The organism is Microbacterium sp. SCPM-O-B-15248 (M128) (assembly GCF_058214835.1).
On sequence record NZ_JBYQLI010000005.1, the window covers coordinates 55876 to 170401 of the forward strand.

General features: G+C 69.0%; 109 protein-coding genes (2 of these 109 running past the window's edge). 56 read left to right on the top strand and 53 right to left on the bottom strand.

The annotated features are described in order from the left end of the window. From AC3E6M_RS10125 to AC3E6M_RS10175, 11 genes are all read right to left on the bottom strand, one after another. A protein-coding gene (locus tag AC3E6M_RS10125; RefSeq protein ID WP_327036727.1) for a HEPN domain-containing protein crosses the window boundary here: on the bottom strand, nt 1–48 show its beginning. It extends 510 nt beyond the left edge of the window; 48 of the gene's 558 nt are visible here — the first part of the coding sequence; the start codon lies at nt 46–48; the stop codon falls past the left edge of the window. 4 nt (nt 49–52) lie between these two features. Beyond that, nucleotides 53–1219, bottom strand: coding sequence for a DUF262 domain-containing protein (locus AC3E6M_RS10130; protein WP_268777315.1), 1167 nt, complete (start codon nt 1217–1219; stop codon nt 53–55). A gap of 571 nt (nt 1220–1790) precedes the next feature. Continuing rightward, nucleotides 1791–2552: a tyrosine-type recombinase/integrase gene (locus tag AC3E6M_RS10135; protein WP_490529779.1), complete on the bottom strand. Its 762-nt coding sequence runs from the start codon at nt 2550–2552 to the stop codon at nt 1791–1793. Between the two features lie 61 nt (nt 2553–2613). After that, complete coding sequence (locus AC3E6M_RS10140) at nt 2614–2784, bottom strand: hypothetical protein (RefSeq protein ID WP_229730356.1); 171 nt, start codon at nt 2782–2784, stop codon at nt 2614–2616. 185 nt (nt 2785–2969) lie between these two features. Next, nucleotides 2970–4238 (bottom strand): MFS transporter, encoded by a 1269-nt coding sequence (locus AC3E6M_RS10145; RefSeq protein ID WP_280802507.1) that lies wholly within the window; start codon nt 4236–4238, stop codon nt 2970–2972. Then, nucleotides 4235–5890 carry an ABC-F family ATP-binding cassette domain-containing protein gene (locus tag AC3E6M_RS10150; RefSeq protein ID WP_280802508.1) on the bottom strand — a complete coding sequence of 552 codons (1656 nt, stop codon included), beginning with the start codon at nt 5888–5890 and terminating at the stop codon, nt 4235–4237. The genes AC3E6M_RS10145 and AC3E6M_RS10150 overlap by 4 nt, the downstream gene beginning before the upstream one ends. A gap of 1104 nt (nt 5891–6994) precedes the next feature. Beyond that, complete coding sequence (locus tag AC3E6M_RS10155; RefSeq protein ID WP_490529780.1) at nt 6995–8185, bottom strand: tyrosine-type recombinase/integrase; 1191 nt, start codon at nt 8183–8185, stop codon at nt 6995–6997. Next, nucleotides 8178–8399 carry a helix-turn-helix domain-containing protein gene (locus tag AC3E6M_RS10160; protein ID WP_490529781.1) on the bottom strand — a complete coding sequence of 74 codons (222 nt, stop codon included), beginning with the start codon at nt 8397–8399 and terminating at the stop codon, nt 8178–8180. Before AC3E6M_RS10160 ends, AC3E6M_RS10155 begins: the two co-directional genes overlap by 8 nt. After that, nucleotides 8374–8994, bottom strand: a complete 621-nt coding sequence (locus tag AC3E6M_RS10165; RefSeq protein WP_490529782.1) for a hypothetical protein — start codon at nt 8992–8994, stop codon at nt 8374–8376. Before AC3E6M_RS10165 ends, AC3E6M_RS10160 begins: the two co-directional genes overlap by 26 nt. Nucleotides 8995–9008: 14 nt before the next feature. Then, the gene (locus AC3E6M_RS10170; RefSeq protein WP_490529783.1) at nt 9009–9485 is read right to left on the bottom strand and encodes a single-stranded DNA-binding protein; all 477 of its coding nucleotides are present in this window, start codon (nt 9483–9485) and stop codon (nt 9009–9011) included. 71 nt (nt 9486–9556) lie between these two features. After that, nucleotides 9557–11293 (bottom strand): type IV secretory system conjugative DNA transfer family protein, encoded by a 1737-nt coding sequence (locus AC3E6M_RS10175; protein ID WP_490529784.1) that lies wholly within the window; start codon nt 11291–11293, stop codon nt 9557–9559. A gap of 250 nt (nt 11294–11543) precedes the next feature. Here AC3E6M_RS10175 and AC3E6M_RS10180 point away from each other — a divergent pair, with 250 nt between their 5' ends. Beyond that, on the top strand, nt 11544–12386 hold the full coding sequence (locus AC3E6M_RS10180) for a hypothetical protein (RefSeq protein ID WP_490529785.1): 843 nt from the start codon (nt 11544–11546) through the stop codon (nt 12384–12386). 30 nt (nt 12387–12416) lie between these two features. Here the strand turns inward: AC3E6M_RS10180 and AC3E6M_RS10185 are convergent, their stop codons facing one another. Next, complete coding sequence (locus tag AC3E6M_RS10185; RefSeq protein WP_490529786.1) at nt 12417–13589, bottom strand: restriction endonuclease; 1173 nt, start codon at nt 13587–13589, stop codon at nt 12417–12419. 65 nt (nt 13590–13654) lie between these two features. Between AC3E6M_RS10185 and mobF the strand changes: the two genes are divergently transcribed. The 9 genes from mobF (at nt 13655) to AC3E6M_RS10230 (ending at nt 28144) form a co-directional block, all read left to right on the top strand. After that, the gene (mobF, locus tag AC3E6M_RS10190; RefSeq protein WP_490529904.1) at nt 13655–17191 is read left to right on the top strand and encodes a MobF family relaxase; all 3537 of its coding nucleotides are present in this window, start codon (nt 13655–13657) and stop codon (nt 17189–17191) included. Between the two features lie 158 nt (nt 17192–17349). Beyond that, the gene (locus AC3E6M_RS10195; protein WP_490529787.1) at nt 17350–17886 is read left to right on the top strand and encodes a hypothetical protein; all 537 of its coding nucleotides are present in this window, start codon (nt 17350–17352) and stop codon (nt 17884–17886) included. Continuing rightward, complete coding sequence (locus tag AC3E6M_RS10200; protein ID WP_490529788.1) at nt 17883–19052, top strand: DNA cytosine methyltransferase; 1170 nt, start codon at nt 17883–17885, stop codon at nt 19050–19052. The genes AC3E6M_RS10195 and AC3E6M_RS10200 overlap by 4 nt, the downstream gene beginning before the upstream one ends. 25 nt (nt 19053–19077) lie before the next feature. Further along, on the top strand, nt 19078–20535 hold the full coding sequence (locus AC3E6M_RS10205) for an ATP-binding protein (RefSeq protein ID WP_490529789.1): 1458 nt from the start codon (nt 19078–19080) through the stop codon (nt 20533–20535). After that, on the top strand, nt 20522–23332 hold the full coding sequence (locus tag AC3E6M_RS10210) for a Z1 domain-containing protein (protein ID WP_490529790.1): 2811 nt from the start codon (nt 20522–20524) through the stop codon (nt 23330–23332). The genes AC3E6M_RS10205 and AC3E6M_RS10210 overlap by 14 nt, the downstream gene beginning before the upstream one ends. A 59-nt stretch (nt 23333–23391) precedes the next feature. Next, complete coding sequence (locus AC3E6M_RS10215; RefSeq protein ID WP_490529791.1) at nt 23392–24315, top strand: PD-(D/E)XK motif protein; 924 nt, start codon at nt 23392–23394, stop codon at nt 24313–24315. Further along, on the top strand, nt 24312–26411 hold the full coding sequence (locus AC3E6M_RS10220; protein ID WP_490529792.1) for an AIPR family protein: 2100 nt from the start codon (nt 24312–24314) through the stop codon (nt 26409–26411). Before AC3E6M_RS10215 ends, AC3E6M_RS10220 begins: the two co-directional genes overlap by 4 nt. 102 nt (nt 26412–26513) lie before the next feature. After that, nucleotides 26514–27278, top strand: a complete 765-nt coding sequence (locus tag AC3E6M_RS10225; protein ID WP_490529793.1) for a hypothetical protein — start codon at nt 26514–26516, stop codon at nt 27276–27278. An 11-nt stretch (nt 27279–27289) separates the two neighbouring features. Then, entirely contained in the window at nt 27290–28144 is an 855-nt protein-coding gene (locus AC3E6M_RS10230; RefSeq protein ID WP_490529794.1) for a DUF3037 domain-containing protein, read from the top strand. Between the two features lie 130 nt (nt 28145–28274). Here the strand turns inward: AC3E6M_RS10230 and AC3E6M_RS10235 are convergent, their stop codons facing one another. Then, nucleotides 28275–29534 carry a hypothetical protein gene (locus AC3E6M_RS10235; protein ID WP_490529795.1) on the bottom strand — a complete coding sequence of 420 codons (1260 nt, stop codon included), beginning with the start codon at nt 29532–29534 and terminating at the stop codon, nt 28275–28277. A gap of 87 nt (nt 29535–29621) precedes the next feature. Between AC3E6M_RS10235 and AC3E6M_RS10240 the strand changes: the two genes are divergently transcribed. After that, a complete protein-coding gene (locus AC3E6M_RS10240; RefSeq protein ID WP_490529796.1) occupies nt 29622–30554 on the top strand; it encodes a hypothetical protein in 933 nt (310 codons plus the stop codon). 335 nt (nt 30555–30889) lie between these two features. Here AC3E6M_RS10240 and AC3E6M_RS10245 read toward each other — a convergent pair whose 3' ends face one another. Then, a complete protein-coding gene (locus AC3E6M_RS10245; RefSeq protein WP_490529797.1) occupies nt 30890–31045 on the bottom strand; it encodes a hypothetical protein in 156 nt (51 codons plus the stop codon). Nucleotides 31046–31233: 188 nt separating this feature from the next. On the opposite strand from AC3E6M_RS10245, the gene AC3E6M_RS10250 reads away from it, so the two are divergent. Beyond that, nucleotides 31234–31698 carry a hypothetical protein gene (locus AC3E6M_RS10250; RefSeq protein WP_490529798.1) on the top strand — a complete coding sequence of 155 codons (465 nt, stop codon included), beginning with the start codon at nt 31234–31236 and terminating at the stop codon, nt 31696–31698. Nucleotides 31699–31765: 67 nt separating this feature from the next. Here the strand turns inward: AC3E6M_RS10250 and AC3E6M_RS10255 are convergent, their stop codons facing one another. Continuing rightward, nucleotides 31766–32062 carry a hypothetical protein gene (locus AC3E6M_RS10255; RefSeq protein WP_490529799.1) on the bottom strand — a complete coding sequence of 99 codons (297 nt, stop codon included), beginning with the start codon at nt 32060–32062 and terminating at the stop codon, nt 31766–31768. Between the two features lie 101 nt (nt 32063–32163). Here AC3E6M_RS10255 and AC3E6M_RS10260 point away from each other — a divergent pair, with 101 nt between their 5' ends. After that, entirely contained in the window at nt 32164–32631 is a 468-nt protein-coding gene (locus AC3E6M_RS10260; RefSeq protein WP_490529800.1) for a hypothetical protein, read from the top strand. Nucleotides 32632–32679: 48 nt separating this feature from the next. Here AC3E6M_RS10260 and AC3E6M_RS10265 read toward each other — a convergent pair whose 3' ends face one another. Continuing rightward, nucleotides 32680–32862: a hypothetical protein gene (locus AC3E6M_RS10265; RefSeq protein ID WP_490529801.1), complete on the bottom strand. Its 183-nt coding sequence runs from the start codon at nt 32860–32862 to the stop codon at nt 32680–32682. A gap of 192 nt (nt 32863–33054) precedes the next feature. On the opposite strand from AC3E6M_RS10265, the gene AC3E6M_RS10270 reads away from it, so the two are divergent. From AC3E6M_RS10270 to AC3E6M_RS10285, 4 genes are all read left to right on the top strand, one after another. Continuing rightward, nucleotides 33055–33657 carry a hypothetical protein gene (locus tag AC3E6M_RS10270; protein WP_490529802.1) on the top strand — a complete coding sequence of 201 codons (603 nt, stop codon included), beginning with the start codon at nt 33055–33057 and terminating at the stop codon, nt 33655–33657. Nucleotides 33658–33797: 140 nt separating this feature from the next. Beyond that, nucleotides 33798–34115 (top strand): DUF3263 domain-containing protein, encoded by a 318-nt coding sequence (locus tag AC3E6M_RS10275; RefSeq protein WP_490529803.1) that lies wholly within the window; start codon nt 33798–33800, stop codon nt 34113–34115. Nucleotides 34116–34504: 389 nt separating this feature from the next. Further along, the gene (poxB, locus tag AC3E6M_RS10280; RefSeq protein WP_490529804.1) at nt 34505–36229 is read left to right on the top strand and encodes a ubiquinone-dependent pyruvate dehydrogenase; all 1725 of its coding nucleotides are present in this window, start codon (nt 34505–34507) and stop codon (nt 36227–36229) included. A 38-nt stretch (nt 36230–36267) separates the two neighbouring features. After that, entirely contained in the window at nt 36268–36627 is a 360-nt protein-coding gene (locus tag AC3E6M_RS10285; RefSeq protein WP_252370955.1) for a barstar family protein, read from the top strand. Between the two features lie 41 nt (nt 36628–36668). Here AC3E6M_RS10285 and AC3E6M_RS10290 read toward each other — a convergent pair whose 3' ends face one another. Beyond that, nucleotides 36669–37172, bottom strand: coding sequence for a MarR family winged helix-turn-helix transcriptional regulator (locus tag AC3E6M_RS10290; RefSeq protein ID WP_490529805.1), 504 nt, complete (start codon nt 37170–37172; stop codon nt 36669–36671). Nucleotides 37173–37247: 75 nt separating this feature from the next. Here AC3E6M_RS10290 and AC3E6M_RS10295 point away from each other — a divergent pair, with 75 nt between their 5' ends. Next, the gene (locus AC3E6M_RS10295; protein ID WP_490529806.1) at nt 37248–38171 is read left to right on the top strand and encodes a VOC family protein; all 924 of its coding nucleotides are present in this window, start codon (nt 37248–37250) and stop codon (nt 38169–38171) included. Nucleotides 38172–38299: 128 nt separating this feature from the next. On the opposite strand, the gene AC3E6M_RS10300 is transcribed toward AC3E6M_RS10295, so the two are convergent. From AC3E6M_RS10300 to AC3E6M_RS10320, 5 genes are all read right to left on the bottom strand, one after another. After that, a complete protein-coding gene (locus AC3E6M_RS10300) occupies nt 38300–38497 on the bottom strand; it encodes a hypothetical protein (protein WP_490529807.1) in 198 nt (65 codons plus the stop codon). 56 nt (nt 38498–38553) lie between these two features. Next, nucleotides 38554–39708, bottom strand: coding sequence for a mechanosensitive ion channel family protein (locus tag AC3E6M_RS10305; protein WP_490529808.1), 1155 nt, complete (start codon nt 39706–39708; stop codon nt 38554–38556). A gap of 178 nt (nt 39709–39886) precedes the next feature. Beyond that, complete coding sequence (locus tag AC3E6M_RS10310; RefSeq protein WP_490529809.1) at nt 39887–40714, bottom strand: MerR family transcriptional regulator; 828 nt, start codon at nt 40712–40714, stop codon at nt 39887–39889. Between the two features lie 103 nt (nt 40715–40817). Further along, on the bottom strand, nt 40818–41183 hold the full coding sequence (locus tag AC3E6M_RS10315) for a DUF1622 domain-containing protein (RefSeq protein ID WP_490529810.1): 366 nt from the start codon (nt 41181–41183) through the stop codon (nt 40818–40820). Between the two features lie 123 nt (nt 41184–41306). Beyond that, nucleotides 41307–43052: a 2-isopropylmalate synthase gene (locus tag AC3E6M_RS10320; RefSeq protein WP_490529811.1), complete on the bottom strand. Its 1746-nt coding sequence runs from the start codon at nt 43050–43052 to the stop codon at nt 41307–41309. Between the two features lie 168 nt (nt 43053–43220). Here AC3E6M_RS10320 and AC3E6M_RS10325 point away from each other — a divergent pair, with 168 nt between their 5' ends. Beyond that, complete coding sequence (locus AC3E6M_RS10325; protein WP_138174943.1) at nt 43221–43889, top strand: FadR/GntR family transcriptional regulator; 669 nt, start codon at nt 43221–43223, stop codon at nt 43887–43889. Nucleotides 43890–43902: 13 nt separating this feature from the next. Next, nucleotides 43903–44145: a winged helix-turn-helix transcriptional regulator gene (locus AC3E6M_RS10330; protein WP_212743505.1), complete on the top strand. Its 243-nt coding sequence runs from the start codon at nt 43903–43905 to the stop codon at nt 44143–44145. A gap of 95 nt (nt 44146–44240) precedes the next feature. Here the strand turns inward: AC3E6M_RS10330 and AC3E6M_RS10335 are convergent, their stop codons facing one another. From AC3E6M_RS10335 to AC3E6M_RS10350, 4 genes are all read right to left on the bottom strand, one after another. Next, nucleotides 44241–45077: a CPBP family intramembrane glutamic endopeptidase gene (locus AC3E6M_RS10335; protein ID WP_490529813.1), complete on the bottom strand. Its 837-nt coding sequence runs from the start codon at nt 45075–45077 to the stop codon at nt 44241–44243. A 12-nt stretch (nt 45078–45089) separates the two neighbouring features. After that, the gene (locus tag AC3E6M_RS10340) at nt 45090–45320 is read right to left on the bottom strand and encodes an MMPL family transporter (RefSeq protein ID WP_490529814.1); all 231 of its coding nucleotides are present in this window, start codon (nt 45318–45320) and stop codon (nt 45090–45092) included. Nucleotides 45321–45469: 149 nt separating this feature from the next. Next, on the bottom strand, nt 45470–45922 hold the full coding sequence (locus tag AC3E6M_RS10345; RefSeq protein WP_138174947.1) for a hypothetical protein: 453 nt from the start codon (nt 45920–45922) through the stop codon (nt 45470–45472). A 21-nt stretch (nt 45923–45943) separates the two neighbouring features. Beyond that, a complete protein-coding gene (locus tag AC3E6M_RS10350; RefSeq protein ID WP_490529815.1) occupies nt 45944–46384 on the bottom strand; it encodes a DUF2000 family protein in 441 nt (146 codons plus the stop codon). Nucleotides 46385–46432: 48 nt separating this feature from the next. Here AC3E6M_RS10350 and AC3E6M_RS10355 point away from each other — a divergent pair, with 48 nt between their 5' ends. Together AC3E6M_RS10355 and AC3E6M_RS10360 are read left to right on the top strand one after the other, a co-directional pair. Next, nucleotides 46433–47227: a helix-turn-helix transcriptional regulator gene (locus AC3E6M_RS10355; protein WP_490529816.1), complete on the top strand. Its 795-nt coding sequence runs from the start codon at nt 46433–46435 to the stop codon at nt 47225–47227. 336 nt (nt 47228–47563) lie between these two features. Next, a complete protein-coding gene (locus tag AC3E6M_RS10360; protein ID WP_490529817.1) occupies nt 47564–48991 on the top strand; it encodes an HNH endonuclease in 1428 nt (475 codons plus the stop codon). Nucleotides 48992–49241: 250 nt separating this feature from the next. Here the strand turns inward: AC3E6M_RS10360 and AC3E6M_RS10365 are convergent, their stop codons facing one another. The 4 genes from AC3E6M_RS10365 to AC3E6M_RS10380 form a co-directional block, all read right to left on the bottom strand. Further along, on the bottom strand, nt 49242–50342 hold the full coding sequence (locus AC3E6M_RS10365) for an NAD(P)-dependent alcohol dehydrogenase (protein WP_490529818.1): 1101 nt from the start codon (nt 50340–50342) through the stop codon (nt 49242–49244). Then, nucleotides 50339–51811, bottom strand: a complete 1473-nt coding sequence (locus tag AC3E6M_RS10370) for an aldehyde dehydrogenase family protein (protein WP_490529819.1) — start codon at nt 51809–51811, stop codon at nt 50339–50341. The genes AC3E6M_RS10365 and AC3E6M_RS10370 overlap by 4 nt, the downstream gene beginning before the upstream one ends. Further along, a complete protein-coding gene (locus AC3E6M_RS10375) occupies nt 51808–52524 on the bottom strand; it encodes an alpha/beta hydrolase (protein WP_490529820.1) in 717 nt (238 codons plus the stop codon). Before AC3E6M_RS10375 ends, AC3E6M_RS10370 begins: the two co-directional genes overlap by 4 nt. A gap of 84 nt (nt 52525–52608) precedes the next feature. Continuing rightward, entirely contained in the window at nt 52609–54843 is a 2235-nt protein-coding gene (locus AC3E6M_RS10380) for an ATP-binding protein (RefSeq protein ID WP_490529821.1), read from the bottom strand. Between the two features lie 189 nt (nt 54844–55032). On the opposite strand from AC3E6M_RS10380, the gene AC3E6M_RS10385 reads away from it, so the two are divergent. The 6 genes from AC3E6M_RS10385 (at nt 55033) to AC3E6M_RS10410 (ending at nt 60256) form a co-directional block, all read left to right on the top strand. Continuing rightward, on the top strand, nt 55033–56211 hold the full coding sequence (locus tag AC3E6M_RS10385; RefSeq protein WP_490529822.1) for an ABC transporter substrate-binding protein: 1179 nt from the start codon (nt 55033–55035) through the stop codon (nt 56209–56211). After that, nucleotides 56208–56993 carry an ABC transporter ATP-binding protein gene (locus AC3E6M_RS10390; protein ID WP_490529824.1) on the top strand — a complete coding sequence of 262 codons (786 nt, stop codon included), beginning with the start codon at nt 56208–56210 and terminating at the stop codon, nt 56991–56993. The genes AC3E6M_RS10385 and AC3E6M_RS10390 overlap by 4 nt, the downstream gene beginning before the upstream one ends. Further along, nucleotides 56993–57667, top strand: a complete 675-nt coding sequence (locus tag AC3E6M_RS10395) for an ABC transporter ATP-binding protein (RefSeq protein WP_490529905.1) — start codon at nt 56993–56995, stop codon at nt 57665–57667. Before AC3E6M_RS10390 ends, AC3E6M_RS10395 begins: the two co-directional genes overlap by 1 nt. Beyond that, a complete protein-coding gene (locus AC3E6M_RS10400) occupies nt 57664–58518 on the top strand; it encodes a branched-chain amino acid ABC transporter permease (RefSeq protein WP_138175696.1) in 855 nt (284 codons plus the stop codon). The genes AC3E6M_RS10395 and AC3E6M_RS10400 overlap by 4 nt, the downstream gene beginning before the upstream one ends. Next, the gene (locus AC3E6M_RS10405) at nt 58515–59495 is read left to right on the top strand and encodes a branched-chain amino acid ABC transporter permease (RefSeq protein WP_212743507.1); all 981 of its coding nucleotides are present in this window, start codon (nt 58515–58517) and stop codon (nt 59493–59495) included. The genes AC3E6M_RS10400 and AC3E6M_RS10405 overlap by 4 nt, the downstream gene beginning before the upstream one ends. Nucleotides 59496–59971: 476 nt before the next feature. Beyond that, complete coding sequence (locus AC3E6M_RS10410; RefSeq protein ID WP_490529825.1) at nt 59972–60256, top strand: helix-turn-helix transcriptional regulator; 285 nt, start codon at nt 59972–59974, stop codon at nt 60254–60256. Nucleotides 60257–60783: 527 nt separating this feature from the next. Here AC3E6M_RS10410 and AC3E6M_RS10415 read toward each other — a convergent pair. Continuing rightward, the gene (locus AC3E6M_RS10415; protein ID WP_138175692.1) at nt 60784–61089 is read right to left on the bottom strand and encodes a hypothetical protein; all 306 of its coding nucleotides are present in this window, start codon (nt 61087–61089) and stop codon (nt 60784–60786) included. 109 nt (nt 61090–61198) lie between these two features. On the opposite strand from AC3E6M_RS10415, the gene AC3E6M_RS10420 reads away from it, so the two are divergent. Then, on the top strand, nt 61199–62011 hold the full coding sequence (locus AC3E6M_RS10420) for a shikimate 5-dehydrogenase (RefSeq protein ID WP_490529826.1): 813 nt from the start codon (nt 61199–61201) through the stop codon (nt 62009–62011). Nucleotides 62012–62037: 26 nt separating this feature from the next. Here the strand turns inward: AC3E6M_RS10420 and AC3E6M_RS10425 are convergent, their stop codons facing one another. From AC3E6M_RS10425 to AC3E6M_RS10440, 4 genes are all read right to left on the bottom strand, one after another. Continuing rightward, nucleotides 62038–62496 (bottom strand): acyl-CoA thioesterase, encoded by a 459-nt coding sequence (locus AC3E6M_RS10425; protein WP_138175688.1) that lies wholly within the window; start codon nt 62494–62496, stop codon nt 62038–62040. 59 nt (nt 62497–62555) lie between these two features. Further along, entirely contained in the window at nt 62556–62933 is a 378-nt protein-coding gene (locus tag AC3E6M_RS10430; protein WP_490529827.1) for a hypothetical protein, read from the bottom strand. Nucleotides 62934–63033: 100 nt separating this feature from the next. Continuing rightward, nucleotides 63034–64338, bottom strand: coding sequence for an ABC transporter permease (locus tag AC3E6M_RS10435; RefSeq protein WP_490529828.1), 1305 nt, complete (start codon nt 64336–64338; stop codon nt 63034–63036). After that, entirely contained in the window at nt 64335–65042 is a 708-nt protein-coding gene (locus AC3E6M_RS10440; RefSeq protein WP_138175682.1) for an ABC transporter ATP-binding protein, read from the bottom strand. Before AC3E6M_RS10440 ends, AC3E6M_RS10435 begins: the two co-directional genes overlap by 4 nt. Before the next feature lie 131 nt (nt 65043–65173). Here AC3E6M_RS10440 and AC3E6M_RS10445 point away from each other — a divergent pair, with 131 nt between their 5' ends. From AC3E6M_RS10445 to AC3E6M_RS10455, 3 genes are read left to right on the top strand one after another with little or no spacing between them, the layout of a single operon-like run. Then, nucleotides 65174–65887 (top strand): hypothetical protein, encoded by a 714-nt coding sequence (locus AC3E6M_RS10445; RefSeq protein WP_490529829.1) that lies wholly within the window; start codon nt 65174–65176, stop codon nt 65885–65887. Further along, nucleotides 65772–66383, top strand: coding sequence for a sensor histidine kinase (locus AC3E6M_RS10450; RefSeq protein ID WP_490529830.1), 612 nt, complete (start codon nt 65772–65774; stop codon nt 66381–66383). Before AC3E6M_RS10445 ends, AC3E6M_RS10450 begins: the two co-directional genes overlap by 116 nt. Further along, nucleotides 66380–67045, top strand: coding sequence for a response regulator (locus tag AC3E6M_RS10455; protein WP_490529831.1), 666 nt, complete (start codon nt 66380–66382; stop codon nt 67043–67045). The genes AC3E6M_RS10450 and AC3E6M_RS10455 overlap by 4 nt, the downstream gene beginning before the upstream one ends. Nucleotides 67046–67162: 117 nt before the next feature. Here AC3E6M_RS10455 and AC3E6M_RS10460 read toward each other — a convergent pair whose 3' ends face one another. Continuing rightward, nucleotides 67163–68899, bottom strand: a complete 1737-nt coding sequence (locus AC3E6M_RS10460; protein ID WP_490529832.1) for a Na+/H+ antiporter — start codon at nt 68897–68899, stop codon at nt 67163–67165. A gap of 227 nt (nt 68900–69126) precedes the next feature. On the opposite strand from AC3E6M_RS10460, the gene AC3E6M_RS10465 reads away from it, so the two are divergent. Then, nucleotides 69127–69462 (top strand): hypothetical protein, encoded by a 336-nt coding sequence (locus AC3E6M_RS10465; RefSeq protein WP_138175674.1) that lies wholly within the window; start codon nt 69127–69129, stop codon nt 69460–69462. Here the strand turns inward: AC3E6M_RS10465 and AC3E6M_RS10470 are convergent. Then, nucleotides 69452–70381, bottom strand: coding sequence for an AraC family transcriptional regulator (locus AC3E6M_RS10470; protein ID WP_490529833.1), 930 nt, complete (start codon nt 70379–70381; stop codon nt 69452–69454). The genes AC3E6M_RS10465 and AC3E6M_RS10470 overlap by 11 nt on opposite strands. 224 nt (nt 70382–70605) lie before the next feature. Here AC3E6M_RS10470 and AC3E6M_RS10475 point away from each other — a divergent pair, with 224 nt between their 5' ends. Then, nucleotides 70606–71571, top strand: coding sequence for a carbon-nitrogen hydrolase family protein (locus AC3E6M_RS10475; protein WP_490529834.1), 966 nt, complete (start codon nt 70606–70608; stop codon nt 71569–71571). A gap of 31 nt (nt 71572–71602) precedes the next feature. Here AC3E6M_RS10475 and AC3E6M_RS10480 read toward each other — a convergent pair whose 3' ends face one another. From AC3E6M_RS10480 to AC3E6M_RS10510, 7 genes are all read right to left on the bottom strand, one after another. Next, nucleotides 71603–74950: an ATP-binding protein gene (locus tag AC3E6M_RS10480; protein WP_490529835.1), complete on the bottom strand. Its 3348-nt coding sequence runs from the start codon at nt 74948–74950 to the stop codon at nt 71603–71605. After that, nucleotides 74947–75690 carry a DUF4194 domain-containing protein gene (locus tag AC3E6M_RS10485; RefSeq protein ID WP_394529537.1) on the bottom strand — a complete coding sequence of 248 codons (744 nt, stop codon included), beginning with the start codon at nt 75688–75690 and terminating at the stop codon, nt 74947–74949. The genes AC3E6M_RS10480 and AC3E6M_RS10485 overlap by 4 nt, the downstream gene beginning before the upstream one ends. Continuing rightward, complete coding sequence (locus AC3E6M_RS10490) at nt 75683–77158, bottom strand: DUF3375 domain-containing protein (protein ID WP_490529836.1); 1476 nt, start codon at nt 77156–77158, stop codon at nt 75683–75685. The genes AC3E6M_RS10485 and AC3E6M_RS10490 overlap by 8 nt, the downstream gene beginning before the upstream one ends. Nucleotides 77159–77430: 272 nt before the next feature. Then, nucleotides 77431–78786 carry an APC family permease gene (locus AC3E6M_RS10495; RefSeq protein WP_138177043.1) on the bottom strand — a complete coding sequence of 452 codons (1356 nt, stop codon included), beginning with the start codon at nt 78784–78786 and terminating at the stop codon, nt 77431–77433. Nucleotides 78787–79005: 219 nt separating this feature from the next. Then, a complete protein-coding gene (locus AC3E6M_RS10500; RefSeq protein WP_490529838.1) occupies nt 79006–80400 on the bottom strand; it encodes an aspartate aminotransferase family protein in 1395 nt (464 codons plus the stop codon). Continuing rightward, nucleotides 80397–80867: an Lrp/AsnC family transcriptional regulator gene (locus AC3E6M_RS10505; RefSeq protein WP_138177038.1), complete on the bottom strand. Its 471-nt coding sequence runs from the start codon at nt 80865–80867 to the stop codon at nt 80397–80399. The genes AC3E6M_RS10500 and AC3E6M_RS10505 overlap by 4 nt, the downstream gene beginning before the upstream one ends. Nucleotides 80868–81003: 136 nt before the next feature. Beyond that, entirely contained in the window at nt 81004–81453 is a 450-nt protein-coding gene (locus AC3E6M_RS10510) for a MarR family winged helix-turn-helix transcriptional regulator (protein ID WP_490529839.1), read from the bottom strand. Nucleotides 81454–81480: 27 nt separating this feature from the next. Here AC3E6M_RS10510 and AC3E6M_RS10515 point away from each other — a divergent pair, with 27 nt between their 5' ends. Further along, the gene (locus AC3E6M_RS10515; RefSeq protein WP_490529840.1) at nt 81481–82380 is read left to right on the top strand and encodes an SDR family oxidoreductase; all 900 of its coding nucleotides are present in this window, start codon (nt 81481–81483) and stop codon (nt 82378–82380) included. Continuing rightward, nucleotides 82373–83104 carry a HEAT repeat domain-containing protein gene (locus tag AC3E6M_RS10520; protein WP_490529841.1) on the top strand — a complete coding sequence of 244 codons (732 nt, stop codon included), beginning with the start codon at nt 82373–82375 and terminating at the stop codon, nt 83102–83104. The genes AC3E6M_RS10515 and AC3E6M_RS10520 overlap by 8 nt, the downstream gene beginning before the upstream one ends. A gap of 6 nt (nt 83105–83110) precedes the next feature. On the opposite strand, the gene AC3E6M_RS10525 is transcribed toward AC3E6M_RS10520, so the two are convergent. Genes AC3E6M_RS10525 through AC3E6M_RS10535 form a run of 3 tightly spaced genes read right to left on the bottom strand, consistent with a single transcriptional unit; the run spans nt 83111 to nt 87408 of the window. After that, the gene (locus AC3E6M_RS10525) at nt 83111–84535 is read right to left on the bottom strand and encodes an aminobutyraldehyde dehydrogenase (protein ID WP_490529842.1); all 1425 of its coding nucleotides are present in this window, start codon (nt 84533–84535) and stop codon (nt 83111–83113) included. Then, the gene (locus tag AC3E6M_RS10530; protein ID WP_490529843.1) at nt 84532–85893 is read right to left on the bottom strand and encodes an aspartate aminotransferase family protein; all 1362 of its coding nucleotides are present in this window, start codon (nt 85891–85893) and stop codon (nt 84532–84534) included. The genes AC3E6M_RS10525 and AC3E6M_RS10530 overlap by 4 nt, the downstream gene beginning before the upstream one ends. A 27-nt stretch (nt 85894–85920) precedes the next feature. Next, nucleotides 85921–87408: a CoA-acylating methylmalonate-semialdehyde dehydrogenase gene (locus AC3E6M_RS10535; RefSeq protein WP_490529844.1), complete on the bottom strand. Its 1488-nt coding sequence runs from the start codon at nt 87406–87408 to the stop codon at nt 85921–85923. A gap of 100 nt (nt 87409–87508) precedes the next feature. Here AC3E6M_RS10535 and AC3E6M_RS10540 point away from each other — a divergent pair, with 100 nt between their 5' ends. The 3 genes from AC3E6M_RS10540 to AC3E6M_RS10550 all read left to right on the top strand — a co-directional run bounded on the left by AC3E6M_RS10540 (nt 87509) and on the right by AC3E6M_RS10550 (nt 92993). After that, nucleotides 87509–89164: a PucR family transcriptional regulator gene (locus AC3E6M_RS10540; protein WP_490529845.1), complete on the top strand. Its 1656-nt coding sequence runs from the start codon at nt 87509–87511 to the stop codon at nt 89162–89164. Nucleotides 89165–89229: 65 nt separating this feature from the next. Continuing rightward, nucleotides 89230–90876 (top strand): cellulase family glycosylhydrolase, encoded by a 1647-nt coding sequence (locus tag AC3E6M_RS10545; RefSeq protein WP_490529846.1) that lies wholly within the window; start codon nt 89230–89232, stop codon nt 90874–90876. A gap of 80 nt (nt 90877–90956) precedes the next feature. Beyond that, entirely contained in the window at nt 90957–92993 is a 2037-nt protein-coding gene (locus tag AC3E6M_RS10550) for an ArnT family glycosyltransferase (RefSeq protein ID WP_490529847.1), read from the top strand. Between the two features lie 7 nt (nt 92994–93000). On the opposite strand, the gene AC3E6M_RS10555 is transcribed toward AC3E6M_RS10550, so the two are convergent. Next, nucleotides 93001–93798, bottom strand: coding sequence for an alpha/beta fold hydrolase (locus AC3E6M_RS10555; protein ID WP_138177904.1), 798 nt, complete (start codon nt 93796–93798; stop codon nt 93001–93003). Nucleotides 93799–93855: 57 nt separating this feature from the next. Between AC3E6M_RS10555 and AC3E6M_RS10560 the strand changes: the two genes are divergently transcribed. The 6 genes from AC3E6M_RS10560 (at nt 93856) to AC3E6M_RS10585 (ending at nt 97525) form a co-directional block, all read left to right on the top strand. Next, nucleotides 93856–94422, top strand: coding sequence for a mismatch-specific DNA-glycosylase (locus tag AC3E6M_RS10560; RefSeq protein ID WP_490529848.1), 567 nt, complete (start codon nt 93856–93858; stop codon nt 94420–94422). Next, nucleotides 94419–94841, top strand: a complete 423-nt coding sequence (locus tag AC3E6M_RS10565) for a ribosomal maturation YjgA family protein (protein ID WP_490529849.1) — start codon at nt 94419–94421, stop codon at nt 94839–94841. Before AC3E6M_RS10560 ends, AC3E6M_RS10565 begins: the two co-directional genes overlap by 4 nt. A gap of 25 nt (nt 94842–94866) precedes the next feature. Continuing rightward, a complete protein-coding gene (locus tag AC3E6M_RS10570) occupies nt 94867–95163 on the top strand; it encodes a DUF1905 domain-containing protein (RefSeq protein WP_138177908.1) in 297 nt (98 codons plus the stop codon). Beyond that, on the top strand, nt 95123–95623 hold the full coding sequence (locus AC3E6M_RS10575; protein ID WP_138177910.1) for a prepilin peptidase: 501 nt from the start codon (nt 95123–95125) through the stop codon (nt 95621–95623). Before AC3E6M_RS10570 ends, AC3E6M_RS10575 begins: the two co-directional genes overlap by 41 nt. A 142-nt stretch (nt 95624–95765) precedes the next feature. Beyond that, nucleotides 95766–96788, top strand: coding sequence for a YhjD/YihY/BrkB family envelope integrity protein (locus AC3E6M_RS10580; RefSeq protein WP_490529850.1), 1023 nt, complete (start codon nt 95766–95768; stop codon nt 96786–96788). A gap of 29 nt (nt 96789–96817) precedes the next feature. Then, on the top strand, nt 96818–97525 hold the full coding sequence (locus AC3E6M_RS10585; RefSeq protein ID WP_490529851.1) for an NAD(P)H-hydrate epimerase: 708 nt from the start codon (nt 96818–96820) through the stop codon (nt 97523–97525). On the opposite strand, the gene AC3E6M_RS10590 is transcribed toward AC3E6M_RS10585, so the two are convergent. Next, on the bottom strand, nt 97513–98268 hold the full coding sequence (locus AC3E6M_RS10590) for a glutamine amidotransferase (RefSeq protein ID WP_490529852.1): 756 nt from the start codon (nt 98266–98268) through the stop codon (nt 97513–97515). The two genes, AC3E6M_RS10585 and AC3E6M_RS10590, sit on opposite strands and share 13 nt — an antisense overlap. 68 nt (nt 98269–98336) lie before the next feature. On the opposite strand from AC3E6M_RS10590, the gene AC3E6M_RS10595 reads away from it, so the two are divergent. Beyond that, nucleotides 98337–98564 carry a response regulator gene (locus tag AC3E6M_RS10595; RefSeq protein ID WP_292900324.1) on the top strand — a complete coding sequence of 76 codons (228 nt, stop codon included), beginning with the start codon at nt 98337–98339 and terminating at the stop codon, nt 98562–98564. After that, nucleotides 98561–99202, top strand: coding sequence for a CYTH domain-containing protein (locus AC3E6M_RS10600; protein ID WP_138177920.1), 642 nt, complete (start codon nt 98561–98563; stop codon nt 99200–99202). Before AC3E6M_RS10595 ends, AC3E6M_RS10600 begins: the two co-directional genes overlap by 4 nt. A gap of 75 nt (nt 99203–99277) precedes the next feature. On the opposite strand, the gene lpdA is transcribed toward AC3E6M_RS10600, so the two are convergent. Beyond that, nucleotides 99278–100675, bottom strand: coding sequence for a dihydrolipoyl dehydrogenase (lpdA, locus tag AC3E6M_RS10605; protein WP_138177922.1), 1398 nt, complete (start codon nt 100673–100675; stop codon nt 99278–99280). 9 nt (nt 100676–100684) lie between these two features. After that, on the bottom strand, nt 100685–101326 hold the full coding sequence (locus tag AC3E6M_RS10610) for a copper resistance protein CopC (protein ID WP_490529853.1): 642 nt from the start codon (nt 101324–101326) through the stop codon (nt 100685–100687). A 260-nt stretch (nt 101327–101586) separates the two neighbouring features. On the opposite strand from AC3E6M_RS10610, the gene AC3E6M_RS10615 reads away from it, so the two are divergent. From AC3E6M_RS10615 to AC3E6M_RS10625, 3 genes are all read left to right on the top strand, one after another. Further along, the gene (locus tag AC3E6M_RS10615) at nt 101587–102081 is read left to right on the top strand and encodes an FHA domain-containing protein (RefSeq protein ID WP_138174835.1); all 495 of its coding nucleotides are present in this window, start codon (nt 101587–101589) and stop codon (nt 102079–102081) included. Then, nucleotides 102081–102767: a transcriptional regulator FtsR gene (gene ftsR / locus AC3E6M_RS10620; protein WP_292900328.1), complete on the top strand. Its 687-nt coding sequence runs from the start codon at nt 102081–102083 to the stop codon at nt 102765–102767. Before AC3E6M_RS10615 ends, ftsR begins: the two co-directional genes overlap by 1 nt. Before the next feature lie 96 nt (nt 102768–102863). Then, entirely contained in the window at nt 102864–103409 is a 546-nt protein-coding gene (locus tag AC3E6M_RS10625) for a MerR family transcriptional regulator (RefSeq protein ID WP_138174839.1), read from the top strand. A 141-nt stretch (nt 103410–103550) separates the two neighbouring features. Here AC3E6M_RS10625 and AC3E6M_RS10630 read toward each other — a convergent pair whose 3' ends face one another. Continuing rightward, the gene (locus tag AC3E6M_RS10630) at nt 103551–104363 is read right to left on the bottom strand and encodes a ParA family protein (protein ID WP_292900329.1); all 813 of its coding nucleotides are present in this window, start codon (nt 104361–104363) and stop codon (nt 103551–103553) included. A 68-nt stretch (nt 104364–104431) separates the two neighbouring features. Here AC3E6M_RS10630 and AC3E6M_RS10635 point away from each other — a divergent pair, with 68 nt between their 5' ends. Genes AC3E6M_RS10635 through AC3E6M_RS10645 form a run of 3 tightly spaced genes read left to right on the top strand, consistent with a single transcriptional unit; the run spans nt 104432 to nt 110573 of the window. Next, on the top strand, nt 104432–107839 hold the full coding sequence (locus AC3E6M_RS10635) for a pyruvate carboxylase (protein WP_490529854.1): 3408 nt from the start codon (nt 104432–104434) through the stop codon (nt 107837–107839). A gap of 47 nt (nt 107840–107886) precedes the next feature. Further along, complete coding sequence (locus AC3E6M_RS10640; protein ID WP_490529855.1) at nt 107887–110085, top strand: MinD/ParA family ATP-binding protein; 2199 nt, start codon at nt 107887–107889, stop codon at nt 110083–110085. Then, a complete protein-coding gene (locus AC3E6M_RS10645) occupies nt 110082–110573 on the top strand; it encodes a peptide deformylase (protein WP_138174845.1) in 492 nt (163 codons plus the stop codon). Before AC3E6M_RS10640 ends, AC3E6M_RS10645 begins: the two co-directional genes overlap by 4 nt. 117 nt (nt 110574–110690) lie before the next feature. On the opposite strand, the gene AC3E6M_RS10650 is transcribed toward AC3E6M_RS10645, so the two are convergent. Continuing rightward, entirely contained in the window at nt 110691–112517 is a 1827-nt protein-coding gene (locus tag AC3E6M_RS10650; protein WP_490529856.1) for an AMP-dependent synthetase/ligase, read from the bottom strand. Between the two features lie 157 nt (nt 112518–112674). On the opposite strand from AC3E6M_RS10650, the gene AC3E6M_RS10655 reads away from it, so the two are divergent. The 3 genes in view from AC3E6M_RS10655 to AC3E6M_RS10665 are tightly spaced (at most 9 nt apart) and all read left to right on the top strand, a layout consistent with a single transcriptional unit that may run on beyond the window. Then, nucleotides 112675–113610 carry an ROK family glucokinase gene (locus AC3E6M_RS10655; RefSeq protein ID WP_490529857.1) on the top strand — a complete coding sequence of 312 codons (936 nt, stop codon included), beginning with the start codon at nt 112675–112677 and terminating at the stop codon, nt 113608–113610. Nucleotides 113611–113612: 2 nt separating this feature from the next. Continuing rightward, the gene (locus AC3E6M_RS10660; RefSeq protein ID WP_138174851.1) at nt 113613–114326 is read left to right on the top strand and encodes a lysophospholipid acyltransferase family protein; all 714 of its coding nucleotides are present in this window, start codon (nt 113613–113615) and stop codon (nt 114324–114326) included. A 9-nt stretch (nt 114327–114335) separates the two neighbouring features. After that, nucleotides 114336–114526 carry the 5' portion of a class II 3-deoxy-7-phosphoheptulonate synthase gene (locus AC3E6M_RS10665; RefSeq protein WP_490529858.1) on the top strand. It continues 1147 nt past the right edge of the window, so only the first 191 of its 1338 coding nucleotides appear in the window; its start codon is at nt 114336–114338; the stop codon falls past the right edge of the window.

The window sequence follows — 114526 nt, forward strand, 5'->3', positions numbered from 1 at the left end:
TAGCGCGTAGGCTTCCTTGTGTGCGATGGCGCTCGCGGTAGCCGTCATTCTCTTAGCTCACCAGGGCGCGATACGCTGCGTACAAGCGACCGAAGACACTGTCGCGGTGAGATGTGCTCCTCGATACCCAATCGATGTAGTCAGAATCCACACGAAGGCTTGCAATTGCATCTCGAACGCGATTCGGATCAATTTCTACATCATTTGTCAGAGCGTAGATCAAGGTTCCCAGAATGGCATCAATGTGAGCGGCGTTCAGCCTCCCTGAGAACTTCAAGCCGTCTCTGCCGTTGGCCTCAACGAGCAGCTTGCACGCTTTGCTGAAGCCCGCGGATAGCTTCTGCCGATCGCTCTCGGAGACCTTGCTCTTGCGGTCGAGATAGTTGTTCAAGAATTGAGCCATTGGCGGCTTGTATGCGACCAAGCGCTGCTCAGGATCGTCCCAACGATCCACGATGTGGTTTAGAACATCTGACATCGCAAGAGCACGCAGGATTAGCTCATGATCCTTGAGTTTCTTGTGTATTGCGCCGAACAGGAAGCGCCACGACGGGTCGTGGTTAAGGTCGCGAATCAGTTCGACCAGCGGCCCTCGGTACAGAGCAACTCTAATTTCCTGCGCGGTAAGCGAGACGCCGCCGCTGTTGAGGCGACCGAACAGGCGGTAGACGGCATCGCGGCCGTCCTCGCCAGCGGGCTCGATTACAACAGCTTGGATGAAGGTGTTGTTGAGGCGCCGCTTGCTTTCGGGAGAAAGGGTCGCGTAGCTGGCGCCTTGGAGGTGCTCGGCGACATCGCGGAGCACAAAGGGCCGACCGTCATCTTGATTGCCGGCATAGAAGTTCTGAAGAGTTGTGAGACGTTGCTGGCCGTCCAGGACTAAGTATCGACCGTCGGGCTCAACCACCAGAAAGATGCTCGGGACCGGCCATCCGAGAAGCAGAGATTCTATGAACTTCTCCATCCGGGGCGTAGTCCACACGCGTTGACGCTGGAAGCCCTCGACAGTCAAGCCACTTGACTCATCTGGATCGAAACGAGGTATGACGATGTCGCCCTCATCGAGTCGTCGCACGAGTCCGGCGACATCGAAGTCGGCTCCGAAGTAGGGGAGACTGGACGGCGTTGTCTCAAACAGGCCGAGGTCGTCCGCTTCGCTCTCGTCCTCGACAAGCTCGTCCGGGTCTTCCTCGGTCTCGACGAACTCGACTTGGCTCATGTAGGTGCTCCATCTCACGCGCGCGACGGTTCGGGCGCCCAGCGGGGACCCTGATGCAAGAGTACTGGCCGACCTGCACGCGGCTCCATGTCAAGAGACGCAGCTTGGCGTTGCGAGCAATGACTGGCTGCCGGAGGCATGGTAAGGAGTCGTTCGGAGGTGCCGGCGCCGGGCGTGCCCGATGACGTGGTTTGTCAGGGGACCAGAAGGGGACCACAATCACGCAAACCATGCATCTCATGACGCGCCCTGCATGATCTGACGCCCGGAATCACGCGAAAACCTGTCCGGCATGACCTGTTCGGGCGCTTGGGGGTCAGGGGGTCGCAGGTTCAAATCCTGTCAGCCCGACGTAAAAGCCCAGGTGAGAGTAGGTTTCTCGCCTGGGCTTCTTCATGTCCGGGGGTCGTTTTCCGTGGTCCCCCCTCTGGTCCCCCCGGCGCTCTCGCTGGTGGTCGACTGTGGACGAACGGACCGCCCTGGACCTGCTTCCTGTGGATAAGGGGACCAGAAGGGGACCAAAAGGGGACCAGAACGCCTCCGGGAGCACTCCCGCGGGGGTGGGAGCGCATCACAGGCCCCTGGTCGCGGGGCTGCTGCGCCGGGTGTGCTTGCGTTGTCCGGCGGCGGAGAGGAAGGCGTTGGCCTGCTCAGCGGCGGAGGCGAGGTGGCGGTCGTCGGGGTGCAGGTAGCCGCGGGTGGTCTCCATCGACGCGTGCTTGAGGATGTATTGGAGGACGTGCAGCGGGATGCCAGCGTCGGCCATCCAGGTCGCCCCGGTGTGACGTAGCCCGTGCCGGGTGAGGTCGGGCAGGCCGAGCTTCGCGACGATGCCGTCCCAGTTGGTGGCGTCGCGGACGGTCGCGGTGGTGAGGTAGCCGCCCTTCGGGCCGACCAGTAGCGAGTCCTCGGGCTCCTTGCCGTCGGTGAGGCGTTCCAGCACGGGCCGGAGAGGTTCGAGGATCGGCACGCGGCGTTCTTTGCGGCTCTTGGTCGGCTTGGTGACCAGTCCGCCCTTGCCGGGGAACACCTGCCGGCGGATCACCACGAGGTTCTTGTCGAAGTCGACGTCCCCGACCTGCAACCCGGAGACCTCCGAGGATCGGGCCGCGAGCAGCGCGGCGAGCATCACGAAGTCGCTGTAGGACTGATGGACCTTCCCACACGCCCTGGTGAGCCGGTTGAGGGTCTTCATGTCGGGGATCGCGTGCGCCCGCGGGGAGGCGTGTTCGGCGGACTGGCCGCGGAAGGCGTTGCGGTTCAGGCTCCGCTTGGCACGGTTCTTCGCGGGGTTGATCTGGATCAGTCCGTCCCGCACGGCTTCATCGAGCACCCGGACGAGCGGGGCGATGGTGTTCTTGATGGTCGAGGCACCGTGGCGCTGTTCCCACTCATCAATGGTGCGGATCGATGATCCCCGCGGTGATCTGGGTGACCGGCAGATGCCCGAGCGCGGGCAGCACCCGCAGCTTCAGCCCGTACCCGTAGGTCTCACCGGTGGAGGTCGGGTCCAGGCCACGCGCCCACCGGTCGCCGATGGAGGTGACGAACTCCAGCAGCGTCATGGACACTTCCATGCCCTTGGTCGAGGAGCCGCGGACCCAGAGCGGACGATGACAACCTTGATGCAGTCATACGCCACCGGACCGATCGGACGATGCTCGGTCCGGGTCAAGGCCGTGATGGGTGAGCGCAGGCCTTGTTCGTCTGCCTCGAATCCCAACATGTTCTTGACCCGGACAGTCGCGTCTCAGCGTTCGTCCAGTGAGCGTTCCATCTCGCTTTCGCGCATCCGCCCCGCCAGCAGAGCGATCAGCGCAAGGGCGGGTGGCGCGATGCCGGCAATGACGAAGATCACGGGGATGGGCACGAGCAGTGAGAGCGGGCCTGCGATGGCGATCGAGACCGGCATGAAGGCGATCGAGACGAAGAAGTCGAGGCTCGCGACTCGGCCGATCATGTCGAGCGGCACCAGACGTTGCAGCAGGGTTCCCCAGATGACGACACCGGCTCCGGTCGCCGCGCCGACGATGAACAGTGCTGAGAGCATCAGAATCAGGTTGTCGGCGACGCCGATGACCGCAAGGGGGAGGGTTCCGCCGCCCCAGCAAGCGATCATGAATGTGAGGTAGCGGCGCGGGAGTTTCAGCGATGACACAACGAGTGAGCCGATCGCCCCGCCGATGCCGAATGCGGCAAGGAGGAAACCGAACGTCGATTCGGCGTCCTCGAACCTGTCGCGGGTGATGAACGGCAGCAGCACTTCGATCGGTCCCTGGATGATGAGGGCGAGAGAGGAGCCGAAGATCAGAGTCCAGAGCAACCAGCGAGTGCGAGCCACATAGTTGACGCCTGCTCGAAGGTCGCCCCACACACTCGTGCGCTGCTCCGGAGAAGTGACCGTGGTCAGTTCGTCGCGTCGACTGAGGAACAGAGTGAGAATGAACGCGATCGCGTACGACGCTGCGACGATCATGGCCCCGATGGCGGGAAAGAACGTGCCGACGACGATTCCGCCGAGGGCGGGACCGAGGCCTTGCCCCATCGAGGGTCGGAGAGCGCCTTCGAGCCCGTTCGCGGCGAGGAGCTGCTCAGACGGAAGCACCTGGGGCAGATACGCGCTGTAGGCGGGGTAGAAGAACGCGCTTCCTGCGCCCATCGCGAAGGAAGCGGCGCCGACATGCCACAGTTCGATCGTCTCGGTGAGGGACAGGACTGCCACCACGGTCATCACAGCCGCGGTGCATCCCTGCACGGTGATGATGATGCGTCGTTTGGAGAACCGATCGGCGACAACGCCACCCAGGATCGAGAAGGCGAACAGGCCCAAGCTCATCCCTGTTGCGACCGCTGAGAGCGCGAGCGGGCTGTCATCGAGCGCGAGGACTTGGAAGACCATCACGATGGTCCACATCCCGGTGCCGAAGACCTCGATGCCGACTGCGGCGAACAGGAGCCGATAATCCCGCGAACCCAGTGGCCGCAGGGCACGTATCCGGTTGAGGTTCTTCTCGCTCATACCAGCGCCTCGCCTTCGACCATCGAAGTCAGTTCGAGGCTCGGCCATTCGTCAACGTCACGGAGCAGCTGCCGGTCGTGCGTTGACAGGACGACCGCCGCTGCGGTCGCTCCGAGCGCGTCGGTGAGTTCGTCAACGAGCGCGATTGAAAGGTGGTTGGTGGGTTCGTCCAGGAGCAGCACATGCGGGCGCATCGCGAGCACGAGTGCCAGATCGAGCCGGCGCTGTTGCCCCATCGAGAGCTCGCCCACTCGTTTGCCCGCCTCGCGCGGGCGCAGGAGACCAAGCTGGGAGAGGCCGATCGCATCCGATTCCTGCAAGGTACCTTCGGACACGAGCGCGCCGACGTGCGTGGCGTACACCTCGCTCGCTCTCCGATCGGGCGGCAGGGTCGTCTCCTGATGGAGAAAGCCGAGGCGCGTGCTCCGAGGCATCCGAACCGCTCCGGTGTCCGGCGATAGCTCACTACCGACCACGCTCAGCAGTGTGGACTTGCCAGCACCGTTCGGGCCGGTCACAACGAGACGGCCGCGGTGGGAGAGTGAGAACGACACTGGCTGGCTCAGCCGCCCGGCGACGCTGACGTGATCGACGCTGAGGAGAACCGCGCCGGTTCTTGTGGGGAGTTCGGGGAACCGGAAGAGCTGAGGCGGTTCCGGCACGGTGACGGCGTGGGCTTCGAGTGCTTCCTGGCGTCGGTGCACGTTCTGCACAAGCCCGCCGGCCCGGGTGGCGCGCCCATGCTTGTTGGTGCCCTTCTCTGGTCTCCACCCCGAGACGAGTCGGTTCTGCGCGGCGCTGAGACTGTCCTGTAGCCGAGCATGCTCGGCCTGCTGGTGGTCATAGTCCTGTTCCCAGCGTTCCCGCTCGGCCAGACGTCCCTCCCGGTAGCCGGCATAGCCGTTCCCGTACACGCGCGGCCGATCGTCCGGCGTCGGGTCCAGGTCGACGATGGTCTCCGCGATGTCGGACAGCAGCGCGCGATCGTGGCTGACGACGACAACACCCCCGCTCCGCGCTCGGAGCTGCGCGGTCAGGAACTCGAGCCCGCTTCGGTCGAGGTGGTTGGTGGGCTCATCAAGCAGGAGGAAGTCGTGATCGGCGCCCAGGAGGCACGCCAGCCGTACCCGATAACGCTGTCCCACCGAGAGGTCTGCGAGAAGCCTGGTCGAGTCCGTCTCCGCGTCGAGTGCTTCGAGCGCGATCTGCACGCGCCGTTCGGCATCCCACGCATCGAGCGCTTCGGCATGTTCCAACGCGGCCGTGTACTGCTCCTCCGCCCGGTCCGTGTTGTCCGCGAGAGCGAGAGCGGCCGCGTCGAGCGCCGCCAACGCGGCCAGTGGTTCGGCGATCGCCTCTGCGACCGCTTGCCCAACAGTTCGACTGTCAGCGGCGGTCATCTCTTGCTCGGCCACAGCGATCGTGCCAATGCGCTGGACTGTTCCGCTGTCCGGGACCAGGACGCCAGCGAGTACCTGCAGGAGGGTCGATTTCCCTCGCCCGTTCTCTCCCACGATCGCGACACGCGATGAGGAAGTGAGGGTGAGGTCGACATGATGGAGGACGGGTGTGGCTCCGCGCATCAAAGACACGTCGGAAGTGATGAGTTGCGCGCGATGGCGCGCCGGATGACGGTTCGTCGGGGTAAGCATTGAAGTCCTTCGAGACGACGCACCACCAGCCACGGACAGGCAGATAGGTACGCAAATGACGGCGACCCAGAAGGGTCAGAACGAGCGGTCGCCGCAGTCTCGGATTTCTCAACGAGCGCGGTAGGCCTGCTCAACCGTCACAGGAAGTACAAATGCATGGACTCGATTCTACCGCATGACACCGCCGGCTGGCGACTCTGCCTCGCTGCCGACCTCCTCCGCGACACCGGCGCGACGGTCGCCCATCAAGTCGACTCCTCCAACGCGTTCGTCCTCAGTACCGCCTTCGCCCGACAGTTCGGTCACCGGGCTCCGAACACCGACGCCTCCACAAGCGGTATCGATTTTGAGAACGTCAGCGAGAGCGACCTGCGAAGCATCAACCTGCTCGGTGCGATGCTCTATCACGGGGTCAACACCGAGGCAGGCGTGGTGATGCGGATGAGTTCAGTTCCGAGAACGGCAGCTAACTCGCTCGGGGCGGAGTTCGCACAGGGCCACGAACCAGGATCCCTTCGTCCGTCAGAGGCGCGTGAGTTCCTTTCGCAACTGTCTGACGCTGATTGGGGTCGGCACGTTCCGCGCGGGTCAGACCTCGCCGGTTCTGACCTGAGGGACCTGTGGCAAGTGCACTCAGGCAGCACCGCTGATCCCGGCGCTCGGTCTGCGGTTCGCACCGCGGAGCAACCTCGTTCAGGATCTTCGTGATTGATGAGGGGGACCAGAAGGGGACCAGAACCGTGCAAACCATGCATCTCGTGACGTGCTCCGCATGATCTGACGCCCGGAATCACGCGGAATCCGGTCCGGCCGAAGCCGTCTGGACGCCTGGGGGTCAAGGGGTCGCAGGTTCAAATCCTGTCATCCCGACAAAAAGCCCTGGTGAGAGGCAACTTTCACCAGGGCTTCGTCGTTTCTGGGCGTGGTCACTGCCTGGTCCACTCGGCCGATACGGCTGATCTGCCCGCCGGTGAAGTGGACCACTCGTGTTTGAGGCCGACGTTGCCGGAGTGGACCAAAAGGTGCCCGCGAGGTGCACCAATCTGCGGGCAGGCGGCTGCTCCGGCCCCCTGTTTGGAGGGTCGGAGCGTGGATTCTGGGTGCTCATAGACGGGGTCCGTCGCGGCGGCTGGCGTCCTTCCTAGCGGGGGCTGCGGAGAGGAACTGGTTGGCCTGCCTGGCGGCTTCGGCGAGGTGCCGGTGGTCGGGGTGGAGGTAGCCCTTGGTGGTCTCGATCGACTGGTGCCCGAGGATCTCCTGGAGCACGTGCAGGGCGATGCCGGCGTCGGCCATCCAGGTCGCCCCGGTGTGCCGCAGCCCGTGGCGGGTGAGATTGCCAAACCCGAGGCGCTTCACGAGGTCGTCCCAATGGGTTGCGTCACGCACGGTCGCGGTGGTCAGAACACCGCCGCGGGGTCCGCGCAGGAGCGGGTCGTCGGGCTGTTTGTCGGCGGTGAGGCGTTCGAGGACGGATTCGAGGGCGTCGAGCATAGGCACTGGGCGGTCTCGGCGGCCTTTGGTCTGCTTGATGACGAGGCCGCCTCGGCCGGGGTAGTGCTGTCGTCTGATCCACACGATCTGGTTGTCCCAGTCCACGTCTCCCGCCCGGAGGCCGGCGACTTCGGAGCCGCGGGCGGCGAGGAGCGCGGCGAGCATGACGTGATCGGAATATGACTGGTGCACCTGCCCGCACGCGTCGGCGAGTTTGCGCAGCGTGGCGAGGTCCGGGAGTGCGTATTGGCGCAGTGCCCCGGTGGTGTGGGTGACGTGCTTGCCGAGGTTGCGGCGGGCGCGGTGCTTGGCGGGGTTGATCGAGATGATGTCGTCGCGGACGGCTTCGTCCAGGACGCGGACGAGGGGTGCGATGGAGTTCTTGATCGTGGACGCGGAGTGCTCGGCCTCCCAGCCGTCGATGGCGCGGTCGATCATTCCCGCGGTGATCTTCGCGACCCGCACGTGTCCAAGCGCGGGCAGCACCCGCAGCCGGAGCCCGGTGTCGTAGAGCTCGGCGGTGGAAGTGGGGTCCAGACCGCGCTGCCATCGGTCGCCGATTGATGCAGCGTAGGCGGTGAGGGTGACGGTGGAGTCGGTGCCGGTCTCGGTGGCCTTGCGCATCTGGTCGAAGAACTCCTCGACCTCCTCCATTGTGCGGACGTGGCTGACCCGGCCGACGCGCTTCTTCGTGGATGGGTCGGTCCACCGCACTCGGGCGCGGAATCCCTCGGTGCGACGTTCGACATCGGTGGTGAGACCTACGCCGACCGGCGGCATCCGGCGGTTGCGGGGGTCAGCCATGAGCGGTCTCCTGGTCGCGCACCCAGGCACGGACGGTGACGGGGTTGTACCTGTAGACGCCGCCGACCTGCACGAACGGCGGACCGACCTTCTCCCGCCGCCACCGAGACAGTGTGGCTTGGGAGACGGTCAGAAACTCGGATGCCTCCTTGGGGCACCACAGTGGCTCGACCGTGCCGATGCCGCGATCACTGGGCGGGCTCGTCATCGTCATGCGCCTCGCCGGTCGTAGGGTCGGCGCCGAGGCTGGCGTAGAAGGCGTCCTCAGCGGCCCGCCGGCGGGCGACATCGGCCTTCACGAACGCGCGGAAGTCCGCAGCCCGGTCTGGGATCACGGTGTCTTCGATCGTCTCGGTGGGAGTCTCGCCCGGCCACGCGGTCTGCCGGGTGGGGCGGTCGCGGTCCAGGCGGGTGCCGCTGGCGGCCACCCAGTCGCGCAGCCGCTGGCGGGCGTCGGCGAAGTCCCGGTGCCATCCGTTGGCTGCCGATCCGTTCTCCTCGGGGTCGTAGGCGCACAGCCAGTGCAGATGCAGGGCGCTGAGCTCCCACAGCAGCTCGGGATGGCGGTGCCAGAACGGCGGGATCACGCTCGCGGGGAGCCCGTAGGTGTGGCGCAGCCAGGTCACCCATTTGTCGAGCTCGACCCACTCGCCGGCGGCTTCCTCGGCGGTGAGGAGGTTCCAATTCACTGGATGCGGCGGCTCCGCGAGCAGTTCTTCCTCCGCATCCGTGACCTCCTCATCGGCGTCATCGTGCAGCGGGGCGGGCTCGGGCTCGTCCGCCTCCGGGACGTTATCGACTTCGGCCATCAAGGTCTCCTTGGTCACAGTCCGAGTGCCGGCGCTGTGAACGGGGATGGTCGGTGCGGCTCCTCATAGCTCGCGGTTGCCTGAGACGCGGCCGGAGCCGGAGCCTCCTGCTCCGCGGCGGCACGGCTGGCGCGGGGATTCCGGTCGACGTCGTAGCTGGTGCGGGCGGTGTCGTGGCCGATCTTCTTGGCGACGAACTCCTCACCCTGAACGGTCTGCCCGTCGCGCTCGTACTCGAACGGGTGCGTGTAGCCCTCGGCGACGAAGCTGTCGCCCTTCGCGAACCGGTCGTGCGCACGCTCGGCGGTGGCCCGGTAGGCCACGAGGTCGTGGAACGTGGTCTCCAGCTCGGTGAACGACCCATCCGGCTCCCGCCGGTAGTGCTCCTGCCCGACCCGGGCGTAGAACCTCGCCTCACCCTTGTTCGTGCGGCTGAGCTGTGGGTCTGAGGCGATGAACCCTGAGAACGATTCCTGCGTGCGGATCGCCATGACGACTGCCCTCCTTGACTCGACGACCCCACGGCGGGGTCTCCTTGCCAGGCAGGTGCGCTCACCCGTCCCTACGGTCGCTGTTGCAGCAGCGTCTCGACCTCTGTCCGATCCGCGCGCAGCCTGGCCGCGTCGGGCCTCTGGGCCCAGGTGCGGAGCCTGGTGACGATGGGTGGGGCGGAGCGGAGCAGGACGAGGGCGGTGCCGAACGGGAGGGTGCGGATTGCGTCGGGTGGCATGATCGGCAGCCGCCGGATGGAGCGTTGCGCGGTACGGGACCCGTGGTCGCCGACGGTTGTGGAGTCGGTCACCTCGTCCCGCTCGCCGATGAGGGTGGTGAGGTCGTGGAGGTCTTTCGAGTTCGATGCCCCACCGAGGATGATCTTCACAATGCTGGCGTCCCAGATGGCGCCGGCGGCGTTCTCGGACCACTTCTCCCTGGCCTGCGCCAGGCTTTGGAGGACGGGCATGGTGGTGATCCCGGTGCCGCCGCCCTCGGCCATCAATGTCGGCAGCGACGGCAGTGGGGCGAGGTTGCCGACCTCATCCAGCGCGAGCAGCACCGGCGGGTCCAGGCGCGCGCCGGGGCTGGTCGCGGCGATCCGTCGTGCGGCCTCTACGACATCCTCCACGAATGCCGCGACAAGCGCGGCGGAGTTGTTCGCCCCCGCGCCGGTCGCGAGGAGGTAGAGAGTGCCTTTCGCGCGGAGGAACGCTTCGGGGTCGAAGTCCTCGCCTTCCCGCGGCGATACGGCGTCGAGGACGCGGGGGTCTGCGAGGGCGGCGAGGGCGAGGGAGACTCCTTGCCAGATGGAGTCGCGGGTTCTCGGGTCGGAGTCGATCATCGCCTGCAAGCCCTCCGCCCACCCGACCGCGGCATTCGGGTTCGCGGTCAGGATCGCCACCGCGTCCGCCGCCGCGGACGGGTCCAGCGTCCACCGGAACAGCTCACCCGGCGGACGCCGATCCAGCGCGGCGGCATGGAGCAGGGCTTGGAGCGCGGTGCGGGTCTTGCCTTCCCAGAATCCGCCACCTTCGACACCACCAGCAGATAGGCCGGTGCCTGCGGCGAGTCCGGTGGCGCGGATCATCGCCGTCAGCGGGTCCTCGCATCCGCGGATGGGCGACCAGCGCAGCCCGGCGGGGACGCCTGCGGCGAGGTGCTGAGGGTCGAACACCGCCACCGGCCCGCCCGTGCGTTGGCGGGCGCGGAGGGTCGCGGTGAGGTTGTCCGGGCGGGTGCTGGTGGTCACCACCGCGCCCGGCGCATCCAGCAGCATATTGATGACCACCCCTGCCCCTTTCCCGGAACGCGGCGGCCCGAGAAGTAGGATCGAGTCCTCCACCGACGCCCATACCCCGTGCCCGCGGGACGCGCCGATCCGGTAGCCGACGTCTGCGGGTTGCGGCGTGTCCAGGGAGGGGCGCAGGTGCCCGGCACGGCGCAGTAACGCCTTCTCGGAGCCGGCGCGTGCGACCTCGGTGCGGGTGGCGATCCCGGCGATCCGGTACGGGTCGGTCTTCACCTGCCGGCCGTGATCGCGCAGCAGCCGCCACACCCACCACCCGGCCGCACCGGCGGCGAGGATGAGGACGGTCGCGGTGATCCAATACGCGACGACGCTCAGCCCTGGGGCGTCGAGTGCGGTGGCCGGGTCGCCGGGGTTCAGCAGCACGCCCAGGCCGGCATCGACACCGCCGGCGGGCTGGGCGGTGCCGGTGATCCATGCGGCGTCGAGTCCTCCGTAGCCGGAGAACAGCGATCCGACCCGCAGGCGACCGTCGTTCGTGTTCTCGACTTCTGACATGCAGACTCCGCCGGATCGGGTGATCCCGACGGTCTTCTGCACATGAGTTGGACGTCGGGCTGGTCACCTGCCAGGTGCTCACCACGCTTCCCGGGCCGCGTCGAACCTGCCCCGCCGTCTGCTCCCGGAGCCGTCGTTCTCTTCCCCGCTTCTGAGCTGCCACGCGTCTTGCAGGTCGTGGTCAGGTGCGATCCAAAGAAGACTCCGAGAGAATGGGCGAGCAGGTGTTGTCAGTGCGGGGAGGAGAGCGATGTCGTTCGCAGATCGATTCGGGTACGCCCGCGCTGAGCCCTTGCGAACCTTGGTGGAGTGCGACAGCGATGCTGTTCGTCTTGTGCTCTGGAATGTCGTCAGTAGCGGCGGGAAGAGTTCACTCGCTGCCTACCGGGCCCTCTGCGAGCACACCCAACAGCTTCCTGACGCGAACATCTGGAGTGATTCGTACGCGGACGAGTCCGCAAGGGCGATCCTCGATCAGATGAGCTGGATCGATGTGTACGAGGCGCTCGAAGCGGAGTTCTCGAACGCTAGGGGGCAAGCTCGTTCAGACATCGAGCGGGCCGCGAACCGCGCTCTCTCTCGAAGCGGGATCGCTTATGAGATGAGAAGCGGGCGATTCGAGTTCTACGAGCCAGCGGCTGACGAGTTCGAAACTCGACACGACGAGGACGAGGCGCTTGCATCGTTGACGGACGAGTTCGAGCCTGTCCGCAAGCAGTATCTCAACGCGCTGCGCAACCTGCGCGGCAAACCGGCGAACCTGGAGGGCGCCGTCGCGGATGCAATCAATGCACTCGAAGCGGTTGCGAAGATCGTTGCGTCAAGTCCGAAGGCAACTCTCTCTGACGTTGCACGCAACCTGTTCCCAGATAGCCCCGGCTATCACGCGCCACTACGGCAAGCGATCGAGAAGCTGTACGCCTACTCGAATCAGCTCCCGGGCGGCAGGCACGGTCGATACGCGGAACCCGATATCGCGCACGCCGAAACTGTGATGGTCGTACGCACCGCGGGCGCCATCATCACCTTCCTCGTCACTTTGCACCGCGGTGAGGGAGTCGAGAGCTCAGAAGATGCCCGCCGAGCAAGTTGAGTCTGACCAGAGTCATGAGATCCCGACTGCCTACGAGCGAAGGCCGTAACTCGCAATCAGGTCTGGGCGTTGCGACAACTGTGTCTCAAGCCGGCTGTCCGGCCAGAGCTCGATGAACGGGAGCTTGCCCTCGGAGTTGTGTTTCTCCACGATCGCCACAGCATCGGTGGTGAATCGCCCGCTCGTGGCGATAACTAAGGTTCGGATGACCGGCGGTTCCCAAAGCGGCAGTGCCGCCAGTGTGTTCGTGATGTCGGCAGGAGCAACGGACTTCGATGTCCAGTGCTTCGCTTGAAGAATGACCCGCTCTGTCCGCGTCGTTCCGCCGTCGTCCCTTATGACACGCTCGGCGGAAAGATCGCGCCCTCGATCAGGCGCTCGCGTCTTCATCAGCCACTCCACATTCTGATAGCTGGAGAAGCCGCGCAATAGATCGAACAGTAGGCGTTCGAACTTGTCGTCATCCAGGACTGTCCACGTGATGCCGATGCTTGCGCCACCCGAGGGTCTTGCGGAAGCGGCGACGCCGAGGTCAATCGCCGGTACCGGCAGTGGATCAGATTCCGAGAGGCTCGCAGCCTCGATGTCCGTTCGCACCGACGGCCAATCCATCTCGGCGATATCGTGCCAGTCGTGTCCCTGACCGAATCGGAGATGTCGGTGAAGATCACCCCATCGTCCTTTCCTATCGATGGTGTCACCGAGTAGACGCTCGATCTCGCTGATCGACTCCTCGACCACCGCAGTTCTTGGATCACTCACGCGGTCTGATGAGTCGCGCGTAACGGACTCGGTGATCTGGCCCAGTGTGACATTGATCGTCGAGGTGAGATCGTCCAGGCGATCGTGGATTGCTCGCCGGCGTGCTTGGGCGAGCCTGAACCGGTACTCATCGAGTTGGTGGCCAGGCTGCTCCAGCTCAGTCATAAGCGCGAAAGCAGGCTCACCGATCTCGAAGTAGTCAATAAACGATTGCCCGACCTCGTCAATGTCAGGAAGTTCCTCGGTGACGGCGAACCCGTCGATAGGAGGAAGGCCAGCGAGCAAAGGCGTCCATGCCCGGCGAAGGTCCTCGTACTCCCGACTGGTGCCGCGTTGTGGGCTCGAAGGGATCATCGGCTGCGCGCGATCCCAGATCGCCTGAAGCTTGACGAGATTCGCTGCAGCGCGATCCATCACCCGCAGCAGTTCGTCAAGATTCACTCTGCAAGTTTCTCATCTCTTGCTCCCCGGGCTGCGTTCAACACCTACCTGGCGTGACAGTGTCGATGCGGGTGATGTCCGCCGGTGACGGTTACAAGTACCTGCTGCGCACGGTCGCCGCCGGCGATGGCGACAGATCGCTCTCGACCCCGTTGACCCGCTACTACGCCGAGGAGGGCAGCCCGCCGGGTCGCTGGCTCGGCGCGGGGGTGCCCGCGTTGGGCGGGCTGATCGTGGAGGGCGATCAGGTCTCCGAGTCCCAGCTCCAGCTCCTGGTCGGGATGGGCCGGAACCCGGTCACGGGCCACCCTCTCGGCCTTGCCTATCCCGCCTACAAGACCGTGGCCGAGCGCGTCGAAGAACGCACTACCGCACTCGATCCCGACCTCGGGCCAGCCAGCCGCGCCGAGGCGGTCGCACAGTTCGAGGCTGAAGAAGCGGCGCGCGGGACGCGCCGTGCCGTCGCGGGGTATGACTTCACGTTCAGCATTCCGAAGTCCGCGTCGGTGTTGTGGGCGGTCGCGGATGCGGGGACGCAGGCGTTGATTGCGTATGCGCATCATGCGGCGGTTGCGGAGGTGGTTGCGTTCATGGAGCGGGAGGTTGCAGTCACCCGCACCGGCGCAACCGCCCGCAACGGCGCCGTCGCACAAGTCGATGTACGCGGCCTGATCGCCACGGCGTTCGACCACTACGACTCCCGAGCGGGCGACCCGCATTTGCACACGCACGTCGTCATCTCGAACAAGGTGCAGACCGTCCTCGACGGCAAGTGGCGCTCCCTCGACGGGCGACCGATGCACGCCGCCACGGTCGCTCTGTCGGAGCTGCACGAGGCGGTGTTCGCCGACCACCTCACGCGCGCTTTCGGCGTGGAGTGGGAGGCCCGCGACATGGGCCGTGACCGAAACCACGCCTGGGCTGTCGCCAGCGTGCCGGAGGAGTTGGTGGCGGAGTTCTCCTCCCGCTCCCGGCATATCGACGCGGAAAAGGACCGCCTCATTGCGGAGTACGTCGCGCGGCACGGTCGTCAGCCCTCGACGGCGACGATCATTAAGCTCCGCGCCCAAGCCACTCTGACCACGAGGCCGGAGAAACAGGTCCGGTCCCTGGCCGACCTGACCGCGGAGTGGCGTGGCCGCGCCGGCCGCCTGCTCGGCAGGGATGCGACCTCGTGGGCGCGGGACGTGACGGCGAACGAGACGCCGTTGCTGCTCCGCGCCGACGACATCCCGTTGGACGTGATCGCGTCCCTTGGCCAGTCGGTCGTGGAGGTCATGGGTGAGAAGCGGTCCACCTGGCGACGCTGGAACCTCACGGCCGAGGCGGCCCGGCAGACGATGGGCTACCGCTTCGCCTCAACCGTGGATCGGGAAGCTATCGTCGGGCTGGTCGTGGATGCAGCCGAAGCCGCCTCCCTGCGACTCATCCCACGGGAACTCGCGTCGAGCCCCGAGGTGTTCCGCCGACAGGACGGCACGAGCGTGTTCCGGCCGAAGCACTCGACGGTGTTCTCCTCCGAAGGGCTGTTGGCGGCCGAAGACCGCCTCCTCGACCGTGCCCGCACCACTACCGGGCCGACCGTGCCCCTCGCGGTGATCGAGCGGATCGCGTCGCGCCCGGATCGGAAGGGGCACATCCTCGGCGACGACCAGACGGCCGCGCTGGCGAAGATCGCTGTGTCCGGGCGCACCGTCGATGTCCTGGTCGGGCCCGCCGGCGCCGGCAAGACCACCGCCATGTCCGCACTACGCCGCGTATGGGAGCACGAGCACGGCGCCGGCAGCGTTGTCGGGCTCGCGCCGTCCGCGGTCGCCGCGCAGGTCCTTGCCGATGACCTCGGCATCCAGACCGAGAACACGGCGAAGTGGTGGCAGAACCACCTTGTCCACGGCGACACGTTCCGTAAGGGGCAGCTCGTCATCGTGGACGAGGCGTCCCTCGCCGGCACCCTGTCCCTGGACCGCATCACCCACCTCGCGGCCGAGGCCGGGGCGAAGGTGCTGCTGGTCGGCGACTACGCCCAGCTTCAGTCCGTCGATGCCGGCGGCGCGTTCTCGCTCCTCGTCCACGACCGCGAGGATGCTCCGGAGCTGGTCGACGTGCACAGGTTCGCCAACGAGTGGGAGAAGACCGCCTCGCTCGGTCTGCGGCACGGTCACGTTGAGGTGATCGACACCTATCTGGACCACGGCCGCATCCAGGGTGGTGAGACGGAGGCGATGGTCGATGCCGCCTACGCCGCGTGGCGGGCCGACCGGCAGGCGGGGCGGGCGACGGTGCTGGTCTCTGACTCGAACGAGTCCGTCCAGGCGCTCAACCAGCGTGCCCGCACAGACCTGATCCTCGACGGCGCCGTGGACGCCCGCCGCGAAGTCGCGCTGCACGACGGCACCCATGCCGCGGTCGGGGATACCGTCATCACCCGGCGCAACGACCGCCGACTGCGTGCCGGGCGAGGCTGGATCCGCAACGGCGACAGGTGGACGGTCACCGAGGTCCGAGGCGACGGCTCCCTCACCCTCCGCCGCGCGGGGCGCACCTGGGGCGCGTCGGTTGTGCTTCCCGCCGACTACGCCGCCGAGCATGTTGACCTCGGCTACGCCGTCACCTCCTACCGGGCACAAGGCATCACCGTGGACACCTCGCACGTCCTGGTCGACGCGAGCATGACCAGGGAGAACCTGTACGTCGCGCTCACCCGAGGCCGGGAGACGAACCTCGCCTACGTTGCCATCGACAAGCCCGACGACTCCCACGACGGCCCGCACCCCGGCGGCAACACCGAAGCCACCGCCCGGTCGGTGCTGTGCGGCGTGCTCCAGCACGTCGGCGCCGAGCTCTCCGCCCACGAGACCGTCACCACCGAGCAGGAGGCCTGGGCGAACATCGGCCAGCTCGCCGCCGAGTACGAGACGCTGGCGGCCGCAGCGCAACGCGACAGATGGGCGAACCTCGTCCGCACGTCCGGTCTCACCGAGGAGGAGGCCGAGGACGCGATCACCTCCCCGGCGTTCGGGGCACTGACCGCCGAGCTCCGCCGCGCCGAAGCCAACCACCACGACATCGAAACGCTGCTACCACGGCTCGTGCGCGCACGCGGGTTCACCGACGCCGACGACCTCGCCGCCGTCCTCCACTACCGCCTCGCCCGAGCCACAGCCCAACCCGCCGGCTCCGGCCGCTCCCGCAGGGCACCCCGCCTGATCGCCGGCCTCATCCCCGAAGCCACCGGCACCATGAGCAGCGAGCTTCGGCAGGCACTCACCGCACGCCGCGACCTCATCGAGACCCGCGCCACCGCGCTCCTCGACACTGCGCTCACCGAGAAGCAGACCTGGACGAAGGTGCTTGGAACCCCGCCGAGGGATGCCAAGACCGCGGCGACCTGGCGGCGACTGGCCCGCACCGTCGCCGCCTACCGCGACCGCTACGACATCACCGACCCCACCCCACTCGGTGCCCCGGCCGAGGGCGACGCGCAGAAGATCGAAGTCGCCCGAGCCAAGGCCGCCCTGGACCGGGCACGCAGCCTCGCACGGGGAGCAGGGGAGGAGCCGCAGCATAGGCCGGAACGGGAGCCGGTCCGCCGTTCGCTGTGAGCCCGGTGCCCTTCCCGATGTCAGGCCATCGTCGTACAGTGGAGGACGAGGCGGCCTCTATATTGGCGCTGTCGCTCCCCGCGACGGTATGACCACCCCGAACGCTACGGGCGGTCCTTTCAGGTTCTTGTCGCCGAACCCCTGGAAGGACTGTGCCCATGTTCCGTCTCATCTGGGCGGCAAGCGTCCGCACCCACAGCATCCTCAGCTACGCGCCCACCAACCTCCTGATCGCCGCGATCCGCACCCGTCGCGGCCTGAAATGGGGCATCCTCGCGATGCTCCTCGCGATCCCGTACTGGTTCATCGTGAGCTGGTGCGTGACGACCATCGAAGACGGTGGACCGCACTGGCTTAACGCCGTCGTGCTGCTGGCGGCGTGGAACATGATGAAGTTCGTCATCGTCGGACCGGTAAGCCTGATCCTCCTGGTAGCGACACGGATGCGAGAGTGGAGCACTCGCCGACACCGCGATGTAGACCGCCGGGTCCAGGACCCGACATGCATCCGAATAGGGGGCGGTGGTGAACTCAAGTCGACCGAGGACTTGATGTCGGCCGTCCCAACTACCTTGGGGTGGGGCGCGGCAAGCCGGAACCCCCACCGGCGTGGCCCGCAGCGCGGCCCAACAGCCGTCGATACTCTAGGACATAACCGTGAAGTAATCGAGCACCCCAAGGAACCACGCCAATGACCGACCAGACCTACCGCATGGGTGAGCTGTTTAGCGGCCCCGGCGGCATGGCCCTCGGGGCAAGGCTCGCAGCACAAGCTCTCGACGGCGTCAGCCTACGGCACGCATGGGCGAATGACTACGATCTCGACACCTGCAAGACCTATCTCAAGAACATCCTTGTTCCCGAGTACGATGACGGCGCAAAACTGGTCGAGTCCGCGACGGACCTCCCCGCAAGCGGCGGCGGCGTGGTCCACCAGAATGTTCACGATCTCGATATCGATACACTCGGCGAAATCGACGGATTCGCGTTCGGTTTTCCCTGCAATGACTACAGCCTCGTCGGGGAATGGAAGGGTTTACACGGAGAGTACGGTCCCCTCTACACGTACGGCGTGAAGGTTCTCGCGTCCAAGAAGCCCAAATGGTTCGTTGCCGAAAACGTTTCGGGTCTCCGCGGCGCAAACGAAGGAAGAGCGTTCAAGCAAATCCTGGAGCACCTTCAGAGTCCCGCAGACGGACTCCGATACAGACTCGTACCGCACCTCTATTCGTTCGATGAATACGGTGTGCCGCAACGCCGAGAACGGATCGTTATCGTCGGAATCCGTGAGGACCTTGACGTTCATTTCAAAGTTCCTTCCCCCGACATATACGCGGATATCGACGTCACCGCGAAGTCCGCGCTCACTATTCCGCCGATTGCCCTGAACGCCACGAACCACGAGATAGCGCGACTGTCGGCTCAAGTTGTCGAACGTCTAAGTTTCTTGCGACCCGGTGAACACGCATTCTCACCACGGGCGCTTCAAGCGATGCCAAAGCGACTCCACATCAATACCCGCACGACGATTAGTACGACCTACAAGCGGCTCGAGCCGGACAAGCCCTCGTACACCGTCACCGGAGGTGGGGGCGGTGGATCGTATATCTATCACTGGATACTCAACCGCGCCCTGACGAACCGTGAGAGGGCGCGCCTGCAGACCTTCCCAGATGACTTCACGTTCGAGGGCCTTAGAGAGAGTGTGCGGAAACAGATCGGTATGGCAGTCCCCGTCCGCGGTGCTACGGCCATCTTTACGGCGCTGTTCAAGTCGTTCGCTGGGATCACCTATCCGTCCATCGAACCAAACATCGAGTTCGAGAACGCCTTCGCACCGCAACAGGTCCAGGCAGCTTAGTTGAAGCGTGAATCGAGGCGAGACGATGGAGTCGGAGGTCATCCAGCCGAGCGTTAATCTGCTCGAATCCATGCGCTCGGTAGGCTACTCGTTCGAAGCTGCCGTTGCAGACCTACTCGACAACTCCATCACTGCAGGAGCACGCAACGTCGTCATTGATGCGGATGTAGTCGAAGGTAAGTACATAGCGATTCTGGACGACGGACGGGGCATGTCCTCCGATACTGCCCGCGAGGCCTTGCGCCTCGCGGGCGCCACGGGCGATCGAGACGCTTCGGACCTTGGCCGCTTTGGCCTCGGCCTGAAGACGGCTTCGCTGTCTCAGGCGCGTTGTTTGACCGTAGCCACAAAGCGCGATGAGGCGGTGACTGCACTGCGCTGGGACATCGACTTCGTACGCGACTCCGGCGAGTGGCTCCTCAATGTTCTTGACGACCGGGATATTCGCGCGCTACCGCTGTGGGCCGACCTTGATGCTCAACGAAGCGGGACTCTCGTAGTCTGGAACGACCTTGATCTGCTTCTGGGTGACACGACCGCTCCAGGTGTCTTCCTCGCAGAACGACTTGGCCGAGTCCGCTCCAATCTTGCGCTCGTTTTTCACAGGTTCCTTGCGGATCGGCGCGAACGTCTCAACGTCGCGGTGAACGGCATCACACTGCGCCCGATCGATCCGTTTCTGTCAGACAACCCGAAGACCCAACGCACAGCGCTTGAGACCCTTCGGATCGGCGGTGCCGGCGTGCACGTGGAAGGGTTTACCCTTCCGCACGCATCTGCGCTGACACCCGAAGAACGACGACGTCCGGATCTCGGTGACCGCATGCGAGACGCTCAAGGATTCTACGTCTATCGGAACCGACGACTTATCTCCCACGGACACTGGTACGGCCTCGCGCGGACGAATGAACTGTCCAAACAAACGCGTGTCAAGGTAGATGTGCCAACAAGCCTGGACGCGCTCTGGCAGCTCGACATCAAGAAGTCACGGTCAGAGCCGCCACCCTCATTCAAGTTACGACTCCGACAACTCATCGACCCAATTCTGGATCGCGGTCATCGAGTCCACACATTCCGAGGCAGACGCGAACGCACCGACGTCGCGCACGTCTGGACGAAACTCAAGACTCGCGACGGTCTCCTTTACGAGGTGAACCTCGAAAGCCCGATCGTCGGATCGGTTCTGTCCCGCCTCGATGCCGAGGACGCCGAGCGTGTCATCGGACTACTACAAACCATCGCGACCACCTTCCCGGTCATGGACGCATACGTCGAGATCGCGGCGAACGTGCCCGCCACGGCCGCACTTCCAGAGCGAGAGACATTGATCGCTCGTCTCCGAGACATGCACCAGTCAGGCCTTTTCGACGACGCCCCCGACGTCGCAGTGACACAGCTGGCCGGCGTCGAACCGTTCAACACGATCGACGATCTGCACACGCTTGTTGATCTCGTTTGGAAGGACAACCATGCCGCTGAGTGACCGTCAAGCCGAGTTCAAGGCGTATCTCAAGGACCAGCTGTTCAACCGGGTCCGTCCATTGACCTTCGATGAACTGGAGACCAAGGCCACCGGATTCGCGTCCCTCCTGTTCGAGGATCTCATCGCGATCGAGATCGACGAAGTCCTGCAAGAACTCACACTCGAAAACACTGTCGAGATGGCATTGGGTGGATCGATCGTCGACGAAGCGACGTTCAAGCCCTGGATCGCGCAACGCCGCGGCGAGACGGATACCCCGCGATGGGATGCCTACAAGAAGCTGCTCATCAGTCGCGACTGGGAAGCGAACGTGATCAACACACTCGACACGCAAACGGACGATGTCGTAGAACTGCTGGGCAATCCTGCACAGTCCGACGGGACGTGGCCTCGGCGCGGTCTACTGATGGGCGAGGTCCAGTCCGGCAAGACGGCAACCTACCTGGGAATTCTCAACAAGGCGCTCGACTACGGCTACCGCGTGATCATCGTGATCGGCGGACACACTGAGAACCTACGACAGCAAACACAGACTCGATTCGACACCGATCTTCTCGGCATCGACTCGGAGACATGGGAAGACGGCATCAGCAACGCCGCACTCCGTTACGTCGGCGTCGGAGAGATCTCCGGCCTTCGCTCTCACCTCATGACGACCGTCCGCCACGACTTCTCCAAATCCAAGCGCGGCTCCAGCATCACCTGGGTCGACGGCGGCCTTCCAACCGTGTTCATCACCAAGAAGACACCATCTCTTCTGAACAACATCCGCACCTACATCAAGAGCCAAGCACCTGGTGGGCGGCTGGACATACCCCTCGTAGTCGTCGATGACGAATCCGATTGGGGAAGCCCGAACACGCGCGACAAGGAAGACCCGACAAGCGTCAATCGAGCCATCCGTGCACTCCTCGACGTGTCTACACGAAGCTCGTATCTGGCCATCACAGCCACACCGTTCGCCAACATCTTCATCGACGATCAGGCTGCCTTCGAGTTTGTAGAAAAGCCAGGGGAGGGGGAGCCCGTCGCGGACGGCCCCGGAACCGTTCTCACGGACCTATTCCCAAGCGACTACATCAGGGTGATGTTCCCACCGACTACTTATTTTGGGATCGGGACCTACTTCCCAGAGGGTGGACACTCTGCGATCGACACCGAAGTCGAAGACTGTCTTCAGATCATCCCAATCAAACATAAGAATCATCACCCCGTCGCGGCGCTCCCGGAGTCCATGAAGACCGCGCTGATCGCGTTCCTTCTCGGAACAGCCGTCCGTCGCATCCGCGATAAGAAGACCAAGCCGGCATCGATGCTGATCAACGTGTCTCGCTTCAAGAGCGTGGAGCGCGATGTAGCAGAGCTAGCCGTGGAGTTCCTCAGCCAGACTGTCGCCGTCATCCTCGGCGAGTTTGCCCGCCGCGCATCGACAAGAAGTGCCTCCGCAGAGACGGTTCGAGATATCTGGACTGTTCGATTCGCAAACGTAACGGACGTCACCTGGGAGCAGGTGTCCGAAAAGCTCGTCGACATTGCGAACGAGTTCCGTGTGGAGCTCATCAACGGTGACACCGCAAAAGAACGTGCGAAGCGCCGGAAACTGATGACCGTTGCAGAACGAGAAGCTGACGATCTCGTGCCGAAGATAGTCGTCGGCGGGGACATCCTTTCGCGCGGCCTCACCCTTGACGGGCTCCAGGTCAGCTACTTCGTTCGCGAACCACGCACCATGGACACTCTCATGCAGATGGGTCGTTGGTTCGGCTACAGACCCCGCTTCGAGGACCTGGTGCGCATCTGGATGCCCGAGACGACTCGCACTGACTTCGAGCACTCTGCTGAGGTCACGGAGGAACTGAGAGACACCCTGCTCGATATGAAAGCACGGGCCCTCACCCCTCGGGACTTCGGTCTACGCGTACGGGTCCATCCGGACAGCGTCGCGATTGTCGCCGCCAACAAGGGGCGCGACACGGAAGTGGTGGAGATCGGGCCGATTGTCTGGGAGAACCGGCTCGCCGAATCGTACGACCTCACCGGCGAAGCGGACGTCGAACAGCAAAACCAGGCAGCTGTCGAAGCTCTGATCGCACGACTGGGAACCGCCGAGTCGGTGGAAACGAGCGGCGGTTTCAGCGCATGGACGAATGTGCCCCTTGACGAGATCCTGGACTTCTTCGGAACCTTCCAAGGTGACCGGGGCAGCCAATGGTTCGGCCCCGGCGCAGATGGCGCTCTCCCGATCACCGACGCGTTCAAAGTCACACCCGGCAACGACCGGTGGACTGTTGTGCTGATCAGCAGTAGTGGGGGAGGCGCTCAACACCAGTTCGGTGCCATCTCAGTGGGCATGAGCCGGCGAAACAAGATGGGGCGTAGCCGATCGGACGGGCACATCCGTCTTGACCGCCGCCGAGTCTCCTCCGGAACCGATGTTGCTGGCTCGCTCACAAAGTCCGAGCGCGCGGCGATGGACGCAGAACCGCGCTTCACCGCAAGCGGCAAGCGAATGACCTCACAGGCGCGGACCCTCGCCTCGATCGACCACCCAATCCTGATGATCTACGCCGTCACTGCTGACGAGCCGAAGGACCCAGAAGATCTCGATCTAGAAAAGGTCGAGGCCGGCCTGAGTCGGATCGCCGTGGCGATCGCTTTCCCGAAGATGACGCAAGAAGAGATCGAGGATGCAACACGGGATTCGAAGACCTACCGGGTAAACCAAGTCTTCTGGCGTGCGTACAACGGTTTCGTTGATGACGAAGGCGACGACGATCTCGAAGCGGACGACGCTTGATGGACGTGTCGTCTCTGAGACCACTCTTCGAACAGGTGCTCGCCGGGACAAGTGGACGGATGATCATCCTCGGCCAGACGCCGTTCATGTTCGCCGCGGTCAACGATGACAGCCGTGCGGCTCTCTTCATCAGAGTCTCACTTGCACCATCGCAGGTTATTGGTGACGGTCAGGGCTTCTCCGTGAGCACCACTCGGAGCGGCAGCAACGACTATGTCCAAATCACCGCCACCGACGACGGACTTCCGCCCCTCTTCCTGAAACTCGTGGAGTATCTTCTAGAGCGCGTTTCGATTGCGAGATCCACCGACGAGGGCATCGACACGCTAATCCGCTCGATCGAGGAGTACCGGCGCTTCGTCGGCCAGCGGCGGGGCCGGCTCTCAGAACCCCTTGTGCGAGGAACGTTTGCCGAACTCGTACTTCTACGCGCGCTCATCACGGCGGGCATGAAGGCGGAAGACGCTGTCAGGGCGTGGCGTGGCCCCTGGGCTAAGGCCGGGCTGGGCGTCCACGACTTCACCTTCGCTGACGGTCGTGGCATCGAAGTGAAGTCCACGCATCAACCACCAGGGACCATCCGCGTATCTTCCCCGGGTCAACTGGTTCCCACGGGGCAAGCACTCGATCTTCTCGTTCTTCCGATCGAGAATGCGCCGCGCGATTCCAGCGCGGCTGTTCCCTTCCGCCAGTACGCGCACCAGCTTGGCGACGCGTTGGGAAGCGCTAGCTCAACTGCAGCCGAGACCTGGGACGCCGCCCTGGATGCGCTGACGCTCGACTTGTCCGACGAGTGGTACGACAGGTTCCGGTTCCTCCCCGGAGAATGGCTACGGTTCCAAGTCAAAGACGGCTTCCCCCACCTCGACATCCCCTCCCTGCCCGCAGGAATCATCGATGTGCACTACTCGCTTGAGTTGCTGAGGCTGTCTCCATTCGCTGCACGATTCGATGCGCTACTGGGCGAAATCGGACCCTCGTGAGCAGTGGAATCGATGATCTCCGCAACGAGATCAAGGTCGCAGCGGTCGCCGGTGACGGAGCCTTCGAGATCGAAGCTTTCGCCGAAGTCTTCGCTACAAGGCTCGAAGACGCAGAAGCGGTAGCTAATCTGAACATCGAGCCACTTCGATGCAACGGCCCCCGCGGTAAGCGACTTGAGCTACTCGGGTACGCAGAGAGCTCGATCGAACAATCCCTGGTCATCCTCGCCGGCCGATACTTCGGAGGCGACGAAACTCTCACCATGACGGGCGCGAAGGACGCGATTGGACGTGCCATAGGGTTCGTAGAAGCAGCCGCCAGTGGATGGTTGACGACAAACCTGGAGGCATCCTCTCGAGAGTGGGAGTACGCGGACTACTTCTCGAAGCAGATCACCGAAGGCAGGATCGCCAAGATTCGGATCATCCTCATCACCGACGGCACAATGAGCGGCCGGATTCGCACCATCGAAAGCGATGTCGTAGCCGGCCTGAGAACAACGTACGAAGTGTGGGACCAGCGGAGAATCATCGACGCAGCGCTTCCTGATCGCGGAAGCGAGGACATCCACGTCGACTTCACCAAGTGGATTCCTGACGGTCTGCCGTGCTTGGTGACTGCCGGAGACGACGAAACCACTCGGACCTACCTCGCAGTCATCCCCGCGAAGGTGCTCGCCGACGTGTTCGACGAGTACGGCAGCCTCCTCCTGGAATCGAACGTCCGAACCTTCTTGAGCGCGCGAGGACAAGTCAATCGAGGCATTCAAGCCACCCTCGCGCAAGAACCGGAACGCTTCCTCGCGTACAACAACGGTCTGACCACAACAGCGACTGAAGTCGAACTCGGGCGCTCACCGCAGGGGACAACTGTCCGTCGCCTGCGTCGCTGGCAGATAGTCAACGGGGGACAGACCACGGCCTCCCTCGCTCACTTTCTGCGAAGCGACAAGAGCAGAAATGTGGATGGCGTCTCCATCCAGATGAAGCTCGTCACCGTCAGCGACTCGGACTCTGCCGCCGTTGTACAGTCAGTCGCGAAGTACGCCAACAGCCAGAACAGAGTGAGTGCGGCGGACTTGTTCTCGACCCACGAGTTTCATGTGCGCTTGGAGCAGATTAGCCGTCGTCTGAAGGCGCCGGCGCAAGAAGGAAAGCAGTACCAGACGGGCTGGTATTACGAACGCGCCCGCGGCCAATGGGAAAACGACCGGACCGCACGGGGCTCGGCGGGCGAACAGGCGAAGTTCGAGCTGGAGTACCCGAAGTCCCAACGGATCACGAAGACTGACTGGGCGAAGTACGACTACTGCTGGAACCAGCATCCCGACCTTGTGAGCAAGGGGGCGCAGTCCGTCTTTGCCGACTATGCCAACAAAGTCGATGCACAGTGGACGAAAGACGACGGCAAGGGCGCGGATGCCTATGGCGACGGATATTTCCGCACCAGCATCGGCAAGGCGATCATGTACGCGACGCTCCGTACCGAGGTGCTCAAGCAGGATTGGTACAGAAGTGCGCCGGGATACCTGGCGAACATCGTGGCCTACGCCATCTCGCGATTCTCTCTCCAGATCGGCACCCAGTTCGTCGGCGCCAAGTACGACTTCGGCCGAGTCTGGAAACAGCAGGCGATCAGCAGCGCGACGTTGGAAGCGCTCGTCCAGATCGCTCAGCTTGCGCAACAGCACCTCACCGATCCGAATCGCCCGCAAGCAAACGTGACCCAGTGGGCCAAGCAACAGGCCTGCTGGGAAGGGTTCAAGAGAGTCCGCGTCAAACTCGACAATGTTGTGGAAGCTGACTTGATCACCGCAACGCAGGCTCATGTGCAAGCTGCCGAGGATCGCAAGGAACGGGCGATGGACACGGGCTTCGAGGGTGTCAAGCGAGTCCTCGCCGTCAGTCCCCAGGCCTGGACGACCGTCTACGGAGCCACGTCTCAGGTGTCGATGTCCCCAACGGAGAAGAGCCTCGTGGAACTGTTCGGCCTACGTCAGGGCCGCGTTCCGTCGGATCGGCAGGCGGCGGTCCTCCTAAGGCTGCTTGATCGCATGGCAGAGCACGGAGTCATCAGCCGCGATTCGTATCAGTAGGCCCGTGTTTGCGTTGTTGTCGCTTCGCATCATGCGGTCGTGAGCCTGCTTTGCCGGGCAGGCCTGCGATGAGACAGCAGCGCCCGTCGATATGCTCCGAATGTGACCCTTCCCGAGTTCTCCCCACCACCACAGGTGGCCTTGGTCGCGCCGCTACGGCGTGGGATCTCGGGGTCAGCGGCGTTTCTCGGATTGGCATCGGACGGCCAGCAATACTGGGTCAAGCCGCCGGGCAACCCGCAAGGCTCCCGCACACTGGTCGCTGAAGCGGTCGCCTACGGCATCGGGAGACTCATCGGGGCTCCAGTTCCTGCCAACTCGCTCATCGAGATCCCGGGAGCCTTCAACTGGGAGTACGCAGAGGGGCACCGCCTGCGCGGGGGTACCGGGCATGGCTCACTGAACGTCGAGGACGTGGTCGTCGCCGAAGAATGGGGCACTTATTCCCGGCTAGACGACAACCGGCGCCGACAGGCTCACATTCTCGCGTTGTGGGATCTCTGCATGGGCGACGACCCGCAATGGCTGCACCAGACCACAGAGGACTACAGCATCTGGTCGTTCGACCATGGCTTCTGGCTCGCCGGCGAGTCCGACTGGACGATCGATGCCTTGAAGAAGATCGCCACGACACCTTGGCAGTTCGACCTCGACCCGGGCGTTGCGTCCGCGAGCGGACTGCGTGAAGCGGCAGACCGGATCGACGGCCTGAGCCTGGCGATGATCCAGGCTGTCGCCAGCAGCGTTCCGTTAGAGTGGGAGACCACACCGCAGGAACTGTCGGAGCTGGCATCCATACTGTTCCTACGCACAGAGGGCGTAGCCGAACGACTGCGCGCCGCCGCCAACCAGAGCCGACACTCCTAGGGAGGTGCCTCGTGAGCTACCAGTACTGGATCATCCGATTCGTCCCGAACATCGCACGGGGCGAGTTCACCAACGTCGGTCTCGTCTGCGGCCGAGACGGCGGCGACTGGGCTGTCGGCTTCGACCCACGGTACGTCCGAAACCACGGCAACCTCAGTTCCGACCTGCGCGAACTCACCAACTGGATCACATGGTTTCGCCGAACCGTCGAGCACCACGGCAGCGTAGGGTTTGGCGAGCAGTCGGTCAGTAGCGGCTGGATCGCGCAACTGCGCTCGCGTCAAGCCAACTCCGTCCAGTTCTCCGAGCCCGCCCCCATCGATGTTGAGTCGGCACGTGCGGGAGTGGAGATGCTCTTCCCGCACCTCGTGGAGCGCGAGCCCACCCGCAGACGTCGGGGCCTGACACGGCAATCCCTCCGCGCGGACGTGCGCGACACCCTCGTGTTCGAAGGCGGTCTGGTGATCGGACAGGACTTGTTCGTTCAGCCAAAGGTGCGGATTGGGAAGCAACGGGGGAGCTTCGACCTATTGCGCTCCGATAGGCGGACCAACTCCCTGACCAATGTGTGGGCGTTCGACGTCGCGTCGCTTGAGCCGCTCGATCGCGAAATCCAGTCCTGGAACTATCTGGTGAGTCGTTTGCGTGCCGATGGGGCGAACCTGCAGCTCGGCAGTTCACGTACTGCGACGTTGCCAGCGGACGCTCCGATCGACGTCGTCTACGACCCTCCGACCTCCGACCGCGAACGGCAGTGGCGTTCTGACATCTTCGAGGCCGCGCAAGAGGCGTGGCAGTTGAACAACATCACGGCTCACTCCGTGGACGAGTTTCATTCGCGCGTGGCGGTGCTCGCGGGCCAGTAGCTGCAGGCCCCCGGAAGCCCGGGGGAGCGGAGAGCAGTCACGCGACCACCAGCCCGCGAGCTCGACCATGTGACTGACGGAGCGCATTCCTGACTGCTCCTTGCATCCGTTGGTTGTGAGCGAGATGAGGTCAATCGTGGTCGTGGACGGTGGCTTCGCTTTCGCCGGGTATCACGACGGGGACGAGGGTGAGGTGAACAAGCTGTGCGCGGTCGTGCTGCGCGGCCATGTGCGCGGCCCGTAGCTCGTCCGCGCCCGAGCTCGCTTCGGCGACGAACCGCTCGTGGCTGGTGATCGTTGTCCACGCCTTCGCGATCGTGGCAGAGATGTCGACCCGGTCTCGGATGAACAGCACCAGCGCGACCCGGGTGGCACGCCAGACAGTGTAGCGATCGAGGAGTTGGCCCAGTGCCTTCGCGAACTGGCTGCGGCCGGCCCAGAACTTGCACTCCCCGATGAACGCTTCTCGGCCATTCCACGTCATGTGGATGTCCGTCTTGCCACCGCCGACGAACGTCTCCCCGGTCACCTGACCCGCCCAGTTCGCGTTGAGAACGAACAGCAGCACGTCTCGGATGGACTCCTCGTCGGCGCCCGCCAGCTTGTTCGCAGTGGCAGGCAGCCGTTCCAGAGCGTTACCGAATGCCGCGATCTGGGCAATCAACGCGTCGGCGACACTCTCGGCGAGCCCATGCCTGCTGCCCTCGTCGCGCGCCAAGACCTCAATCTGACTCATGGTGAGGGCGCGGGGACGCATCGGGATATCAACGGCAAGGGAACCATCCACGCGGTTGAGGGGGATTGCCAGCGCCTGGCTCACCGAGTGAAGTGCGCGGTACCGGTTCAACCGGGGTGCCAGAATCTCGGTGACAGCCGCGCGGACGGCACCACGGTGCGCCTCTATCTCCGCTTGCGAGTCTGCTATCGCCTGCCCGAGGGCCTTGAACCACGCGTCTCGAAAGGCCGCGATCTCGGAACTCAACGTGGCAGCGTCCTCGACGTTATCGGTCAGATCGAGGTGGATCTCCATCCACCATTCCCCGATCGAAGACTCGTCCCACTCCGACGCCCCCGTGCCGTGCCCACCCTGCGAGACACCCTTCAGGGCCTGCGCGGCACCGAGCACCCTCAACTCCGCGGTGATCCGCAGAACCGGGGCCGCGTCGGGATTGGCATCATTGGGATACTCGTGCGTCTTGAACGCGAACGAGTCCCACACCGGCTCGACGAAACCGGCCGCATGCCGCTCGACGATGGTGTCCACGAGCTGCACGAGTTCGACACTCAGAAGAGCCTCGTTCTCGACGTTACGCGCGGCTTCCTTTGCCCGCTCCAACCGTTCGTCATACCGAATCTCATACCCCGAGATCGGATTCGTGCGCTGATGCATGCACCCATTCTGGAACCTGCCGGCGTCGAGCAAGGACGCCGACCGCCGGAGCATGTCCTAGCCCCTTGCTCGCTGCTAGCGTTCGGTATGGCCAAAGGGAACACGGATCTGGACGATCGAGAAGTCCGCGCCGCACAGTCGATGCGGGCCGTGTACGGCGCGGACTGGATGGTCGTCCCGAGGGATGTAAAGGGCGCAGCCCCGGGAACGCACGACTTCGATCTCACCGATGGTTCGACGACGGTTGCGGTGGAAGTCTCCACGATCGCCGACGGTGCGATCGTCGGCGACTCCGCTGGATGGTCGCAGCACTTCCCGGATGCGGCGTGGAACATCGATGGGCTCGATCACGGGTGGGTGATCACTGTGCAGGCCAGCGGGAACGCGCGAAAGACAAAGCAATCTCTGGCGGTGTGGCTCGCCGATCTCGAGAGCCGGAACGAGCACGCGGTGTGGAGTGACAGCTGGCAGCAGCATGCCTTCACGCCCCAGGGGCATCGTCCGCCGATGTTCGCCACGCTTCATGCCATGGCGAGTGTCGGCGTTACCGCCGCACACGTCGAGGCATCACTGCCCGCCGGTCTGTGCGCCCTCCTCATCGTCGACGATGGCTTCACCTGGAGCCCGCCAGAAGAGGACTACATCTCCGAATTCGTATCGGCGCAGCTCGCTGGCGCGCATGCGTCGGACGTTGAGAAGGTCGGCCGCGCGACCGCCGACCGCCGCGCACTGTTCCTCTGGCTCCACGCACAGAGTCACTTCGATGTCGTTCGCCGCCTCGACAACGACCTTCTCGGCGGCACTCTCACTGACACCGGCACCCTCGACGAAGTCTGGATCGGCCGACACTTCGTCGACGAGAGCGTCGGCCTATACCGCTGGCGTGCGAGCGAGGGCTGGGCTCACTTCCAGTTCGCTGCCACCGATCTCGTCGACATCGGCGACGCATCGGAGGGTTACTATCCGGACCCGGGCCGGGACGCCAATGTCGTCCCCGATGGCGAGGTCCAGTCCCCGTAACTCTTGCCGAAGAACGCGAAAACCCAGCTGCGGGGGCAGCCCCCTTCGGAACCAGTTTTCTTCTTCCACGAGAAGTGGACCAATCAGGTGACCAACATCCTGCAAACATGGCAACTCCCGAGGTTCTCTGACATGCGTGGAAACGGAAAACCCTGGTTAGCGGTGGTAAATGGCACATACAGTGCACCTGGGGGTCAAGGGGTCGCAGGTTCAAATCCTGTCATCCCGACCGGAAGAGGCCCGAACTTCCGCAGAAATGCGAGGGTCCGGGCCTCTAACTGTTTCCGTGGCCAGGTCGCTAGACAACATCCAGACAACATGGCATCCGCGGAGAGCTACTGCGCGGGCTGCTCGGCGGCGGCCGCGGCGTGGATCCGGCGCAGCCGATACTGGTGCGCCGGCCACCCGTCGAGCCGATCGCGCCACCACCTGAGGAGCACTTCCTCGTCGACGACGCGGACCTTCTGGCCGTGCTGGATCTCCCACCTCATCGGCATCCCGCCTAGGCCCCACCGCTTGATGGTGCGCACGCTGCGCCGCACGCGCTGCGCTGAGAGCGCATCCGCTCAGCCCTGCATCATGACGGCCGGAACGTTCACTACGGGGTTGAAGGTCGCTCCTCGATTCGATGGAACAGACGACCTCCTGATGAACGGCTCGGCCGGACTATGGGCCGCCGGTGCAGCGTCGATCCTCGGTGTCGTTCCGCGGCCAGCGCAGCAGTCCAAGGGCGTGTTCTCGGGGCAACTCCGCGACCACGCAGGGGCAGTACAGCCTCCTCACGGGGGACTCGACCGACGCGACTCGAGCGAAGACGAGCACACAGACCCAGTCGGGCACGGCGCTCGGCACGGCGAACGCGGGTGGCGTGTTCGATGGGACGCTGCATCAGGTGGGGTGGATCGACACCGGAACCGTAAACACCGTCCGAAAGGACGAGGGCGCCGGAACTGGCAGTTGGTACTCCCGATCGGGTGCGACGCTCACCCCGGACCGCACCGCGCTCGGAGCCATCCCGCGGTCGACGATCTCGGGCTTCTACGCCGGAGACCTCTACGAGTTCATCACGTGGGGTTCCGCGCTCGACGCGACGACCTGCGCGGCCGTGTCGCTGAACCAGAAGTCGTTCTACGGCACACCCTGACAACTGAACACACGACGACGCCCCCGGCGCCCCTCCCTTGCGAGGTGGCGCCGGGGGCGTTTCCTCGTTACAGGGCCTGCTCCTCAGCGATCTGCGCCGCGTGCTCGTCACCACAGGCCCAATCCGACGCGGTCACCTGCACCGCTCGAGAGCGCGGGCGAATCTCCCCGCATGCGCCGCACGCCACGAGCCCCGGACCGTCGGGCGTGCCGACCATGCCGCGGCCGACGCGGATCTCCCGCACGCACACGCACGGCTGCCCGCCCGCGTCGAACCCGCGGCCGTAGCACTCCCCGCAGTCCGGGTCCGCGATGAGTTGCGGACGCTCGATCAGGCGCGCCCACAGACGTCGCAGATGTTGCATCCACTTCCCCCATTCGCGGAGCGCGCCATTACGCCCCGTGTTGTCCCCCGTTCGGAGGACGCAATCAGGTGTCACTCGCCCTGGGCAGGAGAGTCGTCGGCGTGACGGTCAAGATACGCACGCTCGAGTTCGCTGGCTCGGTCGAGTTCGATACGTATGGCGCGACGGCGAAGACAATCACTGGGCTCGGAGTCATGCGCTGGCACGCTCACCCGGCGCATCGCGCGGTGAAGCTCGCTGTGCTCCTGGTGCTGGAGGATCTGGACCATCCGTTCCTCAACGTGATGGTCGATGTCTCGATCAAGCTGTTCGCGCGAGATCCGCTTGGCAATCTGATGTTCGAGGGTGAGATCCTGTCGCATGACCCGAAGCGTGGATCGGGGGACGAGCCTTTCGGCACGACGTTCGCCTTCTACACCGTGGTGCCAGCCGGGGTCGACGGTAGGTACTCCTTCACCGCGGAGATCTACGTTGCCGGCGTGCAGGTGGACGCAACGCATCGAGCGTTGTGGGTCGTCGATACCGAGCATTACGACCCACCGTCGCCGCTCAATCTGTCGATCGCGTAACCCCTCCCGAGCCCCAGCTCTTGAAGCTGGGCCAGCGATGCGAACTGCTCAGGCCGATTCGTCGACAGCGCCGAGCCACACCCAGCACCGGTACTCGGCCTCCTCCACGTGGAAGACGATGCCGATCGCGTCCGGCGTCCACCGCGCGGCCACGGCGTCGACCCGCACCGGCACGGTCCCGAACCGCACCCACGCCTTCACCTTTCGCCGCGGCTTCGGATCGACCGTCACCGGGACTTCGTCGAGCCGGAGCTCGGCGGCGGTCAGAGTCTGCAGCTCGCCGCCGCGGGCGATCGTGCGCTACGCCGACGCCGTCGACCGGCGCATGAACGACAAGGCACTCATCAAGATCGTAACCGCAACGGCCGACAGGCTACGCTTCGGGACATGAAGCGCATGGGGGCATGGATTGTAGGTGTGGCGGTGCTCGGGCTGCTGCTGACGGGGTGCGGGGCGGCGGAGTCCGCCCCCGCGGAGTCAGCGCCGATAGCGGAAGCGGAGCCGACCCCGACTCAGGAAGCGGCGGAGGCGGAGGCGGCTGGGACGCGATCGAACCCGATCCCGTTCGGGCAGAGCTACACTTTCGACGACATCGGCGAGGCTGGCGGCCCGGCGTGGACCGTGACGATCGACCAGCCGCGCGACATGGGCGAGGAGATCCTGGCCGCAGCCAGAGAGCTCTACGGTGACGACGAGAGCTACCTGCAATACTCGCGGCCCGAGGCGGGGACCGTGTTCATGGGCTACACCGGAACGTTGGAGCGGCTGCTCGATTATCCAATGGCGCCGGGGTACGACCTCGACGTAGCGGTGGTCGGATCTGACGGCAACACCTGGAGTGCAATCACGGCGGGAGTCGGCGGGCCGGAAGAGAACATCGTCAACATCGGGGAGATGTACGCGCCGGCAACCGCGCGGTTCTCCGATGTGCAGGCCCTCCCCGAGGGCATCACCGTGGCGCAGGTCCTCGTGACGATGCGGAACACGGGAGAGCGGATCTACTTCGGCACGCCACCGACGGCGTAACGCGGAACGACTTGCATCCCGCAGGCGTGGCACCACGTCGCGGCGATGACCGTCCCCGCAGCGCGGGCATGCGATTGGCGGCGGCAGGGTCACGCGGGGAGCGCATTCCGGATGTCGGAGGTCCCGCGCAGACTATCCACGTGACGAGCATCAAGATGGCGGAGCTGCTCGACTTCGAGGAGCAGTGGCCTCGGTGGTCGGGTCGGAAGGACGAGGCGATCCGCGCGCGGTTCGGAGTGTCGCCGGCGCGATACTTCCAGGTGCTGGCCGTGTGCTCGATACGGTCGAGGCGCTGGAAGCGCGGCCCATGCTGGTGCGTCGACTTCGGCGACGACAAGATGCCGGGGCGGCCGAGCAGCGCCGTCGTCACGCGAGCTGACGGACAACATTCGGACAACATGTCGGAGTACGCGAGCATTCTCCGCTGTCCGCGAGTGTCTGCCGGTGAGGCGAGATAACGCCTGATCGCGCGGGGGATCTGCGGGTCGGTGTCCGTCACCGTCCGTCAACGTCGAAGGGGGCGAGGTCATCAAGGGGTCGCAGGTTCAAATCCTGTCATCCCGACAAGAATGACGAAGGGTCCGCCTGATGGGCGGGCCCTTCGTCGTTGCCGCGAGAGGCCGATCGGCCGGCCGTCCGTTCGCGTCTGGATACCTGAGCCGGATGCAGATCCGACACGTCGCGACCGCCTCTCCACCCCCGTGTCGGGGCGTCCTCCGGCGCGCGATCGACCGACCATGGCCCCCGCAGGGCCAAACCGCGGCAACCGGGGCAGGCGTAGCGTGAGTCACGGGAGGCATCACCGACACGACCGAACGCCTCCGCACCCTCGCCGAAAGGAACACCCGTGACCACCGTCGCCGAGAACATCGTCGCCCTCCTTCGCCGTCAGAACGTCGCTCGCGTCTACGGTCTCCCCGGAGATTCACTGAACGGCTTCACGGATGCCATCCGCCGAGACGGCGTGATCCAGTGGGCGCACGTGCGGCACGAGGAGGGGGCGGCTTTCGCCGCGGCGGCCGAGGCGGAGCTGACGGGCGAGTTGGCGGTCTGCGCGGGCAGTTGCGGCCCCGGCAACCTCCACCTCATCAACGGTCTCTACGATGCCAACCGCTCACGTGTGCCGGTGCTGGCCATCGCGGCGCACATTCCGACGGCCGAGATCGGCACGAACTACTTCCAGGAGACGCATCCGCAGGAGCTCTTCCGCGAGTGCGCGGTCTACGTCGAGTACGTCGCCGATCCGGTGCAGATGCCGCGACTGATGGAGATCGCGATGCGCGAGGCGATCGAGAAGCGGGGTGTCGCCGTTCTGGTGATCCCGGGTGATGTGCTCCTGGCCAAGGCGAAGAACGAGCGTGTCGTCGCGATCGAGCGCGCGACCCCTCGCATCCTTCCCTCCGATGACGAGCTGCGACGCACGGCCGACGTCCTCAACGCCGCCGAGAAGGTCACGATCCTCGCGGGGGCGGGCGTGGCCGGCGCGCACGACGAGGTCGTCGAGCTGGCGGCGCGCCTCCAGGCGCCCGTCGTGCACGCGCTGCGCGGCAAGGAGCACATCGAGTGGGAGAACCCCTACGACGTGGGGATGACGGGACTGCTCGGTTTCTCGTCGGGCTACCGCGCCATGGAGGACGCCGACGTGGTGCTCATGCTCGGCACCGACTTCCCGTACCCGCAGTTCTATCCGCAGCACGCCACCCACATCCAGGTCGACATCCGGGGCGCGCAGCTCGGACGACGGCATCCGGTCGACATCGGACTGGTCGGCACGGTCCGTGACACGGTCGAGGCCCTGCTGCCGCTGCTGACGGAGGGGAAGCCGACGCGGCACGCCGACGAGGCGCGCGAGCACTACCGCAAGACGCGCGCGAAGCTCGACGACCTCGCGGTTCCCGCGGGGCGCGGCAAGCCGCTGCACCCGCAGTTCGTGGCGCGGACGCTCGACCGGCTCGCCGCCGACGATGCCGTCTTCATTCCCGACGTCGGTTCGCCGGTCGTCTGGGCCGCGCGGTATCTCACGATGACCCGGGAGCGCCGACTGATGGGGTCGTTCTCGCACGGCACGATGGCCAACGCCGTCTCGCACGCGATCGGCGCGCAGGAGGCGTTCCCCGACCGGCAGGTCGTCGCGCTGGCCGGCGACGGAGGGCTGGCGATGCTGCTCGGCGAGCTCATCACGATCGTGCAGAACGAGCTGCCGGTGAAGGTCGTGGTGTTCGACAACTCGTCGCTGAACTTCGTCGAGCTCGAGATGAAAGCCGCGGGCTTCGTCACCTTCGGCACTGACCTGAAGAACCCCGACTTCGCCGCCGTCGCCGAGGCGATCGGGCTGAAAGGCTTCCGGGTCGACGAGTCCGACGACCTCGAGGCGGCCCTGGGTGCGGCCCTGGCCCACGACGGCCCCGCTCTGGTCTCGGTCAACACCGCGCGCCAGGAACTGTCGATGCCCCCGTCGGTGACGCTCGAGCAGGCCAAGGGATTCACGCTATACGCGATCCGGACGGTGCTCTCGGGGAGAGGCGACGAACTGATCGACCTCGCCGCGACGAACTTCCGGCAGCTGTTCTGAACGCCGGGAAGCGGTCGCTCCGCATCGAGGGGGCACGTGTGCACGGCATCCCTTCTCTGTACCGCGAGCTCAACCGCGTGTTCATGCCCGATGAGGAGTGGACGCTGGGCGAGAGTCTGGATGCGCTCGACGACGTGCTGTACGGCGGGTTCGGGGTGCTCGAGGGTGCCGAACCCGTCCGAGTGGTGTGGGCCGATCACGCTGTGTCGCGTGCAGCACTCGGCGTCGAGACGACCCGCGAGTACTACCGCGCCAAGCTCGCCCGCCCCGATGTGTACGCGCCGGCGCCGGCGCAGCGCGCGATCGACGCGCTCGACGCCGGTGTCGGTGAGACGTACTTCGATCTGGTGCGACGGGTGTTCGCCGACCACGAGAACATCGAGCTGGTGCTGGACTGAGGAGCGAAAGCTGCGCCGCGGGTCGACGCATTGGCGGGGTCCTACCCCGAGGAGATGCTCCCCGGCGGCGTCTGATCGTCATCGGGGGAGTGGCCGAGCCGCCCGCGGATGACCGCGGTGATCTCGGCGAGCGCGTCGAGCTGCGCCGGGCTGAGCGCGTCGACGACGAGGCGGCGAGCGGTGTCGATGTGACCGGGGGTGGCGTGGATGAGGGCTCGACGGCCTTCGCCGGTGAGCCGGACGTTGGTCGCGCGCCGGTCTTCCGCGCAGGGGAAGCGCTCGACGAGGCCGCGCTTCTCCAACCGGGAGCAGACGTGCGAGAGACGGGGCAGGGTGGATGCCGTCGCCTCGGCGAGCGCGGTCATCCGAAGGGTGCTCTCGGGGGCGAACCGCAGCGCGGTCAGCACGGCGAACTCGAAGTGCGTCATTCGCGAGTCGCGTTGCAACTGCGCGTCGAGTGCGGCGGGGAGGAGCTGGCTCACCGTGACCAATCCGACCCACGCGGCCGACTCCTGAGCGTTCATGCGGGGCGCCTGGAATACCACGCGACCATCCTAGGTTGGTTGTAGCGACAACTAATGGTTCGGTTGTCGCATCGCACGAGACAGAAGGAGCCCATCGTGGATCATGTACCGCCAAGCGACGCGGCCGAGCCCGCATGGGCGGCACCTGCCGTGCCCACCGCGGGGGCCGCGCCCGACGGCACCCGCATGGACACCGTCGAGCTGCTCGTGAGCGACCTCGACGCGATGACCGAGTTCTACCGACGAGCGGTGACTCTCGACATCCTCGACCAGACCGGTCCCACCGCGACGCTCGGGCGCGGCGGCGTCGCGTCGATCGTGCTCCGCCAGGAGAAGGATCTCCCCGGTCGCGACAGCCGCGGTGCCGGGCTCTACCACACCGCGATCGTGTTCCAGGATCAGGCTCGGCTCGCCGCCGCGCTGGCATCCATGGCTCAGCACGCCGGGCGGCTGTACGAGGGATCCGCCGACCATCTCGTCAGTGAGGCGTTCTACTTCCGCGACCCCGAGGGCAACGGCCTCGAGCTCTACCGCGACCGGCCTCGCGACCAGTGGACGATCCACCCCGACGGCACGGTGCAGATGGCGTCGGAGGCCCTCGACCCGAACCAGTTCCTCCAGCGCTGGTACGACCCGGAGATCGTGGAGAACGGCACGGATGCCACGGCCGCCATCGGACACGTCCACCTCCAGGTCGGTGATATCCCCACCGCTCGCCGCTTCTACGAGGGCATCCTCGGGTTCGACGTGACCGCGGACCTGGGCTCGGCCCTGTTCCTCTCCGCGGGCGGATACCACCACCACCTGGGCATGAACACCTGGCACAGCGCCGGTGCGGGGCCGCGCGCCGCGACCCTCGGGCTCGGCGACGTCCGCATTCTCGTGCCCATGCGCGACGACGTGGAGGGTTTTGCTGCGCGTCTGCGCGACCACGGCATCGCCGCGGCGGACGACGGTCGCGTCGTGCGGTTCTCCGACCCGTGGGGGACACGGCTGGCGATCACGCCCGAGCGCGCCTGAGGCACGGAAGCGAGCATCGCACCCGCCCCCTGGACCGATCGGGCGACAGGTCGTCCTTTCCGATTGCGGCCCGTCGAAGGAAAACGACTGGCAGGCTCCGGCGCGCGCGACATTGGTTGTGAGGACGATCAGCACTCGTTCTCACGCGACACGAGTGACCAGATGGCCCCAGGCAGGTCAGCCTCGCGCTGAAGAATGACGTACTCAGTCTGAGGGTGGTTGGAAATCCAGCGCCGCGCATCCTCGAGCGACATTATCTCGTCGGTGACCTCGTCCCCGTTTCTCTCCGACCAGTAGTTCACGAACTGAACGCGGTACTCCATCACGGGCTCACGTTATCCGAGGGGGCGGAGGCCGGTCCGTATCCGGGTGTTGTGCGTTCTCACCTTCCACCGCTCCCGTCCGACGACCGCCTCAGCACTGAGGCCGAGACACTCGCAGACTCCGGCGCCGAAGGCCCCTCCTCCCGCACGACCGTGGCATCCATCGGCTTCTCGTCCATCTGCACGCGATGCAGGGGGAGCGCCTCCGGGTGGGCGGTGCGCACCCACTCGGCGAGCTTCTCGCGCACGAGGCACCGCAGGTCCCACAGTCGGCCGGAGTCGTCGGCGCTGACGAGGACGCGCACCTGCAGCATGCCGCCGACGGCATCCGTCACCTGTACTCCCTGCGCGGCGCGATCCCACAGCTCCGTTTCGGCGAGGATCCGTTCGAGCTCGAGACGCATCTGGTCGACGGGGACGCGCCAGTCCAGGTCGAAGTAGACGGTGCCGAGGAGCGCTCGGCCGAGCTTGGTCCAGTTCTCGAACGGGTTGGTGGTGAAGTATGTGCACGGCAGCACGAGGGTGCGCTGATCCCAGAGTTCCAGCACGACATAGCTGAGCGTGATCTCCTGGATGCGGCCGTACTCGCCTTCGACCACGACGACGTCGCCGACGCGGATCGCCTCGCTGAAGGCGAGTTGCACGCCCGCGAAGAGATTGCTCAGCACCGACTGGGCGGCCAGGCCTGCGACGATCGACGCGATGCCAGCGGAGGCGAGCACACTCGCGCCGACGGCGCGCACGGCATCGAACGTCATGAGAATGCCGCCGGCCGCGACGACGACGATCACCACGATCACCAGGCGGCGCACGATCTGCAGCTGGGTGCGGATCTTTCGCGCCGAGAAGGTGTCGCTCTCCACGAGCCGGTAGCGCTGGCTCCCGCTGTCGACGAAGAAGAGGAACAGGTGACCGAGAAGCCAGGCGCCCGCGATGATGACCAGGATGCCGAAGAGATGCTCCAGGCCGCCGCGCAGGCCTGCGCTCACGGGGAGAGCGGAGATCGACACCGTGAGCGCGAGGAGCAGCAGGGTGATCCGGAACGGCCAGCTCACCCGTTCGTGGAGCTGGCCCGCCCACCTCTTCCGGCGACCGATGAGCGTGAGCGAAACGCCCACGACGATCATGATCGCGATCACGACGCCCACGGCCACGCCGGCCACGATCGCGAATCCGCTCCAGCTCTGCCAGTTCTGTTCGATCTCTTCGGTCACACGCGTCCTCCCGATCGGATCTGTCCACGGTAGAGGCGGGCCCCGGGGCGGGGGCAAGCGGACAGGCCCGATATCGCGGCGCGCGAACGCACCCGCCGGGACGAGAAACCCACTGGTCGGACAAGGCTTCACAGCGCACGTCCCCGGTCGAGCCCGACGGGGGTCGTGGAGGCAGCGATCAGACCTTCTCGACCGGTGCCTGCAGCTCCGTGACCCAGTCCGGACCGGGTTCGTGGCCGTCGGCGTGCAGGTAGACCTCGCGGCACGCTCCGACGACGCGGTAGCCGTCGGCGGTGAGCTGCTCCATGAGCGTCGTCCAGGACTGCCCTATGCCGCTCATGTCGCCCCGGTGCAGCAAGGTGGCGGCGGTCTCCATCGCGGGCAGCTCGACGACGTCGTACCCGGCACCCTCGACCGGGTCGGCCTCGGCGGTGTACGACACGTGCACCGAGAAGCGGTCGTCGGCCTCGGCGTCGTACCAGAAGATCCCCGGTTCGATCAGCGGTCGCCCCGCGGCTTTCAGTGCGGTGTCCAGTCCGTAGATGAGTGGTCCGATGACCGGACCGACGTTCTCGGGGCCGAGTCCCGGCGCGTCTACGCGCGCGGCGTAGACGGTGACGGGGGCGACGGGCTTGTAGGTGATGTCCGGCATGGTTGTTCCCTCCAGGATGTGGAGTCGCCGCTCGATGCGTGCGAGGCGCGCTCGGTCTGTCGCGACCGACCGCTCGAGCTCGGCGCGGTGCGCGACCAGGACCGCTCGCAGAGCGACATCCGGCTCGAGAGCGCGAGTGATCTCGGCGATGCGCTCGAGCCCGACACCGAGGTCGCGCAGCTCGACGATCCGCAGCAGCTGCGGCAGCTGGTCGGTCGCGTAGCGGCGATACCCGGTGCGGTCGTCGACAGCCGCGGGCACGAGCAGGCCGATCGCGTCGTAATGACGCAGCATCCGCACGCTCACACGCCTGACGGCGGCGGATTCTCCAATGGTGTACATGACGGAAACCACGTTCGACCCTGACACAGTGTGAGTGTCAAGCGCGAGAGCCACCGGCCACCCACTTCACCCCGTCGCGGGTGCTCGACCACGTCGCGCGGGAGAGCGGATGCCGCTACTCCGGGGTGCCGCGGACCGGATCGGCGGTGGTTTTCTGCCAGGGCCAGCGGCCGGTGATCTCGAGTTCCAGCGACCAGCTGAGGAACGTCCGGATGAGGACGATCGCCGCCAACACCCCGACGTTCGCGAGCGTCGGGGTGACGGCGACGGTGCGGATGATGTCCGCGGCGACCAGCAGCTCCAGGCCGAGGAGGATGGAACGCCCCAGGAACCGACGGAAGCGACTGTAGACATCGGGCTCGCGTCGGAAGGTCCGTTGCGCGGCGAGCACGACGGCGGCGACGACCCCGATCACGATTGCGGCGACGCCCACGGCATCCAGGGATTTTCCGATGCCTTCGATGATCTCCGAGAACTCCATAAGGCAGTTCTAGCCGGGGTCAGTCACGGTGGCGAGCGTCAGCGAGGCGATCCCCGCGCGGACTTCCCCCGCGTCCACGTCGTCGTCGGCGATCCACCGGCGGCCGGGGGTACGCGACGGTCGTCACCGGGCGGACACCTCGCGCGCCGCGGCCACGGCGTTCGCGGCGCGGAGGACGGCATCGAGGGTGGCGGTGAGGGCGGAGCGGTCGCGTCCGGCGGCCCACGCGGGGCCGTCCGGGGCGCGGTATTCGAGGATGGTGAGGGCCTCGGCATCCGCCCCGGAGCGCATCGAGTTCTGGTGGAGCGAGAGGATCTCGACGGGGATGCCGTGGCTCCCGAGGGTCTGAACGAGGGCGTCGATCGCGCCGGCGTCGTCGTGCGTGGAGCGGTGCTCGACGTCGTCGACGCGGACGGTGACGTCGGTTCTGGCCGCGACCTCGTCGATACTCAGCGCGATCAGGCGCACGGGGCCGTCGGCGTCCGCGGGCAGGTACGCGGAGGTGAAGATGCTCCAGATGTCGTCGGCAGTGACCTCGTCGCCGGTCGTATCCGTGTGCCGTTGCACGTGACGCGAGAAATCGATCTGGAGGCGCCGGGGCAGTTCGAGGCCGAACGCGGTCTCGAGCAGGTAGGCGATGCCGCCCTTGCCGGACTGCGAGTTCACGCGGATGACGGCGTCGTAGCTGCGGCCGATGTCGGCGGGATCGATGGGCAGGTAGGGGACCCGCCAGGCGATCTCGCTCTCGTCGCGCCCCTCGGCTGCGGCCCGGGCGCGGTGCTCGGCGAAGCCCTTCTTGATGGCGTCCTGATGCGTACCGCTGAACGCCGTGTGCACGAGGTCGCCGACGTAGGGGTGACGGGGGTGCACGTCGATGCGGTTGCAGTACTCGACGGTGCGGCGGATCTCGTCGATGTCGGAGAAGTCGATCATCGGGTCGACGCCCTGGGCGTGCAGGTTCAGGGCGAGGGTGGCGATGTCGACGTTACCGGTGCGCTCGCCGTTGCCGAAGAGGCAGCCCTCGACGCGCTGAGCACCGGCGAGGACGGCGAGCTCGGCGCAGGCGATGCCCGTGCCGCGGTCGTTGTGGGGGTGCACGGACAGGATGACACCGTCGCGACGGGTGAGGTGGGTGTGCATGTACTCGATCTGATCGGCGTACACGTTCGGCGTGGCGATCTCGACGGTGGCGGGGAGGTTCAGGATGACGGGACGTTCGGGCCTGGCATCCCAGAACTCGGTCATCGCGTCGCAGATCTCGAGGACGTAGTCGGGCTCGGTGAGGGTGAACACCTCGGGGCTGAACTCGAACCGCACGTTCGGCAGGTGCCCGGAGAGCTCCCACACGTCTCTGCCTCCGGCGAGGATCAGCTCGCGCAGCTCGTCACGGCTCTTGCCGAGCACGGTGTCGCGCCAGGTCGGGGCTGTCGCGGTGTACAGGTGGATGACGACGTCGTTGCGGATGCCGCGGATCGACTCCACCGTGCGTTCGATCAGGTCTCGACGTGCGGGCGTGAACACGACGATCGTGACGTCGTCGGGCGCGATGTCGGTGTCGGCGATGAGTCGGACGAAGTCGTAATCGGTCCGGGATGCCGAAGGGTAACCGACCTCGATCTCGGTGTATCCCATCCGCACCATCAACTCGAAGAAGCGGCGTTTGCGGGCGGGGTCCATGGGCTCAGCGAGGGCCTGGTTGCCGTCGCGGAGATCGACGGGAACCCACAGCGGGGCCTGCGTGAGCCGGCGGGTCGGCCAGAGCCGCTCGGTGCCCAGGGGCACCTCGACGCGGGAGTAGACGTCCGCGTACCGGTGCGAGGGCATTCCGGAGGGGCGCTGCCGGTTCCAGGCGGGGGTGGTCGTGATCATGTCGGTGGTTCCTCTTCGGGTCTTCGAGATGGAGACCGGCGCAGCGTTCGGCTCCACGACGGGGAGCCGGTCCGGCTACGCCCCGCCGTGGCGGCGAAGAAGAAGGGAGGTGACGGTGAGCACGGGTAGACTATAACACAAGTCCTCAGACAAGTAGAGGAGATGGCGATGACTCAGCTCACACGTGTGCCGCTGGCCGATCAAGCGGCCGACGTGCTCCTTGCGCGGATCCGATCGGGGGAGTGGGCGCTCGGCGCGCGGCTGCCCGGCGAGACGACCCTGGCGCCGCAGCTCGGCGTCGGTCGGTCCACGGTGCGCGAGGCGATCCGCCAGCTCGCCGGCCGTGGCATCCTCGACTCCCGCCAGGGATCGGGTGTGTACGTGACGGCACTGGACGCCCCCGAGGACTGGGAGCAGGTGTTGCGTCGCGCCGACATCGTCACGGTGATCGAGGCGCGCACGGCGATCGAGGTCGAAGCCGCGGCCCTCGCCGCTACACGTCGCACGCCTTCGGATCTCCGCGCGATCCGGCGTGCGCTGGAGGCGCGCACCGTGGCCGGGCAGAGCGTGGAAGAGCACGTGGATGCCGACATGGCGTTTCACCGCACGATCGTCGTCGCCGCGCACAACGAGGTGCTCACCGAACTGTTCGACGGGTTCGTGCCACGCGTGCGGCGCGCGATGGTCGACATGCTCCGTATCCGCCCCGTGGCCGATGCGCACGCCGATCAGGACGCGCACGCGGTGGTCGTGGAAGCGATCGGCGATCGGATGCCGGATGCCGCTGCCCGAGCGACCCGCGCTCACCTCGACGCCCTCAAGTCGGGCTTCGCGTAAGCGGAGTGTCTTCGTGGTCGAGGCGGTGATCGTCGACCGGGCACTGCTGATCATGGCGACGCTGCACGAACGCGACGGAATGCTCACCCGCACCGCCCAGGCGGAAGTGCCGCCGCGAGTCGAATGCGAGCCCACCGATCTCGCCGAGTCCTTGATTCCGCACGCTGTGGCCTTGGCCGATGGGGCGAGCGACCACGTTGCCGCGATCGAAGCGCACCGCGACGAGTTCGACCGCCGCACGGAGAGATGGCGCTGAGCCCGGGACATCCGGACCATGCGGCGGGTCTCCGACGGCCCGATGTCGTCACCGGGGCGAGTCCTCCGAGCCTTGCCCCCTGGCCGTTCTCGCCCTCACGCGGCAACAAGAACGGGTGTACGGGCGACCGTCCGTCGGCGCCAGAGCAGCCACGCGCACAGCACCCCCTGCGTCATCACGATGCCGCTCACGGTGGAGGCGATGACGCCGGCGGACTGATCGGCCGCAGTCAGCAGGTCGAAGCCGGCGTGCCAGATCAGCACGGGCACGATGCTCCCTCCGGCGCCGAGAGTCATCCACGCCAGCAGGAACGACCCGCAGACGAGGGCCAGCATCCACCCGAGGACGCCGGCCCCCATCTGCGTGTAGGTGGGGTTGAAGAAGAACGCCGGCAGGTGCCAGACGATCCAGACGCCGGCCACGACGAGCGCTGCCCAGAACGCCGAGAGACGCCGCGTCAGCGCGGGGAGCAGCCACCCGCGCCACCCGGACTCCTCGCCCAAACCGAACGTGATCACCCACACCAGGGCGACCAGCGGCCATGACAGTCCGGGAAGCTTGTCGGTTACGCCGAAGAGCGCCGGGTCCGGCCAGGCGCCGGCGACGAGGGCGGCGGTGATCCAGGCGATCAGGAAGTACGCCACGGGCATGCCGATCGCCGCGAGCCACCACACGGGGCGGAACCTCACGGAGAAGGCGCGGCGCGCCCAGGCCCCGAGTCCGCGCGCGCCGCCCTCCCAGAGCGAGGCCGCCACCGCGCCGCACAGCGGACCGACGGAGGCGAGGAAGAACGTCCACGGCATCGCGTCGAGCCCCGGCCCCTGGGCCTGGAGGAGGATCGGCATCCAGATCGCCCACGTCACCGCGAAGGCGACGACGAGGAAGACCAGGAGGCCGCCGGAGCGGTCCTCTCGCTGCGGGACGGTGGTCATGTCGGGCTCCTTTCACGACAAGCGTTCCCTCCGCCGCTCCCCGGCGAGGGGACTTTCGCCCCTCGCCGGTGTTCGGTCGAGGGCGGGGAGATCCGCGGTGCTTCTGCGCCGCCGGCGGCGGTCCGGCCACCACCACGCGCTCCTTCCCCGCAGCGTCATGATGGCCGGAACGAGCAGCATCCGGACCACCGTGGCATCCACGCACACCGCCACGGCCGGCCCGACGCCAAAGACCCTGATCACGGGGTGGGGCTGAACGTGAAGCTGAGGAACACGGCGATCATGATGATCGCGGCGGCCGAGATGACGCCGCCGGTATCGGCGAGCCTCCGCGTGACCGCGTCCTTCGGTGTCGCTCCGCGCAGCCAGCCCCTGCGCGCGGGGTGTGCGCCTCAGCCCTGCGTCCGGAGCGCCCGGGCGACGGCCAGCGACGTGGGGATGTGGCCCGCGGCCAGCGCGCCCGCGGCGAGGACGAGCCAGATCATGCCGAGCCAGGCCCCCGCGGTCGCGAAGACCGCGACCGGTAGTACCGCCATCGGCACGGGCACCGGACCCCACCGGCGGTAGAGCAGTCCCGGGTCACGCCGTCGCACGTAGCGGCCCCACAGCACCAGGTAGGCCGCGAGGAACATCGCCATCGGCACCGCCCACGCCCAGGTCAGCGGCGCGGGCAGCACGATGACGGGAATCACGAGACATGCGGCCTGTCCGGCGCGTTCGAGCGCCGACAGCACGGGGGAGACCCGCACGGTGGGCAACGGATGCCGCGGTGGCAGCGCGAGGAGCAGAAGGCTCGGGGCCAGCACCGTCACGGCGATCGCCAGCCCCCACGGCGAGAATCCCACGGGGCGAGGCTAGCGGGTGGCTCAGTCGTGGAAGCGCGCGCCCTTCACGATGCGGTCCACGACGTTGCGCGGGCCGCGCAGGGCGATGCCCACGAGATCCAGATCGTCGGATGCCACACTCGCCACGGCCGCACGGTTTGCGGCGTCGTGAGGAGTGGCGAAGAGGTCGCGGGTATAGATCGCGAGCGCGACGTCGTCGCGTGCCGACGCCTTCGCCCGGGCGCGGCCGAGCAGATCGTCGTCCGCGGTCATGATGAGCACCGGCTGGCGGAGCATCGGCAGATAGCGCACGCCATCGGCATCCACGTAGGGCTCGCCGACGAGGTCGGGCTCGCTCGTCGCGATCCCGGACAGGAGGAACGCGGTGACGTTGAGCTCTTGCCACGACGCCAGGTTCTCTCCGAGGACGACGACGACCTTCGTGTCGAAATGCGGTGCGGCGGTGGGGGTGTCTGCGGTCATTCGTCCAGCATCGGGCGTGGGCCGCCGGGCGTCTTGTACGTTTCTTGCATGATCGATCGGGTGCGGGCGTGGCATCCGGACGTCCCTCTCCTGCGCGAGGTCTATCACGCGAGCTTCGATCACGCCTACCCGCTGCACACCCACGACGACTGGGCCGTGATGCTCGTCGATCGGGGAGCCGTCACGTACGGTCTCGATCGCGTCGAGCATCTCGCGGCTCCCGGCGCCCTCACGCTCCTCCCGCCGGGGATCCCGCACGACGGGCGCTCCGCGGTCTCCGGCATCGGATATCGCAAGCAGGTGCTCTACGTGCGCCGCGACTGGCTGCCGGACGATACCGCCGGTCGCGTCGCGCATCGCCCCACCCTCGCGCACGGATCCGCCGAGGCGGCGACGCGGCGGGTGCACGCCGCCCTGCGGCATCCCGGCGACGAGATGGCTGCCGAGCACTGGTTGCTCGCGGTGCGGGACGCGGTCCTCACCCACACCGGCAGCGCGGCCGCGCCCGCGCGCGACGCCCCGCTCGCGCGGCGGCTGCGCTCGCTGCTGGACGACCGGTTCACGGAGTCGTTCACGATCGCCGCCGCCGCGCGCGAACTGGGTGCCCACCCGAGCCACCTCGTGCGGGAATTCTCGCGTGCCTACGGCATGCCGCCGCATCGCTACCTCGTGACCCGGCGAGTCGACGCGGCGCGGCGGTTGCTCCTCGACGGAGACCGCCCCGCGGACGCCGCCGTGCGCGCCGGCTTCCACGATCAGGCCCACCTCACCCGGCACTTCCGGCGGGTGCTGGGGGTGACCCCTGCGCTGTTCGCGGGGCGGGTGGGGCTTCGGATGCCGTGAGGTGCGGGCGGGCGGGCGTGGGGGTGCGGTGAGCGGTGCGGTGCGCGGGCGGGGGGTCGCGGTGGGCGGTGCGGTGCGCGGGCGCGTGGCGGTGAGGAGGCGCGGTCGCCGATGCGGTGGGTGAGACGTTCGCTCCGAGGTGCGGTGCGGTGAAGGCGGTGCAGCACAGCCGGGGTGCCGTTACCGTGCGGCCGGGGTGGAAGCGCTCGGCCCCCGGCGCGGAGCGGATTCGGTGAGGTGAGGACCGTTCCTCCCCAGGTGGGGAATCTCGGAGGTTGTCCCCACTTGCCTCCCCCGACGCGTCGTGATGTCGGAGCCCGTCGCTAGCATGCACACATGCACTCCGCGAACCCCGAACCAGCGCCCCACGGCGGGCACGACGACCTGTCGTCGGTGCTGAGCGAGGTGCTCGCGGCCGACGCCGAGCTGGCCGCGGCCGAGGCGCGACGGGTGCGGGCGCTCGCTCGCGCCGGGCACTTCGCGTTCGACGCGATGGCGGCCCAGCGCACCTCGTCGAAGATGGCAGAGATGGCGCTGCGCGAGGTGGCATCCGAGATCGCGGCGGCCGCGCACCTCTCCGATCGATCGGTGCAGGCGCAGATCGGTCGTGCGGTGGAGCTCGTTGACGACTATCCGGTGACGCTCGCCGCGTGGGAGGCGGGGGCGTTGTCGCGAGCTCATGTGTGGGCGATCGTGGATGCCGGGCATCCGGTGCCCGTGGAGCGGCGCGGCGAGTTCGACGTGCTCGCGGTCGCCACTGCCGAGGGGATGAGCCCCCGTCGGCTGAAGACCTGTCTCGCGGCTCTCGCCGAACGGCTGCAGCCCACGACGATCACCGAACGGCATCGCGCCGGGCGTGCGACACGGAACGTGCGGGTCGTGCCCGGCGAGAATGGGATGTCGGATCTCATCGCCACCTTGCCGACCGTGCTGGCGGTGGGGATCTACGATCGGCTCACCCAGCAGGGCCGCGCGCTCGTCGACGCGCGTCCCGCCGCGTCGTCCGTGCCCAGTGGGGCGCCTGTCGAGCCCGGCGTCCAGCCTGCGTTCTGCACGGAGGCCGTCAACGACGGTGTCCCGTGCGCGGCCGATACGGCATCGGTCGACGCCGACATCCGCACGGTCGATCAGGTGCGCGCCGACATTCTCGCCGACCTCCTGCTGACCGCGGCGCCCGACGCCGACCCGACCCGCGGCGACGACGGCCTCGGCACACTCGGGGCGATCCGTGCGAAGGTGCAGGTCGTGGTCCCTGCATTGACGATGCTTCAACCCGGCGGAGAGAACCTCGACCCCGCTGCGCTCGTCGGGCACGGTCCCATCGACGCCGAAACGGCGCGGGCGATCGCCGAGGCGACGTCACTGCCGTGGGATCGCGTGATCACGCACCCGATCACCGGGGCGGTGTTACACGTCGACACCTATCAGCGGACCGCGGCGATCGACCGTTATCTCCGCGCCCGCGACCGCCACTGCCGGTGGCCCGGGTGTACCGCCCCCGCGGTGCGATGCGAGGTCGATCACACCCACGACGCGGCGCTCGGCGGCAAGACCGAGGTGTGCAACCTCTGCCATCTCTGCCAAAGACACCACACCCAGAAGCAGTTCACCCGCTGGCAGGTGAGACAGCTCGCCGGGGGAGTGCTCGAGTGGACCTCCCCGACCGGGAGGGTCTATATCGACGAACCCGTTCCGTACCCTCCGGCGGTCCGGTTCGTTCCCGACCCGCCGCTCCCGCCCGCCACGGAACCCGCTCCGTTCTGACGTGGGTCGGTCGCGCCTGCGCCGTGGGCGGGTATGCCTGCCGGGTGGGGTGGTGCGCTTGCGGCGTGGGGCCGGTCGCGCTTGCCGCAAGGGTGGGCATGCCTGCGGCGTGGGTGGGGACGCCAGCGGGGCGGGGTGGGCGAGCCTGCCGCGCGCGTCAGTCGCGCTTGCGAGGCGGGTCGGTCCCCTCGCGACACGGGTCCGGCACGCCGCCGCAGGGGCCGGATGCTCTCAGTACACCCGGATGCTCTCAGTACACGATCACCGGCTTGACGGTCCTGCCGTTGTGCATGTCATCGATGGCGCTCGCGATGTCGTCGAGGGCGTAGCGCTTCTCGAGCTTCTCCAGCGGCAGGCGCCCGTCGGCATGGAGCGCGACGAGCCGGGGGATGAGATCGCGGGGCTCCGTGTCGCCCATCGTCACGCCGCGCAGGACCTTGCCACTGAGGATCCCCTGGATGTCGACGGCGATCTCGGTGCCCGGCGGTGGCGCGCCGCACACGAGGACGGTCCCCCGGACGGCGGCGGCATCCAGCGCGGTGCGCGCGACCCCGGGATGGCCGGTGGTGTCGAACGTCAAAGTGACGCCGCGTCCCCCGGTGAGCGCGGCGAGACGTGCGGCGACGTCCTCGCTGGACGCGTCGACGGTGTCGGTCGCCCCGAGTTCGTGGGCGAGATCGAGCCGCGCGGCGACCCGATCGATCGCGATGATCCGGGCCGGCTCCCGCATCGCCGCCGCCATGATCGCCGACAGGCCGACGGCCCCGGCCCCGTACACGGCCACGACGTCGGCGGGTCCGGGATCCAGCACGTTCCACATCGACCCGAAGCCGGTGAGCACCCCGCATCCGAGCGGGGCGAGGACGGTGAGGTCGGCGTCGTCGGCGACGGGAACCAGGCTGCGTTCGTCGGCGATCGCGGAAGTGCCGAACGACGACTGCCCGAAGAAGTGCGACGCCACCGGCTCGCCGTGGCGGGTGACCCCGGCCGACCCCTCCGGCCGGAGGCCACCGAGGAGGTTCCGGGGGAGCCACGTGTCGCAGTACGCGGGATGGGCGCTGACGCAGGAGTCGCACGCGCCGCACGAGGTGAAGCTCAGCAGCACGGCATCCCCGGGCGAGACCGCGGTGACGCCCGGCCCGACCTTCTCGACGCGTCCCGCCCCCTCGTGTCCGATGATCCCGGGGGTGGGGAACGGGATGCCGCCGGCGAGCACCCCGAGATCGGTGTGGCAGAGCCCCGTCGCGGTGAGCCGCACGAGGACCTCGCCCGGCCCGGGATCGGCGTACTCGACGTCGGCGACGACGATCCGCCCGGGCGCCTCGATGATCGCGGCGCGCCCCGCGGTCATGCCCGACCACCGAGGTCGAACACGATCGAATGCGGCTTCTGATACGACTCCAGCGCCTCGGGACCGCCTTCGCGGCCCCACCCCGACGCCTTCACGCCGCCGAACGGCACCGCGGGGTCGAGCACGGCCCAGCCGTTCACCCACGTGATCCCGGCGCGCAGGCGGGCGGCGACGCGGTGCGCCCGCGCGAGATCGGACGTCTGGATGCCGCTGGCCAGGCCGTAGCGCGTGCCGTTGGCGAGTGCGATCGCTTCGTCCTCCGTGTCGAAGGGCTGCACCGTCAGAACAGGCCCGAACACCTCGTCGACGACGATCTCGGCGTCGGGATCGAGATCGGCGAGGACCGTGGGGGCGTAGAAGAAGCCGCCGTCACGTTCCACGGCGTGACCGCCCGTCACGACCCGCGCACCGGTCGCCCGGGCCCGCTCCACCATGCTTGCGACCTTCTCGAGCTGCACGCGACTCGCGAGCGGGCCGATGACGGTGGCCGGGTCGGCGATGTCGCCGAACGGCACCTGCGGCACGGCGTCTTTCAGGATGCCGAGCACGACACCGTAGACCGAGCGCTCCACGAGCAGCCGCGGGCCCGCCATGCAGAACTGTCCGGCGTTGAAGACGAACGCCGAGATCACGGTGTGGATGGCGCGGTCGAGATCGGCGTCCGCGAACAGGATGTTCGCGGCATTGCCGCCGAGCTCGGCGGTGAACGGCTTCAGGCTGCGTCCCGCCAGCGCCGCCGCGTGGGCCCCGATCTCGGTGGATCCGGTGAACGCGACCTTGTCGACGTCCGGGTGAGCGACCAGGTGGTCGCCGAGGGCGGCGCCGGGTCCGGTCACGACGTTGAACACCCCGTCGGGGACGCCCGACTCGCGCAGCAGATCGGCCATGAGCAGGGCCGTGAGCGGAGTGTCGCTCGCGGGCTTGTGCACCACGGTGTTGCCGGCGACCAGGGCCGGGGCGATCTTCGTGCTCGAGAGGATCAGCGGGAAGTTGAACGGGGTGATCGCGGCGACCACCCCGAGGGGTTCGCGCCGGACGTACGCGTGCACGTCGGCGGTGATCTCGCGGACGTCCCCGTCGAGCCGGTGCCCGAGCGCGGCGTAGTACTCGTACAGTTCGGCAGCGTTGTTGACATCGACGACGCGGGCGAAGGTGATGGGCTTGCCGACGTCGAGGCTCTCGGCCTGGGCGAGCTCCTCGGCTCTTTCGCGCATGAGCGCGTAGGCCCGCTGCAGGATGCGAGCCCGCTCCCGGCTCGACATCCGCGGCCACGGCCCGTCGTCGAACGCGGCGCGGGCGGCGGCGACGGCCGCGTCGACGTCGGCCACGGTCGCACGGGCGACGTCGGTGATCTTCTCTCCCGTCGACGGAGCGAGGACGTCCATGCGGCCGCCGTCGGCGGCATCCCGCCACCGCCCGTCGATGAACAGGCGACCGGGCGCGAACGCCGGGGCGGTGACAGCGCTCATCGGCTCGTCTCCGCGGTCTCGAGGGCATCCGCGAGCACGCCGGCGAACCACACCGGGTCGTCCTCGAACGGCGTGTGCCCCGTGGGTACGCGCACCACGTCGGCACCCATGCGGGCGACGAGGTGCTCCTGGAAGGGCGTGGGCACGAGCGCGTCGCGCTCGGTGAGCACATAGGTCGTCGGCTTCGCGCGCCAGGCGACGCGGGTCACCGGTGTCGTGAACGCCGCGAGCGACTGCGGCCGGAACGTGTCGGCGATCTGCGCCGCGAGATCGGCGGGCGCGTCGAGCGGCAGATCGGCGCTCACCATGGCGATCCGTTCGGTACGGGACCGGCCCATCGAGACCATGCCGTCGGCGACGCCCCAGAACTCCGGGAAGCCCCCGCCGACCGCCTGCTGCAGCGTCTCTCCGGCATCGAGGGCGAACGCGGCCACGTAGACGATCCGCTCCACGGCGGGGTGGTCGCCCGCCTGCGTCGTGGGGATGCCGCCGTAGGAGTGGGCGATCAGGGTCACCGGCCCGTCAGCGGCATCCAGTTTCTCGGTGATCGCAGCCGCGTCGGCGTACATGTCGACGGTGCTGCCGATCGTGGGCAGGGCGACGGTGGCGACGAGGAAACCGCGCCCGCGGAGCTCCTCGGCGAGACGATCGAACACCCAGGGGCCGGCCCAGGCCCCGTGGACGAGAAGGATGCGGGGAGGGGAAAGGGTCATGCGTGCGCTCCTCGGACGGGGACGACCTCGACGTCGTCGCGCCCCCAGTCTCCGTCGCGCCGCGGGGGCACGGTATCCGTAGGACTACCGAACAGCGCTCAACGTCGACTGGTACCAGGCCGCGATCTGCGCCCGGGAGGTGAACCCGAGCTTGGCCAGGATGCGCTGCACGTGCGTGTCGACCGTGCGCACCGACAGCACCAGGCGCTCGGCGATCTCCCGGTTGCTGAGACCCTCGTGGATGCCGGCGGCCACCTCGCTCTCGCGGGCGCTCAGCCCCGCCGCGGGCCGGCCCGGTGCTCCGGCGAACGCCGCGGCCTCGGCGGGCGACAGTCGCTCACCGATCGCCGACAGGCGTTGGAACGCCTCGTCGCCGAGACGCTGCCGGACGGTCGCCACGCACCGGTCGTGCTGCGCGACCATGTGCGGACCGTGCACCGCGATGCCCGAGTCGATCCGCCGCCACCAGCTGAGCGCCGCGCCGAGCAGGACAGCGGTGCGCTCGGTGGGGGAGCGGGCGGCGTCGATCCATCCCAGCAGCTCCAGGACCAGGCAGTCTCCGACGGGGTCGTCGATGCCCTCCTCGAGCACAAGTGCGTCGCGTGCGTGACGCTCGGCCTCGTCGAGGTCGCCGTCGGCGTACAGCGCCAGGGCGATCGCCCACATCGCCAGCGAGCGCACCCACCGCTCGTCGATGGACTCGGCGTACCGCAAGGCCTCACGCGCGGGTGCGGCGGCATCCGCGAGCCCGAGCTGGGTGCGCGTCACGGTGAGCTGGAACTGGGCGACGAGCGCCTCCTCCGGGCGTCCGAGCGCCCGCGCGAGCCCGATCGAGCGCAGCAGTTCGTCGCGGGCGCGCTCGCCCTCGCCTGCGAACAGCGCCCGGCTGCCGTTCCACCGGCGCAACTCGACCTCGCACAGCCCCGCCTCGGGCTCCGGGACCAGAGGTAGAAGCGCCTGCGCATCGTCGAGGTGCGCTTGCGTTTCCTCCAGCGCTCCCTGGAGCACGCACAGCCATGCCGAGACCAGCAGCGCCGGCACCCGGGAGGCGGCAGAGCCCCCGGGCAGGGCAAGGAGCCGGCGTGCCCACCGGCGTCCCTCCGTGAGGAAACCGCCGACGCCCCAGTGATAGCGCAGATCGGAGAAGAGCTCCAGCGCGCGGTCGGTGTCCAGCGCCACGGCCGTGCGCAGCGCGGCATCCACCTCCGCCCGGTCCGCCCGCTGACCGCCGAGGATCTTGCGTTGCGCGGGGCCGTACCAGTGCGTGCGGGCCAGACGCGCGAGCCCGGCGTAGTGCTCCAGGTGGCGACGGACCAGGCGCGGCTGGTCCCCGGCCTCCTCCGCGCGGTCACGGCCATAGCTGCGGATCGTCTCGAGCAGATGGAACCGGCCCGAGTCGCGGTCGGCCTCGACGACCGACTGCTCGATCAGCTGATCGAGGGTGTCGACGGTGGCGGCGTCGTCTCCGCCGGCGACCGCGACGGCGGCCTTCAGATCGAACGGCCCGGAGAACATGCTCAGCGCCGCCCACAACCCGCGCTCCGCCGGCGTGCAGAGCTCGTAGCTCCAGTCCACCACCGCGCGCAACGTCCGCTGTCGCGAGACCGGCGCGCGCGTACCGGCGCGCAGCAGCGTGAACCTCTGCGACAGCCGGCGTCCGAGCTCGACGACGGAGAGCGTGCGCAGACGTGCGGCGGCCAGCTCGATCGCGAGGGGCAGCCCGTCCAGTGCCCGGCACAGCTGCGCCGCCGCCGCCACCTCCGCGGGGGCGAGGGCGAATCCGGAATCTCCCGCGCGGGCGCGTGCCACCAGCAGGGCCACTGCGTCCGCCGGCTCGTCACCCGCGGCGTCGGTGGTCAGCGGCGGAACGGCGAACACCTGCTCTCCGTCGACGTCGAGCCGGCGGCGGCTCGTGGCCACGATCGTCACCCGGGGGAGCGCGTCGAGGAGATCGTCGACCACGGAGGCGACCGCGTCGATGAGGTGCTCGCAGTTGTCGAGCACGATCAACGCCGTCTCTCCGCTGAGGACATCGATGATGAACTCCAGCGGTCCGCGCGCCGAGAGCTCGCCGTACGGCAGCGCGTGCGCGATGGCCTCGGCGACCCGGCGCGGATCGCTCACCGCGTCGAGTCCGACGAAGAACACGCTCGTGGACGTGCGCAACGCGTGCGCGTTCGCCGCCCGCACCGCCAGCCGGGTCTTCCCTACTCCGCCGACCCCGGTGAGCGTCACGAGCCGGGCGTGGGCGAGCTCGCCGGCCAGGGACTCCAACTCGCGTCGACGCCCCACGAACTCGCTGCGCGGCTCTCTGATCACGGCGATGCGTCCTTGCTCTCGGTGGCTTTCATTATGTGCGGGTCGTGTCGGGCACGGCGAGGTTCGGCCACCGATTACGTCATTTCACGGATAGACGGGACCGTTCTCCGCCCCGCGACAATGGCCGCCGACCCCAGCGGGTCCGTGTTCAACGACGAACCAGGAGAAGTCCATGCGCAGAACCGCCCCGTGGTCGCCACGGCCGCCCTCGCCCTCGCCCTCAGCGCCTGCTCCGGCGGTGCCACGACCTCGCCCGACTCCGCGTCGGGACCCGTGAAGATCGGAATGGTCGTCCCCCTGACCGGTTTCCTCTCGGCCCTGGGGCAGGGCGACAAGGAGGCGGCCGAGCGCGTCGTCGCCGACATCAACGCCGCCGGCGGCATCGACGGGCGTCAGGTGCAGCTCACCGTCGTCGACGACAAAGCCGATGTCACCGAGTCGGTGAAGCAGTTCAACCAGCTCGCCTCCGACCCGTCCTACTCGGCGATGCTCGCCAGCAGCTTCGTATCGGCGGCGACCGCGGTCGGCAGCACGGCGCAGTCGGCGAAGATCCCCACGATCGCGCTCAGCCCGGTCGACGCGTTCGCCGACGGCAGCAACCCGTACGCCTTCACCTCGCCGCCCGTTCCCGCCGTCTACGCCCGCGCGCTCGTGGACTACTGGGTCGCGCAGGGCGTGAAGACCCTGGCCATCGGCTACACCGGCGGCGACCTGTACGGCGGCAACGGCGACAAGGCGACCGTGCAGTTCGCCGAGGAAGCCGGCATCCAGGTCGTCCTGGACGAGGCGTACGACCAGACGGCCACCGACTTCACGCCGCTGATCACGAAGGTCGTCGCCGCGCAGCCCGACGCGTTCGTCGTCTGGGGCGCGGGTCCGGCACCGGTGATCATCACCAAGCAGATCGCCGGCAAGGGTATCGACACGTACTTCACGGGAGCCGAGGCCTCCGACCTCTACCTCCAGCCCGCGGGTGACGCCGCCGAGGGCGTCATCGCCGCGGCGACCGTGGCGATGGCCGGTGAGGCGCTCCCCGACGGCGCGTACAAGACCAAGGTCATGGCGATCGCCCAGCCCTGGATGGAGGCCAACGCCGGCGCGTACCCTCCGGAGTTCGCCTTCGGCGGCGCCTCGGGCGTCGAGCTCCTGGCCTCGGCGATCGACCGCGCGGACTCCACCGACCGTCAGAAGGTCCGTGACGCGCTCGAGCAGACCGATCTGCTGACCTCGAACGGGCGCTACTCCTACAGCCCCACCGACCACATGGGCCTGGATGCCACGTCCCTGGCGATCTTCCAGGTGACCGGCGGCGCGTGGGTTCCGACCGAGTACGCGACGAAGAAGTTCGCGACCGAGCTGCCCCAGTGAACACGACCGCACCGTCCGCAGGGCTCGAAGTGTCGGGTCTGTCCCGCCGCTTCGGCGGCGTCTACGCGAATCGCGACATCTCCTTCTCGGTCGCTCCCGGCGAGCTTCGGGGGGTGATCGGGCCGAACGGGGCGGGCAAGTCCACGCTGTTCGGCCTGATCAGCGGTCACATCCGCCCGCAGGAGGGAACGATCCGTCTCGACGGCGAGCGCATCGATCGCCTTCCCGCGCACCGCCGGGCGCGCCGGGGAATCGCGATCGTCTTCCAGGGCGCGCGGCTGTTCCCGAGCATGACCGTGTGCGAGAACGTCGCCGTCGGTGCGCACGCGCGCACCGGGGCGGGGGCGGTGGAGGCCGCCCTCCGGCTTCCGCGTCACCGGCGGGAGGAGACCGAGATCATGGCCGATGCCCGCGCCGCGCTCGAGCGCGTCGGTCTCGCGGACTGGGCCGACCGCGGTGCCGAGCAGCTCCCGCTCGGGCAGCAGCGCCGGCTGCAGGTGGCCCGAGCGCTGACGGCCCGTCCGCGGGTACTGCTGCTGGACGAGCCCGCGTCCGGGCTGCGGGCGGACGAGCGCGAGGACCTCCGGGCCCTCTTGCGCGAGCTCCACGCGGACGGCATCACGATTCTGCTCGTCGAGCACGACGTCGCGATGGTGACGGCCCTGGCGGACCGCATCGCGGTGCTCGACCTCGGTCGGCTGATCGCCGACGGCACGCCCGACGAGATCCGCCGCGACCCCGCGGTGATCGCCGCCTACCTGGGAAGCGAGACGGCCGCATGATGCTGGACGTGACCGATCTGGTCGTCCGCTACGGAGCGGCGACGGCTCTCGACGGGGTGTCGCTGCACGTGGGTGCGGGCGAACTGGTCGCCCTCGTGGGTCCGAACGGCGCGGGCAAGACGTCTCTCGTGGATGCCGTCAGCGGGCTCGTGCGTCCGGCGTCGGGCACCGTGCGGGCCGACGGCACCGTCGCGCAAGTCCCCGAGGGGCGGCAGATGTTCGGCGACCTGAGCGTCGACGACAACCTGCGTCTCGGGGCGTGGCGGAGACGGCGCCGCGACACCGACGCCGTGTACGACCTGCTCCCCGACCTCCGCCGGGTGCGGCGCCAGCGGGCGGACACCCTCTCGGGTGGGCAGCAGCAGATGGTCGCGGTGGGTCGTGCCCTCATGGCCGAGCCCGACCTGCTCGTCATCGACGAGCTCTCCCTCGGGCTCGCCCCGCTCATCGCCGCCGATCTGGTGCGGCACCTCGCCCAGCTGAACGCCGACCGGGGGACGGCCGTGCTGCTCATCGAGCAAGAGGTCGGGCTCGCCTTCGAGCTGTGCTCGCGGGCATACGTGCTCGACGCCGGACGCATCGTCGCGGACGGACCGACTGCGCAGTTGGCCGCCGCACCGGAACTGCGCGCGGCGTACCTCGGCGGCTTCGACGGACAGGAGAACCCCTCGTGAGCGATCTCGCCACATATCTGCTGAGCGGACTGACTCTCGCCGGTTCGTTCGCTCTCGTCGGCAGCGGCATCGTCGTGGTGTACCGCGTGACCCACGTGCTGAACTTCGCCCAGGGCTCCTTCGTGGTGTTCGGCGCGTTCCTGTCGCAGACCTTCCATCAGCTCGGCGTGCCCCCGGGGCTGGCGGAGCTGTCGGCGGTGATCGTGGTGGGGCTCATCGGGTTCGTCGTGGGCGCCGTGGCGATCGGAAAACCCGGCACGCACCCGATGACTTCGCTCCTGATCACCCTGGGCATGTCTCTCGTGTCCGCCGCCGTGATCATCGCGGTGTGGGGGCAGAACCCGGTCTCCCCTCCGGGCCTCACCGGAACGGTTCGTCTGTTCGGCGCCGAGGTCGAGATCCAGCGGCTCCTCGTGCTCGGCGTGGCCGTCGTGACGCTGGCGCTCATGAGCGTGCTGTTCACCCGCACCGACATCGGTCGCGCGCTGACCGCGGCGGCATCCAATCCCCGGGCCGCACGTCTCGTGGGCATCGACACCCGGATCATGGGGTTGCTGTCCTTCACGATCGCGGGCGTCCTGGGCGGACTCGCCGGGGTGCTGATCGCGCCGACCACCGCCGTCTCGGTGACCTCCGACCTGCCGTTCGTGCTCAGCGCGCTGGCGGCCGCGGTCTTCGGCGGGCTCCGGAGCCCCTGGATGACCTTCGTCGGCGCCGTGGTGCTCGGCGTCACCGGACAGCTCGTCGCAGGCTACGCCAGCGGCTCCTACCAGACCCAGATCGCGCTCATCATGATGCTCGTCCTCATGATCGCCCGGTCGCGCTCATTCACCGTCGAGGAGGCGAAATGACCCGCATCGTCATCGTGGTGGCCGCTGTCGCGGCCGCCCTGGCCCCGCTGCTGGTCTCCGACCAGACGTTCCTGGTGCAGACCGCGTTGGCCGCGATCGTCGTCACCGGCCTGTCGCTGTTCATGGGGTACGCCGGGCAGGCCTCGCTCGGACAGGGCGCCTTCGTCGCGGTGGGCGGCCTCACCGTCGCGGTGGGCACCGTCACCCTGGGCGTCCCCCCGGTTCTCGCTCTCGTGGTCGCGCCGCTCCTCGCCGCAGGGGCCGCCGCCCTCGTCGGGTGGCCCCTCCTGCGGCTGCGCGGCCACTACCTCGCGTTCGGTTCGCTCGCCGTGCTGTTGATCATCCAGACCGTGATGGCCACACTGCCGCTGTTCGGTGCGGGCGTGGGGATCTTCGGCATCCCACCACTGTCGCTCGGGGGTCTCGTCGTGACCGATCAACGGGTGTACTCCTACCTGGCGCTCGCCGGGCTCGCCGTGGCGATCCTGGTGTGCCGCAACCTCGTGCGGTCGCGGTTCGGGCGCGGCATCCGCGCGCTCGCCGGAAGCGAGTCGGCGGCGGCCTCCAGTGGCGTGCCGGTGCTCCGCAGCAAGCTCACCGTGTTCGCTGTCGCGGGCGGATTCGCGGGTTTCGCCGGGGCTCTGGGCGCCTTCTTCACGCCGTACGTCAGCCAGGACACCTACCCGCCGTTCGTCTCGTTCGGCTACGTCGTGATGGCCGTCGTCGGCGGACTCGGCTCGGTGTGGGGAGGTGTCGTGGGAACGGTGGCGCTGAGCCTGTGGCTGCAGGTGCTCAGCGTCCTCAGCGCCGCCCCGGGGATGCCCGCCGCAGCCGGCCCGATCCTGCAGTACGCGGGGTACGGGGTCGTGCTGGTGCTGTTCCTGCTCTTCGTTCCCCGGGGGATCGTCCCGACCGTCGCGGGATGGCGGCACCGGGCACGTCCCGTGCGAAAGGTCGTGGCGGCGGGGGTTCCGTAGGGTCGTCGGTCGGGGCTCTGCGCGTGCCCGGACCGCTACGGAGACGGGCGAGGTGGCCCGCCGTGCGGCCACGGGATCCTTCTCTTGTTCGACCATGTATACGTGGTATACATGGAGCGGGGCGACGGGGGAGGGGTCCGATGCAGAACGGCGCGAATCGATCGAGTTCGCGGGCCGCGAGCTCGCGGGCGGACGTGATGCGCTCCGAGGTCAACATGGCGATCGTGTGCGTTCTCCGTTACATGTCGGGCGACCTCTCGCTCACGGAGGCGGCCGCGCGTGCGGAACTCCCGCGGAGCGTCGTGACCGAACTGAGCAGCGACCTCGCGGGCTACATCCTCCCGCGGGTACTGCGATCGCTCAGGCACTCGCGGGGGCAGTCGGGTGCAGGCGACGAGCGAGAGTGCGCCATAACGAATCACTAACGTGCCACACTGGCGTGCAATGTTTACGTGGCTCTTCGGCAACCTTGTCCTGTGGTGGTGAGCGGCGCGCCTGATCCGTGGGCGGACTATTCGCGCCTGCTCGGAGCGAATCTCCAGCGCGCGCGCCTCGGCCTGTCGTTGACTCAAGAGCGCGTGGCCCACGCTGCGGGGTTGTCGACATTCACGTATCAGAAGCTGGAAAAGGGCGAATCCAATCCGGGCACGGCCGCGAATCCTCGCCTCCAGACGCTCATTTCGCTTGCGCTCGTCCTCGAGGTCGATGTCTCTGACCTCTTGCCGCCTCCGACCACGGACCTTCTTCCGCGCATCCCGTGACGCATGGTGGAGAGGCGTACAGCGGCGGGGCTCAGAGAAGGCGTTCCTCTAAGAGGGCAACCAGCATTCTGGCGAGGCGGTGGGCGCTTTCCTTGCTGAGGACGAGACCGCGGCGGACATTGTCTTCGGGGGAGATCCAGACCCACGTGTCGCCCCATCGCGATTCGACGCCGACGGTGAGGTCTCCCGCGGCGACGTGATCGAAGGCCAGCCCGTCCGTGCCGTGACGTCGCTCGACGGCCGGGACGGACCTCGGGTCGCTCCGGTGGGAGGCGCCATGGGCCTCGAGGTGGTCATGAGATCCGTTGCACCACGGTGGGCAGGCGGCATCGGTAGGCCACTGGTCAACGTGCATGTGACACCAATCTCACAGGGGCAAGCCACTCGCCGGTCGGTGCGGTGCTGCTTCGGGTCGCTGGGCAGGTCCGTGCCACGGATCGCGTCCTCGTCTCGGGCCCCCCGGCGTCGGTCGCGACAATACCACGCATACATGGTGCGTGGCGGGGTGTGAAGAACACCCGGGTGCGTCACTCCTGGATTTCCACGTGCCATCCGTCAGCATTCGAGAGCCACAACCGTTTGCCGCCGTCGGTCGTCTGGAAATTCAGCCGGGATGCCCACTGCGCTGCCCGGTGCGCCCTCTTTCTCGACCGGCGGGGTGGCCGGCCGACGAGGGTCACATAGCCGTCCCAATGCTCGACGGTCCACGTCAAAGGGAGGAGTCCGTACCGTCGCCCCCAGGAATTGAGGGTGCGTCCGATCGCTTTCTGGAGTGCGGTGTCGAGTTCGTGCGCGATGTCCGCGGTCGCCCGGCTCCGCGCAGATTTGACCATGCATACATGGTATTCACCTCGATGCGTGTGCGTGCAATCACGGCGGCCCCAGAGCGTCGTCGCGGCTTCGTTACGATCGAGGAATCCCGCCCCGCATCCGGAGGTCACCGTGCCCGAACTCAGCAAAGACACCGCCCTGTGCATCTCGCTCTCGGGGCGCCCCTCGAACATCGGCACGCGCTTCCACAACTACCTCTACGCCGAACTGGGCCTCGACTTCGTCTACAAGGCGTTCACCACGACCGACATCGCCGCCGCCATCGGCGGGGTCCGGGCTCTCGGCATCCGGGGCTGTTCGGTATCGATGCCCTTCAAAGAGGCGGTGATCCCGCTCGTCGATCACATCGAGCCCTCGGCCGCGGCGATCGGGTCGATCAACACGATCGTCAACGATGGGGGAGTGCTCACGGCCTCCAACACCGACTACGAAGCCATCGCGAGCCTCATCGACAGCCACCGCCTCGACCCGGCGGCATCCGTGCTCGTGCGCGGATCGGGCGGCATGGCCAAGGCCGTGGTCGCGGCGTTCCACGGCGCTGGATTCGCCGACGTCACCGTGCTGGCGCGCAACGCCGAGGCGGGTCCCGCGCTCGCCGCGGCGTACGGCTTCCGCTGGATCGCCGACGATCCGGAGCCCGGTGCCGCGATCATCGTCAACGTCACTCCGCTCGGGATGGACGGGGCGGATGCCGAGACCCTGGCCTTCTCTCCCGCGCACATCGCCGCGGCGCACACGGTCTTCGATGTCGTCGCCTTTCCGGCGGAGACCCCGCTCATCCGCGCCGCGCGCGCGGCGGGGACGGACGTCATCACGGGCGCCGAGGTCATCGCGCTGCAGGCGGCCGGCCAGTTCGCGCGCTACACCGGCGTGACGCCGACGGCGGACCAGGTGGCCCGGGCGTCGGCGCATTCGCGCGCCTGACCCGCACGTTCCTCCGGCGTCAGCGCCTACTCGATGCGGATGCTGCCCGTCGCGGAGTGCTCGCGCGGCATCCGGTCGCGGTCGTACGTGATGTCGGTGTAGCCGTGCGGCGTCGGCTGCCCGTTCTCGTCGACGCTCACGAACACGAGCCGCTCGATGGTGAGGATCCGTTTGCGCGTGATCATGTTGCGTACCACGGCCCGCATCGTCAGGGACGTGCGTCCGAAGTGCGTCGCGGTCAGGCCCATCTCGATGAGATCGCCCTGCAGCGCCGAGGCCTCGAAGTTGATCTCGGAGATCAGCTTCGTGACCACGCGGTAGTTGCCGAGCTGGATGATCGCGTAGATGGCCGCTTCCTCGTCGATCCAGCGCAGCAGGCTGCCGCCGAAGAGCGTGCCGTTGGCGTTGAGATCCTCGGGTTTGACCCACTTGCGGGTGTGGAAATTGATGCCGTCTTCCGAGGGATGCCACTGCGATTTCGTCACACCGACCACGCTACTCGCGTGACGCGGGTCTCCTTCGGGGACGTTCGGCCGTGCTCCGCTCAGAGGGCGACGCGAGCCTCGGTGTTGCCGCCGCACCTCTCCGAGCCGTCGATGCGCTTCCAGTCCGGGCGGACGGAGCCTTCGCGCACGACGGTGCCCGTGGCATCCGTCACTCGGTAGCCGACGACCTCGAATGCGCTGAGCGGGGACACCACCCACCCGGTCGCGGTCTCGGTGGGCTCGAAATCCGACGTCGGTGAGGGCGTGCATCCCTCGCCATCGCACAGCTCGAGGGCGAGACCGGTGGTGGGGGTATCGAGGTCGAGGAAGAGCGTCGATGAGTAACCGATCGCTGGGCACGCGACCATCGGAGGGACACACCCTGTCAGCGGCAGGAGGGCGCCGACGAGGGCCAGGCCGACCACGGATCTGCGCATGCCCCGACGATAAAGCCGCCCCCGACCGGTCGCCGTGATCGTTACACGAACGAGAGGGCGGTCAGGGGCGCGAAGGCGTCGCCTCCGCGACCCGTCGGGACTACTCGTAGCGCAGCGACTCCACGGGGTCGGCCCGGGCGGCTCGCGCGGCGGGCAGACTGCCGGCCAGGAACGCGATGCCCATGATCGCCAGCGTCGTCCCCAGGATCGACAGCGGGTCGAAGGCGATGAGCTGCAGGCCCGGCAGATCGCTGAACAGCGTTTCGCCGAGCTGAGCGCTCACCGCGGTCCCGACCGCGATGGCGACCACGGCACCGATCGCGCTGCCGAGGAGACCCAGGAGGATCGCCTCGAGACTGAACAGCGAGAAGACGCGGCCGCTGCCCATCCCCATCGCCTTCATCAGACCGATCTCGCGCGTGCGTTCCTGCACCGACATCAGCAGCGTGTTGACGATGCCGAAGCTCGCCGCCAGCAGCGCGATGATCGCGAACGCGTTGAGCACGAGCACGATCCCGTCGATGACGGCCTTGAACGTGCCCAATTGGTCGGCGACGGTCCGGCCCGTGTAACCGGCGTCTGCGAGAGCGGTCTTCACGGCGTCGATCTGCTCCGGCGTCGCCGTCGACGACACGCGGGCGCTCGCGCTGGCGTACCGGTCGAGCTGGTCCTGCGGAACGCCCGTGTTCTGCAGCGAGAACAGGGAGTCCTGCAGCGCGGTGTTGGTCGTGACCGCTGTGGTCGCGGCGAACGCCTCCTCGGTGACGCCGGTCACCGTGGCCTCGACGAGGTGCTGCGTCCGGACGGGGTCGGTCACTGCGATCGTCACGGTCTTCCCCGTCGCGTCCGCGGCGTCGGCGAAGCCCAGGGGGTCGACGAGCGACGCCGGCAGAGCCACCTCCGGTGCATCCGCGGCGTCGTCCGGTGCCGCGCCCGCCGACAGCTGCGGCGTCTGACCTCCGATGAGCCCACCGGCTGAGGCGACGTAGCGCTCCCCGCCGTCGTACTGGACGAAGTCGATCGACACGGACCGGACGGGCGAGACCTGCTCGATCCCGTCGACGCCCTCGATCGCGGCGATGTCCTCGTCGGTCAACGCCGAGACGGAGCTCGTCGATCCCGGCCGGCCCGGGCTCGTCTGCGCCGCCGCGATGGCATCGGGATCGTACTTCTGAGGGCCGGAGGATGCCGCGCCGTCGGTGGACGCCTTCGACACGGTCAGCACGTCGGAGGCGCCCATCGACGCGACCGTGTCGTCGATGAACCGGTTGATGCCCGTCCCGAGACCGTTCGTCAGGGTGAGGGTGAAGGCGCCGACGAAGATCGCCAGTACCGTCAGGATCGTCCGCGTCTTGGACCGGAAGGTGTTGGCGAAAGCGCTCGAGACGAGGTCGGTGGTCTTCATGCTGCTCGTCCTTCCTCGGACACGATCACGCCATCGCGGATCTGGATGCGGCGGTCGCAGCGCGCCGCGAGATCGTCGTCGTGCGTGACGACGATGAGGGTGATGCCGTGCTCGCGGTTGAGGCGGAACAGGATGTCCTCGACCACCGCGCCGGTCGTCGTGTCGAGGTTGCCGGTGGGCTCGTCGGCGAAGATCACCTGCGGGTCGTTGACGAGCGCACGGGCGATGACCGCGCGCTGCTTCTGGCCGCCCGAGAGCGCGGTCGCCTTGTTCTTCGCCTTGTCCTGCATGTCGAGTTCGGCCAGCGCCGCCATCCCGCGGCGTTTACGTTCGGCCCTCCCGACCCCGGCGATCTTCAACGGCAGCACGACGTTGTCGAGGACCGACGCGTTGGGGGTGAGGAAGAACTGCTGGAACACGAAGCCGAACGTCTCGTTGCGCGTGCGGTTGAGACGGCGGCCGCGGAGGGTGCCGGCATCCGTTCCGTCCAAGGCGACGGTTCCGCTCGTGGGAGCGTCCATCAGCGCCAGCAGGTGCATGAGCGTGGACTTCCCGGAGCCGCTCTTGCCGACGATCGCGAGGCTCTCCCCTTTGGCGATGTCGAGCGAGACGCCGCGCAGCGCGTCGAAGCGGGCGGAGCCGCGGCCGTACGACTTGTGCAGGTCGGTGACGGAGAACAGCGGGGGAGGGTTTTCGGGTGTCATGGTCCCACCCTCGCCGCGACCGTCGGCGTGCGCGTCGCTCCCGCGGGGTGGGTGTCTACCCCCGCGGGGGGATCTGCGTCTGCCCCGAGACGGCGATGGCCGCGCGCCCCGCGGGCCGCCAGACTAGGACGATGCCCTCCGCACCCACGACCGAGACCGTCCCACGGCTCGTGCCTCCCGTGCCGAGGTGGCTTCAGGACGTCCTGGTCGCGGTCCTCGTGATCGTGCCGGCGTTCGCTCCCGTTCCGTTCCCCGAGCTGCGGCCCTCCGGCCCCGTCGTGTTCGTCCTGGTGCTCCTCCCCGCGGCGGTGCTGCCGCTCCGTCGACGGTGGCCGCGCACGGTGTTCGTCGTCTGCATCGCGCTGTACGTGGCCGCGCTCGCCCTCGGCACGCTGTCGCCGGGGGTGACGGTCGCGATCGCGATCGCGGCGTATGGCCTGGGTGACCGGGTGAGCCGTCGCGCGGCGGCGCCGGTGGGCATCGCCGCCGTCGGTGTGGTCGTCACGGCGAGCATCGTCGTGACGCTGACGACCGGGATGGACACACACTTCCTCCAGGTCGGACTCGTCCTCGCCCTCGCGGGTGCGCTGGGGAATGCCGCCCGGTCGCGGCGCGCGTACGTGGAGGCCGTCGTCGAACGCGCCCGACGTGCCGAGCAGACGCGCGAGGCCGAGGCGCGTCGCCGGGTCACCGAGGAGCGGTTGCGGATCGCGCGACCTGCACGACGCCGTGGCGCACCAGATCTCGGTCATCAGCCTGAATGCCGGCGTCGCCTCGTCGGCGCTGGAGACGCGTCCGGAACGCGCGCGAGAAGCGCTCGCGACCATCCGTTCGGCCTCCCGTGAGGTGCTGGGCGAGATCGGGTCGATGCTCACCGTGCTCCGCACCCCCGACGAAGTCGGGATCCGCGATCAGCCGGGGCTCGCCCGACTTCCGGACGTCGTCGAGTCCGTCCGCGTCGCCGGCTGGGACGTGGTGGTGCGCGACGAGATCGGTCTCGACACGGCGACGGCGGGTCTGCCGCTCGGCGTCGACATCGTCGCCTACCGCGTCGTGCAAGAGGGGCTGACCAACGCGCTCAAGCACGGCGCCGCCCGGCGCGCGCACGTGCTGCTGCGCCGCGACGGCGACGTTCTCGAGGTCGTCGTCACCAATCCGTGGCAGGGCGGGACCGGGGCGCAGGACTCCCCGCCGTCCGGCTTCGGACTCGTCGGTCTGCGGGAACGTGTCGACTCGGTCGGTGGCGAGCTGGAGGCGGGGCCGGCTCCCGGCGGCTTCCGTCTCGCCGCCCGGCTTCCCCTGGCCGCGCACGCAGGGACCACCCCCGGAGGGCTCTCGTGACCACCGTGCTCGTCGTCGACGATCAGGCGCTCATCCGCAGCGCCGTGCGCGACCTCCTGGACGCGGCGCCCGCGATCGACGTCGTGGGCGAGGCCGCTGACGGAGAGGTGGCCGTGGAGCTCACGCGCCGCTTGTCGCCCGACGTCGTCGTGTGCGACATCCGGATGCCGCGGATGGACGGGATCGAGGCCACGCGCCGGATCTGCGCCGATCCCGCCCTGGCCGCGACGCGCGTCCTGATCCTCACGACCTTCGAAGAGGACGACTACGTCGTCGCGGCCCTGCGGGCCGGCGCGAGCGGGTTCATCGGCAAGGGCGCAGAGCCCGAGGAGATCGTGCACGCCGTCCTCGCCGTCGACGAGGGCGGCGCGCTGCTGTCACCGGCGGCCACGCGCGCGATGATCGAGAAGTACCTCCGGCACGCGGCATCCGACGCTCCCGTCTCGTCGCCCGCGCTCGACGCTCTCACCGAACGGGAACGCGAAGTGCTCCAGCACGTGGGGCGCGGGCGCTCCAACGACGAGATCGCCGCGGTGCTGTTCATCTCTCCGCACACCGCGAAGACGCACGTGAAGAACACGATGCTCAAACTCGGCGCGCACGACCGCGCGCAACTGGTCATCGCCGCGTATGAGAGCGGGCTGGTCGTTCCCGGCGCGTGATGTCTCGGCGCTCGCGCGCGGCGGAATGTCACGAGAACAGGGGATGCGCCGAGAACAGGCTGATACCGGCGGCGCGATCGGCCTGTTGCGGGTGCATCGCCTGTTCTGGGCGCGGCGTCAGTCGCCGTCGCGGTCGAGGCCGCGCGCGCGGATCTCCTCGATGTCGAGGTCGGCGAGGATCCGCCGCGCCACGAGGTCGTCGATCGTGCCCTCCCGGCGCAGACGCAGCAGCACTTCGCGCTTGCGGTCGAGGATCGCCAGACGAAGTCGCGTGGCTTCGCGATGCCGGAGGAGCGGCGAGCGCTGGGTGATGTCGACGTCGTCGCTCACGGCGATCATCTCCAGGGGGCCCGCGGTCCGTCGCCCCTCGTCGTCCGTCGATCCCGGGGGGACGGGTCCCATGCGCGACGCGGCCTCGTCCCCGCCGTCGTCCATCTCTTCCTCGCGGTCACGCTCCTCGGCGGCGCGCTGCCGCGCCACCGCGCGGGCGTTCGCCAGTTCCAACCGCTCGTAGCCCTCGCGTCGCGCGCGGTCGCGCACGTCGTCGCTGACCCCGTGCTCGGCGGCCAGGTCGTCGAGCGCCGAGAGCGCCGCACCCGAGATCGCGCGCTGCGCGAGCTCGAACTCCTCCACCGCCGCATCGTCGGAGGGCAGCTTCGCCCACCGGATCACGACCGGGAGGAGGGGCCCCTGCACGAGCAGGGTCAGCACGATCACACCGGCGGTGACGAAGACGACGGCCTCGCGTCCCGCCACCGGCGTGCCGTCGGCGGTGCTGAGGGGCACCGACAGGGCGATCGCGAGCGACACGGCGCCGCGGAACCCTGCGACCGTGCTGACCACCCGCGAGCGGTGCCGGGACGACGTCGACGCCGAGGCCGACGGCCGCGAGAACGGCGAGAACACCCACTGGAACAGGTACCGCACGGCGGCGAGCACGAGCCACGCGGCCACGGTGACCAGCAGCAGGATGCCGATCTCCGACGGCGAGATCTCGTGGAGGACCAGTTGCACCTCGATCCCGATGAGGACGAACAGGGCGCCGTTGAGGAGGTAGACGCCGAAGGGCCACGTGGCATCCGCCGCCCGCCGGGACATCGCCGTGGTGATCCGGGGAGAGATCCAGGCCACGATGAGCCCGGCGAACACGACCGCCAAGACGCCCGACGCGTGGGAGATCTCGGCCACGAGGAACGCCACGAAAGGCACCAGCAGGAGCGTCAGGTTGATCGTGAGCGTCGACTCCATGCGGCGCAGCGCCAGGAACGCGAGGGCCGCGACGGCGATGCCGGCGGCCGCGCCGCCGAGGTAGGACACCAGCACCATCCCGGTGATCTGCCACGGCGTGACCTGGTTGCCGATGAGGAGAGACACCGCGATGGAGTACAGCACGAGCGCCGTGCCGTCGTTGGTGAGACTCTCGGCTTTGAGCTTCATGAACGTCTTCTCCGGCAGCAGCCGGCCGAGCGCGGCGACCGCGGTGGCATCCGGCGGGGCGACCGCCGCGCCCAGCACGAGGGCGGCCTCCCACGGCACACCCATCCACGTCGCGACCCCCGCGACGGCGAACGCGGATGCCACGACCAGCACCGTGCTCATCGGCACGATGTACCGCAGCGACCGACGCACCGAGCGCAGGGAGGTGGTCCACGCCTCGCGGAACAGCATGACGGGCAGGAACAGCAACAGCACCGTCTCGGGCGGGAGCTCGATCTGGCGCAGCTCCGGCACGAATCCCAGCGCCAAGCCGATCACCAGCAGCACGAGCGGCGTGGCCACGCGCAGGCGCGGGGCCAGCACGGTCCCGACGAGCATCGCGAGCCCGAGCAGAACCGTGACCTCGAGTCCTTGCATCCCCAACCGCCTCTCACCGCGCCCTCAGCACACAGCGTAGAGACGGGACCGAGAATTCCCGAGGAGGCGTTCGCCGTGGGCGTGCACTCGCCGAGCCGCGAGCGGTCCCGGGGGATGGGGTCACGCGCGCGGCGGGTGTGGGCGGCGCACGTCTGGCGGGAAATATCGGTCCACAGGGAGCCAAGTGGAGCTTTCTCTGATCGATTCAGATGGGCGAGGGTGGTCCAATGAGCGACCTGAGATCAAGAGAGCGCGTCTTTACGAGTCCAATAGACCCAAAGTGGACTGTTTCGGAACTCCTCGACTGGATCGGTGCCGACGACGCCCGCTGCCACGACGAGCGACTGGACGGTCTGCTGAACGCCGTCGAGCGCGCGCTCGGGTCCGATGCCGACCGGGCTCGCTCGACGGTCTTTCTCGTTCGGTCGATCGTCGCCCGCGTGGCGGCGGAGGCGGCTCTGCGGGATCTGCGTCTCGACGAGCTGTGCGACACCCCGCAGGACCGTGGTCTCGAGGCGGTGGATGCCGTCCGCCTCGCGCCCGTGACCCTGGTCACCGCGTAGGCGGCGGATGAGAACTCTCGAGGCCGCGGTGCGCGGCCGGGGTGAGCTGCCACTGCCGTCGGAACGCGCGCGTGTACGACGTCGGGTCGGAGAACCCGCAGGCGAGCGCGATCTCGACGATCGACAGGCTGGTCGTCTCGAGCAGTCGCCGAGAGCGCTCGAGACGGGTGCGGCGGATCTCGGCCGCGGGGCTGCTCCCCACCTCCGCGAACGCCGCGTGGACCGTGCGTTCGGACACCCCGGCCGCGTCGGCGAGCGTGCTCACCCGGAGCCCGGGGTCGGCGACGCTGCGGAGGATGCGGGCGCGCACGTCCGCGCGCAGGGCCGCGGGGGAGCGTGAGCGCGAGGGCGTCCCGGAGTGGTGGGCCAAGACCTCCCTGAGCAGCTCCGCGCTCACCCGGGCGGTCTCCGCCGGCGACGACAACAGGCCGCGGCCCGCGAGCGACGAACCGACGACTCGCGCGAGCAAGCCCAACGTGCCCGCCCGGGACGTGCGCAGTGGCGCCGCCACCACCTGCCGCAGCCGATCCATCGAGAGCCCCAAGGCGGGGGTGGGCACCCGCGCGACGAGGATGTCGACCTCGCTGGGGAACGTCAGGCGATAGGGAGCGTCCGCGAGATACAGCACGCCCTCGGCGGGGCGGACGACGGTGGTCCTGCCTCGCTGCGCCACGCGCCCCGACCCGCGCAGCTGGAAGGAGAAGAGGGCGATCTCCGAATCGACGGAATCGATGAGCTCTTCCGCGCGGACGACCTCGCCCCGGGTCGAGCGGACCCGCGAGTAGGAGACGTCGGCGACGCTTTCGTAGTCGACGCGCACGCGCGGAGCGGGTCCATCACCGGTGACGTGAAGCGGGACGAACAGGTCGGACGCGAGCTCCTGCCAACGCTCGCCCGCCGTGAGCCGTGCCGTCACCATGCGACCAGTGTGGCGGCAGGGGGTTTCGTGCGTGTTGTCGCCGGACGTCGGGGCGTCGAACGCGAGCGTCGCTCGTGTAACGGTCATGTTGCGCGGCCGCGATCCTGCGGAGAATGCCAGGTTCCGTGCAGATCGGGACTCCCCGGATGCGAGGGGCTGGCCGTAGTTTTCCGTCAGCCGGTGGGACGTTCGGATCGCCCGGCTCCCACGATGAAGGAGATCTCATGACCCGCGTCCGCGCCGCTGCCGTTCAGGCCGAGCCCGTCTGGTTCGACCTCGAGGCGACCACCGCCAAGACGGTGGAGATCATCGGACAGGCCGCTGGCGAGGGCGCCGACCTCGTCGCCTTCCCCGAGACCTGGCTGCCCGGATACCCCCTCTTCCTGTGGGGGATGACGGCGGGAGAGCAGATTCCCCTCGCCGCCCTCTACCGCGCGAACTCGCCACACATCGACGGACCGGAGATCGCGCGCATCCGCGAGGCGGCCGCCGAGCACGAGATCACCGTGGTGCTCGGTCTCAGCGAGCGGGACCACGGGTCGCTCTACATGGCGCAGGTCATCATCGGTCCGGACGGCGACGTGCTGCTGCACCGCCGCAAGCTCAAGCCGACGTTCGTCGAACGCACGCTGTTCGGTGAGGGGGACGGATCGGGGCTGCAGGTCATCGACACGCCTCTCGGACGACTCGGGGCGCTCAACTGCTGGGAGCACCTGCAGCCGCTCCTGAAGTTCAGCATGTACGCGCAGCACGAGCAGATCCACGTCGGAGCGTGGCCGCCGTTCGGCGATCAGCTGGCCCAGTTCTCCGCTGAGGCGTCGATCGCGATGAGCCGGACCTACGCCATGGAGGGCGGGGTCTTCGTGCTCATGGCCAACGGCGTCATGAACAACGTCCCCGGCTTCACCGGGGGCGGGGCCGCGGGGATCTACGGCCCCGACGGAGCGCTCCTGAGCGAGCCGATCGATCCGACCCGCGAGGGTCTCGCCGTGGCCGACCTCGACCTCGACGCCATCGGCATTGCCAAGGGATTCGCGGACCCCGTCGGCCACTACGCGCGCCCCGACGTCTTCACCTTCTCGGTCGACCGCACGGCGCGGCCGGCGGCATCTGTGGGTCCCGTCGGCGAGAGCGAGCCTGCTCGCCCGGCCGGTGCGGGCGACGGAGAGCTGCCGTCGATCGCGATGTGAGCGAGACGGCGGTGGTGGCGCGTGTCCGGGCTTACGCGGGCAGCGCCACCTTCGCCTTCGCCCACGAGCGTCCGCGGGTGTCCTTGAGGATGTCGTACTCGACGTCGACGTGGGGCTCGATCGCGCTGTACTTGTCGTTCGGGGCACCGATGACGAGCTGGAACCCGAGGCCCCGCCACGCGCCGATCGCGCGCTTGGTGAAGTGGGCGTCGGCCTTGATGAGCGCCTCGTCGAGGAACACCGGGGCGTACCGGGGGCGTTCGGCCCCGGCATCCCCGAGCTGGTAGCGCAGCGCGGCGCCGACGATGAACGCGATGAGCTCTTGCGACTCGCCACCGGACTTCTCGCCGATGTGGTCGTACAGCGCGACGTGCTCGCCGGTCGCGGCACGGAAGCGCTCGGCGCTCACCCGAACGTGGTTGCGCACGTCGATGAGGTCGGCGAAGTCGGGGGCGGTGGAGCGGATGCGGCCGATGAGCCGCGCCATCCGCGCGTACACGGCCTCTCGCTCCTCGTCGCTCCCGGCTGCGTCGATCGCCGCGCGGACGTCCCGCAGCTCGCGACGGAATCGGCGCCGCACCTCGGACTGGCTCTCGCGCGGAACGATCTGCAGGCGGTGGTCGTCGTCGTAGAACGGCAGGTCGCGCATGATCTCGTTGATCGGGGCGATGCGGTCGCGGATCTCTCGCAGCGCCCGCGTGAGCGAGGAGTCGAGGTTCGTGAGGTCGTTGCCCGAGAGGCGCAGCAGACTGTCGCGCCACTCGGCCTCGAGCTCGTGCAGGCCGCTGGCCTCGAGATCGGCGAGGATCCGCTCGAAGTCGCCCAGCGACTCGTCGGGATCGGCGAGGAGGTTCGGGCTCGGCCACCGGTCGATGAAGGCGCTCAGGGTGCGCCGCAGGCCCTCGCGCTGGTCGCTCCAGGTCTCCTGCGCGGCGCGCTGGTCCTCGAGCAGGCGCTTCGACGCCGACTCGAGTGCCGCGTCGAACCGCGCGAGGCGCTCGGACGGCGACCGGTCCTCGCCGTCGGGGGCGACGAAGAGGGCGTCGAGGTAGGCGGCTTCGTCGGCCGTGAGGGTGAGACCGGCGTCCTCGGCATCCTCGAGTCGCGCGTGGGCGGCATCGACCTCGTCGGTGACCTCGGCCCACCGGGCCGCGAGCCGCTGCTGCTCGGTCTTGGCCGCGCCGATCTCCTCGCGCAGGCGCGCGGCGCGGGCACGCGTCCCCGAGATCTGCTCCTGCAACTCGGCGATGCGGGGGTTGCCGGCCGTCACCTCGGCGATCGTCTCGTTCCAGCGTTCGAGTTCGCGATCGACGGATGCCGTGTCCACCTGCTCCCACGTGAGGTCGGCGATCTTCTCCAGGGCGCTGCGCCGGTCGTCGAACGCGTCGAGGGCGGCCGCGGCCTCGTCGACGGCGGTCTTGGCCGAAGCGAGGTCGGCGCGGGCCCGAGCGATCTGCTCGCCCAGGTCGCTCAGGCGCGCACGGCTGGAGAAGCCGAGAATGCTCTGCCGCACCGAACCGCCGTGGGCACCGCGCGCGCCCTGGCTGGTCTGCCCCGTGATCGTGAGGGCCATCCGGTGCTGCGACAGCTCGCGTGCGGCATCCACGCACACGAACGAGAACTGCTGCTCCAGGCGGTCCTGCAGCCAGCCCGTGAACGGGGTGCTGCGGTAGTCCAGGCGCCCGGGGAGAGTGGCCGGGTCCAGGCCGGCGCGCTCGGGCAGGCCGGTCGACACACCCTCGAACCGCAGCCGCTCCGACAGCCGCACGCCGTCGATCGCGGCGCGGAAGGATGCCAGGTGCGCGGTATCCACGAGGAGGGTCGTGGCGAAACCGCCCAGGGCGAGGGTGAACGCCCCGCGCCACGGCTCGAACTCGGTGCGGACGTCGACGAGCTCGGCGACGAACGGCAGCTCCGCGGCGGTGAGCCCGGCGGCTTCGGCGAGCGCCTCGCGCGCCTCGTGCAGCCGCGGTGGGATGTTGTCGTCGCGCGTCTGGGTGCGGCGGTGCTCGGTCTCGAGGGTCGCGAGCTGCTGACGCGCCTCGGTGTGCCGGCTGCTCGCGGTGACGAAGGCGTCGCGCACCGCGGTCTTGGCATCCGCGTCGCCGAGAGTGCGGCGGGCGTCGTCGGCCAGCGCCGCGAACTGCTTCGCGGTGCCGACCTCGGCGCCGAGCACCGCCAGAGCGGCCTCGAAACGCTCGCGGTCGCGCACCATCCCGGCGCGGCGACGCTCGAGGGCGCGGAGCTCGCGCTGCGCCGCGTCGAGTCGGTCGCCGCCGGCGGCCCGCAGCACGTCGCCGAGTCCGTCGCGCTCCGCTTCTGCGGCGTCGGCGAGGGCCTGGCGTTCGCGCACGAGCGCGTCGGTGGCGTGGGTGCGTTCGCGCAGTTCGTCCTCGACGGCGCCGAGCAGATCGACGCGGCGCTGCGCGCGCCACAGCGACGCGCGCGAGGCCGGGTCGCCGAAGCGCCCCAGGGCTTCGATGATGCGCACGCGTTCGGCGGCCTCGTCGATGCGCGCCTTCATCGTGCGGATCGGCTGCAGCGCCCGCACTTGCTGGCGTGCCTCGAGCATGCGGGTGCGGGTGCTCTCGAGGCCGTCGAAGTGCGCGACGACGGCCTCGGCGGTCGCGAGGGTCTCGGGCTCCTCCAGCACCATGCGCTTGTAGAGGTCGTCGACGGTGGTGATCTGCTGCCCCGCCTGGATGCGCGCGAGCAGGCTCATCGCCTTCGCGCCGGAACCGGCCGCGCCGATGCCGAGGACCGCGTGCAACCGCGCCGAGAACTCGCGGTCGGTCGCGAGGGTGTCCAGGCCCGTCGCACGGACCGCGGCGTCGGAGAGATGCTGCTGCGCAGCGCGTTCCAGCCCGCGCAGGTCGAAGTCGCCGTGGATGGTTCCGCGCACCTTGACCGCGTCGTCGAGGACGCGCGCCGAGGCGGGGAAGTACCAGGCGCGCACGGCCGTGAACCGCGCGCCGTCGTGGTCGACCCACGTCATCGCGATCGCCGTCCACGTGTCGGTGCCGTCGCCGCGCAGCACCCGCACTTTCGTGCCCTCGTCGGTGCGGGACTCGTCGAGCTTGCCGCGGCCGTACGAGAGGATGTTGCGCTGCTCCTGCCCGCGGGGGCGCCCGACGACCGCGCCGTTGGAGGCGCCGTTGAAGGGGGTCGTGTGGGGCATCATGAGCGCGACGTAGGCGTCCATCAGCGTGGACTTGCCCGATCCGGAACCGCCGCACAGCAGCGTCGCGGTCGGCGCGAAGCGCACGCGGTGCTCTCCGTCGTAGCCGCCCCAGTTGATCAGCTGGAGCTCGTGGGCGACCCACTGCTGACCGCGCGAGGCGGCGGGGATGAGGCCGAACAGCGTCTCGAGCATCGTCATGCCAGTTCTCCCTCGGCCGTGTCGGATGCCGGCGCCTCGCCCGCCGACGGCGTCGCGGTCGCGGCATCCGTCGTCTGCGCGTCGAGCCACTTCTGCAGTTCGCGCAGCACCTCGGCGCTGAGCACGATCTCGATGAGCGGTCCGATGCGGAAGCGCCCCTCGGACTCCTCCTCGATGATCCCCTCGCGGTCGAGGCGCGCGATCGCGGTGCGGACCGCTCGCTGCTGGCTCGCGCGGGTGCCGTCGCTCTCGGCGAAGTACGTCAGGACCGTCTGCTCGACTTCTTCGACGTCGACGCGCGCCGACGGCGCACCCGCGGTGGTCTCGCGCTGGAACACCGTGCGCAGATACACCAGCACGAGCGTCTCGGCGCGCGAGTAGGCCTCGTCCTTGAGCAGGATCGGCACCTCGACCTCGTCGCTGCGCACTTGCTCCTTGTAGGCGACGCCGCGCTCGTGGTCGACGACGAGCCGCACGAACAGGTCGTTCAGCCGCGACTCGATCATCTGCTGGTGCTCGAGCAGCAGCTTCCACTCGGCGGGGGAGTTCTCGGCCAGCAGGAACCGCCGCTGCAGGATCCGCACGAGCACGCGTCGCACATCGGCGTCCAGGATGCCGCGGTCCCCGGCGAACAGAGCGTCGGGGTCGTTCTCCATCGGGACCGGGGCGATGAAGGCCGGCGTCGGGTCGACGGCGGCGGGGGCCGGCGCGGCGGGGGCGGACGTGTCGACGTCAGTCATCGGCATCCGTTTCTGTGGGGCGGACGGCGGTGACCGCCGTGAAAGCGAAGCGGCGGGTGGTGCCGTCGGGGCGCACGGCCTCGACCACCGAGACCTCGTCGCCCTCGGTGATGCCGCCGCGGTGGGCGATCTCGAGCAGACCGACGAGGTCGACCGGACGGCGGGTGTACGCGTCGGCGCCGGTGAAGGCCTCGGCGAGATCGAAGCGCGCGCCGAGGCCGTCGACGTAGCGCTCGAGCTCGGCGTAGTGCGGGCCGCCCCAGGCGCGCGTGTCGGCATCCACGAACTCGACGTCGGTCTCGTCGACCGAGAGCGGATCGGGGGCGCCGGGTGGGCGGATGTCGCTGAGCGAGCGCCGCAAGTGACCGATGTCGGCGAGGGGAAGGGTACGCACCGGCTCGACGCGGCCCGCAGCCTTCGTCTGGCTCCACCGGTGCAGCCCCGCCATCACCGCGCGGAGTAGATCGTCGACCTGGCGGTCGCGGATCGGGTCGTGGGTCTTCACCTGCACGGTGATCACGTGCGAGGCGCGGCGCTGCGCGGTGAGGACCTCGTGCACGCCGGCCTCGACCCGACGCGCGATCGCGTCGAGCTCGCCGCGCTGCTCGGGGGTCATCAGGCGCGCGAAGGGCTGCGTGAGCACCGCGTGCAGCTGGTCGGTGAGGTCGTCGATGTGCTCGGGGTCGCCGATCAGGCGCAACGCTCCCTGGAACGCCCGGCCCTCGGGCGTGGCCTGCATGACGTGGCGACCGCGCTCGAGGTACTCGCGCAGCACGTCGCCGGTGGGGCGGGCGTCGCGGCGGAGCTCGGCGACGACGTCGCGCTGCATCGCCGCGATCGACTCCGCCACGCGGGAGAAGTCCGCGGGGAGCTCGCGCGCGAGGTGGATGACGTTCTCGGCCTCTTCGAGCAAGTGCTCGTCGTCGGGCGGCTCGACGACCCCGCCGTCAAGCGCCGCGATCTCGGCATCCAGGGCCGCGCGCTCGGCGAGGAGGACTTCGCGGCGACGCTCCGGGTCGGTCTCGGCGTCGCGGGCGAGCCGCTCGACGGCGTCCAGCAGCGTGCGCACCCGGGAGCGCGAGACGCGCGCGCGTCCGCCGCCCGCTCGTCCGGCGATCTCCAGCGCACCGACCGCGTGCGCCGAGAGGCGATACACCTCGACGTCGTCCTCGATCTGCAGGCTCAGCCACCCCACGCGCACCCAGCCGCGGCAGATGTCGCGGGCCGAACCGGCGGGGATGCGGCGGTCGTCGTCGGTGTCGTACCCGGCGGCGCGCAGTTCGTCGATCGTCTCGGCGACCTCGACGTGGGCGTCGGCCACGGCCACCGCGGGACGGTCGGGCGAGAACACCGTCGAGAGCACGGCCACCACGAACGGCGCGAACCTGCCGTGCAGCAGGTCGAGCATCGGGTTCTTGAACGCCGTGACCGAGCGCAGGTAGGCGGCTTCGGCGCGGGTGGTGGTCACTGGCTGAAGTCTACCGGCGGGGCGGGGCGGGCACCGATCCCGCGGTGGCCGCCGCGGGTCGGTGCCCATCCGCCGGGCGCATCCGACCTGCGGCGACATCGCGTCTCCGTGCCGAACTCCGGAGAAATCCGGCGTACGCGTCGATTCGGCGGGCGAACGCGCGGCGAACAGGCGGAAACTCAGGAGTTCGGCCCGGGCGACCGTCGGCGCAACGCGAAGACCGCGGCATCCCTCCCGTGCAGGAGAGGGATGCCGCGGCCGAGGCGGTGCGGTCAGATCTCCGAGCGCGGGCCCGGGACGGTCTTGTTGACGCCCGTGACGGGCTGGTTCTCGTCGAACGAGGCGATGGGCTTCTTGAAGCCGCGGGTGAGGACCACGAGGTAGACCACGCCGATCGCGGTCCAGATGAGCCCCCCGACGAGCGCGTGCCCGTCGAGGTTCACCCAGAGCAGACCCGTGAGCAGCATGCCGATCCCGGGCATCACGATGTACCGGAAGATGTCGCCCGGCGTCTTTCGCAGCCCCCGGCGGATCGCGAACCAGGCGATGACCGAGATGTTCACGAACGTGAAGGCCACGAGCGCGCCGTAGTTGATGTACGCGGCGATCTGCTCGAGCGTGAACGAGATCGCGAGCAGGCTCACGAGCCCCACGATGACGATCGAGATCGTCGGGGTGTGCGTCTTCGGGTTGATGAATCCGAAGACCCGCCGCGGCAGGACGTTGTTGCGTCCCATCACCATGAGCATGCGCGAGACCGACGCGTGCGAGGCGAGCCACGACGCGAGGGTCGCCGCGAAGCCGGCCGCTGTGAGCACGGCCTGGAGCACGGGGCCGCCGACCTGGACGCCGATCTCGGGCAGGGTGCTGTCCTCGATGGCCTCGGGCGGGAAGGCGGTGGAGTCGGGGAAGCGCAGCTGCGTGACGTAGGCGGCGATGAGGAAGATGAGGCCGCCGGCCACGAGCGTGAGCAGGATCGCACGGGGCATGATCTTGGGCGTCTTGGCCTCTTCCGAGTACATCGACACCGCGTCGAAGCCGATGAACGAGAAGCAGACCACGGTCGCACCGGCCAGCACGGCGCCGAACTGCACGTCGCTGTGGACGAAGGGAGCCAGCGACACGGCAGTACCGGCCCCTGCTCCGCCGACGAGCTGCACGACCACCATGACGACGAAGACCGCCATGACGAGGATCGAGAACACCAGCAGGATCATGTTGACGTTGGAGGTGCCGCGCATCGTCAAGTAGATGACGCCGGTGACGCCGGCCGTGAAGACGACCACCCACACCCAGCCGGGGATGTCGGGGAAGAGCGCCTCCATGTAGCTGCGGAGGATGAGGGCGTTCACCATCGGCAGCAGCATGTAGTCGATCAGCGCCGTCCATCCGACGACGAAGCCGACGCCGGGGTGGATGGATTCGCGGGCGTAGGTGTAGGCCGACCCGGCGCTCGGGATGACGCGGACCATCTTTCCGTAGCTGATCGCGGTGAACACGAGCACGACGAGGGCGATGGCGTAGGCGGCGGGGACGACGTTGTTGGTCTTCTCGGCGACGAGGCCGAAGGTGTCGAAGATGACGGTCGGGGTCATGTAGCCCAGGCCGAGACCCACGATCGACCACAGGCCGAGGGTGCGGGCGAGTCTGGCGCCCGAACCGGACGCGGGCGCCGCAGTGGCGCGGGTGTTCTCGTTCGTGGCTTCTCCTAGAGGGTGCGGGTCGCGATCGGCGATGGCGACCGAACGGATGGTGTCGGGTAGAGCATCAGTGCACCGCTCGGGATCGGAGCGGGTGGCGGAGGAGCGGATGCCGCCGGGGTCGGGGCGGCGTCCGCTCGAACGCCGTCAGAGGCGCGTCCAGGCCTCGGTGAGGACGGAACGCAGGATCTGTTCGATCTCGTCGAATTCGGACGGACCGATGGTCAGGGGCGGGGCGATCTGGATGACGGGGTCGCCCCGGTCGTCGGCGCGGCAATAGAGCCCGGCGTCGTACAGCGCCTTGGACAGGAATCCGCGCAGGAGCCGCTCGGACTCGTCGTCGTCGAAGGTCTCCTTCGTCGTCTTGTCCTTCACCAGCTCGATGCCGAAGAAGTAGCCGTCGCCGCGGACGTCGCCGACGATGGGGAGATCGAGCAGCTTCTCCAGAGTGGAGCGGAAGACGGGGGAGTTCGTGCGCACGTTCTGCAGCAGTCCCTCCTCTTCGAAGACATCGAGGTTCTCCATCGCCACCGCGCTGGAGACGGGGTGCCCGCCGAAGGTGTAGCCGTGCGGGAACGACGCGTCGCCGTGGGCGAACGGCTCGTACACCCGGTCGCTGATGATCGTGCCGCCGAGGGGCGAGTAGCCGCTGGTGACGGCCTTGGCGAACGTGATCATGTCGGGCTGGTACGAGTACGCCTCGGCGCCGAAGTAGTACCCGAGGCGCCCGAAGGCGCAGATGACCTCGTCGCTGACGAGGAGCACGTCGTACTTGTCGCAGATCTCGCGCACCCGCTGGAAGTACCCCGCCGGCGCGGGGAAGCAGCCGCCGGCGTTCTGCACCGGCTCGAGGAAGACCGCGGCGACCGTCTCGGGGCCCTCGAACTGGATCATCTGCTCGATGCGGTCGGCGGCCCACAGGCCGAACTCCTCGGGCGTACCGCCGCCGAATCCGGATTCCGCGGCGCGGTAGTAGTTCGTGTTCGGAACGCGGAAGCCGCCGGGGGTGACCGGCTCGAACATGTGCTTCATCACGGGGAGCCCCGTGATGGCGAGGGCGCCCTGGGTGGTGCCGTGGTAGGCGATCGCGCGCGAGATCACCTTGTGCTTGGTGGGCTTGCCCTGCGTCTTCCAATACTGCTTGGCGAGCTTGAAGGCCGTCTCGACCGCCTCGCCGCCGCCGGTGGAGAAGAAAACGTGGTTGAGGTCGCCGGGGGCCAGGTGCGCGAGGCGGTCGGCGAGCTCGATGGCCGCGGGGTGGGCGTAGGACCACAGGGGGAAGAACGCCAGTTCCTCGGCCTGCTTCGCCGCCGCCTGCGCGATCCGGCGGCGTCCGTGGCCGGCGTTGACCACGAAGAGGCCGGCGAGGCCGTCGATGTAGCGCTTGCCCGCGGCATCCCAGATGTGGTGGCCCTCGCCCTTGACGATGATCGGGACGCCGGGGCCATCGGTCATGACCGACTGACGCGCGAAGTGCATCCACAGGTGGTCGCGGGCCTTGGCCTGGAGGTCGGACTGCTGGTCGATTTCGTGAAGCGTCATCGCGTTCCCCAGTTGTAGAGCTGTCGGTGGAGTTTCAAGTACACGAACGTCTCGGTCGCCACCACGTCGGGGAGCGAGCGGATGCGGTCGTTGAGCAGATCGATGAGGTCGTCGTCGCTTTCGCACACGACCTCGACGAGCAGGTCGAAGGAACCGGCGGTCGAGACGACGTACGTCACACCGGGGAGTTCCGCCATCTCGGCGGCGACCACCCGGGTGTCGCCGGACACCCGGACGCCGATCATCGCTTGGCGGGCGAAGCCGAGCTGCAGTGGGTCGGTGACCGCCACGATCTGCAGGACACCTGCGTCCTGCAGCTTCTGCACCCGCTGCCGGGTGGCGGTCTCGCTGAGACCCACGGCCTTGCCGATCTCGGCGTACGAACGGCGGCCGTCCTCCTGCAGCTGCTCAACGATGGCCTTGGACACGCTGTCGAGGACCGGACGTCGTTCCGCGGAGATGCTCATGATGGGGCGACGGTATCAGCGCAATCACCGGTTACTCAATGGTGAAATCGAGTCTTATTCAGCCGTAACAACGCGGAAACCGTCGTTCCGTGGGTAGCCGGGGCCGCAGTCGTACTCCTCGGGCCTCGCTCGCGCGTCAGCGCCCCTCGTCGCGCCCGTGCGAGAGGGCCTCGACGCCGGCCCAGAAGTCGGCCGCCGTCGCCGAGGGTTCGAGAAGGGCAACGCGAACCGCCCGAGCGTGCGCCGGCCGAGCCCGGCGCACCCTGTCGCGACCGTCATTCGTCGCGACGATCTGTCGGCGGGCAGCGCCCCCCGACGTCGCCGTGCTCACGAGAAGGCCCCGCGCAGCCATCCGGGTCAGCTGTCGAGAGAGTCGGCTCCGATCCCAGCCCAATGAGGCGGCGAGCTGGTTCTGTCCGAGCGTGCCGTCACCCAGCTCGACCACTCGCGAGAGCACCGCGAAATCCGGACCGGAGAGACCGGACGCGGACTCGATCGCCTGCTCGACTGCTTCGTTCACGGCGGCTTGCGCATGCTTCCACGCTTCCCACTGCAGGTTCTCTGCGGCACTCAGTGATGTTGACATGGAAACGTCCGTCCTTACTATGTGTACATGACAACATCAGGGTATTCGACTCAACGTCACGCCGTACTCATCACCGGCGGCAGCGACGGTATCGGGTTGGGGCTTGCTCGCCGTTACATCGAACGTGGTGATCGCGTCATCGTGACGGGGAGGCGAGAGGACCGGCTGAAGGCCGCATCCGCGAGCATTCCCGGGCTCGAGACCTTCGTGAACGACATCGGATCGCCGGAAGAGCGGGAAGCCCTCGCGGCCCGGATCGGCTCGACGATGCCCGAACTGGACACGATCATCAACAATGCCGGCGTGCAGCGCCGCGTGCCGCTCGCCGGCGACGACGGGCCGTGGAGCGGATCCCGGGGCGAGATCGAGATCCTCCTCGACGGTCCGATTCACCTGAACCGGCTGCTCATCCCTCGCGTGCTCGACGGCGGACGTGACGCGCTCATCGTCGACGTGACGTCCGGGGGTGCGTACATGCCGCAGACGTTCGCGCCGGTGTACAGCGCAGCCAAGGCCGCGCTGCACAGCTACACGGTGAATCTCCGATGGGCGCTGGCCGACACCAGGATCGAGGTCACGGAACTCATCCCGCCGGCCGTCGCAACCGCTCTGGCCGGTGAGAGGGATCGCCACGGTGCCGACGTCGACGAGTTCTGCGACACCGTGTTCCCTCTCCTGGACGGCAATCACGATGAGGTCGGGTTCGGTTTCACCGCGTCCGACACCTTCCGCTCTCTCCTGGACCTGCAGCGCGAACTGTTCCAGACCTCCGCCAGCCGATTCGCCGTCGCACGGTACCCGGAGGCGGCCGCTCGAGCGGGTTCCGCTGTCCACCGGAGGGCGGATGGAGAGATGCCGGGCGGAGCCCATCCTCCTGGCGGGTGTCAAGCTGGGCGGGGCGATGAACAGGAGGGCCGCGATGGCTGAGGGTGACATCACGGCGGGTTTGCGCGCCGCCCTGGACAGGGACGACGCTTCGCTGCGCCTGCGCGCGGCGATGGATGCCGGGACCCGCCCGAACGACGCGTTCATCGACGTGCTGGTTGCCCGGTGCGCCGTCGAACCGGACTTCTTCGTCCGCGACATGCTCACGTGGGCGCTGACGCGGCACGATCGCGCGCGCGTCGTCGACGCGATCCTGCCCGAGCTGGCCTCCCCGTTCCCCCAGGCCCGCAGCCAGGGCCTGCACACGCTGTCGAAGATCGGCGACCCGGCCACGTGGTCGGCGATCACGCCCGCTCTCCTGCACGACGAGGAGACCGCCGTCGCGCGCGCCGCCTGGCGGGCTGCGGCCGGGCTCGTGCCGGATGCCGAGCGGGCCGCCCTCGCCGACGAGCTGGTGCGACACCTCGGCCAGGGCGACATCGAGACGCGCCGCAGCCTCAGCCGCGCGTTCGTCATGATCGGCGAAGAGGCGGGTGGCGCGATCGGCGCCGCGGCGGAGTCCGCTGACGAGGCCGTACGCGTGCACGCTCTCGCCACGCGCGCCCTGATGGACGATCCGGATGCCGGCTTCGAGGGCGCCGTCGACCACGCGCGGCGCGTGAACGCCGAGCGCCACGCGCCGTCGGCACCGGCCGCAGGCCCGGGCTCGGACACGGAGCAGCCGACGCCGGACGCCCCCGAGGAGACGGGCACGCCCGGCGCCTGAGCCGCGTCAGGCCAGGCTCGACATCACGTGCTTGATGCGCGTGTAGTCCTCGAAGCCGTAGACCGAGAGGTCCTTGCCGTACCCCGAGTGCTTGAACCCGCCGTGCGGCATGTCCGACACGAACGGGATGTGGGCGTTGATCCACACGCACCCGAAGTCGAGGTCGCGGCTGAAGCGCAGCGCGCGGCCGTGTTCGCGGGTCCAGACGGATGCCGCGAGTGCGTACGGCACGCCGTTCGCCATCTCGAGCGCCTCGGCGTCGTCGTCGAACCCCTGCACCGCGAGGACCGGACCGAACACCTCCTGCTGAACCAGTTCGTCGTCCTGGCGGAGCCCCGTGACGATCGTGGGCGCGAAGAAGCAGCCGGTGTCGCCGACGCGGTATCCGCCGGTCGCCACACGCGCGTGTGCCGGGAGACGGTCGACGAATCCCTGGACGCGGGCGAGCTGGTCGGCGTTGTTGACCGGCCCGAAGAACGCCGCGGGGTCGTCGGGAGAGCCGGTGCGCACGTGCTCCTCGACGTACGCCACCAGGCGCTCGACGAAGGCGTCGTGGAGCGACGCGTGCACAAGGACGCGGGTCGCGGCCGTGCAGTCCTGCCCCGCGTTGAAGAACGCCGCCTGGGCGATCCCGGATGCCGCGGCATCCAGGTCGGCATCCGGAAAGACGATCGCGGGCGCCTTGCCGCCGAGCTCGAGGTGCACGCGCTTGACCTGCCGCGCCGCGGACTCGGCGACCTGCATACCCGCGCGCACCGAACCGGTGATCGCGACGAGCTGCGGCGTCGGGTGCTCCACGAGCGCGCGCCCGGTCTCGCGGTCGCCGAGGACGACGTTCAGCACCCCGGGGGGCAGGATCTCGGCGGCGAGCTGCGCGAGCCGCACGGTCGTCTGCGGCGTGGTCTCGCTGGGCTTGAGCACCACGGTGTTGCCCGCGGCGATCGCCGGCGCGATCTTCCAGATCGCCATGTTGAGCGGGTAGTTCCACGGCGTCACTTGCGCCACCACGCCGATCGGCTCGCGACGGACGTACGACGTGAAGCCCTCGGCGTACTCCGCCGCCGCCCGCCCGTCGAGATCGCGCGCGGCGCCGGCGAAGAAGCGCAGCTGGTCGACCGACTGGTCGATCTCGTCGGCGACGAGCGTCGCGCGCGGCTTCCCGGTGTCCTCGGACTCGAGGTCGGCGAATTCCTCGGCGTGGGTCGCGAGCGCGTCGGCGAGGCGGAAGAGCGCGAGCTGGCGCGCGGCCGGGGTCGTCAGCCGCCACGACGCGAAGGCACGGGATGCCGCGGCGAACGCGGCATCCACCTCTTCCGCCGTCGAGCACGGCACCTGGCCGTACACCTCGCCGGTCACGGGACTGACGAGGTCGATCATCGCGCCCGTCGACGGCGTGGAGACGCCGTCGACGACGTTCTGCAGGAGCTTCACGCGGCGGCCGCCTCGTCGGCGACGGACAGGGCCTCGTCGATGATGTCGAGGCCGCGGACGAGATCCTCTTCGGAGATGATCAGCGGCGGGGCGACGTGCACGCGATTGAAGTGCGTGAAGGGCCAGAGTCCGGCGTTCTTGCACGCCGCCGCGAACGCGGCCATCGGCGCCGCGTCCGCGCCGGCGGCGTTGAACGGCACGAGGGGTTCGCGCGTCTCGCGGTCGCGCACGAGCTCGATCGCCCAGAACAGCCCGCGCCCCCGGATCTCGCCGATCGACGGGTGCTTCTCTGCCATCTCGCGCAGACGCGGCTCGACGACGCGCTCGCCGAGGTCGCGCACCCGCTCGAGGACCCCGTCGCGGCGGAACACCTCGAACGTCGCGATGCCGGGCGCGCACGCGAGCGGGTGACCCGAGTACGTCAGGCCGCCGGGGAACGACACGGTGTCGAAATGGCTGGCGATGGCATCCGAGATCACGACTCCGCCCAGCGGTACGTAGCCGGAGTTCACGCCCTTGGCGAAGGTGATCAGGTCGGGGGTGACGTTGAACGCCTCGACGGCGAACCACTCGCCGATGCGGCCGAAGCCGACCATGACCTCGTCCGCGATGTAGACGATCCCGTACTTGTCGCACAGCGCCCGCACGCCCGGCAGGTAGCCCGGCGGCGGGACGAGCACGCCGTTCGTGCCGACGACCGTCTCGAGGATGATCGCCCCGATCGTCGAGGCGCCCTCGAGGATGATCGTCTGCTCGAGGTGCTCGAGGGCGCGGGCGGTCTCTTCTTCTTCGGAGGCCGAGTGGAAGGCCGACCGGTACGCGTACGGACCGAAGAAGTGCACGACCGACGCATCCGCGGGCTCGTTGGCCCAGCGGCGCGGGTCGCCCGTGAGCGTGATCGCGGTGGAGGTGTTGCCGTGGTAGCTGCGGTACATCGCGAGCACCTTGCGCTTCCCGGTGACCAGGCGCGCCATGCGGACCGCGTTCTCGTTGGCATCCGCTCCGCCGTTGGTGAAGAACACCTTCGAGAAGCCCTCGGGCGCGACCTCGGAGATCAGCCGCGCGAGTTCTCCCCGGGTGCCGTTGGCCATCGCGGGCTGGATCGTGGCGAGCTCGCCCGCCTGCCGCTGGATCGCCGCGACCAGATCGGGGTGCTGGTGCCCGAGGTTGAGGTTGACCAGTTGCGACGAGAAGTCGAGGTACCGGGTGCCGTGGTGGTCCCAGAACGTCGAGCCCTCACCGCCGGCGACGGGGACCGGGTCGATGAGCGCCTGAGCACTCCACGAGTGGAAGACGTGCGCGCGGTCGTCGGCGCGGACCTGCGCCTCGGCGGTCACGTCGGGGGAGGTGAGGGTCATGATCGTTCCTTTCCGGATGCCGCGGACTCAGTGGTTGCTTGGGAACCCGAGGCTGATCTGGCTCTCGCTCGGGTCGGGCCAGCGGGTCGTGACGACCTTGCTGCGCGTGTAGAAGTGGATCGACTCGGGGCCGTAGATGTGCGAGTCGCCGAAGAGCGAGTTGCGCCAGCCGCCGAACGAGAACGCGCCGACCGGGACGGGGATCGGGACGTTCACGCCCACCATGCCCACCTCGATGTCGAACTCGAACTGCCGGGCGGTGCCGCCGTCGCGTGTGAAGACGGCCGTGCCGTTGGCGAACGGGCTGGAGTTGACGAGTTCGACGGCCTCGTCGTAGCTCTTCACGCGGACGACCGAGAGGACGGGTCCGAAGATCTCGTCGTCGTACACCTTCATCCCGGGGGCGACACGGTCCACGAGTGAGACGCCGATGAAGAAGCCGTCGCCCTCGAACTGCTGCGTCGTGCCGTCCACGACGACCTCGGCGCCCTCGCTTGCGGCACCCGTGACGTACGAGGCGACCTTGTCGCGGTGCTCGCGCGTGATGAGCGGACCCATCTCGCTCGTGGCATCCGTTCCGGGACCGATCTTCAGACCCGCGATGCGGCTCGCGACCTTCTCGACGAGAGCGTCCGCGACGTCGTCGCCGACCGCCACGAGCACTGAGACGGCCATGCAGCGCTCGCCGGCCGAACCGTACGCGGCCGAGACGGCGGCGTCGGCGGCGGAGTCGAGGTCGGCGTCGGGCATCACGACCATGTGGTTCTTGGCCCCGCCGAGGGCCTGCACGCGCTTGCCGTTCTCGGCGGCGCGCGAGTAGATGGATTTCGCGATCGGGGTCGAGCCGACGAAGCTCACCGCGCGGACGTCGGGGGAGTCCAGCAGCGCGTCGACGGCCACCTTGTCGCCGTGGACGACGTTGAGGACGCCGGCGGGCAATCCCGCCTCCTCGTAGAGCTCGGCGAGGAAGATCGCCGCGGAGGGGTCCTTCTCGCTCGGCTTCAGCACGACGGTGTTGCCGCACGCGATCGCCGAGGCCGTCATCCACAGCGGCACCATGACGGGGAAGTTGAACGGGGTGATCGCGGCGACCACACCGACCGGCTGCTTGACGGAGTGCACGTCGACGCCGCGGCTGACCTGCTCGGCGTGCTCGCCCTTCAGCAGGTGCACGAGGCCCGCGGCGAACTCGACGTTCTCGATGCCGCGGCTGATCTCGCCCTTGGCATCCGAGAGGACCTTCCCGTGCTCGGCGGTGATGATCGCGGCGAGCTCGTCGGTGCGCTCCACCAGAAGGTGGCGCAGCCGGAAGAAGACGTCGGCGCGCTTGATGAGGCTCGTCGCCCGCCACGCGGGGAGCGCGGCCTTCGCGGCGGCGATCGCCTCATCGACCTCGGCGGTGGTGGCGAAGACGACGTGCGCCTGGACCGCGCCCGTGGCGGGATCGAACACGTCGCCCCTGCGCTCCGCGCGGCCGGTCGCTTCGCCGTTGACGTGGTGGTGGATGACGGTCATGCGGATCCTCCTCGGAATCAGCGGTCATCCGGACACATCGACCGGCGCCGCCGTAGGGTGTTCTCTGCCGATTCTGCGGCACGAGAAGGGGGAAGCGCTCATGGCTGATCGTCGCGAAGACAGGAGAGTCCGGACAGATCGTCCGGATGCCGCGACCCCGGTGTTCGACCGGGGCCTGCCGACGCTCGCCGAGGTGCTCGACACCCCCGCGCTGGCCGCGGGAGCCCCCGAAGTGCTCGTCGGTGCGGAGGGGCTGGCGACACCCGTGCGGTGGGTGCACGTCTCGGACAGCGCGAGCGCGGCGCGGCTCCTCGACGGCGGCGAGCTGCTGCTCACCACGGCGTCGGCGTGGCCCGAGGACCCCGCCGACTTGCGGGCCCTCGTGGCGGAGTTCGTCCGCGCGGGGCTGGTCGGGATCGTCATCGAGCTCGGCGCCCACTACCGCTACGTTCCGGCCGTCGTCGTCGACGCCGCGGCGGCCTCCGGTCTCGCGCTGATCGCGCTCCATCGCGAGATCAAGTTCGTCGCGGTGACCGAGGAGGTGCACCGGCGGATCATCGACGATCAGACCGCCGCGCTCCGCGCGCGCGACGAGGTGCGCACGCTCTTCACCTCGCTCGCCTTGCGCGGTGCCCCCGCCGACTACGTCGTGGAGCGTCTCGCGCAGACCCTGCGGGCGCCGGTCGTACTGGAATCGCTCGCTCACGAGGTGATCGTGGCCGACCTCGCGGACGCCGACCCCACGGTGCTGCACGACTGGCAGGAGCGTTCACGGCGATCCGCCGACGATGGCGACGACGGACGCTCGATCGTCGCGGTGGAGGCGCGCGGCATCCGTTGGGCGACGCTCGTCGCCCTCGCCGGACCGCCGCATCCGGCCGGACGCCGGGCCGTCCTCGAGCAGGGCGCGACGGCCCTGGCGCTCGGACGCCTCGCCGATCCCGACGGCGACGACTGGGCCCGGCTCGGTCGCCGTCGCCTCATGGACGCGCTGCTCGGCGGGCGCTACGGCTCCACCGCCGAGGTGGCCGCGCTCCTGGGCGCTGCGCGGATCGACCTCGCGGGTGCGGTCTTGTTCGGCCTCGCTCTCGACGGAGCGGCGCCGGACGCCGTCGAAGCCGCGGCGGCCGAGATCGGCGGGCGTGCGCTGTGCGGCACCCCGCGGGGATCCGGCGAGCGCGCGGAGGGGTGGATGCCGGTCCTCTTGGCCGTGCCGGCGGGGACGACCTTCGCGGGTGCCGCCGCCGACCGTTTCCTCGCGCGGCTGCGCGGAGAGGGGCAGCCGCCCCGGCTGTCGGTCGGGCCCCGCGTGGAGGGGGAGCCCGGGGAGGACTCCGTCCCGCGTCTCCTCGACTCGCTCGAACAGGCCCTCGACCTGGCCGAGGTGGGGGATCTGCCCGAGGGGACGGTGCACTGGGTGGTGCGGCATCCGCTCGTCCGCTTCGTCTCGTCGCTCCGGGGCGACCACCGCCTCCTCGAACACGGAGAGGATCTGCTCGCTCCCGTGCTGGCCTCCCCTCCCACGCGTCGCCGCGACCTGCTGGCCGCCCTGTCGGCGATCGTCGCCCACCCCGGCAACCGCACCGCCGCGGCGGCGGCGGCGCACGTCTCGCGCTCGGTGTTCTACCAGCGGCTCGACCTGGCCGAGCGGGTGCTCGGAGTCGACCTCGACGACGGTGAGGTCCTGGCGGCCCTGCACCTCGCCCTGGTGGTGCACCGGGCCCACCGGTCGCCGGGAGCGGGCGCTCGCCGATGACGTCGGGCGCGGGGGTCGACGGCCCCGCCCGGCCGCTACGATGACCGGGACGGGCAGGGACGGACATGGGTGAGCGTCGAGCATGGTGGCGTCGCGCGCGGACTCGGGCGGCGGCGCTCACCGCGGTCGCCGTCCTGCTGCTGGTCGGCGCGATCACCGCCCCGGCAGCGTCCGCCGCGAGTCTGCCGGGCTGGCTCTCGACACGGGGATCCCAGATCGTCACCGCCACCGGTACGCCGTACACGATCAAGGCCGTCGCGTGGTTCGGGATGGAGACCGCGAACTGCGCCCCGCACGGTCTGTGGACGATCCCGCTCGATGAGGGGCTGTCGACCATCGCCGCGATGGGTTTCACGACCATCCGACTGCCGTTCTCGAACGAGTGCCTGGCGGCGAAACAGACCACCTCGATCGACGCGAACGCCAACCCCGGGCTTTCCGCTCTGACGCCCCTGGAGCTCATGGACAGGGTGATCGCTCGGGCGAAGGCGCACGGGCTCTCGGTGATCCTCGACCGTCACCGCCCCGACTCGGGGGCGCAGAGCGAGCTCTGGTACACCGCGCAGTACTCCGAGAAGCGGTGGATCGACGACTGGACGATGCTCGCCGCGCGGTACAAGGACGATTCCACGGTCATCGGTGTCGATCTGCACAACGAACCGCACGGGCCCGCCTGCTGGAACTGCGGAGACCCCGCGCGCGATTGGCGTGCGGCGGCGACCCGGGCCAGCAACGCCGTGCTCGCCGTCAACCCGCGCCTGCTCGTCGTCGTCGAGGGTGTCGAGCGTCAGCAGGACGGCACCGGCACGTGGTGGGGCGGCGGGCTGAAAGACGTGCGCAGCGCGCCGGTGACGCTCTCCGTGAAGAACCGTGTCGTGTACTCGCCGCACGACTACCCCGCCACGGTATTCGCGCAGCCGTGGTTCTCCGATCCCCGGTATCCCGCGAATCTCGAGGCGTTATGGGATGCCAACTGGGGTTATCTCGCGAGGGAGAACATCGCTCCCGTGCTCCTCGGCGAATTCGGCACGAAGCTCGAGACGGCGAGCGACAAGAGCTGGATGACCGCCCTCGTCGACTACCTCTCTCGACGCGGGATCAGCTACGCCTACTGGTCGTTCAACCCCAACAGCGGTGACACCGGCGGTCTCGTGGGCGACGACTGGCGCACACCGCAGACCGCGAAGCTGCAGGCACTGCGCCCCATCCTCACGCCCGTTCCGCAACCGACACCGGCGCGCCGACCCGCGGTGACGCCGAAACCGACGGCGAGCTCCACCTCGACGCCGAAGCCGACCGCGACGCCGAAACCGACGGCGAGCTCCACCTCGACGTCGAAGCCGACGGCGACGCCGAAGCCGACGCCCGCGCCGACGGCGTCCTCGGCGCCCCGGCCCCCCGCGAACCCGGGGCCTGCCGCGATCACGGCCACCTGGATCCCGCAGAGCGCGTGGGCCGAGGGATACGTCGCCGAAATGACGGTCACCGCGACCGGGACGGTGGGGGCGTGGACGGTGTCCTGGGAATCGCCCGGGGCCACGGCGGTGACGAACGCGTGGGGCATGGAGTGCGGCATCCGCTCGTCGACGGTGACCTGCCGCGGTGCCGGGTGGGCGGGTTCGCTCGCCCCCGGACAGACGGTGCGCGTGGGCGTCCAGATGGCCGCTCCCTCCGCTCCGAGCGCCCCGCACGTGAGCGTCGCCGCCTCGTGAGCGCCGGCGACCCGGCATCCATAGCTCGTCCCTAGGCCGCACACGGAGCCCGCTCGTCATCGGCTGCCTACGATGCGCCGGTGACCGCGACGCTCAGCATCCCGCAGACCCCGACCGCCCGGCCCGCCCGTCTCGCCACGAGGACGGGACCGGGGAGACGCGCGTGGCCGTGGGGCCTGTCGGTGATCGCCGCGCTCGCCCTCGTTCTCACGGCCTGGCAGGTGTGGGACGGGACGCCGTCGGACTACTACGCCGCGATCGCGGTGTCGATGAGCCAATCGTGGTCGAACTTCTTCTTCGGCGCGATGGACCCGGCCGGCACGGTGACCCTCGACAAGATCCCGGGGTCGTTCTGGATCCCGGCGCTCGCGGTGAAGGTCTTCGGGTACTCGGCGTGGGCCGTGATCCTGCCGAACGCCCTCGCCGCCGTCGCCGCCGCCCTCGTCACGGCCGTGACCGCCCGCCGTCTCGCGGGCGTCCGGGCGGGGCTGCTGGCCGGGTCGATCGTCGCGGTGACGCCGATCCTCGTGGCGGTCTCCCGCTCCAACCAGCCGGAGTCCTTCTTCGTCCTCGGCCTCGCTCTCACCGCGTGGGCGTCGGTCCGGGCGGTGCAGGCGCGGAGCCTCGGGTGGCTGGTGGTCGCGGGCGCGGCGATCTGCCTGTCGTTCCAGTTCTACATGCTCGAAGCATGGGCGGTCTGGCCCGCGCTCGCCGCGGCCTACCTGTGCACGGCGCAGTCCTGGGGGCGCCGGCTCGCGCACCTCGCGCTCGCCGGTGCGGTGAGCCTGGCGGCCTCCCTGTGGTGGGTGGCGATCGTGGCCCTCATCCCGTCGGGGAGCCGACCCTACATCGGGAGCACGGTCGGCGACGATCCGTGGGAGATGGTGTTCGGCTACAACGGACTCGGACGGTTCAGCGCCACGGCGGACAGCTCGGCCTACGAGTCCTTCACGCCGCCGTTCTCGGGCGACCCCGGGGTGTTGCGTCTGTTCAACGCGCAGCTGGCGGGACAGATCGCGTGGCTGATCCCCGCCGCGGTGGTCGCCCTGATCGTGCTGTGGGTGCTGCGGTTCCCGCGACCGCTCACGGTGCTGCTGACCGTGTGGACGCTCACCTTCGCGGCGATGTTCTCGGTCGTCGCCGGGATGCACCAGTTCTACACCGCGGCGCTCGCCGTGCCCCTCGGGCTGGCCGTCGCAACCGCCCTGGCGTGGAGCGGGCACCGGGGAAAGGTGTGGCCCGCGGTGGCGATCGTCGGGGTCGCGGCGGCGACCGCGGTCGCGATCGGCGTCGCCACCGGCGGGTACAGCATCCCGGTCTCTCTCGTGCAGGCCGCGGCGGCTGCCGGGGCGATCGCCCTCTTGCTGTCGCGTCACCACGCGCGGCTCGTCACCGGCGTCGCGCTCGTCGTGGGCCTGCTGCTCACCCCGACCGTCTGGTCGGCCGTCACGATCGCGCACCCGAACGCGATCAATCCCGTCGCCGGGGGAGTGTCCGAGATGGCGTCCGGGTTCGGTGCAGCGGGTGGGGCCGGCGGACGCGGGGTCGCGGCGATGGACGGGCGCGGCGGCGACGGCGCCGCAGGACCGGGGATGTCCGGCGGCGCCCCCAACGGCGCCGCCGCTCCCGGGACGGGTGCAGCGGGCGGAGCGGGTCTCCCGGGCGCGGGAGGCACCGCCGGCGCGACGGGACCGGGCTCGACCGGCGGCCGGAACGGCGCTGCCGGCGGCGGGGCGGGCGGGTTCGGTGGCGACAGCACGGAACTGCGGACCTGGCTCGAGGCCCACCGCGGCGACACGACGTATCTCGCCGCCGCGTTCGGAGCGCAGACCGCCGCGCAGCTCATCGTGGCCTCGGGCGGCGCGTCGGTGCTCCCGATCGGCGGGTTCAACGGCACCGACGGCGCACCGACCCTGGAGACCTTCGTCTCGCTCGTCGAGACCGGACAGCTCCGCTACGTCATCGGCGAAGAAGACCGCGTCGGCGGGCCCGGGGGCGCGGCCGTGGGGGCGGGGACGGCCTCGACCTCCACGGTCTCGGCGCAGATCCGCGCGTGGGTGGAGCAGAACTGCGCGACGGCGGCGGACGCACCGAGCACCGTGTACGTCTGCGGATGAACGCCGGTCAGAGCTCGCGCGACAGGAACGCGATCCCGGCCTCGCGGAACGCGCGCGCTCCGGGGGCGTTCACGTGGTGCCGACCCGGGATGTCGACGAACTCGCCGCGGGGGAGCAGCCCCGCGAGGTTCGCGGACTGGTCGTGGATCGGGTCCTCGGTCCCGGTGGCGATGAGCACGGGCTGCAGCGGGGGCGACGCGGGGTCCGGGTCGGTTTCGCCCAGGCGCATGCCCTCGGCGATGGCGACGAGCGCGCGCAGGTCGTTGCCCGGCACGCGTTCCGCGAGCGAGACGTAGCGCAGGGTGGTGGCATCCTGCACCGGCTCCCCGCGATCGAGGAACGCGCGGGCCTGCTCCACCTGCAACCGGGCGAGCGGCCGGCCGTCCGGGATGCCACCGAGCACGGCGCGCTCGACGTGCTCGGGGGCGTCGACGGCGAGCTGCCACCCGACGCGGCCGCCGAGGGAGTAGCCGAGGTAGCGCACCTGATCCACCAGGTAGGTGTCGAGAACGGCGACGAGGTCCGAGACGAGCGCGCTCATGCGGTACGCGGCGGCGTCGTGCGGTTTGTCGCTCGCGCCGTGACCGCGCTGATCGACGGCGAGGACGCGGAACCCCGCCCGCAGCAGATCGCGCACCCAGCCGGTGTTGACCCAGTTGTCGCGGGTGCTCGACCCGAAGCCGTGGACGCACAGCACCGTGGGAGCCTCGGGGTCGCCCCACGTGTACGTGGCGAGGCGCACGTTGTCGCCCACGATGAGGAACTGCGGATCGGGGACCTCGGTGAGCGCGGGCACGGCATCCATTCCGCCGATCCTGGCACAGTCGCGCGGGCCGGACGGCGAAGTGGTCATAGTGGTCTCATGGGGTATACACGTGCCGAGCTCGAGTCGTACCGGGATGCCACGATCCCCGACCTCGTCGGACCGGGCCTGCGCCTGCTGTTCGTGGGCATCAACCCCGGGCTGTGGACCGCCGCGACCGGGACCCCGTTCGCCCGCCCCGGCAACCGGTTCTGGCCCGCGCTCGTCGAGGCCGGGATCCTGCCGCGGCTGCCCGCTTTCGCCGGTCCGCTCGACGACGCCGACCGGGCGATGATCTTCGACGCGGGGGTGGGCGTGACCAACCTCGTCGCCCGCGCGACCGCGCGTGCCGACGAACTCGACCGCGCGGAACTGCGCGCCGGCGCCGCCGCTCTCGAGGACCGCGTGGCCGCCCTCGCGCCGCCCGCGGTCGCGGTGGTGGGTCTCACCGCGTACCGCCAGGGCTTCGACCGGCCCAAGGCCCTCGCCGGGCGCCAGGGAGAGACCATCGGGGGAGTGCCCACGTGGGTCCTGCCCAACCCCAGCGGCCTGAACGCGCACGACACGGTGGCCTCGCTCGCGCGGGCGTACGCGGAACCGGCGCGGGCCGCCGGGATCCTCGCGTGACCGAGATCGTGCGTCGCCGGATCGCGGCGGGTGCGGCGATGCTCGCCGTCGTCGCCGCGGGGCTGACCGTCCACGCGGCGCCCGGGTCGATCGTCACCGACATCGTGGGCGACGCCCTCTACACCGTCGCCGTGTACGCGGGTCTCGTGGCGCTCCTGCCGCGCGCCCGCCCGGTCGTGCTCTCCGCCGTCGCGGCGGCGTGGTGCGTGGGCGTCGAACTGCTGCAGCTCACCGGGCTCCCCGCGGCCTGGGCCGACGCGTTCCCGCCGATCGCCCTGGTGCTCGGGCTCGGCTTCGACGCGCGCGACCTCCTCGTCTCGCTCGCGGCGGCTGCCGTGGCGGTGGGCGTCGACCTCGCGGTGCGCCGACGGCTCCTCCCCAGGGGAGAGCGCCCGCGGCCCGCGTCCCGCCGCGGGTAGGGTGACGGCGTCGGAGGGAGACACGATGATCGTCGAGTTCGAGGGAGAGGTCTTCCGGTGGGAGGCCCGACTCGACAGCGCCTGGTACTTCGTCGCGCTTCCGCCCGGACTCAGCGAGGACATCCGCGAGACGCAGACCTTCCGGCGCGGCTTCGGCGGAGTGCGCGTCGAGGTCACGATCGGCTCCTCCACGTGGCGCACGTCGATCTTCCCGCAGGCGGACGGCGTCTACGTCCTGCCGTTGAAGCGCGCCGTGCGCGAACGCGAGGGCATCCTCCCCGATGCGACGGTCCTCGCCCGGCTCGCCGTCCTCGACGCCTGAGCGCCGCGTGCTCGGCGTCGCGCTGACCGTGTTCGCGGTGCTCGGCGGGATCCTCGCCGTCATCGACGGGCGTCACCACCGCCTTCCGCACGCGCTCGTCCTGCCGGGACTCGCGCTGGCCCTCGTGCTGTTGACCTCCGCGGCGCTCGCCGCCGACGAACCGCCGCGCCTCGTCGGGGTGTGGGGCGGGGCGGCATCCGCGTTCCTCGTCTGCCTCGCGCTGCATCGTGCGCAGCCGACGGCCTTCGGCGGGGGAGACGTGACGCTCGCCGCCCTCGCGGGGGCGCACCTCGGGTGGTTCGGACCGGATGCCGTGCTCTCGGGGATCCTCACCGGGTTCCTGTGCGGCGGGGCCGCGGCAGCCGGAATCCTGCTCTCCGGTGCCCGGGGTGCCGTGTTCGCTTTCGGGCCCCCGCTGCTGCTGGGGACGTGGTGGGTGCTGCTCGGAGAGCTCCGGTGAGCGACCCCGCGCGTGTGCGGCGCAGGATCGCGCGCATGTCGCGGGACGGGCCCGCCCCGCGGCGAAGCCCGGCACGATCTGCGTGTTCGACGCGCGGTCAACCCCGCCGGGGCAGATCGTGCCGCTCCCATAGCCTGGGAGGATGGCTGACCTCCTTCGTCGCGTCACCGCGTGGGCGCTGCAGCGGCGACTCGTGCGCGCGTACCTCGTCTACTCCGGGCGACGCGGACCCATGCTCGCCGACAGCGTGACCTATCGGACGCTGTTCAGCGTGTTCGCGGGCGTCCTCATCGGGTTCTCGTTCGCGGCCCTGTGGCTCGCGGGAAACCCCGACGGGCTCGCCGCCCTCGTGCGCGCGGTCGACGGCGTCATCCCGGGGCTCGTCGGTCCGGACGGTCTCATCGACGTCGCCGAGATCAAGGCGCCCGCGGGCTTCACGATCGCGGGTGTCCTGGGATCGATCGGTCTGCTCGGCGCGGCGATCGGCGCCGTCGGGTCGCTGCGGTCCGCTCTGCGTCAGCTCGCCGACGTGACGACGGAGGACACCTTCATCGTGTGGGTGCTCCTGCGGAACCTCCTGCTGGCTCTCGGGATCGGTGTATCGCTCGCCGCGGCCGCCGGAGTGACCTTCCTCGCCACGGCGGGGCTGACGGTGGTGCGCGGATGGCTGGGCATCTCCGCGGATTCGTGGGTGACCGGCATCCTGACCTGGCTCGTCTCCACGCTCATCGTGCTCGCGCTCGACGCGGCCGTGATCGCCGCGGCCTTCGCGCTGCTGTCCGGGCTCCGCGTGCGTCGGGCGACGCTCCTGCGCGGCGCTCTGCTGGGCGGCATCGGGCTGGTCGTGCTGCAGCAGCTGTCGGGCCTGTTCGTCCGCGGGGCGGGCGGAAACCCTCTGCTCGCGACGTTCGCCGCGCTCATCGCGCTTTTGCTGTGGCTGAACCTCTCGAGCCAGGTGATCCTCATCGCCGGTGCGTACATCATGGTCGGTCACGAGGAGGACCAGGATCGCGTCCGCGCGAAGTACGCCGCGTCGACGCTTGTGCAGTTCCGGGTCCAGCGCGCCGAGCGGGCGGTGCAGGCCGCCGTCGGTGAATTGGATGCCGCGCGCGAGGCCGAAGCGCACGAACGCGAGGCGACGGCGAAGAATACCGCTTCCCGCTGAGCCCGCGGACACGCGTCTAGGGTGACCACATGACCGAGCGCACCGTCGCGTACACCGCCGCCGCGGTCCGGGCGGCGGAGGCTCCGCTGCTCGCGGCCGGACGGCCCCTCATGCATGAGGCCGCCCGTGCGCTCGCGGACGTCGTCGAGGAGGAGCTCGCACGGACCCCGGGCGCCGTCCTGGTGGTCGTCGGTTCGGGCGACAACGGCGGCGACGCCCTGTACTCGGCGGCGACTTTCGCCCGAGTGGCGACCCGCGTCGACATCGTTCTCACCCGCGATCACGTGCATCGGGAGGCGCTCGATGCCGCAGTCGCCGCGGGGGCTCGGCTCCGGGATGCCTCGGAGGTCTGCGCCGCCGGGGCGGATCATGTCCTGGTGGTCGACGGCATCCTCGGCATCGGCGCCTCCGCGGACCCGCGGTTGCGCGGCACCGCTCGCGCCGTGGTCGAGGCCCTGCGCCCGGCGGTCGCGGACCGGCGGCTGCGCGTCGTGGCGGTCGACCTCCCCAGCGGTCTGCACCCGGACACGGGCGAGGCGGACACCGCGGTCCTCCCGGCCGATGTCACGGTCACCTTCGGAGCGGTCAAGGCGGGGATCCTCCGCGGTCGCGGTCCGGAGCTCTGCGGCCGCATCGTCCTGGTCGACCTCGGTCTCGAGCCGCAGCTGCGGCGCGTCCGCCCCGCGGTGACGGCTGCCGTCGAGGTCGTTCGCCGGCCCCCGGTTCAGCGGGCGTAGCGTTCGGCGAACGCCCGCAGGATCCGGCCGGTCGCGGTCACCGGCGACCGCCGCACGGCGGCGAGGGTGAACTCGAGCTCGTCGGGGCGGAAATAGCCGAACGACGCGTACGCGTGGATGCGGGTGACGATGCCGCCGAGATCCAGTTCGGGGTGGAACTGCGTGGCGTAGACGTTCTCGCCGACCCGGAACATCTGCACGGGGCACGTGGCGGAGGATGCCAGGAGCGTCGCCGCCGCGGGGAGCGCGGAGATCGCCTCCTTGTGGCCGACGAAGGCCGGGAAGGTCGCGGGCATCCCCGACAGCAGCGGATCGGCGCGGCCGGCGTCGGTCAGCGAGACGTCCACGACGCTGATGGGCTCGGCGTACGTCCCGTCGATCGGCGCGCCCAGATGCGTGCCGAGCGTGCCGACGCCGTAGCAGGCACCGAGGAACGGGGCATCGCGCGCCACCACCTCGTCCACGAGCGCGGCCATCTCCGCCTCGACGCGGCGCTGTACCGCCGACTTCTTCTCCCACGGGTCGGAGGCGTTGAACGGGCTTCCGCCGACGAGGATCCCGGCGATCTCATCGAGATCGATCTCGGGCATCGGGTCGCGTTCCAGGCGCACGCGCCGGAGCCGCTGCGGAGGCAGGCCCGTGAAGCGGAGGAAGAGCGCGTACTCCTCGTCGGCCGGTCGGTCCTCGGCGCGCGTGGCCAGGAGCACGAACGGGCGGTCTCCGGGCAGGTCCGTCCTCGTCACCCGAGCGAGTCTAGGTCAGGGGTGTCAAGGCGCGGCCTCTGCGCGAGGCCCCGGTCTACGCTGGGCGCATGGCTATCGCACGACTGACCGGAGGCCCGCTCGACGGGCAGGTGATCCCGCTCGAGAACGAGACCGACGACACGCTGATCATGCCCTACAGCGAGGGGCAGCTCGTCTACCGTCGCGACGGCGGGCTCGAGAACACCGGTGACTCCGACGGACCCACGCAGGCGGTCTTCTCGTACGTGGAAGAGACCGAGGACATCAACCCGAACGCCGACGGACGCGACGATTGAGCGGAACGGCTCCCGGGTCGTCGTCGGTCGAGGTCGAGTCCAAGTACGACGTCGACGACGGCACGCCCGTGCCCGATTGGTCGGGGATCCCGGGGGTCGCGCGCGTCGGTGACGCCGAGCCGCGCGACCTCGATGCCCGGTACGTCGACACCGTCGATGGCGCCCTCGCGCGGGTCGGCGTCGCGGTGCGACGGCGGCAGGGCGGACCGGACGAGGGGTGGCACGTGAAGGCCCCCGCGCCCGGTGGCCGGTCCGAGACGCACTGGCCCCTCGGCGAGATCGGCGACGCCGACGCGGCTCCGGTGGTCCCGGAGGAGATCCAGGATGCCGTCGCCGCGTGGGCGCACGGACCGTTCCTGCCGCTCGCCCGTGTGCGCAACCACCGCACCGCCTACGCCCTGCTCGATGCCGACGGCGGCCTCGTCGCCGAGTTCGTGGACGACCGCGTCCGCGCACGCGACGAGCGTCGCGGCGCGGAATCCGAGTGGCGCGAGTGGGAAGTCGAGCTCGGCCCCGCCGGCCCCGCGGACGACACCGGGCGTGCGGCGCTGTTCGCCGCGGTCGACGCGGCCGTGTTCGCGGCGGGCGGTCGGCCCGCGGCATCCGGTTCGAAGCTCGCCCGAGCCCTCGGGCACTGACCCCCCTGACGCCGACGGCCCCCGACCCCGCTCATCGAGCGGGTCGGGGGCCGTCGGGCGTTGCGGCCGGTCGGATCAGAGGTTGATCATGTGGCCGGTGAGGCCGTGGAACGCCTCCTGCAGGCCCTCCGACAGCGTCGGGTGGGTGTGCACGTTGCGCGCGGCTTCGAGGGCGGTGAGGTCCCACTTCTGCGCGAGCGTGAGCTCGGGGAGGAGCTCGGAGACGTCGGGGCCGATGAGGTGTCCGCCGATGAGCTCGAGGGTCTCGGCGTCGGCGACGAGCTTGACGAAGCCGACGGGCTCGCCGAGGCCGTTGGCCTTGCCGTTCGCCGAGAAGGGGAACTTCGCGACCTTGATGTCGTGACCGGCGTCGCGAGCCTGCTGCTCGGTCAGGCCGAACGAGGCGACCTGCGGGTTGCAGAAGGTGGCGCGCGGCATGTTGCGGTAGTCGCCGAGGGTCTGCGTCTCGGCGTTGCCGATCGTCTCGGCCGCGACGACGCCCTGGGCCTCGGCGACGTGCGCGAGCTGGAGCTTGGCGGTGACGTCACCGATCGCGTAGATGTGGGGGACGTTCGTGCGCATGTGGTCGTCGATGTCGATCGCGCCGCGCTCGGTGAGCTTCACTCCGGTGTTCTCGAGGCCGAACCCGTCGACCTTGGGGGCGAAGCCGATGGACATCAGCACGCGGTCAGTGTCGATCGAGCCGGTGGAGCCGTCCTTGGCGGTGTAGGCGACGGTGACCTTGTCGCCGTGGTCGGTGACGGAGTCGACCTTCGTCGAGGTGAGGATGTCGACGCCGTAGCCCTTGTACTGCTTCTGGATCTCCTTGGAGACCTCGGCATCCTCGTTGGGGAGGGCGCGGTCGAGGAACTCGATGATGGTGACCTTCACGCCGTAGTTCGTCATGACGTAGGCGAACTCCATGCCGATGGCTCCGGCGCCGACGATGACGATCGAGGAGGGAAGCTCACGGGTGAGGATCTGCTCCTCGTAGGTGACGACGTTCTCGGACAGGGTCACTCCCGGGAGGAGGCGCACGGTGGACCCGGTGGCGATGATGACGTTGTCGAAGGTGACCTGCTCCTTCGAGCCGTCGGCCTTGGTCACGTCGAGCGTGTGGTCGTCGACGAAGTGGCCACGGCCCTCGTACTCGGTGACCTTGTTCTTCTTCATCAGGTAGTGGATGCCCTTGACGTGCCCGGCCGCGACGCTACGGGAACGGTCGAACGCCTTGCCGAAGTCGAAGTGCACGTCGCCGGAGATACCGAACAGGTCGGCCTTGGCGTGGAACGTGTGCGCGAGGTCGGCGTTGCGCAGCAGAGCCTTGGAGGGGATGCAGCCCACGTTCAGGCACACACCACCCCAGTACTTCTCTTCGACGACCGCGACCGACAGCCCCAGCTGCGCGCCGCGAACGGCCGCGACGTACCCGCCGGGACCCGCACCAAGAATGACCAGATCGTAATGAGGCATGGTCCCAGCCTAGCGTCCGGAGGTCCCCGCCGAGCCGCCGGTCGGGCCGTTGCGGCGGCCTCGCGCGACGGCCAGCCAGACCAGTGCGCCGACGACGAGGACGAGGGCGATCGCGAGCAGGATCCAGGGCAGGAGAGAGGCCTCGGAGGTGTTCTCCGCCGGGGCGGGAGTGGCCGTGACCGTCACGGTCGGTTCGGGGGAGGACGCGGCCGTGGGAGTCGGCGTGGGTGTGGGCGTCGCCGTCGGGGTCGGGGCGGCGGGGACGGTGAACGAGAACGTGCCGTCGATGGGGTGTCCGTCGCTGGAGACGACGCGCCAGACCACGGTCACGGCACCGGATGCCGGTCCCGCCACGGCCTGTGTCACGGCCGTGCCCGCAACGGTGGGGGCGCCGTCCGTCAGGGCCGTGCCGGCCGCGTCCGTCACCTGGATGACCGTCGCACCCTCGGCATCCAGGATGTCGGCACTGAAGGTGAGGGTGATCTGCGACGGCAGGGCGTCGAGCACCGCGTCGGCGGAGGGGTCGGAGGAGACGAGTTCGTCGTGCGCGAATGCGGGGGACGCGGGGATGACGAGGGCTGCGAGCGCGATGACCGCGGCGGCGAGAACGGCGGACAGGGAGCGGCGACGCGGCGCGGAGGAGGAGGTCACCCCACCGACCCTATCGACCCGGTGCGGACGGGACCTGGGAGGGGAGATGCGCGATCCGGCCGTCTTCGGTGCGACTCGGACTCGACACGGCCGACCCCGGGTAGATAGGTTCGAGTGTCCCCCCGTCGTACCGGTTCGCTGCCCGAACGCGGAGCCCGTCGTCGAGGGCGGATCACACGTACATCCCATGACCTTCGCGAGGGTCGATCGGCCGCTCCGGTTCGGAGGCGGTCGGCTATGGTGGAAAAGAAGGAGAAGCCGTGGACGAGACCCGCAGATTCGAGCGCGACGACATTCGGCGCGCTGCCGACGCCGCCGCTCCCGAGCGGTCGCACGACACGACCGAGACGTTCGGTCACGATGCCGATCTCTCCTTCGTCCCGTTCGGTGCCGACCTCAGCGAGACCGAGCTGGAAGCGATCGACGCCCTGCCCTCGGGGGCGGCGCTGCTGATCGTGCGCTCCGGCCCCACGACCGGCGCCCGCTACCTGCTCGACACCGACGTCACGACCGTGGGTCGACACCCCGAAGCCGACATCTTCTTCGACGACGTCACGGTCTCGCGTCGGCATGCCGAGATCACCCGCGCCGGTACGGCCTTCGAGATCGTCGACCAGCGATCCCTGAACGGCAGCTACGTCAACGGTGAGCGCGTGGACCGCTCGGCGCTGATCAACGGTGCTGAGGTGCGGATCGGCAAGTTCCGCCTCAACTTCTTCGGTTCGCCGGTCGACCTCCCGTCGGCAGAACACTGATGGCGGCAGCCCCCGCCCGCGGTCGTCCGGCGGCCTCGGGGCTGTTGAGCATCGGGCAGGTGCTCGCGAGGCTCACACCGGAGTTCCCGGCGCTGTCCTCCAGCAAGCTGCGTTTCCTCGAGGTCCAGGGCATCGTGTCGCCCACGCGAACCGACTCGGGCTACCGCAAGTTCTCGGCCGCCGATCTGGAACGACTGCGTCTGGCGCTGACCCTCCAGCGCGATCATTACCTCCCCCTCGCCGTCATCCGCGAGTACCTCGCCGACGTCGACGCAGGTCGCAACCCTGCGCCGCCGACCTCGATGCCGTCAATGACGAGCGCGCCGCGGCGGTACCGCCGCGACGATCTGCTCTCGGCATCCGGTGCGGCCCCGCAGCTGCTCAATGACGCCATCAGCACGGGCGTGATCACCGCGGCCGAGTCGTACCCCGAGCAGACCGTGGCGCTGATGCGCACGCTCGTCGCCCTGGATCGGCACGGCATCGAGCCCCGGCACGTGCGATCGCTGCGGCAGAGCGCGCAGCGCGAGGCCTCCCTCGTCGAATCGGCCCTGTCGGCGCTTCTCCGCCGCCCGGACGCCGCGTCGCGGGCACGGGCCAGCGAGCTCGCGCCCGAACTCGCGGCGCGCCTCGACGAGGTCCGCACGCTGTTCGTGCGCGAGGCCATCGACCGGATGCTGTCCTGATCGCGACACGCCGACGCCCCCGGCGCGGATGTCGTTGCCGGGGGACCCTCGCTGATCTAGCGTGGAAGCAACGAGCCGATGAGGAGGGACGCGAGCATGAACGCTGGCGACGCACTCGGTGAACCCCGGTTCGCCGCCGATCTCCTCTTCACCGACGGTCTTCCCGAGATGGACGACGACACCGGCTACCGCGGCGCGGTGGCAGCGCGTGCCGCGGGCATCACGTACCGCCAACTCGACTACTGGGCTCGTACCGAACTCGTCGTTCCCACCGTTCGCGGCGCGAGCGGGTCCGGTTCGCAGCGTCTCTACGGCTTCCGCGACATCCTCGTCCTCAAGCTCGTCAAGCGCCTGCTCGACACCGGCATCTCGCTGCAGCAGATCCGCACCGCCGTCGATCAGCTCCGCGCCGCGGGCATCCGCGACCTCGCCGGGACGACGCTCATGAGCGACGGCGCCTCGGTCTACCTGTGCACCTCGAACGACGAGGTCATCGACCTCGTCAGCCGCGGCCAGGGCGTGTTCGGCATCGCGGTCGGAAAGGTCCTGCGCGAGGTCGAGTCGACGCTCGTCGACTTCGAGACCGCGACCCCGGAGACGGTGGACGAGCTCGCCGCTCGCCGCGCCGCTCGCACGGCCTGACAGGCCCCCACAGACACGAGAACCCCGGATGCCACGGCGTCCGGGGTTCTGTTTTGTCGCTCCCTCGAAGAGAAACGCCGCCCCTGTCGAGAAACGCCGGGAGAGCGCGTTTCTCGCCAGGAACGGCGTTTCTCGATGGGATCAAGCCTGCGGTGCGTCGTTCTGCACGGGGATGCGGCCGGTGCGGACGATCCGGTCCAGCAGCGCGTCGAAATCGGCGGCGAGCTCTTGCGCGGAGTCTCCGGGCCACACGTGCAGGGGCTTCGCGGCACCCTGGGCCTGCTGGAGCGACGTGCGCTCGGGCAGCTGCGGGTTCAGGACGAGCGGCCCGAACATGTCGCGGAGCTCCTTGATGCGGAACTGGTGCTCGATCGACTGCGGACGGACGCGGTTGACCACGACGCCCAACGGCTGGAGACGAGGGGAGAGACCGCGTCGGATCTCTTCGATCGCTCGCAGCGCCCGGTCGGCGGCGGCGACGGAGAACAGCCCCGGCTCGGTGACGACGATGACGCGGTCGCTCGCGGCCCACGCCGTGCGGGTGAGGGCGTTGAGCGACGGGGCGCAGTCGATGAGGACCAGGTCGTAGTCGGCCTCGATCGTGGCCAGGGCCTCCTCGAGCTTCCACACGTCGCGCACGCTCGGGTGCGGACCGTCGAAATTGATGGCCGAGGGGCTGCCGATGAGGACGTCGATGGTGCCGGGGTGGACCTTGGCCCACCCACTCGAGGTGATCGCCTGCCGGACGACCTTCTCTTTCGGGTTGGCAAGGACGTCGGCGATGTTGAGTCGACCGGCGACCTGGATGTCCATGCCGGTGGACACGTCGGATTGCGGGTCGAGGTCGACGACGAGAGTGCGAACGCCACGTGCGAAGGCGGCAGAAGCCAGCCCGAGCGTCACGGTCGTCTTGCCGACCCCGCCTTTGAGAGAGCTGACGGAGAGTACGTGCACGAGCGTCTACGTTACCTTCCCCTAGGCTGTGAGCACATTCAGCTCCGCCAGCTTGACGTGAGGTGCGCATGTTCTCGAAAATCCTGGTCGCCAATCGCGGAGAGATCGCCATCCGCGCTTTCCGCGCCGCCTACGAGGTCGGAGCCCGCACCGTCGCGGTCTACCCGTACGAGGACCGGGCGTCGCTGCACCGGCTGAAGGCGGACGAGGCGTACCAGATCGGCGAGCGCGGCCACCCGGTGCGCGCGTACCTCGACGTCGATGAGATCATTCGCGTCGCCCGCGAGTGCGGCGCCGACGCGATCTACCCCGGGTACGGATTCTTGTCCGAGAACCCGGAGCTGGCCGAGAAGGCCGCGGCCCACGGGATCACCTTCATCGGACCGCCGGCCGAGGTCCTCTCGATGGCGGGCAACAAGGTGACGGCGAAGGAGCACGCCATCTCGGCGGGCGTCCCGGTGCTGCGGTCGACGCCGGCCTCCGACGACGTCGAAGCCCTCGTCGCACAGGCGGAGGACATCGGCTTCCCGCTGTTCGCCAAGGCCGTCGCCGGCGGTGGCGGACGCGGCATGCGTCGCGTGGAGTCGCTCGGCGAGCTGGCCCCGGCCCTGGCCGAGGCGATGCGCGAGGCGCAGAGCGCCTTCGGCGACCCGCGCATGTTCCTCGAGCAGGCCGTGCAGCGCCCGCGGCACGTCGAGGTGCAGATCCTCGCGGATGCCACGGGCGAGACGGTCCACCTCTTCGAGCGCGACTGCTCGGTGCAGCGTCGCCACCAGAAGGTCATCGAGATCGCGCCGGCCCCGAACCTCGACGACGCCGTGCGCGACGACCTGCACCGTTACGCGGTGGCCTTCGCCCGCTCGATCGGCTACCAGAACGCCGGCACGGTGGAGTTCTTGCTCGAGACCGCCGGCCCGCGGGCGGGAGAGGTCGTCTTCATCGAGATGAACCCGCGCATCCAGGTCGAGCACACCGTGACCGAGGAGGTCACCGACGTAGACCTCGTGCAGTCGCAGATGCGCATCGCTGCGGGAGAGACCCTCGCCGACCTCGATCTGACGCAGGACCGGATCCGTCTGCGCGGAGCGGCCCTGCAGTGTCGCATCACGACGGAGGACCCGACGCAAGGCTTCCGACCCGACACCGGCAAGATCACGACGTACCGTTCGCCGGGCGGTGCCGGCGTCCGTCTCGACGGCGGCACCACCGCCGCGGGGTCGCAGATCAGCCCGCACTTCGACTCCATGCTGTCCAAGCTCACGTGCCGCGGCCGCGACTTCGGTGCGGCCGTCGCCCGGGCCCGGCGCGCGCTGGCGGAGTTCCGCATCCGCGGGGTCTCGACGAACATCCCGTTCCTGCAGGCCGTGCTCGACGATCCGGCATTCGTCGCCGGCGACCTGAGCACCTCGTTCATCGACGAGCGCCCCGAGCTGTTGCGCGGGCGGGAGTCCAAGGACCGCGGGACGAAGGTGCTCGCGTGGCTTGTGGACACCACCGTCAACCGGCCCCACGGCGAGAACCCCCTCTCGGTGGATCCCGGCACCAAGCTGCCGACGCTCGACCTCGGCGTTCCCGCGCCGGCAGGTTCGCGTCAGCGGCTGCAGGAGCTCGGGCCCGAGGGCTTCGCCCGGTCGCTTCGTGCGCAGACGGCGCTGGCCGTCACCGAGACCACGTTCCGTGACGCGCACCAGTCGCTCCTGGCCACGCGCGTGCGCACCCGCGACCTCGCTCGCGTCGCCCCGTACGTCGCGCGGCTCACGCCGCAGCTCCTCTCGGTCGAGGCGTGGGGCGGGGCGACTTACGACGTCGCCCTCCGCTTCCTCGGCGAGGACCCGTGGGAGCGTCTCGACGTGCTGCGTCAGGCGCTGCCGAACGTGGCGATCCAGATGCTTCTGCGCGGGCGCAACACCGTCGGCTACACCCCGTACCCGACGGAGGTGACGGATGCCTTCGTCGCCGAGGCCGCGGCATCCGGGATCGACATCTTCCGGATCTTCGACGCGCTCAACGACGTGTCGCAGATGCGGCCCGCGATCGACGCGGTGCTCGCCACGGGAACCTCGGTCGCCGAGGTCGCCGTCTGCTACACCGGCGACCTGCTCGACCCGGCCGAGGACCTCTACACGCTCGACTACTACCTGCGCCTGGCCGAGCAGATCGTCGACGCCGGGGCGCACGTGCTGGCCATCAAGGACATGGCGGGGCTCTTGCGCCCCGCGGCAGCTGCGCGACTGGTCACGGCTCTGCGTGAACGGTTCGACCTGCCCGTGCACGTCCACACCCACGACACGGCCGGCGGACAGCTCGCGACGCTGCTCGCCGCGTCCGCGGCCGGGGCGGATGCCGTCGACGCCGCCGCAGCGCCCATGTCGGGCACCACGAGCCAGCCGTCGCTCTCGGCCCTGGTGGCCGCGCTCGCGCACACCGAGCGCGATACGGGCCTCGACCTGTCGGCCGTCTCCGACCTCGAGCCGTACTGGGAGTCCGTGCGGCACCTGTACGGCCCGTTCGAGTCGGGCCTGCCCGGTCCCACGGGACGCGTCTACCACCACGAGATCCCCGGCGGGCAGCTGTCGAACCTCCGGCAGCAGGCGATCGCGCTCGGGCTCGCCGACGATTTCGAGCTCATCGAGGACATGTACGCCGCGGCGAACCGGATCCTCGGTCGTGTTCCCAAGGTGACGCCGTCATCGAAGGTCGTGGGCGATCTCGCCCTGCACCTGGCCGCGGTCAAGGCCGACCCCGTCGACTTCGAGCGCAACCCCGAGAAGTACGACGTCCCTGACTCGGTGGTGTCGTTCATGGCGGGCGAGCTCGGCGATCTGCCGGGCGGGTGGCCGGAGCCGTTCCGGACGCGGGTCCTGGCCGGTCGCGACGTCAAGATCGGCATCACCCCGCTCACCGCCGACGACACGGCCGCCCTCGCGGGTGACTCGGCGACGCGGCGTGCGCGCTTGAACTCCCTGCTCTTCCCGGCGCCGACGCGCACGTTCCTCGAGACGCGCGAGAGCTTCGGCGACCTCAGCGTCCTCGACACCGCCGACTACCTCTACGGACTTCGCGCCGGTGAGGAGCACACCGTCGAGATCGAACGGGGCGTGCAGCTCTTCGTCGGGCTGGAAGCGATCGGCGACGCCGACGACAAGGGCATGCGAACGGTCATGACGACGCTCAACGGGCAGCTGCGACCGGTGTTCGTGCGCGACCGGTCGATCGACGTCGAGGCGCGACAGGCAGAGAAAGCCGACACGTCGAAGCCCGGCCAGGTCGCCGCTCCGTTCTCGGGCGTGGTCACGCTCAAGGCCGCCGTGGGCGACCGGGTCGTCGCCGGTCAGGCGGTGGCGTCGATCGAGGCGATGAAGATGGAGGCGGCGATCACGAGCTCCGTCGACGGAGTGGTGGAACGGCTCACCGTCGGCGCTACGCAGCAGGTCGAGGCGGGCGACCTTTTGCTCGTGGTCCGTCCCTCGCAGTAGCCTGAGAGGGGGCGCTTTTCGCGTCCCCTTTTTCTTTGGAGACTGCAGTGACCCCCGACCGCACCGACGAGACCCCCGACGACGATGCCGAACACGGCGTCCTCGACCACAGCGGAACTCTCGACACGGCCAGCATCAGCATGCTCGGTGGAGACATCGCGCAGGTCAGTGTCGACCTTCCGGTGACCGATGACGACGAGGTCGACGACGACGTGGTCGAGGACGAGATGCCCGTCATCGACGCCGAATCCCGCGCTTTCGAGGTCGTCGGTATCGTGCACGTCCCCGACGTCGACGGCCCGCCGTTGCTCACCCACGTTCCCGACCCCGAGGTCGCGGCGACGACGCACGATCCCGCGCTCGAGGAGTTGCCCACCGGCGACATCATCCTCGAGCCGCACGACGACGTCGAGGCGGACGACATCGAGATCGACGTCCACGACGCCGAGATCGTCGCCGACGGCGACGGCGACGCAGCTCCGGAGCCCGAGGTCGGCGAGCCGGAGGCGTTCGTCGAAGACGAGCTGCGGGATGCCGAGTCGGCCGCTGAGGCAGATGAGACCGAGGCCGAGCCGGAGGTCGTGTCGGAGCCCGAGGCCGACGCTGAGTTCGAGGCCGAGCCGGAGGTCGTGGCGGTGTCCGAGGCCGACGCTGAGTTCGAGGATGAGCCGGAGGTCGTGGCGGTGTCCGAGGCCGACGCTGAGTTCGAGGATGAGCCCGAGGTCGTGGCGGAGCCCGAGGCCGACGCTCAGTTCGAGGATGAGCCCGAGGTCGAGGCCGAGCCCGTCGACGGGCAGGGCAGCGAGTCCGACGACGCCGTGGTCGAGGGGGAGACGCTCGCGGACGACGCGGGGGGAGAGGACGAGCAGACCGACCCCGAGCCGGTCGCCGCCGCCGCCGCGCCCGAAGTCGAAGCCGATGCCGATGACCTCGCCGCCGACGAGCCTCAGCCCGGGGCCGCCGACCACGTCGCTTCCGCGCACGTCGATGCCGTCACCGAAGAGCGTGAGACAGCGTCGACCCCCGACGCGCCGGTGACCGAGACCGTCCCCACGGTCGTGGCCGCCGGAGGCGAATCCGGATCGCAGACCAGCGACCCCGCGACGGGCCCGGTGCCGCGCACGCGCGCCGAGCGCGCCGCGACCGGCGTGATCGGCACCGTTCCCTTGACGCGTCGCGAGGTCCAGCAGGCCGACGAGGCCGCACGTTCCGGGCGTGTCCACGCGGCGGAGCGGGTGCGCACTCCCGGTGCCGATGTCACCTTGGCATCCAAGCGCCTCGGCGAGATCGACGACGCCCGCGAGAGCCCCGATCTGCTCACCGCCGACCGTCTGCTCGATCCGCGTCAGATCTCGCGTCCCGAGCCCGAGGGACTGTGGCAGCAGCTCGTGTACTCCGTCTCCCGACACCGCATCAACCTCGGCGACGGTCGCCGCGTCCGCGCGCGTAAGGACCTCGACCGCCGCATCTCCGCCCCGCTGGCGGGCGAGCCGCGCTTCGTGCCGGTCCTCTCGCGCAAGGGGGGCGTGGGCAAGACGACGATCACGTCTCTGCTGGGCATGGCCCTCGCCGACGCCCGCGATGACCGGGTCATCGCCGTCGATGCGAACCCCGACCGCGGAACGCTCGCCGATCGCGTGGGCCGCGCCAACGGGCGGACGGTCCGCGACCTCGTGCGCGCGCACGACGACGTCACCGGGTACGGCGACGTCTCGTCGATCGTGGCCCGCGATGTCACGCGGCTGGACGTCCTGGCATCCGATTCCGATCCCCGGGTCTCCGAGGCGTTCAGCGATGAGGACTATCGTCGCGTCGCCGACGTCGCCGCGCACTACTACTCGATCGTCCTCACCGACACGGGGACGGGCATCGTCCACTCGGTCATGGAGGCCACGCTCGAGCTGTCCGACGCCCTCGTCGTGGTCGCGGGCCTCTCGGTCGACGAGGCGCGGCTGGCGTCCGAGACGCTGACGTGGCTCGAGACGAACGGCTATGCCGACCGTGTGCGCAACGCGGTCGTCGTGCTGAACAACGCCCGGCCGGGAGCCCCCCTCGTGCGCGAGAGCGAGCTCGAGGCGCACTTCCGCACCCGCGTCCGCTCCGTCATCCGGATGCCCTACGACGCCCACGTCGCCGCCGGCAGCGCGATCGCGTTCCGCGACCTGCAGCCGGCCACCCGGCAGGCCGCGCGCGAACTCGCCGCCGCCGTCGTCGAGGGCCTGCGCACCCCGGCGGCCGCAGCATGACGGTCCGGCCGATCCGTCTCTTCGGCGACCCGGTCCTGCGCGCCCCCAGTGCGCCGATCGAGACGATCGACGACGGCATCCGCGCTCTCGTCCGCGATCTCCTCGACACGGTCGAGCCGCCCGGACGCGCCGGCGTCGCTGCACCGCAGATCGGTGTCGGTCTGCGTGCGTTCAGCTACAACATCGACGGGGACATCGGCTACGTCCTGAATCCCGTGCTCGTCGAGACGCGAGGCGAGCCGGAACTCGTGGGCGAGGGATGCCTCTCGGTCCCGGGGCTGTGGCACGACGCGGTGCGCTACCCGTGGGCCAAGGTCGTGGGCATCGATCTCGACGGCAACGAAGTGGTCCTCGAGGGGGAGGGGCTGCTCGCTCAGGCCCTCCAGCACGAGACCGACCACCTCGACGGCACGCTGTACCTCTCGCGGTTGCCCGCCGAGACGCGCCGCGAGGCGATGCGACAGGTCCGCGAGAGCGACTGGTTCTGACCCCACTGCCTCCCCGCGTGTCACCAGAACAGGGGATGCAACGAGAACAGGCCGATCCGTGAGGGATCGGCCTGTTCCTGTGTCAGCCCCTGTTCTCGGAACGGGGGCTGACGGCGCTCAGGGGAGCGAGACGTTCGTGGTGTTGATCGGCACGGCGTAGATGTCCTCGATCGCCTCGGCGAAGTCGCTCACGATGATGTTCCGCTTGATGCTCATCTTGGGCGTGAGGTGTCCGCTGGCCTCGGTCCATTCGGTGGCGAGGATCGTGAACTTGCGGATCGACTCGGCGCGCGAGACGCGGGCGTTGGCCCGGTCGATCGCCGCTTGCACCTCGGCCCGCACCTTCTCGTGGGATGCCGCGTCGACGAGCGACATGTCGGCGGGCAGGCCGTTGTTGGCCAGCCACGTCGGCAGCATCTCGGGGTCGAGGGTCACCAGGGCCGAGATGAACGGCTTGTGGTCTCCGACGACGACGACCTGGCCGACGATCGGGTTGGCGCGGATGGGGTCCTCGAGCGCGGCGGGGGCGACGTTCTTCCCGCCGGCGGTCACGATGATCTCTTTCTTGCGACCCGTGATCGAGAGGAACCCGTCGGCGTCGAACGCACCGATGTCACCGGTCTTGAACCAGTCGCCGTCGAACGCCTCGGCCGTGGCCTCGGGGTTGCGCCAGTACTCGGCGAACACATTGATGCCGCGCACCTGGATCTCGCCGTCGTCGGCGAGACGCACGCTCACGCCCGGGAGCACGGGGCCCACGGTGCCGATCTTGGACTTCGTGGCGAGGTTCACGGTGGCGGGCGCGGTGGTCTCGGTCAGGCCGTAGCCCTCGAGGATCACCACGCCGAGGCTGCGGAAGAAGTGCCCGAGGCGCGGGCCGAGGGGAGCGGACCCCGACACGGCGTATACGACGCGTCCGCCCATGGCATCCCGCAGCTTCGAATAGACCAGCTTGTCGAACAGCGCGAACTTGATCTTCAGCAGCAGCGGGATGGACCGGCCCTGCTGCTCGCGCTCGGAGTGCTCGACGGCGGCGGCCGCGGCGGCGCGGAAGATCTTGCCCTTGCCGCCGGCCTCGGCCTTCTGCTCGGCCGAGTTGTAGACCTTCTCGAACACGCGGGGCACCGCGAGGAGGAACGTCGGGCGGAAGGAGCCCAGGGCCGGCAGCAGCTGCTTCGTGTCGGGCTGGTGACCGGTCTTCACCCCCGCATGGACGTTCAGCAGCGAGATGAAGCGGGCGAAGACGTGCGCCGTCGTGATGAACAGCAGCGTCGACGCGCCCGGGGTCTCGACGACCTCGTGCAGGGCCTTGGCGGAGTTGCGCGCCAGTTCGACGAAGTTGCCGTGGGTGAGGACGCAGCCCTTCGGGCGACCGGTCGAGCCCGACGTGTAGATGAGGGTCGCGATGTCGGAGCTGTTCGCGATCGCTCGACGCCGCGCGATCTCGGCGTCGTCCACCTCGGCGCCGCGGGCCACGAGGACGTCGAGGTCGCCGGCGTGCATCGCCCAGACCTCGCGCAGCAGCGGGAGGTCGCTGCGGACCTCGTCGAGGCGCTGTCCGTGTTCGGTGGACTCCACGATCGCGGCGATGGCGCCCGAGTCGGAGAGGATCCACGAGATCTGGGCCGGCGAACTCGTCTCGTACACCGGGACCATGACCGCGCCGGCGTAGAACAGCGCGAAGTCCACGAGGGTCCAGTCGTAAGTGGTCCGCGCGATGAACGCGACCTTCTCGCCGGGCTGGATGCCGGCGGCGACGAAGCCCTTGGCGAGGGCGATGACCTGCTGCTCGAAGTCACGAGCGGACACGTCGCGCCAGTCGGCACCGTCGGGAACCGCGAACAGCGGCCGGTCGGGCGTGGCGGACACGCGGTCGGCGAGCAGATCGGACACGTTCGCGGACGGGTCTGCGGGAACGACGGCGGGAAGGTCGAACTGGATCACGGTAACTCCTTTGGCACCGGAAAGAACGTCGATCGGTTCGTCGAGTCTAGTCGTACGTTCCGCCGCGCCTCCGAGGGGACGGCGGTGTCGGCGGCGTTCCGCGGCGATGACTAGACTGCTGCGGGCCGAGCCGCGGGGCGGGCCGGAGAGGAGCGCCGTGCGCAACGTCGGTATCGACATCGGAGGCACGAAGATCGCCGGCGGAGTCGTCGAGGAGGACGGCACGATCGTCGAGAAGCTCCGGGTGGACACCCCCATCGACCCGGCGGCTCTCGTCGACGCGGTCGTCGACATGGCCGACCACTTGCGTCGTGCGTACGACGTGCACGCCATCGGCGTCGCCGCCGCCGGTTTCATCAGCTCCGACCGCAGCACGGTCATTTACGCCCCGAACATCGACTGGCGCAACGAACCCCTGCGCGCGCGCCTCGAGGACCGTCTCGACGCGCCCGTGACGATCGAGAACGACGCCAACGCGGCGGGCTGGGGCGAGTACCGCTTCGGCGCCGGACAGGGCGTGCGCGACATGGTGATGCTGACGATGGGCACCGGCGTCGGCGGCGCCGTCGTCACCGACGGCGAGCTGTTCCGCGGCGGCCACGGCATCGGGGGTGAGCTCGGGCACATGCGCTTCGTGCGCGGCGGGCACCCCTGCGGGTGCGGGCAGAACGGATGCCTCGAGCAGTACGCCTCGGGCCGCGCGCTGCAGCGCGAGGCCAACGCCATCGCGGACGAGGGCGGCATCGGCGCAGCTCTGGCCGCGGTGCGCGCGGAGAAGGGCGCGATCCCCGGGCCGGCGGTCTCGCGCCTCGTGCTGGCCGGCGACCCGGGCGCCATCGAGGCGCTGCGGCGCGTGGCCACGGCCCTCGGCGAGGCGTGCGGCGGGTTCCAGGCCGTCCTCGACCCCGAGTTGTTCGTGATCGGCGGGGGAGTGGCTCAGCTCGGCGCCGACCTTCTCGTTCCGGTGAAGCTCGCGTACGAGACGTCGCTTCCGGGATACGGTGAACGTCCGGTGGCGGAGTTCACCATCGCACGCTTGGGCAACGACGCCGGTCTCATCGGGGTCGCCGACCTCGCCGGGAAGGAGCGCTGACGATGTTCTACTGGCTCATGAAGTACGTGGTCATCGGGCCGGTCATCAAGGCCGTGTTCCGACCGTGGATCGTGGGTCGGCGCAACATCCCGCGGGAGGGGGCGGCGATCCTCGCCAGCAACCACCTGTCGTTCTCCGACTCGATCTTCCTCCCGCTGATGATCGACCGCCGGATGGCGTTCCTGGCCAAGAGCGACTACTTCACCGGTCGCGGGCTCAAGGGCTGGGCGACGCGGTTGTTCTTCACCGCGACCGGGCAGCTCCCCATCGACCGGTCCGGCGGCAAGGCATCCGAGGCCTCGCTCAACACGGGTCTAGGCGTCCTCGGGCGCGGGGAACTCCTCGGCATCTACCCCGAGGGCACGCGCAGCCCCGACGGGACGTTGTACCGCGGCCGCACGGGAATCGCCCGCATGGCTCTCGAGGCGCGGGTACCCGTGATCCCGGTGGTGATGGTCGACACCGGCGCCGTCATGCCGATCGGCCAGCGACTGCCGCGCGTCGGTCGCGTCGGCATCGTCATCGGCGAGCCGCTGGACTTCTCCCGCTTCGAGGGGATGGAGAGCGACCGCTACATTCTGCGCTCCGTCACCGATGAGATCATGGTCGCCCTGCAGCGGCTCGGCGAGCAGCGGTACGAGGACGTGTACGCGTCCACCGTGAAGGACCGCCTGGCCAGCGCCCAGGCGGCGAAGGCGCCGTCGGCGCGCCACTAGACTTCAGGGGTGAATCAGCAGCTCCACGACCTCGACCACTGGCGGACCCTGCCCATCAAGCAGCAGCCCCAGTGGTATGACGAGGCCGCGGTGGCCGCGGCATCCGCCGAACTGGCCACCCTTCCGCCGCTCGTCTTCGCCGGCGAGGTCGACAACCTCCGTGACCGTCTGGCCCGTGCCGCGGCCGGTCAGGCGTTTCT

Excerpts from the sequence above, each read along its gene's own strand:
- AC3E6M_RS10160 (WP_490529781.1), bottom strand. The coding sequence starts at position 8,399 with ATGACGATGACGAGCCCGCCCAGTGATCGCGGCATCGGCACGGTCGAG.
- AC3E6M_RS10585 (WP_490529851.1), top strand. The coding sequence starts at position 96,818 with ATGACCGAGCGCACCGTCGCGTACACCGCCGCCGCGGTCCGGGCGGCG.
- AC3E6M_RS10530 (WP_490529843.1), bottom strand. The coding sequence starts at position 85,893 with ATGACCCTCACCTCCCCCGACGTGACCGCCGAGGCGCAGGTCCGCGCC.
- AC3E6M_RS10215 (WP_490529791.1), top strand. The coding sequence starts at position 23,392 with ATGATCATCCTCGGCCAGACGCCGTTCATGTTCGCCGCGGTCAACGAT.
- AC3E6M_RS10635 (WP_490529854.1), top strand. The coding sequence starts at position 104,432 with ATGTTCTCGAAAATCCTGGTCGCCAATCGCGGAGAGATCGCCATCCGC.
- AC3E6M_RS10240 (WP_490529796.1), top strand. The coding sequence starts at position 29,622 with ATGGCCAAAGGGAACACGGATCTGGACGATCGAGAAGTCCGCGCCGCA.
- AC3E6M_RS10195 (WP_490529787.1), top strand. The coding sequence starts at position 17,350 with ATGTTCCGTCTCATCTGGGCGGCAAGCGTCCGCACCCACAGCATCCTC.
- AC3E6M_RS10180 (WP_490529785.1), top strand. The coding sequence starts at position 11,544 with ATGTCGTTCGCAGATCGATTCGGGTACGCCCGCGCTGAGCCCTTGCGA.
- AC3E6M_RS10175 (WP_490529784.1), bottom strand. The coding sequence starts at position 11,293 with ATGTCAGAAGTCGAGAACACGAACGACGGTCGCCTGCGGGTCGGATCG.
- AC3E6M_RS10545 (WP_490529846.1), top strand. The coding sequence starts at position 89,230 with ATGGGTGAGCGTCGAGCATGGTGGCGTCGCGCGCGGACTCGGGCGGCG.
- AC3E6M_RS10255 (WP_490529799.1), bottom strand. The coding sequence starts at position 32,062 with ATGCAACATCTGCGACGTCTGTGGGCGCGCCTGATCGAGCGTCCGCAA.
- AC3E6M_RS10645 (WP_138174845.1), top strand. The coding sequence starts at position 110,082 with ATGACGGTCCGGCCGATCCGTCTCTTCGGCGACCCGGTCCTGCGCGCC.
- AC3E6M_RS10480 (WP_490529835.1), bottom strand. The coding sequence starts at position 74,950 with ATGACGATGCTCGAGACGCTGTTCGGCCTCATCCCCGCCGCCTCGCGC.
- AC3E6M_RS10580 (WP_490529850.1), top strand. The coding sequence starts at position 95,766 with ATGGCTGACCTCCTTCGTCGCGTCACCGCGTGGGCGCTGCAGCGGCGA.
- AC3E6M_RS10470 (WP_490529833.1), bottom strand. The coding sequence starts at position 70,381 with ATGGTGACGGCACGGCTCACGGCGGGCGAGCGTTGGCAGGAGCTCGCG.
- AC3E6M_RS10465 (WP_138175674.1), top strand. The coding sequence starts at position 69,127 with ATGAGCGACCTGAGATCAAGAGAGCGCGTCTTTACGAGTCCAATAGAC.
- AC3E6M_RS10435 (WP_490529828.1), bottom strand. The coding sequence starts at position 64,338 with ATGAAGACCACCGACCTCGTCTCGAGCGCTTTCGCCAACACCTTCCGG.
- AC3E6M_RS10430 (WP_490529827.1), bottom strand. The coding sequence starts at position 62,933 with ATGCGCAGATCCGTGGTCGGCCTGGCCCTCGTCGGCGCCCTCCTGCCG.
- AC3E6M_RS10460 (WP_490529832.1), bottom strand. The coding sequence starts at position 68,899 with ATGCAAGGACTCGAGGTCACGGTTCTGCTCGGGCTCGCGATGCTCGTC.
- AC3E6M_RS10365 (WP_490529818.1), bottom strand. The coding sequence starts at position 50,342 with ATGACCGCGGGGCGCGCCGCGATCATCGAGGCGCCCGGGCGGATCGTC.
- AC3E6M_RS10560 (WP_490529848.1), top strand. The coding sequence starts at position 93,856 with ATGGGGTATACACGTGCCGAGCTCGAGTCGTACCGGGATGCCACGATC.
- AC3E6M_RS10375 (WP_490529820.1), bottom strand. The coding sequence starts at position 52,524 with ATGACCCTTTCCCCTCCCCGCATCCTTCTCGTCCACGGGGCCTGGGCC.
- AC3E6M_RS10200 (WP_490529788.1), top strand. The coding sequence starts at position 17,883 with ATGACCGACCAGACCTACCGCATGGGTGAGCTGTTTAGCGGCCCCGGC.
- AC3E6M_RS10370 (WP_490529819.1), bottom strand. The coding sequence starts at position 51,811 with ATGAGCGCTGTCACCGCCCCGGCGTTCGCGCCCGGTCGCCTGTTCATC.
- AC3E6M_RS10165 (WP_490529782.1), bottom strand. The coding sequence starts at position 8,994 with ATGGCCGAAGTCGATAACGTCCCGGAGGCGGACGAGCCCGAGCCCGCC.
- AC3E6M_RS10140 (WP_229730356.1), bottom strand. The coding sequence starts at position 2,784 with ATGACGCTGCTGGAGTTCGTCACCTCCATCGGCGACCGGTGGGCGCGT.
- AC3E6M_RS10170 (WP_490529783.1), bottom strand. The coding sequence starts at position 9,485 with ATGGCGATCCGCACGCAGGAATCGTTCTCAGGGTTCATCGCCTCAGAC.
- AC3E6M_RS10350 (WP_490529815.1), bottom strand. The coding sequence starts at position 46,384 with ATGACCGCAGACACCCCCACCGCCGCACCGCATTTCGACACGAAGGTC.
- AC3E6M_RS10335 (WP_490529813.1), bottom strand. The coding sequence starts at position 45,077 with ATGACCACCGTCCCGCAGCGAGAGGACCGCTCCGGCGGCCTCCTGGTC.
- AC3E6M_RS10210 (WP_490529790.1), top strand. The coding sequence starts at position 20,522 with ATGCCGCTGAGTGACCGTCAAGCCGAGTTCAAGGCGTATCTCAAGGAC.
- AC3E6M_RS10315 (WP_490529810.1), bottom strand. The coding sequence starts at position 41,183 with ATGGAGTTCTCGGAGATCATCGAAGGCATCGGAAAATCCCTGGATGCC.
- AC3E6M_RS10475 (WP_490529834.1), top strand. The coding sequence starts at position 70,606 with ATGACCCGCGTCCGCGCCGCTGCCGTTCAGGCCGAGCCCGTCTGGTTC.
- AC3E6M_RS10660 (WP_138174851.1), top strand. The coding sequence starts at position 113,613 with ATGTTCTACTGGCTCATGAAGTACGTGGTCATCGGGCCGGTCATCAAG.
- AC3E6M_RS10535 (WP_490529844.1), bottom strand. The coding sequence starts at position 87,408 with ATGACCGTCATCCACCACCACGTCAACGGCGAAGCGACCGGCCGCGCG.
- AC3E6M_RS10595 (WP_292900324.1), top strand. The coding sequence starts at position 98,337 with ATGGCTATCGCACGACTGACCGGAGGCCCGCTCGACGGGCAGGTGATC.
- lpdA (WP_138177922.1), bottom strand. The coding sequence starts at position 100,675 with ATGCCTCATTACGATCTGGTCATTCTTGGTGCGGGTCCCGGCGGGTAC.
- AC3E6M_RS10235 (WP_490529795.1), bottom strand. The coding sequence starts at position 29,534 with ATGCATCAGCGCACGAATCCGATCTCGGGGTATGAGATTCGGTATGAC.
- AC3E6M_RS10515 (WP_490529840.1), top strand. The coding sequence starts at position 81,481 with ATGACAACATCAGGGTATTCGACTCAACGTCACGCCGTACTCATCACC.
- mobF (WP_490529904.1), top strand. The coding sequence starts at position 13,655 with ATGCGGGTGATGTCCGCCGGTGACGGTTACAAGTACCTGCTGCGCACG.
- ftsR (WP_292900328.1), top strand. The coding sequence starts at position 102,081 with ATGGCGGCAGCCCCCGCCCGCGGTCGTCCGGCGGCCTCGGGGCTGTTG.
- AC3E6M_RS10150 (WP_280802508.1), bottom strand. The coding sequence starts at position 5,890 with ATGCTTACCCCGACGAACCGTCATCCGGCGCGCCATCGCGCGCAACTC.
- AC3E6M_RS10205 (WP_490529789.1), top strand. The coding sequence starts at position 19,078 with ATGGAGTCGGAGGTCATCCAGCCGAGCGTTAATCTGCTCGAATCCATG.
- AC3E6M_RS10445 (WP_490529829.1), top strand. The coding sequence starts at position 65,174 with ATGCCCTCCGCACCCACGACCGAGACCGTCCCACGGCTCGTGCCTCCC.
- AC3E6M_RS10145 (WP_280802507.1), bottom strand. The coding sequence starts at position 4,238 with ATGAGCGAGAAGAACCTCAACCGGATACGTGCCCTGCGGCCACTGGGT.
- AC3E6M_RS10355 (WP_490529816.1), top strand. The coding sequence starts at position 46,433 with ATGATCGATCGGGTGCGGGCGTGGCATCCGGACGTCCCTCTCCTGCGC.
- AC3E6M_RS10405 (WP_212743507.1), top strand. The coding sequence starts at position 58,515 with ATGACCCGCATCGTCATCGTGGTGGCCGCTGTCGCGGCCGCCCTGGCC.
- AC3E6M_RS10555 (WP_138177904.1), bottom strand. The coding sequence starts at position 93,798 with ATGGATGCCGTGCCCGCGCTCACCGAGGTCCCCGATCCGCAGTTCCTC.
- AC3E6M_RS10415 (WP_138175692.1), bottom strand. The coding sequence starts at position 61,089 with ATGGTCAAATCTGCGCGGAGCCGGGCGACCGCGGACATCGCGCACGAA.
- AC3E6M_RS10130 (WP_268777315.1), bottom strand. The coding sequence starts at position 1,219 with ATGAGCCAAGTCGAGTTCGTCGAGACCGAGGAAGACCCGGACGAGCTT.
- AC3E6M_RS10500 (WP_490529838.1), bottom strand. The coding sequence starts at position 80,400 with ATGACGCTTCACGAAATCGACCAGCAGTCCGACCTCCAGGCCAAGGCC.
- AC3E6M_RS10625 (WP_138174839.1), top strand. The coding sequence starts at position 102,864 with ATGAACGCTGGCGACGCACTCGGTGAACCCCGGTTCGCCGCCGATCTC.
- AC3E6M_RS10245 (WP_490529797.1), bottom strand. The coding sequence starts at position 31,045 with ATGAGGTGGGAGATCCAGCACGGCCAGAAGGTCCGCGTCGTCGACGAG.
- AC3E6M_RS10485 (WP_394529537.1), bottom strand. The coding sequence starts at position 75,690 with ATGACTGACGTCGACACGTCCGCCCCCGCCGCGCCGGCCCCCGCCGCC.
- AC3E6M_RS10505 (WP_138177038.1), bottom strand. The coding sequence starts at position 80,867 with ATGAGCATCTCCGCGGAACGACGTCCGGTCCTCGACAGCGTGTCCAAG.
- AC3E6M_RS10155 (WP_490529780.1), bottom strand. The coding sequence starts at position 8,185 with ATGGCTGACCCCCGCAACCGCCGGATGCCGCCGGTCGGCGTAGGTCTC.
- AC3E6M_RS10575 (WP_138177910.1), top strand. The coding sequence starts at position 95,123 with ATGCGACGGTCCTCGCCCGGCTCGCCGTCCTCGACGCCTGAGCGCCGC.
- AC3E6M_RS10570 (WP_138177908.1), top strand. The coding sequence starts at position 94,867 with ATGATCGTCGAGTTCGAGGGAGAGGTCTTCCGGTGGGAGGCCCGACTC.
- AC3E6M_RS10440 (WP_138175682.1), bottom strand. The coding sequence starts at position 65,042 with ATGACACCCGAAAACCCTCCCCCGCTGTTCTCCGTCACCGACCTGCAC.
- AC3E6M_RS10395 (WP_490529905.1), top strand. The coding sequence starts at position 56,993 with ATGCTGGACGTGACCGATCTGGTCGTCCGCTACGGAGCGGCGACGGCT.
- AC3E6M_RS10510 (WP_490529839.1), bottom strand. The coding sequence starts at position 81,453 with ATGTCAACATCACTGAGTGCCGCAGAGAACCTGCAGTGGGAAGCGTGG.
- AC3E6M_RS10540 (WP_490529845.1), top strand. The coding sequence starts at position 87,509 with ATGGCTGATCGTCGCGAAGACAGGAGAGTCCGGACAGATCGTCCGGAT.
- AC3E6M_RS10320 (WP_490529811.1), bottom strand. The coding sequence starts at position 43,052 with ATGATCACGACCACCCCCGCCTGGAACCGGCAGCGCCCCTCCGGAATG.
- AC3E6M_RS10360 (WP_490529817.1), top strand. The coding sequence starts at position 47,564 with ATGCACTCCGCGAACCCCGAACCAGCGCCCCACGGCGGGCACGACGAC.
- AC3E6M_RS10325 (WP_138174943.1), top strand. The coding sequence starts at position 43,221 with ATGACTCAGCTCACACGTGTGCCGCTGGCCGATCAAGCGGCCGACGTG.
- AC3E6M_RS10520 (WP_490529841.1), top strand. The coding sequence starts at position 82,373 with ATGGCTGAGGGTGACATCACGGCGGGTTTGCGCGCCGCCCTGGACAGG.